Here is a 115,343-nt window from a genome sequence, read left to right on the forward strand (position 1 = left end):
AACCGCTTGGTAAGTTAGGTAACTTTGTAAGACTTTCGCGGTATCTTGAACAACTTTTTTTGGATACATTTTATACAGTTTTCAGTTATTGGCTAGACAGTTATCAGTGTTGAAATTCTAGCGACTGCTTGCCGATTTTGGGCAAGTCCCCGGTATTATTTTGCACCGATAACTGCTAACAACCTTCTGAAGGGCTGTATTAGAGGGTATCCATAGCCTCGAACTCGAATTTAATTTCTTTCCAGAGTTCGCAAGCGGCAGCCAGTTCAGGACTCCAACGGCAAGCTTCCCGGATAACGTCGTTACCTTCGCGGGCCAAGGAGCGACCTTCGTTACGAGCTTGGATACAAGCTTCCAGAGCCACACGGTTAGCGGTGGCACCCGGTGCGTTACCCCAGGGGTGGCCGAGGGTTCCACCACCGAACTGTAAGCAGGAATCGTCACCGAAGATTTCCACCAGCGCCGGCATATGCCAAACGTGGATACCACCGGAAGCAACCGGCATTACCCCGGGTAAGGAAGCGTAGTCTTGGGTGAAGAAAATACCACGAGCGCGATCTTCTTCTACATAGTCCTCACGCATCAGGTCAACAAAACCCATCGTGATCCCGCGTTCACCTTCAAGTTTACCAACAACGGTTCCCGAGTGCAGGTGATCACCACCAGAGAGACGTAAGCACTTAGCTAAAACGCGGAAGTGGATACCATGATTTTTCTGACGGTCGATAACCGCGTGCATTGCTCGGTGAATGTGGAGCAGTAACCCTTTGTCGCGGCAGAATTTCGCCAGGGTGGTGTTAGCGGTGAAACCACCGGTGAGGTAGTCGTGCATGATGATGGGGGTTTTGATTTCGGCGGCGAATTCAGCCCGTTGCATCATCTGCTCGCAGGTAGGAGCGGTTACGTTTAAGTAATGTCCTTTAACTTCGTTGGTTTCTGCTTGGGATTTAACGATCGCCTCTTGGACAAAGAGGAAACGATCGCGCCAACGCATGAAGGGTTGAGAGTTAATATTTTCGTCGTCTTTGGTGAAGTCTAAACCACCGCGAAGACATTCATAAACGGCACGACCGTAGTTTTTAGCGGAAAGGCCGAGTTTGGGTTTGATGGTGCAACCGAGTAGGGGGCGACCATATTTGTTTAATTTGTCCCGTTCAACGGTGATACCGTGGGGAGGACCTTGGAAGGTTTTGATTAAAGCGACGGGGAAACGGATATCTTCTAAACGGAGACCGCGTAGAGCTTTGAAACCGAAAACGTTACCAACGATCGAGGTGAGGATGTTGGTGACGGAACCTTCTTCAAATAGATCTAAAGGATAGGCAACGAAACAGAAGAACTGGTTATCTTCGTTGGGTACGGGTTCGATATCATAACAACGACCTTTATAGCGATCGAGGTCGGTTAAGTTATCGGTCCAAACGGTGGTCCAGGTACCTGTGGAAGATTCCGCCGCTACCGCCGCACCTGCTTCTTCAGGAGGAACTCCGGGTTGGGGTGTTACCCGGAAGCAAGCTAGTAGATCGGTATCTTTGGGGGTGTAGTCGGGGGTGTAGTAAGTCAGGCGGTAGTCTTTTACGCCGGCCTGGAAACCTTTGGATTTGGCTTGCACCATTGGGATTATTCCTCCATAAACTGCATGATTAGTCGCACCTGTAAAATCTCGCCGTCAACCGACATAGATTTTTCTTAAGCTCCTTTCCCCTGCTGCTAGGAGCGAAGTTAGGGAGCAATTTTCACTAATGTTTTTTTCAATTGATCATCTTAACACGAACTTTACCCTATTCTGATCATTTTTTTCTCTATCCCTAAAATTTTGATTGTTTTTTTTTCTCGGGGGGATTAGTTTCTTTAATCTCTCGTCATCTAACTTTGACAATCTCTACAAAAACACAAAAAAATCAACAAAAATTTACCTGATTGACACACAGAAACTTCTGCTCATCAGGCTTTGAGCGATTAAAACTACTTCTTAATTGAGGAAGATTATCAATAATTACAACCTCAAAAAATGTCGGCAATCGCTAAAAATGAATTAGATTTTTAAGCAATTATACCCAGTACCTAGAGGACAGTTAGACAGCAATGAACTCTAGATAAATTAGGTCTAATTACTCAGTAATTATTGTGGAAATTTTTGGCTTGTGAACGATTATTTTCCCCTTCAAGAATTAAGGTTATTGTTGCCATTAAAACGATGACGTTCTGGAAATAGCGTGACCAATAACTGATTGATATAGACTTTTCCGACCACCGATGCTTGATTCGGTCGGTTAGTAGTAGATGCTTGTTCTCTGGTTTCCGCAGGACTGTCTTCGGCGACCATTTCCTCGCTATCCCAAGGACTGGCCACGGTTTCGGCGACCATTTCCTCCACGGACGGCACTGGGGACACTTGACTGACTACGGGTTCCGGTTCTGGTAGAGGGGGTCTTTCCGGTTCTGATCGAGTTGCTGACACCTCGATGGTAATTTGACGGGAAGTATCTCCGATCAGGGAGCCGGACGGCACGATCGACATCGCTGCCACAGAAGCATTAAAAATCGTTGTGGTTGAACCGATACAGGCATTTTCACCGATTTCACCCTGACCGACGACGAGAACACCTGTACCTAAAATTGCCCCGGCACCGATAGCAATAACACCCTGATAGGCGGTTAGAATCGTTCCCATACCCAGGCAAGCACCCGCACCGATAATTATTTGGCTATTGGGGGCTGCTCGGAGAATCACCCCCGCAGCCACGATCGCAGTCTCATCAATGGTTACATCACCATTAATATAGAATTCCGAGCGGCTAATAGGTTGAACAGGGGGTAAGGACATAATTGACAGTTACTCAGTGATCAGTGATCAGTGATCAGGGGTTAGGGGGTAGGGGTTAGAGTTTCAGGTATTTTTCCCGATCCACCAACACCCAACACCTATCTCCGTTCACCGATCGCCGAGTCCTGAAATTAAGGGCGTTGAATAATCGATTCGAGAACACGACGTTTTGCTTGGGAGTCAATCCCGATCAGACGAACGTATTCCCCTTGATGGTCGCGCAGACAGGTTTCTAAAGCGGCCACCACATCGGATTCGCGACTGCTATCGATGGGGGTGCAGCTTTGCCAAGAACTGGTTTTAAAACGACGTTTATCCGCGTGTTCACTGCCAATTTTGTGACCTTGGTTCAATAAAGAACGAATTTGAGCGATCGTTTCCGCAGTTAAGGTACTGGTTAAAGTGGCAGTACCGCCGCCAGAGGAACCGGAACCATAGCTTTTGAAACTCGGTTCCGCAACGGTGGCGGTTTTACCGTTGCCATTACTAGCCACCGAACCATCGGGACGCTGGATCACCGTTTCTAAAACCCGTTTTTTGGCTTTAGCATCGATACCGAGTAAGCGGACGTATTCGCCGCTATGTTCGCGTAAACAATCTTCCAAGGCAGTAATCACATCAGATTCGCGATTACTTTCGATCGGAGCGCAACTCTGCCAAGAACTGGTTTTAAACCGGCGTTTATCGGCGTGTTCGGTGCCGATTTTGTAGCCTTGGGCGAGCAGGGAACGAATTTGAGCGATCGTTTCTCCCCTTAAGCTACCACTGCTGCTATAACTGGCTCCGTTACTAGCGGGGCTGCTGTAGCTGCTGGTTTGGCCGCTGCCGTTACTAGCGGGGGTGCCGCCTGGACGGTGAATAATCATTTCGACGACGCGTTTTTTCGCCTGCGGGTCGATCCCGATCAGACGGACGTACTCATCGCTATTTTCAGCCACGATCGCTTCGATATCGCGAATGATGCCCGCTTCGCCCTTGGTTTCGATCGCAGGTCCAGTTAACCAAGAACTGGTTTTAAACCGGCGTTTATCCGCGTGTTCGGTGGCGATTTTCAGCCCTTGGGCCAGTAGGGAACGCACTTGCACCGACAGGTCAGAATTGCCGTTACCGTTGCCATGACCGGCGTGGACGGCGGTGGTGGTGCGGGCCGGTTCTCCCGGGGTGTCTTCGGGGCGCTGGATAATCATTTCCAGTACGCGCCGTTTAGCGGCGGGATCGACTCCGATCAGGCGGACGTATTCGCCCTGTAGGTTTCTCAGGGAGGCTTCTAGGGATTGGGATACCTGTTCTTCGCGGCTGCCGTCGATAAAGCCGGCACTTAACCAAGAACTGGTTTTAAAGCGGCGTTTGTCGGCGTATTCTAGCCCGATTTTGTAGCCTTGGGAGAGGAGGGAGCGAACCTGCGCTCGAATGTTTGTATTTAAACTCATAGGTGTCACCGAATTTCTATATAGCGTCTCATTAGCGATGTTTATAGCGGCTGCCGGTGGCGGAGTCGCTGGGCTTTGGGCTTTGACCGGGACGCTGGGGGCGAGGTCGATATCGACAATGTGACGAGTGAAGGCTCGATCGATTTCTGTGACATCGGGTAAGCGATCGGCCTGCTGTTGGCTGGTAATCACGGAACCGGATGGCACGAATTTACCGGCGGGGATTTCCACGTCTTGAACGAGGGCGTGCATCATGACGATGCAATCGGCCCCGATGCGGGCATTAAAGACGGTGGAGCGAAAACCGATAAAACAGCGATCGCCCACATAGGCTGGCCCGTGAATGAGTGCCATGTGGGTGATGCAGCTGCCCCGGCCGATCCACACCGAATATTCTTGGCCGTCATCTCCCACCACACGGCTTTTTTCTAAACCGTGGATGATTGCCCCGTCCTGAATTTTGCTGTCGTCGCCAATGTGAAAGGGGGTTCCCTCATCGGCCCGGATGGAAGTCCCCGAAGCGATCGCCACTCGCGCCCCGATCTCGATAGCGCCACTGAGGTTAGAGAAGGTGTGGACTTTGGCACTCTCGTCTATGCGCGTTTCCTCTGGGGATTTGGTCCGCTTTTTCGGACTAGCCGCCGTTGTGCGGACGACCATAGTTAGTCTTCCTCCATACTGAATTTGGCTGGCTGGTTGTTAATTAACTGTGTTTGGGTTCTATCGATGTTTAACCGGATTGACGAAATTCGTCTCTCTTGCTGTAGAGGGTGCGATTTTCTACGGTTATAGTGTCAATAATCCCCACCACCATCGCGTCAAGGGGGCGATTGTTCTGCCCGTCTTCGATCCGAGCTGCTCCTCCCCGGGACACTAGCACCCATTCATTAAGCCCCGCTCCGACAATATCACCCGCTACCTCGTATTTAGGCAAAAGTTGCCCTTGGGCGTCGATGAATTGCAAAAGCAGAAGTTTCACTCCCGTCATACTGCGAGGTTTCAGGGTGCTAACGACGGTTCCGCAAACTTTGGCAATTTGCATGGAATTTGTTTACACTAAAAGTTAGTTGCGCTCTAGATTCGTCTTAAAGGTTGCGGGTTGACACTTTCACGAAACTGTTCCACGGCTTCTGTATAACGAATGGGAAGAACGTATTCGAGGTTTTCGTGGGGACGGGCGATGATGTGGGTCGAGAGGACTTGACCACCTTTCACACGATTAGATGCCGCTTCTGTCCCCGCCGATACGGAGGCCTGTACTTCCGAAACGTCCCCCCGGACGATGACGGTGACGCGACCACTACCAATTTTTTCGTAACCTACTAGGGTTACGCGGGCGGCTTTTACCATGGCATCAGCTGCCTCGACGACGGCTGGGAAACCCAAGGTTTCCACCATGCCCACTGCAATTGACATAATATTTTTGTCTCCTAATGGTTGGCTTTCTTCGACTCTATAGATGCTGACCCCGATTAACGGTGTTTAATAGCTGCGGAATTGCTCTACTTCTTCGGTGTAGCGAATGGGCAGCACGTATTCGAGGTTTTCGTGGGGACGGGCGATGATATGGGTAGATAGCACTTGTCCTCCGTTAACCCGGTTGGCGTTTTCCACTCCGGCAGCCACAGAAGCTTGCACTTCTGAAACGTCTCCCCGGACAATGACAGTGACGCGACCACTACCGATCTTTTCGTAACCCACTAGAGTCACCCTGGCGGCCTTGACCATGGCATCGGCCGCTTCCACAACGGCGGGAAATCCTAGGGTTTCAATCATTCCTACTGCAATTGGCATTTTTTTGTTCCTCGCTTGTCAAGCCAAACTAAACTATTAATCTCGTTAGCGTTATCAATTTTGTTTCAGTCAAATTCTTTCCTTGTTACTTTTCCTGCTCTAGCTTTGGTGGCAGTCGGGATCGTGGCAAGGTGGGGGTAAGACCATCCTAAATTTTATCTCGATCGTGACCGTTTTCATCCACTAATTTTATTTTCTAGGGCTGGTTGGTAAAAATTTGACGGGTCAGGCAAAATTATCAACCTAAAAAAAGCATAGGAAACTATGACACCTTTGACAATATAAAACATTATGATTATTTCTCATCTTCCGGTTAACGAAAGTTAATCATTCCTTTACTTCGATCATCAGCCTCAGCAATTCTCGGGGCATTTATAGCTAAAACCTTTGCTATGACTGTATTTCCGCTTTAACTTCTCTATTGGCAGCTTGACGCTATCTGCCGGATTTACTGGCAGATAAAAGCCTATTTTTCGCTTATTTTGGCTTTTTTATAATTTTTTTATACTATATACGGTTGAGGTTGGGGAGTGGGGGAGGGGAATGGGAATTATAAATTATGAATTATAAATTATGAATTGGGAGCGTCCCACTTTTGCCATAAGCAATTGTACTTAGATGCGAAATGCTTAGATGGTAAGCCTTTTCGGGAGTGGGAATTATAAATTATGAATTATGAATTATGAATTAAGTACCTAAGCAAAATTAATTACACATTTCGATAAAGCTTTTGCCTCTTGCCTATTGCCTCTTGCCTATCTTCACTAGGAAATTTATTTTGCACGACTACTTATGAATTGGGAGCATCCCACTTTTGCCATAAGCAATTGTACTTAGATGCGAAATGCTTAGTGGGATGCTCCCTTATCAATTGGGGAGTGAGGGAGCCTTTTTCAGTGATCAGTAAACAGTGAACTGAAAACTCACATCTGATCACTGAATCACTGATTCTAGCGATCAATCTCGCCTTCGTAGGGTTGGACTCCGATCGAGGGATAATTATCGTGGTTAGGGCTGAAAACTTCTAAGACTGCATGGGCTAACTTTTGGAAAAAGTCGGGACTCTCGTGCAGGGACTTGAGTGCTGCTTCTAATTCAGGACGAGAGAAATCGAAGCCTTGGGAGCGAGCTATCTCTAGTAATTGCTGAGGATCTTGGGTTGAGCGCATTTTTTGACCCAATTCTTCATTTTTGGCGGCTAAGGCGAAGAAATCGAACACTTGATTTTTAGACATACAAATACTTTTCCTTTGATAATTAAAGGTGTGGCCTCGGCGGTGTGGAGGTTAAACTGCCTAGTATGGTTCATTTTTATCCTACCAGTCAGGAGATATCCTCAAAGCAAAAGTTTCGTTTTTGTTTGCTTGTATGGCTGAGTATGCTTTAAGGCTAATTCCGAGGAAGTGGAAATTATCAATTATGAATTGGGAAGTGGGGAGTTTTCCCTGTGAACAGTAATTATGCTAAATCCAGTTATTAAAAACTGATTATGTATTTTCCCTTTTGTCTGTCCTGATATGTAGCCTATGCTCAACGGATTTGGTATCAGTAATCAGTGAACTGAAAACCCACATCTGGCTTTGTAAGCTGCTTTTTAGGTAGGATAATTGCCAGATTCTGTCTTTTGCCTCTTGTGTTCAGAAACTGATAGCTGATTCAAAGCTGAGAGCTAGTGGCCAAAATAACTAACTCGGTCTTCTCCCCGGTCAAGATTGAAAGGGATAAGCTAGAGTGTGAGAAGTGAAAACCTTTTAATCTCGTTTCGCCCCTAGAGGATAATAGCTCGATGTTGCGAATTATCACAGAGCCATGGTCAGCCAGAACGGAACTGAGAAGAATTCGGGAACGGTTCGACGATCCGGAAATTCGGGAAAAAGAATCGCTTGTCCGAGAGATTGTCGATCAGGTGCGACTTACTGGCGATCGCTCGTTGGTGGATTACACGGAAAAATTCTACCAACAGTCCCTTAATCTACAACAACTGAAGGTGAGTGGCTCGGAACTCGATGCTGCTTATCAACAGGTGTCGCAGGATTTATTAAATGCGATCGCTGTTGCCTGTGTAAAAATGGAAGCTTTTCATCGTCAGCGTCTTCCCAAAGCTTGGGTACAGTTTCCCGAGGATGGTACGGTTCGGGGGAAACGGTATCAACCGGTTAACAGTGTGGGAATAGTCGTTCCCGATGGTAAACGAGCCTATCTCAGTTTATTGCTCCAACAGGCAATTCCTGCCAAAATAGCGGGGGTTAAACGGATTGTCATGGTATCTTCTGCTGATGAGGATTTACGCATCCATCCGGCGATTTTAGTGGCAGCCCAATCGGTGGGTATTAGTGAGATTTATCGGGTGGCTGGACCACAGGCGATCGCTGCTTTAGCCTACGGGACAAAAACGATCGCTCCTGTGGAGATGATTGCTGGAATAGGTGATTTTTACACTAATTTGGCTAAAAAACTGGTTTCTGACCATGTAAAAATCGATTATCTCTCTATTACTTCTGATTTAGTTATTATTGCCGATAGTCAAGCTAATCCTAGACAGTTGGCCCTAGATCTATTAGCGCAAGCGGAACAGTATTCCCTAGCGGCTGCAATTTTATTGACGACGGATAAGGCTTTGGCTTTAATAGTACAGGAAGAAGTACAAAAACAGTTACAGGTACATCCCCAGAGATTGTTAACGGAAAAAGCGATCGCTAATTATGGTTTAATCGTGGTGGTGGAGTCATTGGAAAAAGCGATCAAATTATCGAATCTTTTTGCTCCTACCCATTTATCCTTAATGATCGATGAGCCTTGGGAAAAGCTATCTTCTGTGAGACAATCGGGAACTATTCTCCTCGGTTCTACTACTCCAAAAGCGGTGGCTGATTATTTGGGTTGTCCCGTGGGAGTGGAAACTTTTCTCGATTCCGCCACTTTGATCGAATATCCTGCCGATTCCCTCGCCTCCATAGCCCATAATTTGCAAATATTAGCGCAAGCGGAGGGCTTTACGGCAACGGATGCGAGTATAGAATACCGGGGTTAGGACAAGAACTAAGTAGTCGTGCAAAATAAATTTCCTAGTGAAGATAGGCAAGAGGCAAAAGCTTTATCGAAATGTGTAATTAATTTTGCTTAGGTACTTAGAAAAACTATAATCTTCTCAAAGCAACGATTGGATCTAATTTAGCGGCACGATGAGCGGGAACAACACCGAAAATCAGACCGATGGCGCTGGAAACTCCTAAAGCGAGAATTATGGCAGGGATTGAGACACTGGTGGTTAAAGCGGCAAAAATTCCCGCCAGATACATTCCTTGAATGCCGACAAAAATCCCGATAATTCCGCCAGTGGTGGCTAAAATCACCGATTCAATGAGAAATTGACCTTTTATATCCCCTTCTTTCGCTCCTAAAGCCTTTCTTAACCCGATTTCTTGGGTTCTTTCTGTGACTGACACGAGCATAATATTCATGACACCGATTCCCCCGACAAACAGGGAAATACTGGCGATCGAGGCTAACATTCTAGTTAAACTATCGTTAGTTTCTGTGGCCATTTCTAAGACTGCGGTTTGGGGGAAAATCTGCACATAATTCTCGTCGCTGACCTGATGACGCATTTGCAGCAGGTTGCTAATCTGAAACTGGGCGGCTTTAATTTGGCTGGAGTTTTTGGCCAAGACAGAAATATGAGTCAGGGGAATGCCATAGATAGAATTGCGCCCTAAAACCTGATTAGACATGGTAGTTAGGGGAATTAAAGCCCGATCGTCCTGATTAGTCTCAAATAAGGAGCCTTTCGCCTGTAAAATTCCAATCACTTGAAAACTAAGATTGCCGATGCGAAGATTTTCGCCGACGGGATTGCGATTACCAAAGAGATTTTTGGCTAATTCCGATCCCAAGACAATCACCCGATTATCCCGTTTCAGGTCAGATTCCATGATAAATCTACCTTTAGATAGTTGACGGTTACGCACATTTAGGTACTGGGAACCCACCCCAATCAGGGGGCTATTACTGGTTCTATTACCGAAGGATAGGATTCTTTTACCGCTTAATTCGGGGGAAATGGCGGCAATTGCGGGAACTTGAGATGCGATCGCTTGAGCGTCTTCGTAGGTGAGAGGCCGGGGATTAGGAATTGTCCGCCGGACATTGCGCGAGGAGGTGGAGACAAATAAAACATTCGGACCGAGGGCTTCAAACTGCTCTAGGGCGACTTTTTGCGCTCCTTCACCCACTCCCACTAGGGCAATCACGGAGGCGTTACCGATAGCAATTCCCAGCATGGTCAGACCACTACGCAGTTTATTGGCCATCAAAGCGGAAAAAGCCATTTTCAGGTTTTCGAGCATTTCCATGGTTAGTTATATTCAGTTATCAGTGATCAGTAAACAGTAATCAGTAAACAGGTATAAATATAAAGATAACTAATTAACTTAAAACTTACATCTGATAACTTACATCTGATAACTGATAACTGATAACTGATAACTGATAACTGATTAGCGTGCAGAGATTTGGATCGTTTCTGGTTTACTTAAATCGCCGGTAATAGTTAAACTGCGCCGATTAGCGTTGAGATGACGGACAATTTTATAGATAGCTTCAACTTGGTCACTAGCGCCGATTTTGGCCGCTAGAGTGGCTAAGTCGAGAGAAGTCCCCGTTTCCCGAACAACTTGCACGATTTTTCTTTGTAAATCCAGAATGGAAGCGGCGGCTTTTTTCCCTGCTTCTACCCCGGGTTGATGGTAGGCGTTAATGTTAACTAAACTAGCATAGAAACTAACGGCTCGTTCGTAGAGGGCGATTAGCGCCCCCACCTGACGGGGAGTAACCTCTGGGATAGTGATAGTGATAGAGTGACGACTATTTTCGTATAAAGCTTGTCGAGTACCTTGCAGTAATCCTGAGAGGAAATCGCCAGCAGTGGAGCCGGTTTCCACTTCCATGGAATCTCCTTGTCGGTCTTTTAACACTTCAATAAAAGTAGCGAAGAAATTGGGGATCCCTTCGCGTAATTGTTGAACGTAGGCGTGTTGGTCCGTGGAACCTTTGTTACCATAGACGGCAATCCCTTGGTAAACCGTCTTACCATCGAGGTCTTTTTCTTTACCGAGGGACTCCATGACCAATTGTTGCAGATAGCGGCTAAAGAGATAAAGACTGTCTTTGTAGGGCAGAATCACCATATCTTTCTCTCCCTTGCCCTTGCCCTCATGATACCAAGCTAGAGCCAGTAGGGCGCTGGGATTTTTTTTCAGGTTATGGACGCGGGTGGCGATGTCCATTTCTTTGGCCCCGGCTAACATTGCATCGATGTCGATACCCTGCAAAGCGGCCGGGAGAAGACCGACGGCAGATAGTTCTGATGTACGACCACCGACCCAATCCTGCATGGGGAAACGAGTTAGCCAATCTTGGGCGTATTTGTCCAGTTGGCTACCAGGCATGGTGACGGCGACCGCGTGTTGGGGAAAGTCTAAATCTAGTTTTTCGTAAGCGTTGCGGACTTCTAACATTCCGTTTCTCGCTTCGGGAGTGCCGCCGGACTTACTGGTGACGATAACGAGGGTGGTAGCTAGGGGTAAATGGGCTAAGGTGCGATCGATGCCTTTGGGGTCGGTATTATCAATAAAAGCAATCTCTAAAGCGGGAAAATCGGGTGCTAGAGCCTCGGCGACGAATTGGGGACCCAAAGCAGACCCCCCGATGCCTACACATAGAACATGGGTGAATTTTGCCCGATTGGGCGGCTTAATTGCTCCGGAGTGAATTTTCTTGACAAATTCTTTGATCTGTGCTAGGGGTTCAGTGATTTCGTCCCGCAATTCCTGGTTAGGAGCGAGTTCAGGAGCGCGCAGCCAGTAGTGGCCGACCATACGCTGTTCGTCGGGATTTGCGATCGCACCCTGTTCTAAGGCTGCCATATCTTGGAAAGCACGCTCGAATTTTGCTTCTAGACCTTTGAGAAAAGCCTCATCGAAGGGAATCCGACTGACATCGAGATAAAGTTCTAGGTTAGGGTGATAGTATAACCAATCTTGGTAACGTTGCCAGAGTTGTAGATTATCCATAAAAAAAAGCGAAATTTTTGTTTAATTACTCGTTTAGGAGAGATAGGATTCTATCCTCTCCAATCATCATACAGGTAGTTTTAGGCTAGAAGATGACGGTTAAGCATATATTATGGGGTTGGCAAAATGTTAACGGTGACGGAACTATCCCCTAATTGTTCGGTTTGCTGGTGTTGGCTGTTGATTTTTTAACCTGTCCTATGGCTATCTACTCATCCCCTCTCAAAATCGGTAACTTAGCAGTGCATAGCCGCGTCTTGCAATCACCTTCCCTTCGACTTGGCTCAGGGCAAGTATCCGGTGTCACCGATTTAGTTTTTCGGCGCTTGGTGAGACGCTTTGCTCCTGATTCCATGCTCTATAGGTCGATGGTGAATGCGACAGAAATCTCCCAGCTGCAAGAGTTACCGCAATTGATGGTTATCGGGGACAAAGAACAACCAATTAGTATGCAATTATTTGATTGCCGTCCCGATTTTATGGCTATGGCGGCGGAAAAAGCGGTTAAAGAAGGAGCGATGACCATTGATATTAATATGGGTTGTCCTGTTAATAAAATTACTAAAAAAGGCGGCGGTCCTTCCCTTTTACGACAGCCAGAAATTGCCGAGCAAATTGTTAGGGAAGTGGTGGGAGCGGTATCGGTGCCGGTAACGGTGAAAACTCGCTTGGGATGGAATGCCCAGGAGATTAATATTATCGATTTTGCCCGTCGTTTGGAAGATGCGGGAGCGCAAATGTTGACCCTGCCCCTTCGACTTGGCTCAGGGCAAGACGCACGCACTAGGGAACAGGGTTATCACGGGCCAGCCGATTGGCAATGGATTAAACGGGTGAAGGAGGTTTTATCGATTCCTGTCATTGCTAATGGTGATATTGTTTCCGGGTCAGCGGCGATTAATTGTTTGGAATTTACCCGGGCCGATGGGGTGATGTGTTCGCGGGGAACCCTCGGTTATCCCTATTTGGTGGGGGAAATCGATTATTACCTCAAAACAGGCAAAAAGTTGCCGAAACCCACCCCTTCGACTTGGCTCAGGGCAAGCTCTATTGACCTGTTAAGCCTAGCTAAAGAGCATTTACAGGGGCTATGGCTATACAAGGGACAACGCGGTATCTGGCAAGCGCGGAAACATTTGGCTTGGTATTGTCAGGATTTTACCGGTGCGGCGGTTTGGCGCGATCGGTTTTCGCGGATCGAATCCCTGGGAGAGGGCTGTGATTTGATTGATGGAGCTATTGCCCAATTAAACCTCGAAAACGAGAATATTTACAGATAACGGTGCTATAAGCTGTAGGTTCTTACGAACCTTTTGCTGGTTCCTCAGCATCATCGACAAGGTACATTTACTACCTAAACCTGCTCACGGGTTTCAGCATTATGGCGCAATTTGCTTGCCTGCTCCTGACTATCGATAATATCAGGTCGGGAGCCAATAACCCCAACGCTGAGAAGGTAAAATACCCCCATATTTGCTACATCAGATCGCACTCCCGTCCGTCGCTGTGCATAGACGTTTTTAGCTTATTATCATTTACTTGAATCAATGAGCATGGTGCGTTCCCCAAAATTGATCGGTGGAGCGGTAGGAGTTACATGAGGGAACGCACCCTACAGCTACAGCTACTACAGGTTAGTTAGAGGAGTAAGGAGGCATGGCTTTGGGCTGCGCAAGATATGGCGCAGGCAGCGGAGTACTTCCGTCAGAAAGTGTTAAGTTTCCACCCGCAGCATCGTACCAGCCTAACATCTTATTTGAAAGAATACTTTTTGCTAATATTTTTTTGTCAGTCGAAAAAGGATGGCCGGGGGTGTACAGGCTTTTCAAGCCGTCAAATAATATTCCAGGCAAGGGATGAATCGCTAGTGGAGAGAGATAGTATTGATATCTCTGGTTAAAGTATGAAAGGAGCTGCTCTTTCTCTTTATGATCGAGTATACAAGCATAGACAATAACCTCATACATTATTGAGCTTGCGGGTGTCTTCATCATCACGTCAGATCCGCATACGATATTGTGAATTGATTCGGTCTTTATGTGCATGGGATCAAATACTCTGTCAATGGATTAAGTGCCATTCATTGATAATGATATATGTGTACATGAATCAGATAGACCAACCCGAAAGTAAAGTAGATTTGGTTTATTCCCAAGTACGAATAAGAAAGGCCTTCTGGTTGATACGCATTTTCCTTTGATCGTAATATCTACAAAAACCGAATTTGCATTGAATCCTACCGAGACTTTGTTCATAGGATCACTGCCAAAATCAAGCAGGTATTGATCTTGAGGTGTAGTTATTGGATCAAAATGCGAAAAGAGTACAGCACCTGAAACTCCTTGTAGATGAAGCAGTGGAGACTCCTGAAGCCTGATTTGATTTTCGATAGATGAAAGAATATCATCAAACGTCAACAAGGTTATTCTTGAATTTCTATTCCTAACAATTTCGTCGTGAACCCAATGTTTATTAAGCGAATCATCTCTTGATGCCACAAGGATGCTATGTACTTGTCTCTGAACGGTGATCCCATACTTTGTCTTCATAAAGTTTCGATTATCCGTCTCCAATTTACAACTCGATCATAAGCGATCACACTCCCGTCCGTCGCTGTGCCTAGACGTTTTTAGCTTATTATCATTTGCTTGAATCAATGATCATGGTGCGTTCCCCAAAATCTATCGGTGGAGCAGTAGGAGTTACATTAGGGAACGCACCCTACAGCTACTAAGTTTCTGATTCGAGAGGATTTTTCACTGATTATTTTATCTAAACCTAATTTTTAATCGTCTCTAAAATAGTCATCACCTGACCATGAGGAAGACTTCTAATCACTTCAAAATGATTGGGAATGCCTTCATTCATGGACAGCGTTGCTCCTTTAAGAACCAGTTTTAGATTGTCGATAATATCATCGGGTAATTTTGAGAGATTGGCAAGGGTTCTTTTTTTGACTTGATCTCCTTCTCGATAGGACTCCCGAAGAAGAACAGCGGGGGGGGAATTACGGTTAAGAACTTTTTCTATATACATGGCTATCATTTTAGCAAATAGAGAGAACTCTTGTTCATTAAAAAATGTTAAAAATTACATGGGTAAATCAAGAAGAATTAACGGGTGCATCCATTGATGGATAAGGGTTTTCGGCTCTTGTAGTAGATATGTGCAGGGGAAGTTCAGGTATAAATCCAACCAATGCCTAAAATGTCGCTGTCTGGTTAATAGGTCCAATTTTGTTTCGTCTGTAGGGTGTAGGTTCCGTCGCGCACATTGACCCGATGGGGGATCAGCTTCAGATCTCGGAAGATATTAGCTTGGTGTTGTAAGGCCGTCAGAGAGCGATCATCGATCGGGATAATGGCACGTTCAGAGGCCCGTTGTTCAAGATTAGTGATGATCGCTGGATCGATCTCGTGGTGAGCTGCCAAGCGTCTCGTCGCCTCTAACTCCTGTTGTTTCGCCCAAGCACCCGCCTCGTTCACTTCTTCTAAAATCACCTTCAGTACATCGGGATAATCCCGCACCAATTCGGGAACTGCATAATAGTAGGTCGGCACTTCTAGAGAGGCGTTTTCCCCAAAGATACTCCCTAGATCGGCCACCGATCTTCCCGGATAGGTGCGCGTCTCGGTGGGGGAATAGGGGACCCACACCACCCAAGCGTCGATCTCACCGCGACGGAAAAGCACCAGCGCTTCCGGTTGGGTTGCATACACCGGTTCGATATCGCTTAATTCTAGATTCACTCTCATCAGGGCGCGGATGAGGACGTAATGGGCGCTCGAACCTCGATCGAAGGCGATTCTTTTGCCTTTTAAATCCGCCAAGGTCTGTATTGGCGAATCTTCAGGCACGAGGATCGCCTGACCTTTCGGAGCGGTATATTTTTCCTTGGCTACCCGGACAAAGACGTGCTCCGCCGCTTGGGAGAAAATACTCGCCGTACCGCCACCACCGCAGAAGTCGATCGTTCCGTTGCTCAAAGCCTCGATCAGAGAGGAAGCAGCCAGAAAACTCGTCCACGTTACCGTCACCCCAAAGGGTTTTAAGCGTCTTTCCAGAAAGGCCTGGGCGCGGAGAACTTCCAGATTGGTCATACCCTCGGGATAGCCGATCTTGAGGGTTCCTAACCGCCGCGCTTGTTTGGCCAGGGGAGTGATAGGGTCGGGGGTTGAGCGCTTGAACCAGCGATCGATCAGGATACAGAAGAGAATGCCAGCGATAAATAATCCCACGGTTTCCAATACCCGGGGGGTCGTATTCTGGGGGAATTTAAAGCTATCGACGAGGTTGAGAATCGGGTTATCCGATCGAGAATTTTGACCGACGGCGATCTCGCGTAGCGAGCGCTTTGCGTTCGTGTCGGAAAATCCAGCCAGGAGAAAGCTCCCCACCAGACTGGTCACAAAAAGCAGCGCAGGAAGAACTCCCCGGCAATTTCGCCAGGGTTTCCAGAGACACTTGATCGAACGGTGGAGCATGGGATTTCTCGCAGAAAACAAGATTTATTGTCGGGCAAGGAGACAAGAGAGAAGGGTTTCCCAACTCGATCCCTTCGACTTGGCTCAGGGCAAGCGGGAGAGGTTCCATTAGTTTTATCTACATACTATAGAAATCCACGACTCCTAGATTGTGTAACGAAGTACATTTATAAATGTATTGAAAATGATATAGTTTTAAAACAAAATTGCGCCCGCCTTTGAGAGATCGAGGTAATATGGATGGATTGGTTGATCGAAATCGTCAAAATCGCGGTGGCCACCGGCATAGCCACCACCTTCGACGACAATATTTATCTAACCGGCTTTTTTAGCGAGGTAAATCGTACCTTTCGCCCGGTTCACGTTGTCGTCGGCGAGCTAGTCGGGTTTACGGCCTTAGTATCGGTTAGCTTGCTGGGTTTTCTCCTCGGCCTAATCATCCCGCCGATTTATATCGGTCTTCTCGGAATCCTACCGATCCTCATCGGTGTGAGAAATTTAGTGACTTTAAATCGCGATAACGAGAGGGAAAGCGCAGATCGCAAGGTGAATTTGCGAAGAAATGCCCAATTTCATGGGTTCGCCTCCCGCAGACTACCCCTCGGTCGAGTCCTCAGAGATCGCCAAACCTATCAAGTTTCCGCGGTCACGATATCCAATGGCGGCAATAATCTCGGTATCTATATTCCCCTATTCGCCAATAGTACCGTGGCGCAGTTAGCCGTCATCATCCCGATCTGCTATCTAATCGTCTGTACTTGGTTATTTCTCTCCTATCATCTAACCCGCCAACCGGGGATCGCAGTTGTCCTCAGCCGTTACGCGAGTAAGCTTTTCCCTTTTGTGCTGATGTGGTTGGGCCTACGGATTATTCTCGATAACGGCTCCTATCGCCTGTTGATTCCCACCGGCTAAATTAGACCCCTGTAAAAATCGACAATCTCTGGCCTGCACGGGGGTCAGAATTGAGCAAGAGAGAATAGATCGCGATAATCGAGAACCCCTTTAGATCAACCTTATCGAGAAAATCCCGATGAATGTATCACTGTTGTCCATCCGATCGCTGTTTCGTCCCCTTCGACTTGGCTCAGGGCAAGCCTTCCATTCGCTATCGCGGCGGGGATTTGTATCCTTCTTGGTATTGGGATTGCTGAGTGCGATCGCGCTCGCTTCCTGTACGTCCGGGGGGATCGCCTCGAAACCAGAGGTGAAATTAAATCTCGTTTCCTTTTCGGTCACGAAAGCCGCTCACGACCAGATTATCCCGAAATTCGTCGAGAAATGGCAAAAAGAGCGGAACCAAAAAGTCATTTTCGAGCGCAGTTACGGCGGCTCCCTGGCCCAGGCCGATGACGTGATCGCCGGGAAACAAGAGGCGGACGTGGTACATCTAGCCCTACCTCTAGACGTGACGCGCATCGCCGACGCGGGGTTAATCCATAATGAGCTATGGATTGCGGGTAACGGGATTATTGGGAGTGCTTCTGCAAGCTAAGAGAAATCGCCTGATTCCAGCCGTTAAACCCCTGATGGAGCGACTAATTGAGCAAGCTGACTTTCGAGTGAGTAACCAGTTGTACGCAACCATCCTGGAATTTGCTGGAGAGTAGCCATGGCTCACAACCAGGAAGTTAAGACAGATTAGCCGCCGAAATCTCAGCGATCGCGGCAAATACGGCAGAGACGTTAAAATTTACTCTAGCCATCTCTTCAGAAAAAAGCCATAATCTAAGATAGCTCAATAAGATTAAAGGTTCACCTATGCCTTGCGCGGTTATCCTCACAGCTATCCCCATTGAATATATAGCAGTTCGCGCCCATCTGAGTGACCTGCGAGAAGAAATGCACCCGCAAGGGACGATTTATGAGCGGGGAAAATTTATTGACAGTGGGAAAGAGTGGAAAGTGGGAATTGTTGATGTGGGTGCGGGAAATGTCGGTGCAGCCTTAGAAGCGGAAAGGGCAATATCCTATTTCAATCCCAGTGTTATCTTGTTTGTGGGGGTAGCAGGTGGCATCAAGGATGTCCAGCTTGGGGATGTGGTAGCGGCTACAAAAGTCTATGGTTATGAGTCAGGTAAAGTTAAGAAAGTTTTTGAACCTAGACCTGATGTAGGACTCTCTACTTATAATCTCATTCAAAGAGCTAAAGCAGAAGCAAGAAAGGAGGATTGGTTAAATAGGCTCGGTTCTTCTCTTTCTGATGTAAAACCTACCGTATTTGTTGCGCCTATTGCTGCGGGAGAAAAGGTTGTCGCTTCTAAAGAGTCTGATGTGTTTCAATTTCTTCGCTCCAATTATGGGGATGCGTTAGCAGTGGAGATGGAAGGGCGAGGTTTACTGCAAGCGTCTCATGCGAATCAGCAGGTATCAGCATTAATTATTCGAGGAATTTCTGATTTAATTGAGAAGAAAAGTGAGGCGGATGCGTCTGGTTCTCAGGAAATAGCGGCGCGTCATGCGAGTGCTTTTGCTTTTGAAATATTGGCAAAGTTCGGGGGTGATGAAGCAAAACAACAAAAAAATCTGGAAAAACCCAACAGTTCAACTTCTAGTCAACCTCAAACCAAACTTCTATCAAAAGCAGAATCAATGTCAGACAACTCAAATTATCAATACGACATATTCATCTCCTACAGCTCGAAGGATCGTCCTTGGGTTAAGGAATTGCTCAGAAAATTGGAAGAGCAAAAGATTAAGGCTTGCATTGACTACCGAGATTTTATTATAGGAATGCCAAGCATCAAAAATATTGAACAGGCAGTGATAAACAGCCATAAGACTTTACTGATTTTGACACCTAATTATCTGGAGAGTGGATGGACTGAGTTTGAAAATATTCTGCTGCAAACACTCGATCCAGCGAATCAAAAATTGCGATTGCTTCCTCTTTTAAAGGAAAAATGTGAACTGCCGCTACGACTGAGGGCTTTAACCTATCTCAATTTTGTTAATCCCGAAGATGAAGCATTTGAATGGCAAAAGTTGGTGAATGCCTTGGGAAAGCAACAAATTCCCTCAATATCTCCTAACTTTTTCGCCTATGATGATACTTGGGTTGGTCGAGATCAATTAATCCAAGATTTAAAATCTCGCATTCGAGAATCTTGTCGCTTGCTGGTTTTAGTGGGAATGACAGGAATTGGAAAAACAGCTTTAGGGGAACGCTTGGCTGTTGAATTATCTGACTGGTTTGGAGGAGATTGGAGTCAATATTATCAGGAAAATTTTGATAATGAGGAACAGACTTCTGATTTTGCTAGTGTAGCGGCTCGATGGTTAGAAAAGTGGGGACAACTGATCACCCCAGATGATCGCAAAGATACCCAAAGATTACTTAATCGGTTGCTGAAACACCTGCAAGAAAATCGTTATTTAGTCCAAATTGATTCTTTAGAAAACATTTTGCAGGGAAATGAAGAGGAAGGTTGGAGTGATTTTAAAGATGATTGGTGGGTGAAATTTTTCAATGGTTTTCTGAAGTCGGATTCCTGTTTAAGTTCTATCATTCTTACTTCTCAGGATTCACCGAGACAAGTTGAAGAGATAGGAAGTCGCTCTCAAAATTTCTGGTATCGTCAAGAATTAAGCGGATTAGATGAGTCTGAAAGATTAGCTTTGTTTAAGAAAATTGGTTTAGAGATTGATGTTAATTCAGCAGGAAGAACTTATTTAGAGCGAATTGGTGGTGCTTATGAAGGTCATCCTTTGGCGTTGCGAGTGATTGCAGGAGAAATTAAAAATAAGCCTTTTAATGGCAACATTATCGCTTACTGGAATCAGTACGGGAGTGAGGTAGAGGAAGTAGAAAAAGCGATCGCAGAAGCACAAGTGGGTAAGACAACTGGCCAGGATTTGTTTAAATTAGATCGCTTTACAAAGACCCTAAGACGGAATGTGCGATCTCGTTTGAATAACACCTTTGCTCGACTTCAAAAAGATGTCAAGTATGCTTATATTTTACTCTGTGAAGCTTCAGTTTATCGCTGTCCTGTACCAGAGGATTTTTGGTTGAGTCATTTGGAGGAAGATTGGGATCGAGATGAGGGGGAACAGAAAGCAGCGTTGGATGCTTTAAGAGATCGGTATTTAGTGGAGGAATTAGTTCAAGAAAATCAATGTGTATTAAGACAGCACAATTTAATTAGAAGTGTATCGCTAGAACATTTAAAACAATTGGGTGAATAAGATGAGTAATCAAGCTGAATTAGAGGCCAAAACGCAACAAGTGTCAGACGAAGCGAGTCTTATCCCTTCTGGTGAGACAATTTTAGAACAGATTGGGATTAATTCAGCCACTGTTAAAGCTATGAAAGGAGGAACGAAACGTTCTTATTATCGAGCAGTGATTAATTGGCTAACAAAATATAAAGCTAATTCAGATGCCTCTAATTTGGAAAAGGTGAAAGGTTTATTAGAGGCGTTTTATCATTTATGTGAGGTTGAGGATTGGAAGAAAGCAAACGCTATTTTGACAACTTCATTAAATACACCTCTCAAGGAGAAAGTACACACACAATTAGGAATTTGGGGTTACTACAAAGAACAAATTCGCTTTTCAAATCTTATTTTAGGAAAAGTTGATATTAAGACAGATGCTATTTACTTAAGCTGTCTAGGGCATACCTATCGTAATCTTGGAGAATATCAATTAGCTATAGATTTTAATCAGCAAGCTTGGGCTATCGCTAAAAAAGTTGATGATCGACAAGGTGAAAGCAGAATATTATGTTCTCTAGGACTTGTTTATCAAAGAATAGCAGAATATCAGATAGCCATCAATCACTTTCAAGAAGCTTTTAGTATTGCCCAAAAAATACATGATTTAGAAGCCCAAGTTAGCATTTTGATAGGACTAGGAAACACGCATATAAACTTAGGACAATATCAACTCGCAATTGATTTTTATCAGCAGGCTTTAATCATTTCACGAGAGATTCATAATGTTTGGAGAGAAAGCCTTATTCTAGGAAATTTAGGGAGAGTGTACAATGAAATTGGCGAATTTAATCAAGCTATTAGTTTTTTGAAAGAATCCCTGACTATTGTTGAGAAAATTGGTGATCGTCGCAGTCAAGCTAATGCCTTGGGAAATTTAGGATATTCTTATACTAGACTAGGACAACTCGATCAAGCAATATACTATTTTCAACTAAACCTAGCTATCGCTCGTGAAATAGGTGATCTGCCGACTGAAAGCATTACGCTAGGAAATTTAGGAAATATTAGTTTCATTAAAAAAGATTATCAGTCAGCGATTGGTTTCCTTCAGCAACATCTAATGCTTGCACAGAAAATTGGGGATCGTTTTGGAGAAAGTGTAAGTTTGAATAATCTTGGAAAAACTTTCATTCACATTGATAAATATGAGGAAGCTTTAGTATCTTTAAAAGACTCTTTAAAAATTGCTTCTGAAATTGGTGATAGCACAGGAACAGTTTATAACTTTGTATATTTAGCCGAACTATACTACAAAACTAACCAATCTCAACTTGCACGAGAGCATTGCGAAAAAGCGTTACAGATAGCCACCGAATTAGGGATTCCCTTGGTTAAGGAGTGTCAAGAGTTGCTACAACAAATAGAAACTAATGATAGAAACTAAATTGAAGGTAAAAGGCAAATTAACATGAGTAAACTGATCTCTGGTGAGTCGATGTTAGCAGAACTTGGTATTAGTTCAGCTACCGTTAAAGCGATGAAACGAGGAAAAAAACGGTCTTCCTATCGTGCCATTATTAACTGGCTAACGAAATATGAGCCTAATCCGAATACGTCCAATTTAGAAAAAGTAAAAGGTTTATTAGAGGCATTTTATCATTTGTGTCAGGTGGAAGATTGGGAAAGGGTTAGTAAATTGTTCATGAAGCCATTAAAGTCATCTTTAGAATCACAATTACATTGGTTGTTATCTGGGTAATGATTCGATAGTAGTGCCGTGGCCCTCTTGCTTACATGGTATGAATTGTGTAAAATATTTATTAATAAAAATAATTGGCTAGAATCAGTCTTTAAACCTCTAGCTTGATCATGACTTTTCTGATAAATATCTTTTTCAGGCTCCTGTCTGGCTTACTCAAATATCAGTCTAGCACCGAACAAAATACCCCCCCTAGTTCACCTCTATTCCCCTGTCCTAATTGTGGTTCTCATTATATGATCAAGAATGGTTCTATTCATAATGGAAAACCCAAACGTCAAGGTAAAGAATGTGGTCACTGAGCCTGTCGAAGTGTGGTCAACCGTTTGTGATCAATCCCACTAATAAAACCGTCTCTGACGAAACCAAACAATTAATTGATCAACTCTTGCTCGAACGAATTTCCTGACGAGGAATTGCTAGAGTAACAGGGGTAAGTTGGTCATGGTTACAAAACTATGTCAACAATAAACTGGCGGCTGTCCCCCGTCAAATAAAGGTTTCGGACAAACCAAAAGGTAAATTGGTTATAGAATGTGATGAGATGTGGTCTTTTGTTTTTTCTAAGACGATAAAGGTCTATATTTGGCTTGCAATTGATAGAAATACAAGGGAAATTATTGGTTGCTATTTAGGGCTTGCTGAATAATGGTAAAACCCTTTTAAAATAAGGCTTTTGACCTGTTAAAGTCCGATGTTAGTGCAAGAAAATAGGATTGGGACTTTCAAAAACCTTGCATTATCCTTCTTGTAGTACATAAACTGGTACAAAAAATAAGGGCAACAAAGCCCGAAACTCCTGACTCCTGACTCCTGACTCCTACCCCCAGGAAAAACTTTTTCAGCAGACCCTATTTAGGAGATAGGAGTCGTCAATCAGCCAAAAAACTTTGGGGCAAGTTTACCAGGTGTTTACCGACAATCTGATCGCGACCGAACCACAATCGCCTACGGGTTGACCAGTGTGCCGACCATCGCCACTATTCTAACCAGTCAGGGAAGCACCTTCGTTCCCTGTGTGCTGATCGGTCTGGGTATTTTTATCGTCAAAGAAAGTATTCCCCTCGCGTTTTTGGCCTTAGGAATTAGCTATCTCTGGGCGATCATCGGTCGCAGTCAGGGACTGGCAAGAAAATAAAGTACCATTTATTTACTAGGCAGAATTATCACATTAAATCTGGTTATTAAAAACTGATTATTTATTTCTCCTTTTGCCTCTTGCCTGTCCTTATAAGTAGCCTATACTCAACGGATTTAGTATCACATCCCAAGGGGTGATTCTGAGTGGGGGGTAGGGTTAGGAGATTTTAACTCAGCGAGAACAACGATTTGATGAGTTGCATTCCAGACGTTTTTGACGCTCTGCTAAGATTGTAGTTAAATTCGGTCTTCCGGTTAAGGTTAATCGCCAAGAAGCCCAAATTTCATAGATAATATCCACTAGAAACCCGATAACCGGCCATTTAGTAGCGGCATAAATCCAACCAATGCCCAAAATATCATAGACTTGGCGAAACACTTCCACATTTTGGAGAATAGTACCATCGGCTAGTACTGCGTGGATTCGTCCCATGGCTGCCGCGAAGGAAATACCGCCATTTTCCTCCGGATTATAGTTTTCATCGGCAATATCGACAAAAGCAACTAATCCTCTCCCAGCATCCTGTTTTTGCAGAAAATTAACCTCCCGCAAGCAGAGGGGACATTCTCCATCGTAGAGGAGTTTAATTTTCCAAGAGGGCGATCGAGTAGAATTTTCTAAGGTATCAGCAGATGGAGTCGGTAAAGATGGCATAATCTTCTAGGGATTCTCTTTTCAGTGAACAGTGAACAGTAAACAGTAATCAGTGAACTGAAAACTCAAATCCGATCACTGATGACTGACTCCTGATGATTATTTTATGGCAATTCATCAGATTGGATGGTATCACTCTCTATTGGTTCTCGATCGTTGCGTTTTGAGAAACCCCAAGCAAAGAGGATAGCAATTAAACTAATCATAATCCATTCCGGCGGCACAAAATCGGGACTAATCACCCGCAACAACAATCTTAAACCCACCAAACCGACGGTGACAAAACCGGCATCTTCTAGGTGGGTGTATTCCTCTAACCAGCGAATAAATAAACCCGCCATAAAGCGCAGGGTAACTACTCCGATCGTACCACCAAGCAGGATCAACCAAGTATCATCGGCCACGGCGATGGAGGTGGTAACACTATCGAGGGAAAAAGCTAAATCAGTAACGGCAATTAGGGGGATAGCTTGCCAGAGAGATTGAAACTTGAGACTATGATGGGTGTGGTCCTTGTCTTCCGGGGAGGCAAAGTAATTAAAGACTAACCAGAGCAAATATACTGCTCCCAAAAGTTCAAACTGCCAGTATTTAACCACCCAGGTGGCGGTAAGAATCAAGACCATACGGAGAATATAGGCGAAAACTAAGCCAATATTCAAGGCCTGACGTTGACGCTGATGATCTCCTAATCCCTGTGCTATGGAAGCGAGAGCAATGGCGTTATCTGCTGATAATACCGCTTCTAGGGCAACGAGAACCAACAGAATTAACGGGGTTTTTAGACTAAGGGTTAGAGATGAATCAAGGAGCGAGTCTAACATTGAGGCCGCAGGTAAAAATAAATGTAATCATGGCAATACTTCAGCTTAACGCTTTTACAACTTTCTTTTCTAGGGGAGATAACCGTCATCGGGGTGGGGAGATATGAAGTCTTGTAACGAAATGATGCAGAGGACCCCGATGATGTCGGAAAGTATTGGATGAATATCTTTATGAGGAGATAATCAGCAATGCTTTCTGATACTCAAGTTCTAGTCGCTCTGGTAATTGCTTTAATCCCCGGGATTTTGGCTTTTCGTCTAGCGACGGAACTTTATAAGTAAAGTCGCTTTCAATAAACCCCAATCCCGTCTAACCTAGCTATAGGATAGACCGATTGGGGTTTTTTGTATCTTAAACTAGGGGATAGGGATTTAGGGTGATAGGGATTTAGGGTGATAGGGAAATTTCAGCTAAATTCCCCACTACCCCATCTCCCCACTACCCCATCTCCCCACTACCCCAATTCCCCATTACCCCCAATCTATGACCGCACGAACACGAAACCAAACCGACAAAAAAACACAAAAAAAGCCAAAAAGCGGCAATAAATCCCAAAACTGGCAAGTTATCGAGATTTGGATGCGAATTATTGCCTATAGCGCCATTTCCATCACGGCGGTTTTTGCGATCGCTCGTTTGCTCCCCTACCAACAGATGCAACAGGCAAAATTAGAAGAAGTGCGTTTGGCAGCCCAAGAAAAGGAGGAACGCGTCAATCAATTGCGCGGTCAATTTACTCGCAGCTTCGATCCTAGTCAAGCGCGGCAAGTCATGGGGGAACAAAGTCCCCGACGGGATCCCAATCAAAGACGCATTTTTTGGGTTTCCCAGTAGATTAGCTGCTTGTGCATCTCAATTACTTGTTAAGACTCTAGAGGAGAGGAGATATCCACAGAGTCTGGATAAAACTAATGACCACAGCGACACAATTCTTAAGCATTTCTGCATTGACAAAAGAGGATTATTATGCCTGTGATTGGGTAAAATTTCTATGCACTAAATCCAGCTCTCTTGGATTTGGTGGGTAAAATGTATTCTAAGATACATTCCTCCTAGCGAGGGGGTGGAACGAACCACAAAGACACAAAGGACACAAAGATTGCTCGATCATATTGTAAGTTAAACTTATCACACAGAACTTAGAAGAGTCTAAATCCCGTGGGGTCAGTCGATTTTAAATGACTTGAGGGAATCAGATAGAAATTTACAAGGGGATAAAAATTAAAATCTTTCTGATTTCAAGCTACCAACGACCGGCGCTAGTCACTGAAAACTCACATCTGATAACTCACATCTGATAACTGATAACTGATAACTGATAACTGATAACTGATAACTGAAATGACTCGATCCTATTTTGCTACTACCGCTAGGGGACTAGAAGAAATTGCCGCTAGGGAATTAGAATTCCTAGGGGCTAAAGAAGTGAAACCAGTATTCACCGGAGTCCATTTTCAGGGGGATATCTCCCTACTCTATCGAGTCAATCTTTGGTCAAGAATTATTTTTCGGGTTTTGGTTCCCATTGCCGAAATTCCCTGTGGGGATGGGAAGGAACTGTATGATGGCATTCAAGCCATTGATTGGCGCGATTATCTCAGCAGTGAGGAAACTTTAGCGGTACAATGTACGGGAACGAACGATCGCCTCAATCACACCCATTACACCGCTTTAAGCATCAAAAACGCTATTATCGACCAACAGCGTCAACAGGGCAATCCCCGTTCTTTTGTGGATACAGAAAACCCCGACCTGCAAATTAACGCTCATATCGAGAAAAATCGCTGTGTGCTTAGTTTAGATAGTTCCGGCCACAGTTTGCATCGTCGCGGGTATCATCGGGCCATGGGAGTCGCACCTCTGAAAGAAAGTCTCGCCGCTGCTTTGGTAGAATTATCGGCATGGCAGGATGATATGGCGCTTTTAGACCCTTTTTGTGGTTCGGGAACCATTGTCATCGAAGCGACGTTAAAAGCTTTAAATATTGCCCCCGGTTTATCTCGTTCCCAGTTCGGATTTCAGAAATGGCCAGACTATCAACCGGATTTATGGCAATCTTTGGTTAAGGAAGCTAAAGAAAAACAAAAATATCAGCTAAATGCGCCAATTTATGCTAGTGATGCCGATTATGAGGTTTTGCATCAGGCCGAGGATAACGCCTATTTTTGTCAAGTGCAGGACTATATTAATTTTAGCTTGCAAAGCATCACCGACTTAGAACCGACGAGCGATCGAGGGATTATTCTCTGTAATCCCCCTTACGGCAAAAGATTGGGCAATACCGAAGAATTAGGGGCCTTATATAAATCCTTCGGTGATGTCTTAAAACAGAGGTTTAAGGGTTGGACAGCCTATATTTTATCGGGAAACAAAGAACTGACTAAACAAATCGGCCTGCGTTCTTCCCGTCGCACTCCCTTGTATAATGGTTCTCTGCCCTGTACCCTCTTAAAATATGAGTTGTATTAACTACATCAAAACCTTGAGACTGTCAAGAGCTAAATGAACATTTTGACGAACTGAGGCAGCAGAAGTGTGTAAATCCAGACGTTCAGCATCGGTTAAACGCACTTCCAGAATACTTTCCACACCCCGGCATCCTAAGCGACAGGGAACCCCCAGATAAACATCCTGTAAACCGTATTCACCCTTAAGATAGGCTGCCGCCGGCAGTAAACGGGATTGATTTCTCAATATCGTCTCGACCATGATACAGGCAGAGGAAGCGGGGGCGTAATAAGCACCGCCAGTTTGCAGTAATTTGACGATTTCAGCCCCACCGTTGCGAGTTCTCTCCACTAGACGATTAATCGTCATCTCGTCCATTAATTCGGTAATTGGCACACCACTGACGGTACAGTAACGGGGTAGGGGTAACATTAAATCACCGTGACCACCCAAAACCATAGCATGAACGTCGGCGGTACTAACCCCCAATTCCATGGCGATAAAGGTTTGTAAACGGGAAGAATCGAGGACTCCGGCCATTCCCATCACTCTTTGGGGGGGTAAACCGGTTGCTTGCCAGACTAGATAGGTCATCACATCCAGGGGATTGGTGATGACGATAAAAATGGCCTCTGGAGAATACTGGAGGCATTTAGTGGCGGCCTCGACGACAATTTTAGCATTGACATTCATGAGATCATCGCGACTCATGCCCGGTTTTCTGGCTAATCCAGCCGTAATCACGACAATATCCGAGCCTGCCGTGTCTTCGTAGTTATTAGTGCCGATAATCTCGCTGTCGTGCAGTTCTATGCCCTGAGCTTCCATCAAATCTAGGGCAATACCCTGGGGCAAACCATGGACGATATCGAGGAGAACCACATCAGCGAGGTTTTTTTCGGCGATGCGTTGGGCCAGGGTGCGTCCGACGTTGCCGGCACCAATAACCGAGACTCGGGGCGATTGACAGGGGATGAGTGTATCGTAGAAGTCAACCATGATTTATGGATGAGGCAATCCCTCATCAGGCGGGTTCCAGTTGTTCGAGCTTTAGCCACACACTGGGGGTGGGAACACAGAATTTAATCAAAGCATAATCATCTTTTATATCCAAGACTTCTGCTGTCGAGTCGAACATATAACTGGGTAAACGGCGATCGCTGGCTAGGGCTTCGAGGCTATTTTCTAGGTTTCCCGTCACCACGCGGACTAAAGCTCCTTTCTTAATTGTAGCTGCCATGTTTTTCTCGTTAAATTTGTTGGGGGGTTTCTCCCATAAATTGTTACATATTGGGGCGGGACTCTGACAAGAGGGTGTGGGGTGTGGGGTGTGGGAATTATAAATTATGAATTATAAATTATGAATTATGAAGTGGGGAGGTGGGGAAGTGGGGAAATTGAACTAAAACCCTAAAACCCCAAAACCCCAAAACCTGCCTCCTACCTTTTGCCTTAATTAAAACTCAACCCTTTGACCATAACTTAATAGACTTTGTAAGGTTGTGAGGCGGTTTTCCCAGACTTGTATTTGATAGACAGATAAATCTTTTTGTCTGGACATCACAGATTTAAATTGATAGCTAAATCGCTTTAAAGCATTTTGAGTTAAAGTCAAATTGCCAAGGTTGGGACTATTAGCTAATCGTTCTAATAGATTAGCCATTTCGTCCACTTCTTGCCCCCAAGTTTTTAAGGTTCGCTCCTCCATTGCTAATAAATTATTCGTTATTAAAAAACTCCACTCTTGACGCAAGGAATTAAACCGCGCTGCTGCCGTTTTGAAGGGTTGACGGTGGGGTAAAGGTTCGGCTTTTTTCGTAATTATCGATCCCTGAATGCGATTAAGAATTGTTTGCAGGTTGGGATTGAGATTTTCTGTGGCAAAAAGAGCGAATCCCGAAGTGGGAAGATTACGAATAAATTGTAGTTGATCGATAGTTACTTGATCGGGTACTTTTAACAGACGGATACCGGGTATAATCAGAGCATTTCCTGCAATTTGGCGATCAAATAAAGACTGGGTTTTATCTTCTAAAGTCCCGGTGTCAAGAGCATAAGTCATTAAAAAGATCATATCTATCCATTGATTTTGTCCCCATTCTTCCCAGTTTTGTTGAATACGATATAACCGTTCTTTTTGTTCTAAAGGAAACACCGCTGCCGACATTTTTAATTGGGGGCGAATCTGTTTTAAACGAGTAGAAACCTGCGAAACAAAAGTATCAACCTGACGGATTTTAAAGCTAGTCCATTGTTCCCATAAAGCACCCCGGGGATTTAAAGTAATGGGATCAACTCCTGTCATTTGTTTAAATAACCACCGGCTGGATTTACCATAACCATAGGTTTGATTAGAACTTTGACTCTGGAAAGGATAGCGAATATAATCTAACTGCAAGCCATCCACATCATAATTCTTGACAATCTCCTCGTAAAGAGATAAAAGATAGTTCTGTAAACTGGGATTAGCAGGATCAAAAAAAGCTTTTTTTGTGCCTTGACTGTAATCAAAAGAACCACCACTTTTATTAGTTGCACCCCAATCGGGATTACGGGATAAAACTGGTCCGAGATAATCCAATGGTTGTTCTAATACTTTATTATGAGCTTGATTAGCCGCCGCAAAAACCCACACCCAAGCGTGGATTTCCATATTGCGTTCATGGGCTAATTTAACGGCAACTTTTAGGGGATCCCAACCTCTGGTTAAAGGGTTTTGTTCGGGGGCAACTTGACTGGGATAAATAGTATAACTAGCATTAACTGTCTCGAAAAAGACCACATTAATACCCGCTGCCGCCATGCGATCAAATACTTTAGCTAAATCCTCCTCGTTTTTAGCTTGTACGATCGTGCCTCGATCTAACCACATTGCCCGTATTTCTGGTTGGGCAAATTGTCGATTAGTAGGATAATTATCCCAAAGATTTCGCCGCGCTTGTAACCAAAATTCCCGCGCTTGGGTATAGGAACCCTGGGCGATTAAATTCTGAAAATTATTTAAGGTTCCTTGGGCATTTTCTAGGGCTAAACGGAATCGTCTAGCTGTATCTGAGGTGGGGGAATTTTTTGCCCGATTATGAAATGCTTGTACTAAGGATTTATCAGTATTGGATATATTATTATTACTGGCTTCTAAAGCTAAGAGAGTCGCCCCATAACGCCCGATTAATCCCTGCAATTCCACCGTCATCTGGCTGATTTGTTGAGAAGTTAGGCTCGCTCTGGGGGGAATTGCCTCGGTATTCGGACTTAATCTCGCTGTTTCACTGGGGGGATTTTCTGCAATCTGGGGTAAAGGGCGACGGGGTGCGGTCGCAACGCGCTCGCTACGCGAGATCGCCGTTGGTGTATTATTAATATTATTAACTATTGTTGAGCTTCCTTGACAATAGGGCGCAATTGTGCTAGGAGAAGAACCGCGATTAATGCCGTAGCGTTGCAGGGCGGTTTCTAGCCAAGCGCTATCAAGGGCGAGATTTGCGACACCATCGCTGCCCCAGCGCCAACCGAAAAAGATCGAGTTATTATTGAGGACAACAGCGGGGGGATTATTGCGCGTCCCCCAGACGGCTGCGGTTTGGCTATTAATTCCCGTGGGGATAACCACACCACCGAGGAGACTGCTGGCTAAAGGTTTTTGGTTTTTCAGTTCACCTAAATTAGTCGGCCGCAGGGTGTAAGCTTGGGAGTGGGGATAGGCCCAGTAAGCCCCAAATAGCGATCGCAGTTGATTACGCACAGCAGGTTCCGAAAGATTCCCCGCCGGACCGGTGACAATAATTTTACCACCGCGATTCAGCCAACGACTCAAGACACCGGCTTGTAAACCGGAAATAGTCTCGACGTTGGGGATGATTAGAACCTTAATTTTATTTAAATCCGTGTCGCTTTGCCACTGGTTACTCTGGAGAATACAGTAATTAACCCCGACATTTTGTAAACGTTCGGTGATGGCTGTCCATTGATTGGCATTTTCTTGACTTTTTAACACTGCCACTGGTGTCGCTAAAACTGGGATCGGTAGCAAGACACCCAAACAGGACGAAAGACAGGCAATTAGGGGCTTGTTAAAAAGATGATCAAGGCGGAAGGACGATCCCAGCACGTTTTTTTCTCTTAATTTTTTGGTTAACTTCTCCTGATCTTACCCAACTTAGCCAAAAAATAGTATCTTGGGGAACAAAAATTGCGCCTTAGTCGTCAGCAACATGGTTTTAGGGTGTTGGGGTTTTAGTTGAAATTCCCCATTCCCCCATTCATAATTCATAATTCATAACTTAGCCAAAAAAGAGTATCTTTGGCAACAAAAGTCGTCTGCAACACGGTTTTAGGGTGTTGGGGTTTTAGGGTTTTAGGGTTTTAGTTGAAATTCCCCACTTCCCCATTCCCCCATTCATAATTCATAATTCATAATTCATAATTCCCTACAACTGTAAGGACAATTGCCGAAAGTGATCGCCGCGATGTTCAAAACTTTGGTATTGGTCAAAACTGGCGCAAGCGGGGGATAATAACACCACTTTAGCCTCTTTTGCTAGTCCTAGTTCAGCCGCGCGTTGAACTGCCCTGTCCATCGTTTCTACACATTCATAGTCTTGATAACCTGCTGACTGTAAACGACGGGCAAAATCGGCGGCAGCGTCACCAATCAGCAGCACAGTGGCGACTTTTGCCTTAATTTCAGCGATCCAGGCCCGATCATCCCCTGCTTTCGCTTCTCCCCCCGCAATTAAAATCGCTGGACTAGGGACTGATTGTAAACCCACGGCGGCAGCATCGTAGTTAGTTGCTTTACTATCATTAATAAAGTCTAGTCCTTTATAGGTACAAATATACTCTAGGCGATGGGCAACCCCGGGGAAAGTGGCGATCGCTTCGGTAATGGCTTTTTTATCGATTCCTGCCAATCTAGCGGCGGCCACAGCCATAAGCAAATTCTGCTGATTGTGACTACCGACCATTTTCAGGAGATTAACCGGAGCAATTAATTCCCCAAAAGCCACGATCCAGTTATCTTGCAGATAAACACCACGACTAGGATCGCCTAAGAGTGCCTCTTTACCCTGCACAGAAGTCCAGTAAGCTTGTTGCCATTGACTAGCACCGATTTGACGCAGATAGGGATCATCACCGTTGAGGATTTGGCGATCGCTTCTTTGCAGTAAAGAGGCTTTAATCTGATAATAATTTTCCAGGGTTTGATGACGACTGAGGTGATCGGGGGTAAAAGTTGTCCAGATGCCGATTTTCGGCGATAAATCCCCACTGGACTCGATCTGATAACTACTAATCTCCGCAATAATCCAATCGTATTTATCGGCTTTTAAAGCCAATTCACAGGCAGCATAGCCGATATTACCGCAGGAAGGGGCATTTAACCCCGCTTTTTGAAAAATAGCGGCACAGAGGGCGGTGGTGGTGGTTTTGCCGTTAGTTCCCGTAATCCCCAACCAGGGGGAAGATTGCAGATAACGCCAAGCTAATTCTAATTCTCCGATCGTATCGATGCCTTTTTCTCTGGCAGTAATTAAAATCGGGGCATCCCAAGGCACGCCGGGGCTTACCACGATAAGATTAGGCAAGTAATCTGCCTCCAGACTGAGATTTTGACCAAGATTGACAATAATTCCTTCCCTTTCCAGATTGGTTTGCAGTGCTTGTAAACTGGGAGAATCGGAGCGATCGCTTAATGTCACCTGCCAACCATCCCGTTTTAAGCATCTTGCCGCTGCTATTCCCGATCTTCCCAATCCAATAATCGCCGCTTTCGCCATCTTGTTGCCACTCTACTCAAGAGTCAATTTTTAGCAATCTCTATCCTACTGTGGATTGTGACCTTATTTCTGCCCCTAGATCGGCGATACTCTTAGTCTATTCTGTCTGATCCTTGCAGTAAGTAGTCGTGCAAAATTAATTTCCTAGTAAAGATAGGCAAAAGGCAAGAGGCAAAAGGCAAGAGGGGGTTAGATATGTGTAATTAATTTTGCTTAGGTACTTATAATAAAATGGAATGCTTATAATTTAGTCCTTGAACTAACAAAAATTAGTATGAATATTCAACTAAAACCCAATCAAGAAAAATTTATCGAAGAACAGTTAAAAAGTGGCAGATTTAATAATGTAGAGCAGCTCATAGATACCGCTTTACACTTGCTGTCCCACATCAATGAAGATTATTTACAATGGCGAGAAGAAACTGGTCATCAAATTGATATTGCTGTAGCTGAATTAGACAATGGGGAAGGATTAGAGGTCGAAACAGTTATCAACAATATTTTAGAAAAATTTCAGAAAGGGCGTAAATCCTAATCATGAATCGTTATATTATTGCCCCATCAGCCAGTCAAGATTTAAACAAGATTGCTGATTATTTTTTAGCGGTAAACGTGGAAGCTGGGGAAAAAATATTGATAAAATTTTCCCAAAAGTGTCAACAATTAGCACAATTTCCCAATTTAGGACGTAGTTACAGTCATATTAGACCGTCCTTGAGAGATTTACCTTTAGATGGATATATTATTTTCTATCGAGTTACTGATGACACGGTAGAGATTTTAAGAATAGTTAGCGGTCGTCAAGACTTAGAAGCTTTATTCTCCGAGATAAAATAAATCCCTAGCAAAAATCCAGCAGAATTGAGCAGACTCCAAGACCTTTCAATTGGCCTGATTGCCTTTCCTAGCTGACGGCTGACGGCTGACGGCCGACGGCTGAATTATAAAACTATTTCCCCTAGGAAAACAAAATTCTCTGACTTGCGTCTAGATCGATAAAATAAATGCAAGTACGATCTCCATAACAAGGCTCCTTATTTATGAATCTAAAATCATCCCTAAAATTTACCCTACTGTTTTCACTTCTGGGGGGTTGTCTCCTGACTACACCGAGTCAAGCAACTCTCTTTGAACAACGAGAAGTTAATCAAGAAGATTTTATCGCTATTGCCCGTCCCTACGGTAACGGTAAATACGATTTACTGATTTTGCAACAAATCCCCGGAAAACGCCAATGTTGGGCGGTAAATGGCAGAGAACCTACCATTGTTCAGCCTCTGCTCCTCGATTTCGATTTTACCGGCAGTTGTGAACGGGCCACCGACAGTAACGGTTATTCCCTTCGCATTCGCGGCACAGATTACGGTTTAGAATACCTGCTGCGTATCGTACAACGGAACGGGGAATTAGTCCTCGTGGGAACCCCCCGCAATCCCAGACAATCAGAGGTAATTATTGGACGGACAAAAGGTTTAGGGACCGGTTTAATCCAAATTTATCTTATCGATGGCTGGCGCTTTACTAAACGCAGTCTAGCAGGTCAAAATCTCAGTCATATCTATCTAACTGCCGATAGTCCCAGTTTCAATCCTCCCCCGGAATTACTCGCGGGTACCCAATCGTCTATCCCCCCCAGAGAATCCGTCAAAGCAGAAACACCGGTTAATCCTTCTGGTGATCCGGAAGTGCGAGAATATACTTTTACCGCTACAGAAACAGCAGTAGAGAGCAATCCTCAGCTAGGAGTCACTAATCGAGTACCAGAGTCAAATTTAACGCCGCAGCCCCCAGTTACCTCTAATTTACCTCCCCTGACTCCTCCCCTTCGACTTGGCTCAGGGCAAGCCAATTCCCAGAATAGTAATGCAATTGTACCACCACCGCCACCGCGTAATTTAGGCAATCAGAGAAGTTTATCAGACGTAATCACTTTTAATCGAGCTGCCCCTAATCCCAGTAGTAGTAATACGGGTAATACTGGTAATGCTGGCCGCAAAGGCTTTAAAGTAGTAGTTGAAGCTAAAACCGAGAGCGATCGCAGCAAAGTTCGTTCTCTCTATCCCGACGCTTTCCCCACTTCCTACAAAGGTCGTTCTGTCTGGCAAATAGGCGCGTTTAGCAATCGTGATAAGGCTGAAAACGCTTTACAAAGTCTTGCTCCCCTGCGCGGATCGATTGTACCATTTTAGGGAACGCTGGAACTGCGGAACGGGGAACAGATAGTGCATAGGGGAAATGGGGAAATGGGGGAATTTCAACTAAAACCCCAAAACCCTAAAACCCCAACTCTCAACTCCGGCCTCCTGACCCCTGACTCCTAGAGTAACTGATAACTGATAACTGATAACTGAAAACATGGAAATATCGGAACTAAAAAGAGGTATCGAGATAGTAGAATCGCGCCTGGGTAAAACCCAGGACTATCTTTGACTTGCCCACTTTAAGGGCTAAAATTAAAGACTTAGAACAGGTGGCTGCTGTCCCCACTTTTTGGGATAATCCCGATACTGCTCAAAAAACCCTGCAAGAACTAAATCAATGTAAATCTTCTTTAGAAACCTATCAAAGTTGGTGTCAACAATTAGAAGATGTTAAGGCAATTATCGAGTTATTAGAATTAGAATCCGATCGAGCTTTACTAGAAGAAGCAACGGACAATTTAACTCATTTACAGCATAACCTTGATCGCTGGGAATTGCAACAGCTTTTAAATGGTCCCTACGACCCAAAAGGAGCGGTTTTAACGATTAACGCGGGGGCCGGGGGAACCGATGCCCAGGATTGGACAGAAATGCTCCTGAGAATGTATTCTCGCTGGGCCGAGAAACACGGATATAAACTCACTTTAGCGGAAATATCAGAAGGAGATGAAGCGGGAATTAAATCGGTGACGATTGAAATTGCCGGAACTTATGCTTACGGTTATCTGAAAGGAGAAAAAGGCACCCATCGGTTAGTCAGAATTTCTCCCTTTAATGCTAACGGTAAACGTCAAACCAGTTTCGCTGGGGTGGAAGTGATGCCAATTTTGGGCGATGATGTGGTGACAGTAGAAATTCCCGATAAAGATTTAGAAATTACCACCACCAGATCGGGGGGAAAAGGTGGACAAAATGTTAATAAAGTCGAAACTGCCGTGCGTGTGGTTCATCTTCCCACAGGTATCGCTGTGCGTTGTACCCAAGAGCGATCGCAATTACAAAATAAAGAAAAAGCCCTAGCTTTATTAAAAGCGAAATTGTTAATTATTGCTCGGGAACAACAGGCTCAAGCGATCGCCGAAATTCGCGGCGATATGGTGGAGGCCGCTTGGGGCAATCAAATCCGTAACTATGTTTTCCATCCCTATCAATTGGTTAAGGATCTCCGTAGCAATGTGGAAACCACCGATGTTACTGGGGTAATGAATGGGGATTTAGATAGCTTTATTGAAGCCTATTTACGTTTGGGGGGGGAAGTTTAAAGAACTGTATCACCCTTTGTAGCCAGCAAGTCCCACTCCTGTGTGGAAGTGATAATAAAATCCCCTCTTTGAAAAATAAACAGTTATGGGATAACTATACTCTTTGGTCGCCTAGTTATTTTGTTTCTTCTGTGGGAGATGCGCCATTGGCAGTTCTTAAGTGCTATATTGGAAATTAAGAAAAGCCGTCGTGAAAGGACGGGGTTTTAAAGCCAAATTTTCGATAAAATCAAGGGGCAGACTGACATCTGAGAATCCATAGTAACCATGACAGGTGTGGACTTACAGCAATTATTACTAGAAAAATGGGGTCGTTCCTACGATATCCAGCTGCGACGCATCAAAGATAAAGTTCATGTGCAGGTAATGTGGAAATATCTCGAACAAGCTTCTTTTCCCCTCTCCGAGTCTGAATATCTGGAACATCTCAATGCGATCGCTAGTTATCTGCACGAATGGGGTGGTTTTATTCAATTTCAAGCTTTTATCCGCGAAACCCGCGAGCGTCCCCGTCTCGGTAAAGCGGTTAGTTTGCCCCTAGATCTAGGTGAAAGGGCCTCGGAATGGCTAATCAGTGATCAGTGATCAATTATTTATTAGCGACCAGCGGGATTGTTAAGTGAAAAGTATCAGAATAACAGAATGACCTTGTGTGTCTGGAAGCAGAACCCTTTGTGTTCCTCTCCGGAAAGTGCAAGGGTTTTGAGTTCCTATTTCGATTTCTCAACGTTTGTTTATTGCACTTTTTTGGCGAGAAAAAGCCCAAAACCTTTTTCTAGCAAAGCTTCTACTGATATTCAGCAAGCCCTACATAAGTATTTTGACTCGCCCCCGTTCCTCATTCCTATTTTTTTTGCCTAGTCCGATAGTTTTATACATATTGCTATGAATGACTATATCTGACCATTTTTGAGAGGTTGTGACAGTTAGGGTGCGGAATGTGGGTCTTAGATTTCTTTGTTCTACAATTTGAAGTGGGGAATTTAGGTTAAAATTGGCATAACTCGACCATCGCCTCGATCATGTTCTTTTTTGTCCTCGGCTTCAATCTAGGCTTAACTTTATTTAATTGCTTTCTAGTCTGGAAATTGTGGCAATTGCGGCGGATTTTGGGGCGAGTGACCAGAATTTTCAATCGGATGGAACGACGTTTACACCACATTTTTTACCCCGCTCCAGAATATATTATCATCGCTGGGGCGAAAACCTATTATCTCCGACAAAACTATCAACGTCTCTGCGGACAGATACAGATACTGCAATCCCTATTCTTGACCTTCTCCCTGATTATCCGTTACTGGCAGCGTCAACCTCGTCAACGCCGTCGTCTGTGGTCGCTACAATTGAGCAAAATCTCTAGCAATCAAGCAGCTAACAGCGATCGCCAACCAAAGTAATACACAAGTACGAGTTAAATTCAAAGCCTGTTCGACGGTTTTGACGGTAATCGGGTGGAGGTTATCCCCCAATAAAGGTTTTTCCACAATCTGGCCCCGATATTGATTTTTCCCCCCCAATTGCACCCCCAAAATCGCCCCATAGACGCATTCACTCCAACCGGAATTAGGACTAGGATCCCGACGGGCATCGCGCCAGCAAATGCTTAAAACCTGCCTTGGCCGGCCTGAAATTAGGGCGAGAGTTAAGACCGTTAAACGACAGGGTAGCCATGTCAAAATATCCTCGCTTTTAGCACTAAACCAGCCAATATGGGTGTAGGGCGGCCGACGATAGCCAATCATCGAATCGAGGGTACTAGCGGCTTTATAAGCGCAAGCGAGGGGAACCGATCCCACCCCCAGAAAAGCACCGAGAAGGGCATAAAAAAGCGGCGCAGTAACTCCATCCACACCATTTTCACTGACAGTTTCTAATAGGGCGCGAAGGATTTCTTCTTGGCCGAGATTATCTGTGTCGCGACCAACGTATAAACTTAGTTGGCAACGAGCTAAGGTGATATTTTCCGCTTGTAAAGCTGCGATGACTGTTTCGGCAGCCAGGCGTAAACTTCTACCGGCTAAACAACTAGCCAAGAGAATCACTTGTACTAGGTAACTCAGCAGCAAATTGACCTGATCTAACCATTGGATTCCTAGCCAAGTTAAGACCCCAGCCAAGATAATTAAACCTAGTCCCAGAATTATGCCCGCTAAACGTTGGCGAATTTTTTCCTGCGTCCAATTAAGGATGACTTTTGTGGCAACAGCAATAATCGCCCCCATCACCTGCACTGGATGAATCCATCCCCAAGGATCGCCGATTAGATAATCTAAAACCGCCCCTAATACTAAAATGATCGCCGTTGCCGCTTCCTTCACAATTACTCCCTTTTCCCATCGATATCCCGAATTTTCTCAATATTGTCTTCCCAGTTAGCTCCATCAAAGAACTGGATCTGAAAATCTTCCAAGACATTGCCATCCAAACAGCGCAGGTTTATATCTATAGCTTCAGGATGGGAGCGGGGACGATAGAAAGGATGAATACCACAAACACGACAAAAATAATGTTGGGCTGTGTGGGTATTAAATGTATAGGTACTTAAAAAATCTTCACCGCTTAGGAGGGTAAATTGTGCTGAAGGAACAATCAGATGCAGAAAACCTTTTTTCTGACAAATCGAACAATTACAGTCTAGAGCTTGATCATGCTCGATCGCCACTTGAAAACGGATCGCTCCACAGTGACAACCTCCCCCATAAATCTTTGCTTGAGTTGTTGCTGTCATAACTTCTAAACTACTAAACAATAAAGCTGGTTTCCTCTCCCCTAGCGGCGATCCAGCTACGGGCATCGTAGTATAAATCCGCTAAGGTAATCTTCCCCAGGGCCTCTTTTAATTTCTCGTGGAGGTGTTTCCAGATAGTAAATGTCACCCAATCTTCTGCCTGTTCGTCCCTGGGATGATAACCTGATAATGGCTCGATCGTCTCTCCCACTGCCTCCAAAATTTGCCCCAACGAGATACGATTTGCTGGTCTGGCCAATTGATAACCCCCTTGCGCTCCCCGAAAGGAACGAACTAAACCTGCTCGTCGCATTTCTATCAGCAATTTCTCTAGATAAGCAGCCGGGATATCTTGACGCAGGGCGACCGATTTTACCGATACGGGAGTTCCCCTCGGTTGTAAACTAAGATCCAGCAAGGCTTTAACACTATAGTGACCCCTAGTTGTCAGCTTCATTATCCCTCATTTTTACCTCTTTATCTCTATCCTACCCCCTGCCCTCATTGATGACAGAAAGGCTAACCTCCTTTCCCTCAGCATCTCGATCAACATTGATGAATTCTGTTAAGATTTCGATCGAGAGATAGAGTGTAATCAATTACAATCAATTTCCTCAAGCAAGTGATAATTTTTAGTTTATACCGTGTAAGATAAGTGTAGAGATCAATCGTAACCCGATTGTTTCTGGTCAGGGGGAGCAATTCTCCTCGACTAGCCTTGATGACCCTAACCTTTACTTATCTACTGCAAACTTAAATGAACACAACTACTAATCCAGAACCCCTGACTGGCCTCGAACTAATTGAGAAAGTTAAACAGCTAGGCAACCTCAGCAAAGAGGAAAAAGCCCGGGAATGCGGCTACTATACCATGACAAAAAATGGTATCGAACGCGTTAATATGATGAAATTTCTCAATGCTTTAATCGATGCTGAGGGAATTGACTTAGATAGCAGTGCCAATGGTCATGGACGAGGTGGGCGCTCGGCCAGCTACCGGATCAGTGTCCAATCTAATAATAATCTTCTGATCGGTTCGGCCTACACCAAAAAAATGGGACTCAAACCGGGAGATGAATTTGAAATTACTTTGGGGAGAAAACATATTCATCTCAAGCAAGTTGGCGCCAGCGACGACGACGAATAGCCATAATTAAGGAGAGAGCCGTTTAACTCTCTCCTTGCTATGAAATAGGGTCTGCTGAAAAAGTCGCTCCAGAAATCATGCTATTAAATGCCACTGATTTGTCGCCCAATTGATAAGTTTTACTTAGGTAAAATAACTTTAAGCATAATTTTTATTAAAGACTGGGACTATCTTAGTTCGTTTGTTCGCAAAAAAAGCCAGAAAGACAAAAAAAGCCCAAAAAAACTGCCGAAGCAGTTGGGAAAGATTGACAACCAAAAAGATAATAGCAAGGACAGTTCCTGAAGTTTCAGGTAGTTTTGTCATGACCAGATTAAAACTAAATCTTCTCTTAGCTTGTCCGGACTTTCTGGGAGCATCTCAGATGTGCAGAAATAACGACAATCAACAATGATCAGTCATCCTTAAGTTAGTACGAATGTATGGACAACCGCATCTAAGCATCCCACTGCAAAAGCTAATCTGCAGCGGGATTGAGGAAAAAATCGCCATTAAGCGCGAATTTTAGAAGATAGTTTCCCCGGAAAAATCCCCACTGGGTAGATTGACAAAAATCAGATGCACCCCTAGGTAAAGACCTTAATTCACTCGATCCCGAAAGTTACCGAAACCACTGCGGTAATATCTTTGTCGATCGAGGAAGTGTCGTAAATTCCCGAATCGCTCACGTCAGTGGAATTGCGCGAGGTGATCTGAAAAACTCCCGTTTTCGCATCGCGCACCCTTCCCACCCGACTGCCGGTACTACTAGCGATCGCCTCAGCCCTCGCTCTCGCATCTTTGGTCGCTGCCGCCACCATTTCCACCCGCAGCTTATCCAGTTGGGTGTAAAGATATTGGGGAGGTTCAGAGACGAGGTTAATTCCCTCCTCAATCAATTCCGTTACCTGCCTAGAAAGTTCCGTGTAACGGGCCACATCGCTCGCTCGGATCTCGAAGCGTTGGGTGAGACGATAGGCGAGAATTTGCCCAGTTTCCTGGCCGTTAGCTGTTACTTCGGGAATCGCCATCGTCTCGATCGCGTTGGTGGTGATTGCGTCCTCGGGAACTTGTTTTTCTTTGAGATAAGCTCGTATCCGCTCGGTTTGCCGGATCAGATCGCGGTAGGCATCCTGGGCGGTAGGTTGTTGACTGGAAACCGATAAACGCCAGAGAAGATAATCGGATGTAATCGCCCTTTTGGCCGAACCAGTGACGACAAAAACATCGCTCGCCCGTTTCACCGCCAAGAACGAGCGTGCCGCTATCCACGAACTCAAGACGAGAGCGATCGATAGCACCGATAAACCAGCGAACACCTGTGGGAAACGTCGAAATATAGAACTGTCTTTCATCATCCCCATCCTAGAAATCTGACGTTTCCATCCTATGCTAGTAGCGAGTGCCTTGAAATTATTATTTACAAAAATCAATGGAGGTCGCCATCTGACGGGATGCTTTCCCTTCCCCAAAAACTCCCTAGCGCTGACAGCGATAACGCCCGATAAGTTCAGCTTGAGCATGGAATCGGCTTTATCCCCCTCTGTTTAACCCGAACTGGGGTTAAATAGGGTTTGCGGCAAAAAGTTTTTCCTGGGGGCAGGGTGTGGGGTGTGGGGTGTAGGGTGTGGGGGGAGTGGGAATTATGAATTGGGGAGACCACTTCGTGCGCGACGTTCGGCGACGCTCAGTCGAGCCGTTGCGGGGGGAAGTGGGGAAATTGAACTAAAACCCCAAAACCCCAAAACCCCAATCCCCAAAACCTGTCTCCTATCTCCTATCTCCTATCTCCTGACTCCTAACCCCACCAACAAACTTTTTCAGCAAACCCTAAATAAATACTTCGCCGAAAAAGGTTCCAGCGAAGTACCACAATAGTCAGTGACCAGTTATCAGTTATCAGTACCTTTACTATAACACCTTTGATCCAAAAATCATAGCTTGGTGCAAAAAAAAGGCCACAAATAAATACTTCGCCGAAAAAGGTTTCAGCGAAGTACCACAATAGTCAGTGACCAGTTATCAGTTATCAGTACCTTTAGTATAACACCCTTTTTCGATCACTGCAAGACTTTTTGCAAATTTTAGGCCAAGAATTTTGGACCCAAACCGACTTTCGGCGCGTACACCGCCCGATCGCCCAATTCCTCTTCGATGCGTAATAAGCGATTATACTTAGCCACCCGTTCACTGCGACTGAGAGAACCGGTTTTAATCTGTCCAGCATTAGTGGCCACGGCTAGATCTGCGATCGTGGTGTCTTCCGTTTCTCCGGAGCGATGACTAATTACAGAACGATAACCGTGACGGGTAGCTAGGGCGATTGTTTGTAGGGTTTCCGTCAAAGAACCGATCTGATTGAGTTTAATCAGGATCGAGTTAGCAATACCCAGATCGATCGCTTTTTGCAGACGGATGGGATTAGTCACCATCAAATCATCGCCCACCAACTGAATCCGCGCCCCCAGTTTATCGGTCAATAATTTCCAGTTATCCCAATCCTCCTCGTGTAAACCGTCTTCAATAGAAACAATCGGATAGTGATCGACTAAACTGGCCAAAAAATCCACCATTTCGGCGGGAGAATGGGCCGAACCATCGTAGATGTATTGACCATCCCGATAGAATTCACTGGCGGCCACATCCATAGCCAAAGCCACCTCCGACCCCGGTTTATAACCAGCACGTTCGATCGATTCAATCAAAATATCCAAAGCTTCCTGATTTGAAGCCAAATTAGGAGCATAACCGCCCTCATCGCCCACACCGGTCAGTAATTTGCGTTCGTGCAAGGCCTTACCCAAAGCGGCGAATACTTCCGCCCCCCAACGCAAACCTTCCTTAAAAGAATCGGCCCCGATGGGGAAGATCATAAACTCCTGAAAATCGACGTTATTGTCAGCGTGAGAACCACCATTAATCACGTTCATCATCGGGACGGGTAGCACATTGGCCATCGGACCGCCGAGATAACGATAGAGAGGCAATCCCAGATCCGCCGCCGCTGCTTTGGCCGTAGCCAGAGAGACGGCTAGGATAGCATTGGCCCCTAATTCTCGTTTATTGGCCGTGCCATCGAGATCGATCATAGCTAAATCGATACTAGCTTGGTCGAAAGCATTCATCCCCTCCAAAACCGGGACGATTTTTTCGTGGACATTGCGAACTGCTTTTAGGACACCCTTACCACCGTAACGCTGGGGATCATCATCGCGTAATTCGTGGGCCTCAAAACTACCCGTAGAAGCACCACTGGGAACCTGGGCCAAACCGAACGCCCCCGATTCTAACAGCACTTCTGCTTCGATCGTGGGACGGCCGCGGGAATCTAGAATCTCCCTAGCTGCGATCGCTTCGATGGGAACTTCAATTTTATCTAACATAACTTATCGTCTCCAACTCAATTTACGGGGTAATTTCGGCTGATTACTAATTGCCTAAAGGGAAATCCACGTTGACAATCTGCTTTTGATCATCAAAAACGAGGATTAAAGTATCCGTCAATTTTTCAAATTGAATTGTCACCAACACCAGATCCACACCGTCCGCACCCGAACCTTTTCTGACCTGAGTTCCCACGATCCGACGCACGGGGCCGGTACGCTTAAGTAAATTCTCCCAAGTGCCTTGCACTCTGGTGGGGAAAACTTCAGCTTTCAGGAGAGGATGTAAAAAACCTCGGGCCAGGCCGTAGTCTTTATTGGCCAAGGCCGTGACAAAAGCGGTGCCAATCTCAGAAATACTGCGAAATTCGGGAAAATCGGCGGCAACTATCTGACCAGACCGGTTAAAGGTAACTATCACATCGTCGGTAACTTTCTCAAATTCAACGGTGACAATCACCAGATTGGCATTGATAGCATCGAGTACCTTGCTTTTGACAATACGCTTAAATGGTCCAGTATGGTCAGTGACTTGGCTTTCCCAGACCTTTTGTAGTTTTTCGGGAGTCCAGAGGGGTTTTAGTTGGGGTGACAAAGCGGCAATCACCTTGTCGTATTGTTTAGCTCCCAACCATTCTACTAACTGTCGAGCTTGCTTTTCTTCCCGAACGGGATCACCAAGAGCGATCGCATTCGGTTCTGGGTTCGCCTGTACTGGTGAAACGCTGAACGGAGTCCAAGGTAGGGAAAAACCAATTAAACACAAAGAGAGAATCGATACCCGTTTCGCTAATGAAAGCCGCATCATTTCAGCTATTGCTCCGCAAATAAATAACGTTTTTCGACTTGACGATTGAATTGATGCCATTGTTCATTAGTTAAAGCATTCAAGATCGCTCGATCGGGCAATATCTCTCCTCTTGTTATACTGGTTTAACGATTAAAACTACCGCCGAACGCGCCTGCACCCGATAATTTTCCGATTCAATAGCAGCTGCGGCATCCAAATCACAGGCTGCCTCGGACAATTGCCCAGCAGTATCGATGACGCAATGCCATTTTTCCCCTTGTCCCAAGGGTGGTAACTGGAAGTTGAGAGATTCCCAGTAAGCGTTGAGCATAATGTGTAAATACTCGTTTGCCTTGGGATGACGCAGGGAAAAAGCTAAACTGCGGGAATCTTCCGACCAATCGGGTTTACTCAACTGTACACCATGCCAACTGAGATGGGGTTCAAGACTGGTATAGGTGACTTCTAGCAATTTTTCTTGACGGAAAAGAGCTAATTTTTTATTAAAATCGATCAGTCTCCTTACGAAACACCAAAGATCGAACTCTTGCTCTACTGCACTCCAATCGAACCAACTTAACTGGTTATCCTGACAATAGGCGTTATTGTTGCCCTTTTGGGTGCGTCGCACTTCGTCCCCCATCAACAGCATAGGTGTTCCTTGGGAAATGAACAGGATCGTTAAGAGATTTTTTATTTGTTGCAGTCGCAGGGTTTTAATCGCCTCGTTATTGGTTTCCCCTTCCATGCCACAATTCCAGCTAAAATTATCGTTGCAACCGTCCCGATTCTCCTCGCCGTTAGCCTCGTTGTGTTTCTCGTTGTAGGACACTAGATCGTTGAGGGTAAAGCCATCGTGACAGGTAACAAAATTTATACTTCTATTGACATCGGTGTCAGGTCTGTGGTATATGTCGGGGCTTCCTAAAATCCGCGCCGCTAATTTCGTGACTATGCTGGTATCTCCCCGGACAAAAGCGCGCACATCATCGCGAAAAGGCCCATTCCACTCGGAAAACCAATCGGCAAATTCGACAAATTGACCGACACTATACAATCCTGCCGCATCCCAGGCTTCAGCGATTAATTTTGTCCCGGCTAAGACTGGATCCGATTCGATCGCCCAGATCATGTTATAACCTTTTTGCAGGATCGGTTCCCCGTCCACATTGCGCGATAATACGGCCGCTAGATCAAAGCGAAAACCATCCACGTGCATTTCTGACACCCAATAGCGCAAACAATCGAGAATCATTTTGCCCACAATCGGATGACTGCCCTTGAGGGTATTACCACAGCCGGTATAGTTGCTATAAAGGCTTTTATCTTCAGGGTCGAGGATGTAGTAGGTGCGATTATCGATACCTTTAAAGGAAAGAGTCGGCCCGATTTCGTCCCCCTCGGCGGTATGGTTGAAAACCACATCGAGAATCACTTCGATCCCCGCTTTGTGTAAAGCTTTCACCAGATCTCGAAATTCATTCAAAGGACCGAACGGTGAGCGATCGCTACTGTAACCGGCATGGGGCGCAAAAAAGCCGATCGTGCTATAACCCCAATAGTTAGTTAACCCCGGCATGGCCGAAGCGGGATCAAAGTAATGAATCGGTAACAATTCCACGGCAGTAATGCCTAGGTTTTTCAAATAGGGTACTTTTTCGATTAATCCCGCAAAAGTACCCCTTTTTTCCTCGCTAACGCCGGAATTCGGGTTACGAGTAAAGCCACCGACGTGCATTTCGTAGATAAAACTGGCAGAGTAGGGAGTGCGTAGCGGTTTGTCATCTTCCCAATCGTAGCGGCCCGTATCCACTACCAGACCCCGCAAAGCTTGATGACAATTATCGCCTTTTTCGCTGGCAGCTTGTCGATCATAAATTTCCGCACCGACAATCGCTTTTGCATAGGGATCGAGAACTACTTTATCAGGATCGAAGCGATGACCTTGGGCCGGATTATCCGGACCATAGACTCGATAAGCATACACTTGACCGGCTCCAATCCCGCGAACGAAAATATGCCAATAGAAAAAAGTGCGATTTTCTTGGGGATTGAGACGAATAATTTGACTAGGTTGCGGAGAATTGGCATCATCAAATAATAATAATTCTATGGCAGTGGCATACTTAGAAAATAGTGAGAAGTTGACACCATCGGCCAAGACAGTTGCCCCGACGGGATGGCTTTTACCGTGATCAGTTTTTAAGGTCATTGTCAAGAGATGAGAAGTGATTAGGAGTAGTATAAGCTTATTCGGCGTTTTTGAATCAAGCTATAAATGCCAAATGTGTGTCCTATCGAAAAGTTAGTTTTGGTCTAGGTTTTAAAAATCTCACCCAAGAAGATTCAGAATTCAAATCAGCAAAGCCAGATTTTCCTGGAGATGGTGTAGTTAATTTCTAAGACCTTGCCCTATTCAATAAAGTTCTCAATTTTCCGATATTTCAAGGAAACAATTAAAGGAGTTTTAAATGGCATTTCCTGAATATTTTATGCTTGATTAAGCCAATTGATTAAGTCAGATTGAATATTAAAGTCTAGCAACGCTTCTCCGGTTCTTCGTTACTTGGTATGGTTCGATAGGGGGGATAAATTGACTAAATCTTTATCTGGCAAGAGACTTAATTGATTAGTTCGCTCTAGATCAAAAGCGATTGACAAAAATCGCCAAATGCCTTTCTATATAAGGGTTCCATCCCTTATAATCCCCCGTCCATTGCATAACACAAACCAAAGAGCCAGTTAGACGAACAGAGAAGAGCAGAAAAAAGAGCGGTAGAAGCGCAGAAAAATAAAAAACAGAAAGCGGAAAAAGAAGCGAAGCTAGAAGTTTTAAAGCGAAGTAAATATAGCTTGTTAAAAAATGAAAAAGATTTAACGGAAACCCAAAAAATCAAACTAGAAGCTATCAAAGAAACTTTGACAAATTTGAAAAAGATGCACGAGTTATAGCTGGACTTCCCCGTTGACAAAAAGCCATAACCTGTGCTGTAGAAAGGATTAAGAAAATTTCCAGCGCCCCGTTACTGGGTACAAATCAGAGAAACTCCCAATAAATCTAACGCTTTTTGTTGCAGTTGGGTCGGTCGAGTTATCTTAGAAAAACGATAACTTCCCTCCCTAATCCTACATTCCACTGTATTCAAGCAAATCGTCCCCAAGTCTTCCAACAAAGTCCGAAAGCTATGCACAGGAAAGTTCTCTTGATTCCGTTTTTTTCTCTCTTTAGACTGAGCGGATTCACTGCGACTCGCTTTAATCACATTCAGAGAACCATCATCAATTTCTTCATCCTCAAATAACAAAGGAGCCAAGGACTGTTTTAAATGCCATTCCACATAAGTAGTCGTGCAAAATTAATTTCCTAGTAAAGATAGGCAAAAGGCAAGAGGCAAAAGGCAAGAGGGGGTTAGATATGTGTAATTAATTTTGCTTAGGTACTTAATCAGCCAACATACATAAAAAGATATGAGCCTTGACTCTATCACCCTTATAATGATAGATAGGACGTACCTTTAAATCAATTGACTTATAACAGCGAAATGCCTCCTCCACTTGAGACAAACTTTTATAAGCTTTAACCGTCGTCGCTGCATCCATCAAGGTTGACTCCAGAGAAGTTCTTAACACATACACACCATCTTTAAGTGCTAGGTGCTTCTCAATTTTCTCTTGTTTTTCTAATAACCAATCTAAGGCGTTATATAATTCGTCTTCATCAGCTTTCTCTAAGTCTAACAATTGTCCTAAACTCTGACTGCAAGTTTCGCTATTAAACCCTCTCGCTGTGGCTAGTTTCGATTTAGGATTGATGATTCTTGCCACAATCATTGCCACGACTAAGTTTCTGATTCGTGAGGATTTTTCACTGATTATTTTATCTAAACCTAATTTTTTAATCGTCTCTAAAATAGCCATTACATGACTATGAGGAAGACTTCTAATCACTTCAAAATGATTGGGAATGCCTTCATTCATGGACAGTGTTGCTCCTTTAAGAGCCAGTTTTAGATTGTCGATAATATCACCGGGTAATTTTGAGAGATTGGCCAGGGTTCTTTTTTTGACTTGATCTCCTTCTCGGTAGGACTCCCGAAGAAGAACAGCGGGGGGGGGGAATTACGGTTAGGAACTTTTTCTATATACATGGCTATCATTTTAGCAAATAGAGAGAATTCTTGTCCATTAAGAAATATTACAAATTACATGGGTACATCAAGAAGGGTTAAGGGGGTGCATCCATTGATGGATAAGGGTTTTCGTCTATTATGGTATATATGTATGGGGGAAGTTCAGTTATAACAAAACGATTAAAGACGGGGAGATAAAATACTTGGGAGAAAACTGCTCGATTCAAAAATTTGAGCCAAAACCCAACATTTTTAAAGACATCGGTGCAGTTGGGTTTCTCGCAGGTGTCGCTCATTCACCCCAAACACAACTTTACTGTCCCACTCGCCAAATTTTGATAGTTTTGTCACCACTCCCACTAGCCAAATGGCGGCCATCAGGACTATATCCCACTGACCAAAACCCGCTAAAATGACCAGTAAGGGTACGCAATTCTTTTCCCGTTGCTACCTCCCAAATTTTGATAGTATTGTCAATACTCGCACTAGCTAAATAGCGACTATCGGGACTATATGCCACTGACAAACTCCTGCTAGAATGACCAGTAAGGGTACGCAATGCTTTTCCCGTTGCTACCTCCCAAATTTTGATAGTATTGTCACCACCCCCACTAGCTAAATAGCGACCATCGGGACTATATACTACTGAGTAAACCCCGCTAGAATGGCCAGCAAGGGTATGCAATTCTTTTCCCGTTGCTACCTCCCAAATTTTGATAGTATTGTCACCACTCCCACTAGCTAAATAGCGGCCATCGGGACTATATGCTACTGATAAAACCGAGTCAGAATGACCAGTAAGGGTTTTCTCGATAAAATTACCACTAGGAAAATTAGAGATCAATAATTGAAGACTGGCGGGAAACTGCTTATATTTAAAATAACCGTAAACTTGCGTTATTCCTATTCCTAATAACAAAATGCCACCAATAGCTATCATTCGATTTCTCAGATTATTATTTTTAACCGATTGTGCTGGTGTTTTTTTGGCTACAGCTACGGGTGAAACTGGCGGAGAAGGATTAATCTTAGGAATAACTGGCGATTGTTTTTTAGTTACAACAGGCTGCGGATTTGGTGCTGGTGTAGGAGTTAACTTTAACTGCCGTTCAATCTCATCCAAACGCTGTAAAATAACCCTAGTATTAGCTGGTCTATTCTCGGGCAATTTTCCCATTAACTCGTCAATAAAATCCAACAATAACGGGTGAATATTTTCCGTTCCTTCTCGCCAAGCTAAAACATCATTAATCGGATCATAAATTTCTAAAGGATGTTTTCCGGTTAATAAATGCACAAAAGTTCGTCCTAAAGCATAAAAATCTGATTGAATCACTGCTTGGCCATGTTTTTGTTCATTGGGTGTATATCCGGCTGAGGTAATACCTGTTAGCTGTTGGCCTTTGACCTTTTGATGATAGGTTTGGGTTTCTTCCCTTGCTGTCCCAAAATCAATTAACACCAACTCCTCACTATTTCGCATCATAATATTAGGAGGTTTAATATCTCGATGTAGCCAATTCTGTTGATGAATTTTATCGAGAATTAAAGTAATTTCTCTCAGCCATTTTAAGGCTAGTTTTTGACTTAACCTATCATACTGCTTAAGCCAATGTTCTAAATCAATACCCTCCACTTTTTCTATGACTAAACAGTGTAATATTTTCCCCTCCCTTGTGGAATATTGAAAATAAGCATCCGCTTGAGGAACACCGGTGACATTTTGACGACTTAACTCTAATAAAACGTCATATTCTCGTTTAAATAATTCCACTGCTTTCGGTTCATTATTCCATTTTTCTTGTAATACCTTGAGGATTTTAGCGGTAAAATCTTCAAAAGCCTTATAAACAATGCCAAAACCAGTCTTATCACTCAATAACCGACTTACTCTATATTTACCATTTAACAACAACTCAGAGCCGCAACTTTGACAGTAAAGAGTATTCGAGTTATTATTACTCGGATGCTCCGGTTCAGAACAATCGGGATTAATGCAGTAACGGGGTTTCATCTCAGCTATCAGTTATTTTATCGGGTGAATAATTGCAAGTTTTCCCTTACCTGTCTTTGAAGGTATTTTATCATAAGTAAGCTAAAACGCAAAATCTCAAACGCAAGCCAATGTGACAGTTGAGGGTGCAGAATGTGGGTTAAGAATAAAACTTGTTTCAAAGGTTGATTTAGCGTCCGAGAGCGTGTAATCCGTTAATAATTTCGGCACAGCGATCGGTAACTTCCTGTAAAGCTTCTCTTTTGTTAGAAATTGGTGGCGGCAGCACTTCCCCGATGCGAATAGTCAAGGGGATACTATGGGGAACAGAAGAACCTTTTTGAAAAATCTTTTCCGTCCCCCACAAACTGACGGGTAACAGGGGAACTCCTGCTTTAGCGGCAATCATCGCCGCACCTAGTTTTGGTTGATGGATCAATCCGTCCTCGGTGCGCGTCCCCTCCAGAAACAATCCCACTGCCCAGCCCGCTGCTAATGCTCCCATCGCCGCCCGAATTGCCCCGCGATCACCACTCCCGCGTTTGACGGGATAGGCCCCGTAAAGAGCGATTGCCTGTTTTAAAATCGGGATGGTAAATAATTCCTCTTTAGCCATATAAGCTACGGGACGACGCACGGCACAGGATAATAGGGGTGGATCGAAGTAACTGGCGTGATTGCAGACGATAATCAGAGGATGATGACGGGGGACATTTTCCACCCCGTAAACGCGACCACGAAAATAGCCGTGTAGGGTTGGGCTAACGATCGACCATTTAAAAAGATGATATAAAACTAAACTGGCAAAAGGTTCTCGCTCTTGAGGCTGGTTCATGACTGACAATTGTTCCCTAGACATGGAAAAGCCCTTGGGAGTCTTGCCGTGTTTCGACCCCAAGGACTTTGCTTTCTTCTCACTCCTCACACAATTGAAATATATAGCAATTTATGGGTTAGGGAAAGGTTAAGCGTGCCGCTTTCTTAACTGGCATAATTACTTATCTAGGGTTGAGAGCGGCAAAAGGATTAGCAATATGTGTAGTTATACTAAATCCAGTTATTAAAAACTGATTATTTATTCCCACTTTTGCCTCTTGCATGAGTGCCTATCCTGATATGTTACCTATACTCAACGGATTTAGTATTAATTTTGCTTAGAGGATGTTTGAAAAGGGTTAGAGGTGACAAGAGAATGAGGTTTTCAGCTATCGGGGGGTACTTTCCAAACATCCTCTCAGTCCCAAAATGCTTCTACTTGGTACGATTGTTGATTGATGATGATTTCGTTCAAGTGAGTAGAATTAGCTTATCTATCAATCAAGATTATACAGTGCGATCGCTTTTCTGGCAATCTTACCATCAATCCCCAACTCTTGATGATTGCCGATGAATCGCCTATAACTGAATTAACCGCCACCATCTACCACGCTATGAATGAACAACGCATCCAATACCGTCTAAACTATGATTTTTTTTGATTGTTTGATTAACTAAGATTTTTTTCGGCTATCATCCCTGAGATACAATTCTGATAATCTCCCCATTCAATCCCCTACCCCGACCAATGCTTAGGCTATGCTAGAATGGTGATAAAAGCATAGAATCCTATGTAGTTTAATTAGTTGAAACTGAATTAGAGAAAGTTATGTTAACAGAGATCAATATTGGCACTTTCATAAAAAGCGATCCCAAAATTCACGGGGGTTGTCCTATTATCGCGGGAACTGCTGTTACTGTACGAAGAATAGTGATCTGGTATAAATTAGGATATAGTCCTGAAGAAATTGCCGATGAAATCCCTCATCTTTCTTTGGCACAAGTTTATGCCGCTTTGACTTACTATCATACTAACAAAGAAACAATAGAAGCAGAAATTATAGCCGAAGCCGCCGAAGCAGATCGCCTTGAAGCATTACATTATTCTACTTCTTATGAGTAGAATTAGCTTATATATGGATGAGGATTCTACAGCGTTCAAAAGGATTTAGATAATCCGGCTTGTTTCAAAACTGCATTAGCAGTATGGCGTGATTTAATAGTATTATCAACTACAAATCTTCTTTCTGTCAGAGGACTATACCAAATTTCATGATCTCCTTTCCTTTGACGTTCAAAATAACATCCGGCTGCTGAGAGCATTTTTTTTAATGCAGGTGTTAAAGAAGTAGCCATCTAAACAACGCACTCAATTGATTCTTGACGATGACTAATGAGTTCAAAAATTATCGATGCTTGAGGTTCAATAGTAATTAGATGATTGAGTTGTAATAATTCTGGAATCATCTGTCGTAATTTAGCTGTTAAAGCTTCGATGGTATCAGCTTCGGTGACTAATCCCGGAATATCTTCACTCTCTGCTACCCACACTTGCGCTTCTCGATCCCAAAATGCTTCTACTTGGTACGGTTTTTGATTCATGATGATTTAGTTCAAGTGAGTAGAATTAGCTTATATATTAATCAAGATTATACAGTGCGATCGCCTTTCTGACAATCTTACCACCAATCCCCAACTCTTGATGATTGCTGATGAATCGCTTTGAAGGTTCTCGCAATAAGACTCAAATTAAAGGTTTATGGAAAGATGTTGTGATCAGTGATGACGATTTAGAAGAAGCTAAAAAAGCAGTTTTTCGAGATTAGTTTACATTTCATTTTTATAACAAACGCTATAGTTCTCGTCAATGATCTTTTTAAGAGTTTAAATCTTTAAAGGGATTGATAACCTGTAAGCTATTATTGATAATTAAACCATCTTGCATATCTTCTGAGTAGAGAATAGTTGCATCGCCTAAAACTGCACTAGCAACAATCAGGCTATCCCAAAATGAAATTAAATAGCGATCTCGTAATTTCACGGCATACTCAAGGGTTTCGAGGAAGACAGGTAAGATTTCACACCCTTGGGTCAATTCTTCAAGTAGATTTTGGATCTGTAAATTATTAAACCCTGCTTTGCGGATTAAATTGGAGCAAACCTCATTAACAACTTGTGTACTAATTATCAAGTTTCCTTGATTCGTAATATTTGTAGCTATTTGTTGCTTAGGGATGGCATTAGTATCGCTACAATTAACAATGAAGCGATACAGCCAAATATTAGAATCAATAAAGAAGGGTTGAGATTTACCAGCGTTCATTCGCTTCTTCTCTGGTAAGAGGATGGAAGTCTTCAATTTTAATCGGATTTGCTGTTAACTGGGCGATTATACCCGTTTCTGACCATTTTTGGGAAGTAAGCTGGGAAATTGAATTCGATTTTATAATGAGTTTAACGCACTGTCCTTCATTGAGTTGGAGATTACCAAGAGGACGTAAAACGCCATTTTCAAAGACGGCTTCACAGTTTTGTTGCGGCATAACTCAATCCTTAATTCTAAATTACTATTATTTTAACCGATGATCATGTCTAAATTATGATTTTTTTGATTGTTTGATTGACTATAATTTTTCTTGGCTATCATCCTGCAATGATGGCGATAAACCCCGAATTTTGCAGAAAAATCAGGAATTGTTGGATCGGTGGTTGGGTGAGGTAATGGTAGCCGTAGCGCAATGCTTAGGTGATGTTATACTAATAATAGTTTTGCCCAAATTTTTATTAAGGACGGGATGATCTTAAAAATATGCAATATCAAGTCAATCTCAAGCAATCAGAAGAGGGATATGCTGTTTGGTGTCCTAGTTTACCTGGCTGTGCTTCTCAAGGGATAACTAAAGAAGAAGCACTCAATAATATTCAAGATGCAATTCAGTCTTATTTAGAAGTTGCTGCAGAATTAAATCAAGGGATCGAATCTTATTATGTAGAAGTTGAATTAAATCATGCCTAGTCTTCCTGGAATTAATCATCAACGAGCAATTAAAGCATTTGAAAAAGCAGGATTTCAGATTGTTCGACAGGGAAAACATATTATGATGACTGATGGAGAAAATATTCTCACTATTTCAAGGACGAATCCAATTAATGCCTATACAATGGGAACAATTATTAAAGGTTCGGGATTAACTATTGAAGAATTTAAAAAACTTTTATAAAACAATCTCAACCCATGAACGAACAACGCACCCAATCCTGTCTAAATTATGATTTTTTTTGATTATTTGATTGACTAGGATTTTTTTTGGATATTATCCCTGTGATACAATTTTGATAATCTCCCCATTAAATCCCTGTAGGGGCGAAGCATTCGGATAGAAAATCTAGGGTTTCAGCGATAAGTTATTGCCCGAATGCTTCGCCCCTACCCCCGAACAATAACCTATCGCTAAAGATAACTGAATTAACCGCCACCATCTACCACGCCATGAATGAACCCCAAAAACATCGACAATCTATTCGTTTAAAAGGCTATGATTATAGGCTTAATGGAGCTTATTATATAACAATTTGTTCTTATCAAAAGCAGTATTTATTTGGTGAAATTGTTGAAGGAAATATGGAGCAGAATTTACTTGGTGATACTGTTGAAGCAGTATGGTATAGACTGCCTCTAAATTTTAAATTTATTGAACTAGATGCTTTTATTGTCATGCCCAATCATATTCATGGAATTATAGTAATACAAAATTATGATCTGGAAAAGACCGAATACGATTCTCAATATACTCACGGTACAATGCCGGAATCTTTGGGGGCTATTGTGCAGAATTTCAAATCAATTTCTAGTCGTAAAATTAATCGTTTATGTGGCGATCGCCTGAAAATTTGGCAGCGCAATTATTATGAACATATCATTCGCAATGAAAATTCTTATCAAAAAATCCGGCAATACATTCTTGATAATCCGCGAAATTGGGAACAAGACGAAAACAATCTTAATAAATTCAAACCAATGTAGGGGCAAATAACCTGTGGGGACAAATAACCTGTAGAGGTAAATAACCTGTAGAGGCGAAGCATTCGGACAATAACTTATCACTGAAACCCTAGATTTTCTATCCGAATGCTTCGCCCCTACCCCGGGCAATAAACTAATAACCTTCGCCTATTATCCCTGTGATACAATTTTGATAATCTCTTCATTAAATCCCTGTACGGGCGAAGCATTCGTGCATAATCTATCACTAACCTTAGCCTATCATACCTGTGATACAATTCTGATAATCTCCCCATTAAATCCCTGTACGGGCGAAGCATTCGGGCAATAACATATCGCTGAAACCCTAGATTTTCTATCCAAATGCTTCGCCCCTACCCCAGACAATAACCTTAGCCTATTATGCCGATGATAGAATTACGATAATCTCCCCATTAAATCCCTGTACGGGCGAAGCATTCGGACAATAACTTATCGCTAAAATCCTAGATTTTTTATCCGAATGCTTCGCCCCTACCCCAGACAATAACCTTAGCCTATTATGCCGATGATAGAATTCTGATAATCTCCCCATTAAATCCCTGTACGGGCGAAGCATTCGTGCCTAATCTATCACTGAAACCCTAGATTTTATATCCGAATGCTTCGCCCCTACCCCGGGCAATAACCTTCGCCTATTATCCCTGTGATACAATTCTGATAATCTCCCCATTCAATCCCTGTACGGGCGAAGCATTCGGACAATAACCTATCGCTGAAACCCTAGATTTTCTATCCGAATGCTTCGCCCCTACCCATCAATTCCCCATCCGCCACGCCATGAATGAACAACGCGCCCAAGCCTACCTTAACCTGATTAATCAGCTATTATCCTGCAATGATGGCGATGAACCTCGCATTATGCAGGAAAATCAGGAATTGCTGGATGAGGGGTTGGTACAGGTAATGGTAGCCGTAGCGCAACAATACGGGAATGCAGGAAGGGAAAATGAGGCACGATGGCTGATATATATAGCGCAACAGTTAGCGGAAGATTTAGAGATATGGTCGGATGAAACAACAGAAAAGGTAAATACCGATCAAGATTATCTAACATTTTTTGGAGAGGTATTGCAATTGCTTACTAACGATCCAGATATAAATATCAAAATCATTTATCCTTTTTTTGAAAAAAATTTAGATAAACTAGATGAAAACCTAATAGCTGTTCTAGATAATTTTGTAAGAAATATATTATTGCCATCTGCTGACTCGGAAACAGCTAGAACTATTACAGCGTCGATTGTTAACTTTAGTCGTCTTATTCAAGAGTTTCCTCATGGTGATATTTCTATGAATCAAGAAATTGCCATAGCTGGTAATGAGGTTGTCTTAACAATTGATAATGATCCTATTGATCGAGCACTGACACAAAACAATCTTGGGATTGCCTATCGTAACAGAATAAAAGGAGACAAAGCTGAGAATTTAGAAATAGCGATCTCTTTGTATAATGAAGCATTGAGGATTAGAACCTTTGATGCTTTTCCACAAAACTGGGCAGCGACCCAAAATAATCTGGCTAATGTTTATCGTGAAAGGATTATGGGGGATAAAGCCGATAATTTAGATAAGGCAATCGCTACCTATACCGAAGTCTTAAAGGTTTATACTTTTGACGCATTTCCCAAACAATGGGCAGAGATACAGAATAATCTCGCCTTAGCTTATAGTGACAGAATCAGAGGAGAGAAAGCTGAGAATTTAGAAAGAGCGATCGCTACTTACAAAGAAGTTCTCAAAGTTTATACTTTTGATAGTTTCCCCGAAAAATGGGCATACATACAAAATCTTTTGGGTGCAACTTATACCGAAAGAATAAAAGGCAATAAGGTGGAAAATTTAGAACAAGCGATCGCCTACTACCAAGAAGCTTTGAAAGTGAGGACTTTTGACGCATTTCCCAAACAATGGGCAATGACACAGAGTAATCTCGCTCTTGCTTATTCTTACAGGATACTGGGAGATAAAGATGATAATATTGAAAAAGCAATCAATACTTATGCAGTAGCTGAACAGGTTATTACGTTTGATACTGATTCTGAATCATGGGCAATCATACAAAATAATTTGGGAATTGCTTACTATGAAAGAATCCGAGGTGATAAAGCTGAAAATCTAGAAAAAGCTCTCGAAGTTTATGAAAGCTCACTCAAAATCAGAACTTTTGAACAATTTCCTGAATATTGGGCAGATACGCAACATAATCTCGGGAATACTTACCGTCAGAGAATTAAAGGTGATAAAGCTGAAAACATCGAAAAATCCATTGAAGCCTATACAAATGCCCTAAAAGTCAGAACTTTTGAAAATTCACCACTTTTGTGGGCAGAAACACGAAATAGTCTCGGTAACGCTTACTGCCAAAGAAAGGTAGGCAACAAAGCTGAGAATTTAAAAAAAGCAATCACACTTTTTACCGATGCCTTAAAAATTTGGACAAACGAAAATAATTTGTTCAGTTGTTTAATGGTTGCTAGTAATTTAGCTAACTTATACTATAATGAAGAACAATGGCAACCTGCCACAGAAGCCTATCATATCGCCATTGAAGCCGTCGAAAATGCTCGCTTAGAGGCACTTAACCCCCGCAGTCGTGAACAAACCCTCTCTCATGCCATTGAGGTTTTCCATCGCATTGTGCAAGCATATCTTAATTTCAATCAGCCTGAGAAGGCATTAGAATATATCGAACGCAGTAAAGGGCGTAATCTGGTGGAATTAATCACCCAGAAAAACCTACACCCCCAAGGCGTTAGTCAAGAAATTATCGCCCAATTAAATGAATTAAAGCAAAGAGTGGTTAATGAACAAATTCGCTTACACCATCAAAGCATTAACCAGAAGCTAATGGGTCGTGATAACCTAACTCCCTACGTTCAAGATTACAGTTATCTTAAAGAATATCAACAAGACTTAGATAATTTTATTGCAAGAGAAATTAAAGATCCTCTCTTTAGCCTCACTCAAAAAGTTGAGCCGATCGCATTTTCAGAGATTCAAGCTTTAACTGATGCCGAAACTTGTCTCCTGCAATGGTACATTACAGGAGAGAAAATACTCGCTTTTGTCGTGTCTGCTGAGGGAGAGGTTAAAGTTTGGCAATCTTCCGAAAATGATAAAAATCAATTATTTGATACAATCAACAATTATCTACAGCTTTACTACTCCGAAAATCGCAAACAAGAATGGAGAAATCAACTGTCTAACCTCCTACAGACTTTTGCTGATATTCTGCATATTAATGATATTCTTGCCCTGATTCCCGATACTTGTCAACGCTTAATTATTATTCCCCATTGGTTTCTGCATATTCTCCCTATTCACGCTTTCCCGATTAACAAAAACCAAATTTTACAGGATAAGTATGATGTACAATATGCCCCTAGTTGTCAAATCTTGCAAAAAATCACCCAAACTTTTCACCATTCCGACTTTAATAAACTTTTCGCCATTCAAAACCCCACCAAAGACTTATTTTACACTGACTTAGAAGTTAATATCCTCTCAACTTTCTTTACTGAACCTCAAGTTATCGCCCAAGATAACGCCACTAAAAACGCTGTTCTTCCCCATCTCAAATCCTCAGATAACCACTGTTATCATTTCTCCTGTCATGGAAGCTTTAACCCAGCTAATCCCCTTGAATCCGCCTTATTATTAGCCAATAAAGAACCCCTAACATTAGGCGAAATCTTTGAACTGCGCTTGAATAAATGCCGCCTTATCACCCTTTCCGCTTGCGAAACTGGCTTAATTGATTTAAACTCTATCAGCGATGAATATATCGGTTTACCCAGTGGTTTTCTGTTTGCAGGAAGTCCCAGCGTTGTTAGTAGTTTATGGACAGTTGATGACCTGTCAACCTCCTTCTTGATGATTAAATTATATGAGATTTTATTTGATGAGAATCAGCAAGTTTCTGTACCAGTTGCTTTAAAACAAGCTCAAAACTGGTTACAGAATTTAACTATTGAGGAATTGGACAAATTTCTGGAGCAATATCAGCCACAAATAGACAAACATCTTGCCCAACTGCGACCAGGAAAACGCCTACGATATGAACAATCATTGAAACAAATAAAACAGCGCAAACCACATCCTTTTATAAGTCCTTATTACTGGGCAGGTTTTATCGCTACAGGGATTTAAGTTTAAGAATTAGCACAAACCTTTTTCATACCCAACTTAAAAGCACAAATACCGATAGCTGTCGCTACACCAACAGGAATACCAGCACTCACAGAAATCGGTTCTATAAAAGGTGCAATCATACCCGATTGTAAGCCTTCTCTAACTTCTTCTTGACAGATAAATTGGCGACATTTTTTGAGTAAATCGCCAATAGATCTATCTGGTTCTGTACCAGTTTCTCGCATTAGCAGTAAAGGTACAGCATCCTCAAGATAACCTTCGCATTCTTCAATCGCATCCAAAGCAGCGATCGCACTTGGATTATCTGCCAATTCAGCGCGAAACTGGGCAATTTCTTCGGGAGTAACTTTAGTTGATTCAATATCCATCGGTTGTTCTTATTTACAGACAATACTAATTGTATAGTTTCTATTTTGCCATCTATCGATAGTTTTTAATAGACAGTGTTAAGTGGTCAATTTCTCTTCTCTGACCCATGTTAAGAGCATCTTAACAATCCTTGACAAAATGAACTTTATGTGGGTTGCTTACCCAGAAATAAACTGATCACAAAATTGGCTAATTGTCAATAGCTTTTGAGATGCTCTCATTCCACAATACCCTCGATCGAGCTTAGGGTGACATTTTGGACTTATTGAACTTAACTAGCGATAGATTCGAGGATTTATTAGCCCCATCAAAGCAAAACCCCCTGATTTTGCCTTGATTTTGCCCCATCTACCGCCCTAGCCCGACAAATAATTTTTCGCACAGATAAGAATTATTCTCAATAGCTGTACAATAGGAAAAGACAACTTTACCAAGAATCGAGCAATGAACGATAAAATAACTCGTAGAGTCTTTCTAGGCGCAGGAACAGCCACCTTAGCGTTAGCAGTGGGTCAATTAGGGAAAATAAACGAAGTTTCCGCCCAAACTAAACAATTAAACCTCTATTCCTCCCGTCACTACAACACCGACCGACGATTGTATGACAACTTCACCCGACAAACGGGAATAAAAATTAACCTCGTGGAAGGGGAAGCGGACCCATTAATCGAACGGATCAAAAGCGAAGGCCGCAATAGTCCGGCTGATATACTCCTGACGGTAGATGCCGGGAGATTATGGCGGGCCGACCAACAGGGAATTTTTGCCCCGGTCAATTCCCCCATTCTCACCCAAAGAATTCCCGCTAATTTGCGTCACCCCAAAGGTCACTGGTTCGGGTTTAGTAAACGCTTGCGGGTAATTATGTATAACAAAGACAGAGTTAACCCCAGAGAAATCGATTCCTATGCAGATTTAACCAATCCCAAATGGAAAGGAAAAGTCGTCACTCGGTCATCTAGTAACATCTATAGTCAATCTTTTACCGCGTGGTTAATCGACATCCAAGGAGAAGCAGCCGCAGAAAAATGGTGTCGGGGATTAGTGGCTAATTTTGCTCGTCCACCCCAGGGTAATGATAAGGCACAAATCGAAGCTGTAGCCGCAGGAATTGCCGATTTAGCCCTAGCTAACACCTATTACTTAGCTGGGTATGCCGAAGAAAAAGATCCCGCTAAACGGGCAATTTATGACCAAGTAGGCGTAATTTTCCCCGACCAAACAGGCCGCGGCGCTCACGTTAATATTAGCGGTGGTGGTTTAATTAAAACTGCCCCCAATCGGGAATCGGCGATTAAATTTTTAGAGTATCTTTCTAGCAATGAAGCACAGAACTTTTTTGCTAAGGGTAATCAAGAATATCCCGTCGTTCGAGGAATTGCTTTAGACCCTGTTCTAGCAAAACTCGGACGCGGAAAAGAAGATACCGTTAGTGTGGCTAATTTTGGTCCTAATTTAGCCAAAGCAGTACAGGTAATGAATCGCGCCGGTTGGAAATAAGTTATCAGTTATCAGTTATCAGTGGGGAAGTGGGGAAATTGAACTAAAACCCCAACCCCCAACACCTAAAACCTATCTCTTGCCGACTGCCTCCTCACACCCACGAAAAACTTTTTCACCTAGCTCTAGTATAGGAAATAGTACGGGAATCTGGAAAAACTCAATAGCGAAAACCCTACCCTGGTCAGAGAATCTTTTATCTATCCTAAAAGTGTAGAGACAAATCAACATCTCTAACGTCAAGAAAACTTCGGAGGTGAATTATATGGCACTTATACGTTGGGAACCTTTCAGAGAAGTAGAAAGCCTACAAAAAGAAATGAATCGCTTGTTTGACCGTCTTGTGCCGACTGATGTAGGCAATGGCGAAAAAGTGGGGTTATCCTTCATCCCGGCTGCGGAAGTGACCGAAACGCCAGAGGCAGTTCAGCTTAAACTGGAAATACCTGGTATGGAAGCAAAAGACCTCAACGTGGAAGTAACAGCCGATAGTCTCACCATTAATGGTGAAAGAAAATCGGAAATTAAAACCGAAGAAGAAGGATTTACCCGCACTGAATTCCGTTATGGTAAATTCCATCGGGTTATTCCTCTACCGGCCCGGGTTGATAACAATAACGTGAACGCTGAATACAAAGATGGCATTCTCAATCTCACCCTCCCGAAAGCGGAAGAAGAAAAAAATAAAGTGGTGAAAGTGTCCATCAGTCCTGCCATTGCTCAATGATGTAACACTCATTGTCTGGTCTTAAGCGAAAGAGTTAACTTAGTCTGATTAAACCAAAGCGGGAGTATTAAATCATACTTCCGCTTTTAGCTTCTTAACCTTTTAATTTAAAACTTCTAACACTACTTGGGGTGATAATTTGTCTTTAAACCAGATAACCTGAGCGGGTAGATTTTGAAATTTAACTCCAGCTTTTTCTAGATTTAACCGTTCCGATACGGCTAAAATTAAATTATTTGCTTGGGCCGATTTAACCTGCAAGAATTTCTTTTGTAGGTATTCTGGTCGCCAATAACCAACAATTTCGAGGAGAAAAACGCGACCATCGGGATGCACTAAACGGAAATCGGGAATCATCACTCCTCCAGGTAAAGGAACTAAATCTACTTCCCTTTCCAGTTGCCATTCAGTTTTTAACTGTAACCAACGTTTAGCAAAAGATTCCTCTAACATACTATCGTAGGGTTTACCCGGGGAATAGTGGGACACCAGACCACAGTTATCCTCTAAATTGAACTGTTGTTTTTTAATGGTTCCTGTATAGGAATCTTTATACTGTAATTGTGCCTTCAAATTCCAGTGAGTAACATGGAGTAAGGCAGGAATTAATTTAGCGATTTCAATGCCATAACGACTATTAGCTTTAAATAAACTGGTGGGACCATCGATAGTAATAGTAAATCCCGTGTCAGCATCCCCTTCGATATAAGTCATTAAACGAAATAGTTTTAGATAGCGAAAGAGATATTTATATTCCCCCGGATCATTGCGGTGGACGTTGATAATTAAATAACTGGCTCGATAAAAAATCCCTTGAATTTGCGAGAGGTTAAAACGATGAATTAAGTTTTCGGGAGTGGGAGCATCAAATTGAGTGAGAATTTTATTTTCTGCTAAATCAGCATAGAGTCCTTTTTCTAGAGCTACTGGAAAAATTTCTTGATTTAATTCTTGGCTGAGTTGCTGGGCAATTTTCTCCAGAATTAGCGATCGATTTTGGGGAATAGGAACAAAGTTGGCCGCTTGTTCAAAAACTCTTTTTCTTAATTCCTGCGGTTCTAAGGGACTAATAATCTCAAAGGTGGCAAAATGATTGGTTAATAGGTGAGCAAATCCCCGTTTAATTTTATAATCGGGACTGTCTCCCTCCAAGATTAGGAGTTTTTGGCTTAATTCTCCCTTAGTTTCACCGATACTTTCCTGAAAACAGGTGATTTGTTCTTTAGCGATCGCCAGATAATCAGGAGCGATCGGTAAGCGTTTGGGAATAATTGTCTCGCCATTTTGACGGGAAATCAATAAATCGGTCGGCAACATGGCAAGCTAGAGAAGAATAGTCAGATGGGGAAAGGTGGGACGACAAGCAAAGGTCGAAACCCCAAAAATCCGCCACTTCTAACTATTTTGGTCGAGATAACGCTCTAAATCCTCGATCACACGGGTTAATTCTGCTTCTGTGGTTAAGCGCAGGCGATCGTCGCGAACCGTTAACAAAACTTTAGCCGAAAAAGGATTCGGATAAATATTGGGATTACAAAACACTTCCAGAAACACATCACCAGTGTGCTGATATTCCAGCGGTTTTTGGGGTTGGGGTTTACCCCCACTAGCAGCATTACTGGCGATCGCTTTCAGGCGATCGAGTAAAATGTTAATTTCCCTTTGCAAATCGAGAGCAGCACTGGGACTGAAACGAAAAGTAACGGAACCTTGCAAGAGATTAAGAGTTAAAGGAATCATCGAAGAAATCAGGTTAAGAGAAAGCCTGAAGTTAATTATATTAATTTGGGGAAATTTGGGGAAATTGGGTTTTGGGGGATTGTTCAGTAATCAGTGATCAGTAATCAGTAAACAGTAAACAGTAATCAGTGATCAGTCAGGTTCTTCGTTACTAGGTCCGGTTTGATCGGGTGATCGCTAAATCATCCCTTATAACCCCGTCCATTGCATAAGCAGGAATCGAAAGGCCATCAGTGAACTGAAAACTCACCACTGATAACTCACCACTGATAACTGATAACTGATAACTGATAACTGAAGTTACCGACGCGGAACGAGATTAATCCGGCCTTCGTCCATTTCATCCATGAGCAACTCGAGGGCCTCGTAATCCACGTCAGAAACGTAGCCAAGACGACCGAGGAGTTCATTAATTCCTTTTTCGATTTCTGGGGTGATTTGACGATAATACAGGGCTTTTTCCACTAATTGGCGGATAGTCGGCTGGTTATCCACAATTTCCTTACTCTACTTCAATAAATCTAATTTCCGTATCCCGCTTTACTTTATTTTAGCAAAAATACCGGTAGAATACTGGGTCATCATCAGTTATTCGGGATTAGAGCTTAAACCTAACGACTTTCCCCTGGTGTTCGCCCTAATAGGCCTTGATGACTGTTTCTCTTTACTGCCCAGATATGAGGCTAACCTATAAAGTGGTTCCTGATCTACGGGGGAAAGATTAAGAAAACGTTAATCTTTCCAAGAGAGAGAAAATCGATCAAGACCAAGGTTACAAAATCAGAAAGTTAGGAAATAATAGCGGTATCTGATTTCCAGTTAAAAGGTTCATTTATGAATTTCAAAGCCTAGCCATGAAAAGTCCCGTAAAAGTCCCAGAAATTGCTCTATTTGAGCCAAGTGGCTATATTACCGCCGCTAATGTCCTAGAATTTCAGGAGCAGCTCACCAATCTGGTTAACCGGAGTCGCTCTATCGCTTTTCTCGTGGATATGAGTAGGGTGGAGTTCCTCGATAGCGCTGGATTAATGGCCTTAGTTACCGCCTTTCGTCTGGCTCAAAGTCAAGAAAAATCCTTCAATATCTGTTCTATTCCACCTTCAGTCAAGATTATCTTTGAATTAACCCAACTAGACCGGGTTCTCTCGATTTTCCCTAGCCGTGCTGACTTTGATGCTGTTATCACCCTCACCCAAGCGGCGTAAGCAGACAAAATAGGGTTTCTCGCTACAACTTCTCAGCTACAATCTGAATTCTACTCCTAAATCACCTCTTGACTGGGCAGATTCCCATTTGTACAACCGACTCCTCAGGACAACAATTTTTCTCAAGGAGAGCCATTATAATGTTGAGATGGCTCTCCTCCTTTTTGGGTATTATTTCGGGGGACAAACTACCGTACACTTGTTCGGAGCAGCTGACAAAAGACTGTCTGTTAAGAAATTCCATCACTTTACTGATGACAGGGGGGAAGAGGGGCAAGATGGTAGATAGGCAATGAGTAGTAATTTCCTAGAATCCATGACAGTCAACAATCTCCAGTATGCTTATTTTCCCGGTTGTGTCGCTCAAGGGGCCTGTCGGGAACTATATTTATCCACGGCAGCCCTGACGGAAGCTTTGGGGATTAATTTAGTCGAACTCAAAAAAGCGGCCTGTTGTGGTTCGGGAACCTATAAGGAAGATTCGCAACTGTTAGAAGATGCCGTCAATGCGCGCAATATTGCCCTAGCAGAAGCCCTCAATTTACCCCTGTTGACTCACTGTAGCACCTGTCAAGGGGTGATCGGTCATGTGGATGAGCGCTTGAAGGAAGCAAAGCATAATAATCCCGATTATGTTGAGGAAGTTAATAATTATTTACAGAAAGAACATTGTTCCCCCTACCAAGGTACAACGACGGTTAAGCACCTACTCTGGGCAATTGTGGGCGATTATGGCCTAGATAATTTGGCAGCCAAGGTGATTCGTCCCTTATCAGGCTTAAATTGTGCCAGTTTTTATGGTTGTTATCTCCTGCGGGCCCAGGATACTCTCCCCTACGATAATCCTTTTCAGCCGGAATCCCTAGAAAATGTCTTTCGGACCGTGGGGGCCAATCCGATTTATTATCAAGGACGCACTCAATGCTGTGGTTGGCCCCTGTCCAGTTATGCCACCACCCAATCGTTCCAAATGGCAGGAAAACACATTTTAGAGGCCATGGCAGCCGGGGCCGATTGTTTAGTCACCCCTTGTCCTTTATGCCATCTTAATCTTGATTCCCGACAACCGGAAGTGGCAAAAGTGATCGGTCGAAGTTTAGGTTTACCTGTATTACATTTTTCCCAATTAGTCGCTTTAGCGGTGGGAGTCAGTCCCGATCGTTTAGGATTAGATCGACACATCGTTTCCACCAAATCCCTGTTGAAGAAATTGGGGTTTTAGAACTCAATCAGGAGTGTTAGCAATGGATTGGTTAAAAAGAATTTTTGGCTTAGATAAACCGGCAGATGCCGCTAGTGCGATCGCAGGAAAAGCCGCTGCTGCGGGTATTCCCCCCGAAAGAGTCGGATTAGATGGAAAATACGACGAAAGCGGCCTAGCTAAACGAGTAGTTCTAGCTTTTGACGAAACACCGGATTTAGCTGATGAAGACAAATTGTGGGTCGCTCAAACTAGCAGTAAAGTTGTACTTAAAGGCAAGGTTTCCAATCAGGCGAATTTAAATAAAATGGTAGCAATTGCTAGTAAAGTTCATGGGGCAACCAGCGTCGATACCAGTCAAGTAACTATTGGGTGAAGTCGAGGCTATATTCCCAGGGAAAATTAACCACTAAAACCCAGAGGGTTTTTGCTAGGGTAGATAACTCCAAGACTGGCAATCGCCCCCCAGCCGGCTGCTGTAAAATGGGAGGGATAGATACAACTCAGGAGAAAAGACCCCAGTGCCGTACAACCCCGCAGAAATCGAACAGAAATGGCAGAAGATTTGGCAGCAAATGGGATTGGACAAAACCCCAGAAAATGCCGATAAACCGAAATTTTACGCCCTCTCCATGTTCCCCTATCCATCGGGCAACCTGCACATGGGTCACGTTCGCAACTATACTATCACCGATGTGATTGCCCGTCTGAAAAGAATGCAGGGTTATCGCGTGCTGCATCCCATGGGGTGGGATGCTTTCGGATTACCGGCAGAAAATGCCGCCATTGAAAGGGGAGTTCCTCCAGCAAAATGGACTGATCAAAATATTGCCCAGATGAAACGGCAATTACAACAGTTAGGATTATCTATCGATTGGGAAAGAGAAGTTGCTACCTGTTCCCCGGAATATTATCGTTGGACCCAATGGCTATTTTTACAGTTTTTTGAATCGGGATTAGCTTACCAAAAAGAAGCGGCAGTAAATTGGGATCCTATCGATCAAACTGTCTTGGCCAATGAACAGGTAGATAGTGAAGGAAAATCTTGGCGATCGGGTGCTAAAGTAGAAAGAAAGTTACTCCGGCAATGGTTCCTAAAAATCACCGATTATGCCGAACAATTACTCACTGATTTAGATAAACTTATCGGTTGGCCGGAACGGGTTAAAACCATGCAGGCCAACTGGATTGGTAAATCGGTAGGTGCTTATTTAGAATTTCCTCTTGTTAATTCCCCAGAAAAAATTGCCGTTTTTACCACTCGTCCCGATACGGTTTATGGAGTGACTTATGTGGTACTTGCTCCCGAACATCCCTTAACTTTACAAGTTACCACTCCCGAACAAAAATCGGCCGTAGAAACTTTTATTCAAGAGATAGCCAGTGAAAGCGAATTAGAAAGAACTGCCGAAGATAAACCCAAACGCGGTATTAAAACCGGAGGACTGGCAATTAATCCTTTTACCGGTGCAGAAATCCCGATTTTAATTGCTGATTATGTCCTCTATGAATACGGGACGGGAGCAGTGATGGGAGTCCCGGCTCACGACAGTCGCGATTTTAAATTTGCTGGGGAAAATAACCTGCCAATTAAGATAGTTATTACTCCAGAAAGTGGCGAAATTGAGTTAAAAGAGGCCTATACAGAAGCAGGAATTATGATTAATTCCGCTCAATTTAACGGACTTAATTCTACAGCAGGAAAAACCGCTATTATTGATTATGCCACTGCCCAAGGTTACGGCAAAGCTAGAATACAATATCGTCTCCGGGATTGGTTAATTTCCCGTCAAAGATATTGGGGTTGTCCGATTCCAGTTATCCACTGTCCCCACTGTGGAACCGTGCCAGTACCTATCAATAATTTACCGGTTACTTTACCAGAAAATGTCGAATTTAGCGGTCGAGGTGCTTCTCCTTTAGCCAAATTAGAAGACTGGGTAAATGTGGATTGTCCTCGCTGTGGCACTCCCGCAAAACGGGAAACGGACACCATGGATACTTTTATTGATTCTAGTTGGTATTTCCTCCGTTATACCGATGCTAAAAATGAAGATATACCCTTTCAATTTGAGAAGGTTAATGATTGGATGCCCGTGGATCAATACGTCGGAGGAATCGAACACGCTATCCTACATTTACTCTATTCTCGTTTCTTTACCAAAGTTTTAAGAGACAGAGGTTTAGTTAATGTCGATGAACCTTTTAACCGTCTATTAACCCAGGGAATGGTACAGGGATTAACCTACAAAAATCCCGAAACTGGCAAATATGTCCCCGCAGAAAATGTTATCTATAAAGAGGATAAATATTACGATAAAGACACGGGAGAAGTTCTTTCTTTCTTCTTTGAAAAAATGTCTAAGTCGAAATATAACGGCGTTGATCCTCTGAAAGTCTTAGAAAAATATGGTGCTGATACTGCGCGAATGTTTATACTTTTTACTGCACCCCCAGAAAAAGATTTACAGTGGGAAGATGCGGGAGTAGAAGGACAATTTCGCTTTCTTAATCGGGTGTGGCGTTTAGTCAGCGAATATATTGAAAATAAACCCAAGCAAGTCAAAAAAATAGAGACTTTCTCGAAAACTGACAAGGATTTAAGACGGGCAATTCACACCGCTATTAAAGAAATCTCCGAGGATTTAGAAGGAGATTATCAATTTAATACCGCCATTTCCGAATTAATGAAACTCAATAACGCTTTAGGTGATAATAAGTGTTTTGCATCCCCCATTTATCAGGAAGGAATCGAAACCCTATTAATCTTACTTTCCCTCTTTGCTCCCCATCTTAGCGAAGAATTATGGCAAGCTTTAGGCCATAGCCAATCAATTCACCTGCAACCCTGGCCAAAAGTTGATCCTACTGCCCTGATTGTGGACGAGATTACCCTTGTCATCCAAATTTTGGGAAAAACCAGAGGCACGATACAAGTTCCCGCTAGTGCCGATAAAAGCACCCTAGAAACCCTCGCCCTGGAATCAGAAATCGCCCAACGTTATTTAGAGGGTAAGGAAATCAAAAAAGTGATTGTTGTCCCGGGCAAATTAGTTAATTTTGTCGTGGTTTAAATGACAGCAATTATCACAATCGTAGGGAATTAAGAACCTTTTCAGTTATCACAGAAAACGGGTTTCTCGGAGAAACCCGTTTTCTGCTCATGCACTCATGCAAAAAGGGGAATAAATAATCATTCTTTAATAACCAGATTTAGTAGAGAGCATCTCATACTAAATCCGTTGAGTATAGGATACATATCAGGACAGGCAAAAGGCAAGAGGCAAAAGAGGGAATAGATAATCAGTTTTTAATAACCAGATTTAGTATCACTTGTGCAATGAGTATTAATGCTTATAGCCGTCAAAAACTAGAAAATCTTCAACTTGATCACAAAGAGAAATGAGATTATAATAAGTACCTAAGCAAAATTAATTACACATATCTAACCCCCTCTTGCCTTTTGCCTCTTGCCTTTTGCCTATCTTTACTAGGAAATTAATTTTGCACGACTACTTAGTTATGACTTACGATTCAGAATATATCTCGATATTGAAGGTTTAATATGAAAGAATTAAAATCTTTAAATAACAACAGATTAAGCTGGTTTGAATCAGGTAAATCAATAGAATATATTACAAAATACTTAGAAGAAGCTAATCAAAAAATTCGCATTGCCACAGGCTTTTTTACGATTAAAGGTTGGAATTTAGTTCGGGGTTATACTACAGGAAAACAAACCTATATTTTGGTAGGTTTAGATGATCCAGGAGAGCAAAGGGCAAGGATGGCATTAATTCAAGAAATAATGAGAGATGTGCGTATAGGATTAGACAGAGATAGAAGAAAATCAGTTCTTGATATTATAGAAAAAATACAATCAAATCAGTTTGGAATTGTAGATGCCAGAGCCAAAGATCATCATAATAAACTTTACATTTGTGATGAAAAAGCGGCAATTCAAACTTCGTCAAATTTAACTGGTAAAGGACTAAGAGAACAAGTTGAGGGTGGTAATATTATCACTGATAAAACAGAGGTTCTTGCATTAGTTAAAGAATTTGATGATTATTTTGCTGAGGCTAAAGATTTAACTCAAGAACTATTAGAAATTTTACTAAAATGGTTACAGTTTGCTGCACCTTGGGACATTTATCTCAAAACTATGTTGGTTTTAGAAAATATCCAGTCTCCCAAAACTAGATATTCTAAAAAGCCAGTTTCCTACCAAATTGACATGATTGCCCAAACTTTACGACAGATCAAAAACTTTGATGGCTCAATGCTGGTTGCTTCAACTGGACTAGGCAAAACTGTTGTAGCGGTTCATGTAGCTCTTCATTTACGAGATGAAGATTTAATTGATAATATCATGGTTATTGGACCTAAAGCCGTCCGAAGCAATTGGCAAAAAGAAATGCGAGAAGCGGGATTACCCTGTGATTATTTTGTACGACAAACTTTTGATAAAAAAGATGCTAAACAAGATCATGCTTTGGAATTATTTGAAGAGATTTTAGAAGATATTAAAAATCAGCGTTGGTTATTAATTATTGATGAAAGTCAAGAATTTAGAAATCGATTTAAACAAGATTTATTTAATATGACTAAAAAACCCAAAGAAGAAAGATTAGCTTTTATCAAACTTAGAGAATTAGTAAAAAAGGGTAATCTTAAAGTTTTACTTTTAACTGGTTCACCTTATGCTAAAGATATTGAAAATATCAATAATCAACTTTATCTACTTCCTCACACTTGCGAAAGTAAACCTCAAGAATTTGACTATTTCTTGGAAAATTTTCCAGAACATAATCATTTATTTACAGAAGAAAAAAAAGATATTAATGCTTGGTGTATCAACGATATAGATGAATTTATTAATCTTTCTGTGGCTAGTCAATTAACAACTCCTCACGTTGCTAAATATTATGGTCAAAAGCAAGAATCGGAAACCTATATTAATTTTGGTGAAGAAAGATATTATGTGCCAAATATAATTCTTCATAGCATTAATTTTTCTCTTATTCTTCAAGATGAATTGACTGAAGCAATAGTCAAAGGTTACTTTAACCTTAAATCTAAAAATATCATGTTTAAAGATTTATTTAATCGTTCAGTTAAAATTGCATGGGCAAGTTCGCCCCTCTCACTTCAAGGAGTTTTAGAAAGTATTGCTGATACTCCAGGTGGGGAGAATAGCTATCAGTTTGAGAAACTTGAATTTATGTTTTCTCGTGAAGATAGAGAAAAATTTTTAAGACCTATTATTGCTGAACTGAAACGAATCAATCAGAACCTTAATCAGAACCTTAATCAGAACCTTGATCTAAAAGTTAAAATTTTGTCTGCCCTTATCAAAGAGCAGGTATTAGAAAAACAGCAAAAGGTAATTATTTTTTGTGAGAGAAGGGCTACAGTTTTTTATCTTTCTCAGCACTTTGAAAAGAATTTTCCCTCTTTAAAAATTGCATATACTATCGAGCAAAGCGAAGATGAAAAAAAATATCAGATGAAAGATAGTAGAGAGATTGAACAGTTAATTAAACAATTTGCTCCTCACTCCAATAAAACAACCGAGAAATTTGCCGAAAATTATGATATTTTTATTTCGACTGATGCCCATGGTGTTGGTGTCAATATGCAAGATGCTTCAGTAGTTATTAATTATGATATTGATTGGACTCCGATCGCACCAGTTCAAAGAGCCGGAAGAATTTTACGTTTCTGGCATTTACCTCGCATTGTTCACATTTATACTTTTGTGCCAACACTTACTGAAAAGAATAGTCACACTGAACTAAATCGTAATTTAGTGGAAATTCAAAAACGATGGAAAAAATTAATGTCTCGTCATCAAGAATCAAAAAAAGTAATTGATTTACCTGTTTTAACTATTGCGGAAACTCAAGAAATTAATATTTCTGAAATGGCATATCAAGTGACGATTGAATCTGGGGAAATCAATCTTAATGCTTTAGCAGATTTAGAAATTTCTCCTTATTATCAACATACAGCAAAACTTCAACTTAATCGTGATTATGCAAAAACTTTATCTGATGATTTAATTAGTGCTAAAATATATTCAGAAAAACATCCCTTACTTTATCTATTAGTTTTACATAAGCAAAATTATCACGGCATTTTTTATAATCCCATTACTAAACAATTAGCTGAACCTGATATTGTTAAAATTTTAGATAAAATTACCTGTGAAGAAAGTACGCCAGCCGCTAATGTTGACCATGATTTTATTGAAAATTTAAGTGATATTTGCCTTCAAGATTGGTGTCAAAAAAATAAAGTTTTAGCCGATGATGTTGAGCGAATTTGTGCATTATATTTAAAGCCTGAAAATGAAGATGATGATCTCAAATTACTTTTAAATTCAATCAATACTCAATAAGAATAAAATGCTCATCCCCGACTACATCGACAATAAAACCCAAAACCCAATTTGTCGATTTTGAATGAACGGCATATCCCTCTTCTGATTGCTTGAGATTGACTTGATATTGCATATTTTTAAGATCATCCCGTCCTTAATAAAAATTTGGGCAAGACTATTATGGCTCTTCGTTACTTGGTATGGTTCGATAGGGGAGCATAAATCGACTAAATCCTTATCTGGCAAGAGACTTAATTGATTAGTTCGCTTTAGATAAAAAACAATTGACAAAAATCGCTAAATGCCTTTCTATACAAGGGTTACATCCTCTATAACCCCCGTTCATTGCATAACATAAACCGAAGAGCCACTATTATTAGTATAAGTAGTCGTGCAAAATAAATTTCCTAGTGAAGAAAGGCAAAAGGTAAGGGGGGGTTAGATATGTGTAATTAATTTTGCTTAGGTACTTAACATCACCTAAGCATTGCGCTACTGCTACCATTACCTTTACCAACCCCTCATCCAGCAATTCCTGATTTTTCTGCACAATGCGGGGTTCATCGCCATCATTGCAGGATAATAGCTGATTAATCAGGTTGAGGCAGGGTTTAACCGCCATCCATCATCGCAAATCTGGCAGTTATTATTAATTTGTTGTTATGATCATTCCAGGGGGTGTGTTAAGGTAAAATAACGCACCCTGATTGGTCTAAAGATATTCTTAGTACCTAGGTAAAATTAATTACACCTATCTCACTACCTCTTGCCTTTTGCCTTTTGCCTATCCTAACCAAAAAATTAATTTTGCACGACTACTTATGAAAAGCATTGTTTTAATTGTTGGCTTTGAAACCTTTAACAGTAATTTGTATCGGCAATCGGGCCTGTTGGCTAGTTCTAAATGTCCCGATTTAGAGGTAAAAGTATTCAGCGATAAATCCTTGACTAGCGAACCGGAAATAGTCGAGCAAGCTTTAGCCACTGCTGACATTTTTTTTGCTAGTTTGATCTTCGATTACGATCAAGTTACTTGGCTGCGGCAACGAGCGGCACAGATTCCCATTCGCTTAGTTTTTGAGTCTGCTTTAGAGTTAATGAGTTTAACCCGTTTGGGAGAATTTGCCATCGGGGATAAACCAAAAGGAATGCCAAAACCAATTCAATTTATCTTGAGTAAATTTTCCAGTGGCAAGGAAGAAGATAAGTTAGCTGGTTATCTCAGTTTCCTTAAAACTGGTCCGAAACTGCTGAAATTTATTCCCGCTAAAAAAGTTCAAGATTTGCGTAATTGGTTAATTATTTACGGTTATTGGAATGCGGGAGGAACCGAAAATGTTGCCGCTATGTGTTGGGTAATTGCCCAAAAATATCTAGGATTAAAAGTACAGGAAATCCCCGAAGTTATCGAAACTCCCAATAAGGGACTACTACACCCCGATTATCAGGGTTATTTTCTCACTCCCCAAGAATATTTAGCTTGGTATAAGAAAAATAAATCCCTTGATAAACCAGTGGTGGCCCTGCTGCTTTATCGGAAGCACGTTATCAGTAAACTACCCTATATTAATCAATTAATCCGTCATTTTGAAACGGCTAATTTAATTCCCCTACCCGTGTTTATTAACGGAGTGGAAGGCCATACAATTGTTCGGGATTGGTTAACTACAGACTACGAAATTCAGCAAAGAAAAAAAGGAATCATTGAAACTCCTTCTTTAAGTGAAGATGTGGTGAAAGTAGATGCAATTGTTTCGACGATTGGCTTTCCTTTGGTGGGGGGTCCTGCGGGTTCTATGGAAGCAGGAAGACAGGTAGAAGTGGCTAAACGAATTCTGTCGGCTAAAAATATTCCTTATCTTATCGCTGCCCCTTTATTGATTCAAGATATTTATTCTTGGACAAGACAGGGAATCGGTGGTTTACAGAGTGTGGTTCTATACGCTTTACCGGAATTAGATGGGGCAATTGATACAATTCCTCTGGGGGGATTAGTGGGGGAAACTATCTATTTAATCCCCGAAAGATTACAGCGTTTAACTGGACGTTTAAATAGTTGGATTAAGTTACATAAAACCCCTCCGCAAGAACGCAAAATAGCCATCATTCTCTATGGATTTCCCCCGGGTTATGGGGCAGTTGGTACGGCAGCTTTATTAAATGTTCCCCGAAGTTTAGTTAAGTTTTTACAAGCTTTACAAGCGCAGGGTTATAATCTGGGAACGATTCCCGAAGACGGGGAAGAAATTATTCAAAAAGTTAAATTTGCCGATGATGAAAATCTCTCTAAACAAAATCGTTTATCGATAGAAACTTTAGAAAATTGGCTAGGTTATCTATTAATTTCTCGCATCGAAAAACACTGGAAATCTCTTAAAGATGCGGGTATAAAAACTATTGGCGACCAGTATCATTTAGGGGGAATTGAGTTAGGTAATATCTGGATTGGAGTGCAGCCACCTTTAGGAATTGCTGGGGATCCGATGCGGTTAATGTTTGAAAAAGATTTAACTCCTCACCCTCAGTATGCAGCCTTTTATCAGTGGTTACAAAAAGATTTTAAGACCGATGCGCTCGTTCATTTTGGTATGCACGGAACTGTCGAATGGCTGCCCGGTTCACCCCTAGGAAATACCGGTTATTCTTGGTCAGATATTTTATTAGGGGATTTACCGAATTTATATATTTATGCCGCTAATAATCCCTCGGAATCTATCCTAGCTAAACGTCGCGGTTATGGGGTGTTAATTTCCCATAATGTGCCTCCCTACGGACGAGCGGGATTGTATAAAGAATTGATGATTTTACGAGATTTGATTGCCGAGTTTCGAGAAAATCCTGAGAAAAATTACGCTTTAAGAGATAGTATTCTCCAAAAAATTATTGATACAGGTATCTCTAAAGATTGTCCTTTTCTGGAAGCAGAAAAACAGGGAATAGAATTCAATTTAGAAAATGCAAAATTATTTAGCCGCTATGCACTAACCGATTATTTTGTCAAGGTGTATAATTACCTGCAAATCGTCGAGCAAAGACTATTTTCTTCGGGTTTACACACCCTAGGAACTGCTCCCAATCAGGAAGAATTAAAAGGTTATCTTGATGCTTATTTTACCGATTTATCTGAGCGAGAATTTCAGCAAATTCTCGCTGATGAAGCAACCAATGAAAAGGTTAAAGAAGGCATTACTATTAAAAATTTATTAGGACAAAATAGCGAGGAGTTAACTAATCTTTTGCGGGGATTAAATGGGGAATATATACCCCCAGCGCCGGGGGGTGATTTACTCCGGGATGGTGCGGGAGTTTTGCCTACAGGACGCAATATACACGCTTTAGACCCCTACCGGATGCCTTCCCCAGCAGCCTACACCCGCGGACGAGAAATCGCCAAAAAACTGCTAGAACAAAACTTAACCGAAAAAGGAAAATATCCCGAAACTGTAGCGGTTTTACTCTGGGGATTAGATGTGATTAAAACTAAGGGTGAGTCCCTGGGTATTCTCTTAGAATTAGTTGGTGCAGAACCGGTGAAAGAGGGAACAGGAAGAATTGTTAGGTATGAATTAAAACCTCTAGGGGAAATTGGACACCCGCGCATCGATATTCTGGCTAATTTATCGGGAATTTTTCGGGATACTTTTATCAATATTATCGAGTTATTGGATGATTTAATGCAGCGGGCAGCCGAGATAGAAGAATCGGAAAATGATAATTATATCCGTAAACACTATTTAGCCTTAAAAAGTCAAGGAATTGACAATGCCAGCGCTCGTTTATTTTCCAATCCTGCTGGGGATTTTGGCTCTTTAGTTAATGACCAAGTAGTGGAGGGAAATTGGGACAATGACAACGAATTAGCGAAAACTTGGGAAAAGCGTAATGTTTTTAGTTATGGTCGTCAAGATAAGGGACAAGCGCGACCAGAAGTGCTACAACAGTTATTAAAAACCAGTGAGAGTATTATCCAAGAAATTGACTCGGTAGAGTACGGTTTAACCGATATTCAGGAATACTACGGCAACACGGGAGGATTAAAATTAGCCGCAGAAAAACAAAGCGGTCAACGGGTGATGACAAGTTTTGTTGAGAGTTTTTCCAATGATACAACTCCCCGCAAATTAGAGGAAGTTTTGCGCTTAGAATACCGCAGTAAATTACTCAATCCTAAATGGGCCAATGCTATGGTTAATCAAGGTTCCGGTGGGGCCTACGAAATCTCCCAAAGAATGACCGCTTTAATTGGTTGGGGCGGTACGGCTAATTTTAGTGACGATTGGGTGTATGATCAGGCAGCCGATACCTACGCTTTTGATGCAGAAATGGCGGAAAAATTGCGTCAAGCTAATCCTGAAGCTTTCCGTAATATTGTCGGTAGAATGTTAGAAGCACAGGGTCGCGGTTTTTGGCAAGCAGACCCCGACAAATTAGAGAAATTACAGGAATTATATCAATTGACCGATGAAAAGTTAGAAGGGGTTACTTAGGGTTTGCTGAATAAATCTAAAAACCTTCTTGGATAATATCTTTAGGCTTTTTTGAAATCAAAAAGTGCCAGCGATTGGAGTGATTGGGGGGAAAATTCAGGTACTTTTTCCCCAAAAATGGCTCTCTTGGATTTGGTGGGTAAAATGTATTCTAAGATACATTCCCCCTAGCGAGGGGGTGGAAGGAACCACAAAGACACAAAGGACACAAAGATTGATCGATCCTAAGTAGTCGTGCAAAATTAATTTCCTAGCAAAGATAGGCAAAAGGCAAGAGGCAAAAGGCAAGAGGGGGTTAGATATGTGTAATTAATTTTGCTTAGGTACTTATGTAAGTTAAACTTATCACACAGAACCTAGAAGAGCCCAAAAATTAGGTAATTGACTCCCTGAAAATTGGTACAACCCCACACCCTGACACCAGGAAAAACTTTTTGCCGCAAACCCTACTTAGGGTTTTCATGGCAACAGGGAATCCTTGTGATAATCTGATTTCCCTCCTGTTTTACTCAGCAGACGGATATTTTCAATCAGGATTGATTTTTCTAACGCTTTAGCCATATCGTATAAAGTCAAGGCTGCCACAGACACCGCTGTTAAAGCCTCCATTTCTACCCCAGTTTCCGATTTTGTCACCACTTCTGCCCGAATTTCGTAACCGGGTAACTCTGCTTTCGGGATAATCTGAACATTGATTTTTTGCAAGGGTAAGGGATGACAAAGGGGAATTAAGGAGGCAGTTTGTTTGGCCGCCATAATTCCCGCTAGTCTGGCAGTCCCTAAAACGTCACCTTTAGGCGCATTTCCCTGTTCTATAGCTTCAAAAGTAGTTTTTAGCATTCTCACTTGTCCTAGGGCAATAGCAGTGCGTTTAGTGGGCATTTTCTCTGATACATCCACCATCCGGGCCTCGCCTTGGCTGTCGAGATGAGATAATTTTTCTTTACCCTCTTGCGTCATTGAATGAACCTGTGCTATAGTAGTTTACTGTTGAGAAAAACAAGGGCTTGTAGCTTAGTGGATTAGAGCGTGTGGCTACGGACCACAAGGTCGGGAGTTCGAGTCTCTCCAAGCCCGTTAGATACAATGGCACATACTACAGGAATTAGGTTCCGATGGTTCCTAGTTCCTTTGGTTTTTTAGCCCATCTCCCTCAAGTCCCTAATGTAGTACAAATCGTCTTTGATAACAATCAAAAGCTTGCTGAAATTGTTTACTGGTTTTGGGAATGACTTCTATAGATCTCTTGCAAAAGTAATCAAGATATATCCTTTTGTCGGTAACGAAGTTCGTAATTGTAGATACCAGCAATCAAATTCAATCTCAGATCAAATTGCCGTCTGCGATTTCTGTATCTTGATGAAAGTATCCGAAATATTTTGAGACGACGATGAATATGTTCTATAACTCTGCTCCGTTGTGATAACTGACGATTGGCTTTTTTTTTGCTCTTTACTTAGTTTTTCTTTTTTCTTTTTTTTATGAGGGATTTGACTGTTTTGATGGATTTTCTGAATTCCTTGATAGTCTTTATCCCCTAATATTTCTATTTCCTTATTTAACCTTATTTTGCTCTCTTGACCCAGTCGAAAATCATGGACTCTTCCTTTCTCACAAGGGACACAGATTACCTGCTCGCTTTTTTGGTCGCAACGCGCTCGCTGCGCGAGATCGGCAACGACTTGCGACTTTAATGTGTGGTATCCCTGCTTTCCACTATAGCATGATTTCTGTTTTTTTTCGGTCTTTCTATCTCCTGTTCTGACACATCCACCACTATTACTTCTATTTCACTATTACTTTCTAATAGGGCTTTTTTTTCCGGTAGGTAGATTAAACAGCAGCAATTCTCATTTTAAGGTTTCATGACATTAAAACCCTTGCACCTAGAGGGATTAATAAGACTTATAGCAGAGAACGAGTTGTTTAGGACAACCTAAATCGCTAAAATTCAGTTCTGGCAAGGATTTTCCTTCTGCCTTCTGCCCTCTGCTATAATAGCGCACTGTGCGGTTTAATCACCTCAATCAGGAGTCAGGAGACGATGCCAAATCAAATTATACTTCATCTTTATGAGAAACGCTGTAAGCTGTAATAATTAAGAGACATCTTAAAAAAAGTCAGAAACCCTTCTGTTCCCTGTTCCGGAGTTCCCTTGTCTCTAAAGTTAACTTTATTTTTAACTAGGTACTTAGAATGAAAAATGAAACATTAAATCTAGAATTTTCTCCCGATGTTCTTGCCGCTTTAAAAATAGGAATTGATGAACCCGGTCAAGAAATTAAACTTCTGGCCGCTATTTATTATTTTCAAGAAAAGCGACTTTCTTTAGGAAAAGCGGCGGAATTAGCGAGAATTAATCGCCTAGAATTTATGGATATTTTGTCTAAAAAAGGGATTGTATTGTTTGATTATGACGAATCGGCGTTAGCGGTTGAATTAAAGGGAATAGAAAAACTGGAACCTGATGATTGTAAGTAACGCTACTCCCCTCATCGCTTTTGCGCAAATTGGTCAACTCGGTCTTTTACAAGAAATAGTTAAAAGCATCGTTATTCCTAAGGTAGTAGCTCTTGAAATCAGCACTTACGATCAAGACAAAACTGGCTCGATCAATCTATTACGAGAACAGTGGATTTCTGTCCGAGAAATCGCCTCTCAACATCAGGTTTCCTTACTAAGCTAAGACGCATTTAAACCGCTTATTCTTAGATTAGCCGACCCCCCCCAATCCCTTTACTGTTGCCTTTTGCCTCTTGCCTTTTGCCTCGTCTCAACAAGCAATTTAAATTACGAACAGCTTATTACCGACTCTAGATCGAGGAGAATCAGAAGTCATCGTCCTTGCACTAGAACAAAAAGCCTCTTTAGTACTTATCGATGAATTAGCTGCTCGTCAGGTGTGTAAATCTCTCAATATTCCAATTACAGGTTCGATCGGTATTTTAATTAAAGCAAAACAGTTGGGAAAGATCGCTGCAGTCAAACCTTACATAGAAACGATACAACAACAAGGCATATACTACAGCCAGAAATTTATTGATTTTGTTTTACAAACAGTAGCAGAAGGATAGGGGAGAGTATTGTTCACTTTCGGGATCAGCTGAAACCCTTGTTTTTTGCGATCCCTTGACCGTCACCATGAGTTAATAATAACTGCCGGATTTGCGATGATGGATGGCGGTTAAACCCTGGTGTAAAACCTTGCCTTTTTCTGCGATCGCATAAATCAGCCAATGATCACCGCACTCCATTCGTTGTTCTACCCGACATTCCAGATAAGCGAGCGCTTCGGCCAAAATCGGCCCACCGTTCTCAGCTTTAGTGGTTTCGATATTAGCGAAACGATCTTCTCCTGGAGTAAAAGGTTTAAGAAAATGCTTCATTAAAGCCAAATGTTGACCTTCTTGGAGGATATTAAGGACAAAAGGCGTACCGCTATAAAGCAGAGACTCGATCGCTCGTTCTTTCGCCACGGCAATAGTCAATCCGGGGGGGGTGAACGTCGCTTGCGACACCCAAGAGGCTAACATGGCGCCGCGCAATTCTCCCAATTCGCAGGTGACGATACAGAGAGAACCCACCAAACGTCCCAGGGACTGCGATCGCCGATCGCTTTGGGATTGGTTAACATTAGTTTTCGGTTGTCTGCTTTTGCGAGCTTTTTTGACTGCTTGAGCGAAATCGGTTCCTGCTTCCTCACAGGTCTTTAAAATTGCCTCCGTGGGTGTAAATTTAACCCGAATTGGCTCAAAACCGAAGCGATAACCGCCATCCCGGAATTTACCTTCTAAAAGATCCACCGCTTCCCCACTCCAACCGTAGGAGCCAAAAACCCCCACCAGCTTGCTTTTATCGCCATTTGCTAGGGTAATCCCCAAGGCAGTTTGGATGGGAGTCGGTGCGTGTCCTCCCAAAGTGGGGGAACCAAAGATAAAACCGACACTTTTTTCGATCGCCGTTTTGATCTCGTCTGGTTCGGCGGACTCGGCATTAATCGCCGTCACTGCTACTCCCGCTTTCGTAATCCCGATGGCGATCGCTTGAGCGAGGGTGGCGGTGTTGCCGTAGGCACTGGCATAAATCAGGGCGATTGTCAACTCTTGGGACTTTTGTACTGCTAACCATTGTTGATAGGAAAGGGTCAATTCGTGCATTCCGTAACGCACCAGAGGACCGTGACCAACAGCATAAAATAAGGGCGATTTAGCGGCTAATTTCTCCAAAGCGTTGCTAATTTGGCCCGCATAGGGAGCCATGAGACAATCGAAATAATAACGCCGATCTTCGTTATAAACCGTCCAACCCTCGTCAAAAATTTGGTCGCCACAAACGTGCGCTCCGAATAATTTATCGGTGTAGAGAATATCGGTTTTGCTGTCGTAGGTACAGAGTTGATCAGGAAATCTGGGGTTAGGAGTGAGGATAAATTCTAATTGATGGTTTGCTCCTAAATTTAATATTTCTTCCCCCTTGACAACCAACAGATTTAATGCTTCGGTTTCAAGAATTTTTTTCAGGGAAATTGCCCCCGGATTGGAACAAACAAAAGTGACTTGAGGCGCGATTTCTAAAAGTGCCTTGAGGGTGACGGCACGATTGGGGTTAACGTGACCCAGGATAATATAATCAATAGTTTTCGGATCGATTCTTTTAGTTAAAGCCTCTAAAAATATAGCAGAGAATGATTCCCCCGGTGGATCAAAAAGAGCGACCTTTTCACCTTTAATTAGATAACTATTGGCGGTGGTTCCCTTTTGTAATCCGTATTCGATCTCGAATTTTAACCGGTCCCAAGTGCGGGAACGAAAGACAAAAGTATCGACGGCAATCGGTGCTACTTGTACATCTCTCGGTTTGACAATTGCATTATTCATAATCTTAGTTACCAGTTATCAGTTAAGTAGTCAATTAGTTAAGCGGCAACTTGAGGCTGTCATCATTTTTTACTAGGCAAGTTTGGCATCAAAGTCAACACTTGATTTTTGACTAAATACAGCCTTTTATCGCTGGGGACGAGTGGGGAAATTTACAGGTTATCTTGCTAGCCAGAAGGACATCAATATCTAAAGTACACCATCTCTGGGAAGAAACCTAGCTTCTGGCAATTTGTTCGCAGGTAACAATACTCCTCTGGGGGGATTTGCCAGTCTATTGAGAAATTCTAAAGGGAAGGTGATCCCCAGAAGCGAGGTGCTAGTCTGGGGGAAACCCTGCTCTTTCCCTATCAAGCAAAGTTTTTATGAGCTATCCGCACTCGTCTTTTGACTGCACTAGCGCCAATTTTGAGAAAGCCGCTTTGAGTCATTTTCGCACTCTTGTGGCTTTTTTACCGGACAATTGCCGTATTTACCGGCAAACTTGGGAATTTTCTACGGTTCTCTGTCTCGATTTTCTAGCCTGTTTGCAGGGACTAGCGATCACCCGTCAAAATTTCGCCCATCTAGTTAATGTGACACAAGAACTGGGTTTAGGTCAAGCAATTATTTTGAAAGTCGGCAATAAAATCGTTGAGTGGCATCGTTTAACAGTCTAGAAAAAAATCGGCTCTCTCTGTTCTTTGTGTCTCTGGGGTTTATCTTTAACGCTGCTGAAATAACCGAATAAAAAGGTAGATTGTCGGCTATTCTAGAACTGTTTGAGTTGAGAAAAAGCTCCGATAATTTGACCAAGGCTAATACCACCATCATTAGTGGGAACAGTTTGCTGCCAGTAGGGTTGAAATCCCGTAGCTTGTAGGCGATTAATTGTTCTTTCCGTCAGATAACGATTTTGAAAACAGCCTCCCGTCAGGAGAATTTTTTCTCTACCTATTTGGTGGGCAATTTCTACAACAATCTCACTTAAACTATTATGAAATTTAGCGGCAATTATGCCGATTTGTCCTTGTTTTTCTAAATCCTCAACAACTCCTAAAATTATCTGATTCCAATCAATAACTATGGGTGAGTCAGCTGATAAAGAAAAATTATAATATTCCTCCGTTTTAATGCCCTCAAGGGCGAATTCTAATTGCATTGCTGCTTGTCCCTCAAAACTTAATTGATAACATAAACCTAGGATCGCCGCCACACCATCAAACAAACGCCCGACACTAGAAGTTAAAGGACAATTAATTTTTTTTGTTAACATTTGCCTAAAAATCGACCATTCCTGTTCACTAAAAGCTGATTTTATCCTATCGGTATTTTCCATAACTTCTAGTAATCCTAAAGCTACGCGTCTAGGTTCTTTAACCGCTTTTTCTCCTCCGGGTAATGGCCAGGGTTTAAAATGGGCGACTCGCTGCCAAGAATCGGCAGTAATATGGATAAATTCTCCCCCCCAAATTGTGCCGTCTAAACCGTATCCCGTTCCATCCCAAGCAACACCTAAAACTGGAGGTTGTAGCTGATGTTCTGCCATGCAGGATAAAACGTGAGCGTAATGGTGTTGAATGGGAATAACGGGCAAATTTAAGCTATAAGCGTACTTTGTCGCTAGATATTCTGGATGAGCATCACAGGCAATAATTTCTGGTACAAATTCGTATAATTTTTTTAAACTATCGAGGATATTTTCAAAATGATTAACGGCATTAACTGTATCTAAATCGCCGATATGTTGACTGATAAAAACTTGATTTTTTTGATAGATAGCCACGGTATTTTTAAAATAACTTCCCACGGCCAAAATCGGGGGAAAATCTCCCTCATTAACTTTAACGGGAAAGGGAGCATATCCCCGCGCTCGCCGCAAAATCATCGCTTTTCCCGCCATTTCCCTGATAATAGAGTCATCCACTGGTCGAAGGATGGGACGATTGTGAACTAGAAATAAATCGGCGATTGTTCCTAATTTTTCTAAAGCTTCTTTTTCCTCAATACAGATAGGTTCATCGGCTAGATTACCACTAGTTGCTACAATAGGAAAGCCTAATTCTGCTAATAAAAGATGATGTAGGGGAGTATAGGGTAACATGACTCCTAGATAGGGATTATCTGGAGAAACCGAAGGAGAAAGATAATTTTTTCTTTGTTTAATCAGGACAATTGCCGATGCAGGAGACTGCAATAATTGCGATTCTAAAGAAGAGACATAACCATGCTTTTTCACTAACTCAAGATTAGGATACATCACGGCAAAAGGTTTATCCGGTCGCTGTTTACGTTGTCGCAATTTTTGCACTGCTTCCGTATTTCTTGCATCGACAACTAGGTGAAATCCTCCTAATCCTTTGATCGCTATAATTTTTCCCTGTTGAATTGCTCTAGCGGTGGCGATTAAAGCTTGATCTTTTTCCCCTAATACAGTTCCTTGACTGTCTAAAAGACTAATTTGGGGTCCGCAACGAGGACAGGCATTCGGTTGGGCATGAAAACGGCGATCCAGAGGGTTTTCGTATTCCCTTTGACATTGGGGACACTGATTAAAACCCCTCATAGTTGTGGCACTGCGATCATAGGGTAAACCCTCGATAATACTGTAGCGAGGACCGCAGTTAGTGCAGTTAGTAAAAGGATAGCGATAACGACGATTATTCGGGTCAAAAATATCGGCTAAACAATCGGGACAAGTGGCTAAATCGGGCAGAACAATTGTATTTTTTTCACCGCCGCCGCTATGACGTATGCTAAAGTTTTGATAACCGACGGAATTTAACCATTGAGTCTCAATATTTTCAACTAGCGATCGAGGAGGTTTTTCTAAAGATAATCGAGTCAAAAAAGTTTCTAGTTTTTCTTGATCGCCCTCGACTTCAATAAAAACCCCCGCTGCTGTATTATTCACCCAACCAGTTAGGTTTAATTCCGTTGCTAATCGATAAACAAAAGGACGAAAACCGACCCCTTGTACTGCTCCGCGCACAATTAAAGCTAATCGCTGATCGGATTGACTGCTCTGATTATTCATAAATAATTTAACGGAGAAATCATCAAATCTATCCCTGATTACTTTTCCCGTTATACTAAACTGTCACTAATCACCTGACAGCATTCTTCCACACTAGTCCTTTTTTCCATAGCTATCACTAAAGCTTGATAAGCAGTCTGTTGTTTTTCTAAAAGAGTTTTTGCCTGTAATAAACTCCAGCGCTCTTTCTGAGCATAATTATTCTCAGGAACCCCCGCTAATTTTAAGGCCGATTGCAGATAAAATCGATCGCTTTCTCCCCCTGTCGCTTTACCATAAACTAAGGTTTCGGCAGCAATTCCCGCCATCCACACCGTAGAAATTCTCTCTAAAAAAGCGGGAAAATCGGTAAAGTTCTTGACTTTTTGCTCTAAATCTGCTAAATCAAATTGAACACCGCCGACTCCCTCCTGGCCTTGACGAAAGGCTTCCCAAGCGGTCAAACTATAACTGGCGATCGGAATACCCAAAATATAAGCGGTGAGAAAATGTCCGGCTTCGTGGTAGATAACTCTTTGACGGTGTTTACTAGGAGAAAGAGCATCCAGTAGTAAAGTCACGCCCCGGTTATTAAAGGTGAGAGTATCAACGGTAACTAATCCCAAGAGGCTAAAAGTAGCCAAAGCGGGGACAAAAGGCGAAATAGACAGCAAAGGAGTGACAAATACGGAAAGAGTGATCGAAAAAACGGCGATCGCGATCAGATTTAAGGCTGTCTGTTCCATAAAAATTAATAAAAATATACAAATGCTTAATACTATGTTACATGGCCTAGTTTTATTTTCCCCGAATCCAGTTTTTTACTTCCCCAATTTTTTCGGCTAAATCGGGGATTTTTACCACGGATGCCTCGATGAGTTGCACTCTTTCATTTAAACCCGTGATTTTTGCGTCTAAAGTCCTGATTTCTCCCTTAATTTCCGTCTGTCCTATCTCTAGGACTTGAATTTCTCTTTTGATCTCTCCGATGCTATTCTCGATCGCTTTTTGTCCACTCTCCAAAGAGGTTAAACGAGTTTCGATCGCTTTTTGTCCACTCTCCAAAGAGGTTAAACGAGTTTCGATCGCTTTTTGTCCACTCTCCAAAGAGGTTAAACGAGTTTCGATCGCTTTTTGTCCACTCTCCAAAGAGGTTAAACGAGTTTCGATCGCTTTTTGTCCATTGATAATCAAATCTTCTAACCTTTTTAGGTCATTTTCCGTAAAAGCCGTCATCAGCTAAACTCCTAATAGATTAATTTTTTCTCGTCTTGAGATTAAATCGATCGTTGACTAACTTAATTATGGAGTCAAAATCAAGCTGTTACCCACTGATAGTTCTAGGTTCGACGCAGCAATAGGGATTTAGGGTGATCGGGAAATTTCCGCTAAATCCCCCATCTCCCCACTTCCCCACTCCCCTTTAACATAAATAAATATTATTGTTTTTCACTATGGATAACTTTTAAGTACCTAAGCAAAATTAATTACACATATCTAACCCCCTCTTGCCTTTTGCCTCTTGCCTTTTGCCTATCTTTACTAGGAAATTAATTTTGCACGACTACTTATTGATGAATATTGATCGCACTATCCAAGAGGCAATAGGGATTTAGGGTGATAGGGAAATTTCCCCCACTTCCCCCATCTCCCCACTGATAATTCATAATTTATAATTCATAATTCCCCACCTCCCCTTTAACATAAATAAATATTATTGTTTTCCACTATGGATAACTTTTATTGATGAATATTGATCGCACTATCCAAGAGGCAATAGGGATTTAGGGTGATAGGGAAATTTCCCCCACTTCCCCCATCTCCCCACTGATAATTCATAATTCATAATTCCCCACCTCCCCTTTAACATAAATAAATATTATTGTTTTCCACTATGGATAACTTTTATTGATGAATATTGATCGCACTATCCAAGGGGCAATAGGGATTTAGGGTGATAGGGAAATTTCCCCCACTTCCCCCATCTCCCCACTGATAATTCATAATTTATAATTCATAATTCATAATTCCCCACTTCCCTTTAACATAAATAAATATTATTGTTTTCCTGTATGGATAACTTTTATTGATGAATATCGATCGCACTATCCAACTAGCTCATCAATTAGCGGAGGCTTCTGGAGAGATTATCCGGCGCTATTTTCGGCAGCCTCATCTAGAAACCGAAACCAAACTCGATCAAGTTTCCTCAATAGTAACAATCGCCGATCAAGAAGCTGAGGAGGCGATGGTGGCGATTATTCGGCGAGAATTGCCTGAAGATGGGGTTATTCGGGAAGAAGGACTTAATATTCCCTCCCAAAGTGGTCGTTATTGGGTATTGGATCCAATCGATGGCACATCCTCTTTTGTCAAGGGATTGCCGATTTTTGGGACTTTAATCGGCCTGGTGGCAGAAAATCGACCGATTTTAGGAATTGTCGATCAACCGATTTTAGGCGATCGCTGGTTAGGAGTGAAGGGAAAAGCGAGTCTTTATAATAACCAGATCATTGTTAATCCCTACCGTCAAGATCAAGAACTTGCCTTAAAAAATGCCTGTTTAGCCTCCACCACTCCCTTAATGTTTATCACAGAACGACAACAAGCGATCGCTCGTCAGCTGCAAACCGTCTGTAAACGTACCGCTTTTGGGGGTGATTGTTATAACTATATGATGTTAGCCACTGGCTGCACTGCCATGCCGATGGTAATCCTAGAATCAGACCTGAAATACTACGATTTTTGTGCTTTAATCCCGATTATTGAAGGTGCTGGCGGAATAATTAGCGATTGGTCAGGTAATCCCCTACAAGCTGATTCTAGCGAAGTTTTAGCCGTCTCTAATTCGGGTTTATGGCAGCAGGTTTTAGAACAAATCAGCAGAGTGGGTTAGTGCCAATACTAAGATAATTAGTCAACAACTAACCCACCCCTGCGGCAATTAAACGGTGGCTAATTGAGGTTGGGGACGTTTGCTGTTACGGATACCTTCGATCGCTGCTGCGTAATCAGGGGCATTAAATACCGCCGAACCTGCTACGATCGCATTAGCACCCGCTTCGAGAACTTGCCAAGTATTAGCCGGTTTTAAGCCGCCATCCACTTCAATCCAGGGATCCAAGCCTTTTTCATCGCAGATTTGGCGTAATTGACGGATTTTGGGGACCACTTCCGGGATAAAACTCTGGCCACCAAAACCGGGGTTAACGCTCATAATTAGGACCAAATCGCACAAATGCAGCACATATTCGATTAAATCTAAGGGAGTGGAGGGATTTAATACCACACCCGCTTGTTTACCGAGTTCGCGGATTTGGCAAAGAGTACGATGGAGGTGGGGAGAAGCATTATGTTCAGCGTGAACAGAAATAATGTCAGCACCCGCTTTCGCAAAGTCAGCCACATATTTTTCTGGTTCCACGATCATTAAATGCACATCTAAAGGTTTTTTCGTATAGGGACGAATAGCGGAGACAATCAGGGGTCCAATGGTGATATTCGGGACAAAACGACCATCCATCACATCAACGTGAATCCAATCGGCTCCTGCCTTATCCACAGCCTCGATATCGGCTCCTAATTTACTAAAATCCGCCGATAGGATCGAGGGAGAGACAACGATCGACTTCGAGCTTCCGTTTTGGGTCATGGCTAACTATAGAATTTCGTGTTTATATTTTCGTAACAATCTTATCAGCAATCAGTGATCAGTGATCAGTTATCAGTTATCAGTTATCAGTTATCAGTTATCAGTTATCAGTTCACTGAGAAAACACCCTACACCCTACACCCCACACCCCACCTACCTAGATTTACGAACTTTTTTGTCGAAACCGGATCATAAACTTTAAAAATTAGGCATGATGGGAATAGTTGGGATCGAGGGGGTGGAAAGATGGATAAACTGGTGGCTTTGTACTTACATACACTTGGCGATTTCGGGAATTTACGCTACCCTAGGTCTCAGGTTCTTTACATTTTGTTACCTAACATACGTAAGAAAACCTAGTCCCCATACCTTATTTTCTCAGGAAAGAATCTTAAAAAAGTGTTAAGGTTTTATAGTTGAGGAGTGTTATCAGGAGGAACATTGTGTTTAAACGACTTGCAGAACAGCATCGCCAATTGGTCAAAGACTTAGTCTTGGATTTACAGGCTTTAGCGATCGCCTTAGAAAATCAAGGTTATCTAGCATCTTGCTACACCTGTGGCGGTCAACTGAATAGCGCATCTTTTATGGTGGGATTGGGGGAAACCCATCTAATTCGGTTTCTCGTGTCCGATTACGGCATCACCTGGACAGAAATGCGCGACGATCGAGAGTTAATGAAACTCGAAGGTGCAGAAGCCATCAGCCAACTACAGGAATTATCTAATCTGATTAAATATCAAATTCCGCCGGCGGAATTTGTTGACAAAAAACCCTCCACCGTGCTGCAACGTTTCCAGACAGTTTAACCCCAGATGTTACCTAGACCTGTATGTTTAGCGAACTTTTTTCCCTAATCTTTCAGCCAACTATTGGCTAGATAGGCCATTCGTTTCATCTCTTTTCGTCCCCGAGAGACGGAATCGAGGATCATGCCAGAGGTCAAACTTAAAAAGGCTAAAAGCATGATCGAGGCCGATAAAATGGCGGTGGGAAAACGTGGTACTAAGCCGGTTTCGAGGTATTCAAACAGGACGGGGATCGCTAAGAGAAGGGAAATAACCGCCAAAATCAGCGAGACAAGGCTAAAAAAGAGAAAAGGACGAATTTCTTTAAAAAGTAGGATAGCGGTTCCCAATACCCGCCAGCCATCTTGAAAGGTTTTTAACTTACTTTGGGAACCTTCGGGACGTTCCCCGTAGAGGGTTGGTTCTTCAGCGAAGGGAATTTTTAATTCTAAAGCGTGGATAGTTAACTCGGTTTCAATCTCGAAACCATTGGACAAAGCGGGAAAAGATTTGACGAAACGACGGGAAAAGACACGATAACCAGAGAGCATATCGATTAAACGCGCTCCAAACAGAAATTTAACGAATCCCGTTAAAAATAGATTGCCAGCGCGATGACCTGGACGATAAGCCTGGGAGGATTTTACCGCTTCCCGACGCGCACCGACGACCATATCCAATTGTTCCTGCAGCATTCGTTCAATTAAGCGACGTACTGCCGCAATTTCGTAGGTATCATCACCATCGATGAGAATATAGATATCCGCTTCGATATCGGCAAACATCCGCCGGACAACGTTGCCTTTTCCCGGTTGGATTTCCTGACGCACGATCGCCCCCGCTTTCAGGGCCTCCGTCACGGTATCATCGGTAGAGCGGTTGTTATAGACATAAATTGTTGCTTCTGGCAAAAAAGTTTGAAATTGCGAGACCACTTTAGCGATTGTTAGTTCTTCGTTGTAACAGGGAATAATCGCAACTATACGGTAGTTTGGCAAGGAAATCGGCGGAATAGTAGTCATTTCGATTATGGCTAACGACAACGTTTAATGATGGTTAGGGGGGTGTCCTGGCGTTTAACAGCATGAACAATGGGACAATGGGGGAATGCTTGGAAATAATCGTATCGGGATAAACCCATGTAATAATCGGGGTCGGGAGCTTTTCCCCAAGCAAAGTCATCTCGATAGATCATTGTCAGGTTTCGTTGATGATTCTCTACCATTTCCGCTGCAAACATCGGACCGCTAACGACAATGGTAGAGTTAGCGGCGGCATTTTGATTAAGCCATTCCATCCCCTCCTTGAGACTTAATCCCCAGTAATCGGTTTCCTGTTGACCTTGGGCTGCTTTTAAGCCTCCGTAGGCGCGATTATAGTAGGTGTATTCGTAGGGATGCAGGCTAATCATGTCATAGACAATGACGCTAAAGTTGAGGATTAGCAGGGTCGTTAGAAAGATTTTTATTGACTTTCGCTTGAGTTTATGATATGTCCAAATAATGGTCGTAGATGCGATCGCTGCTAGGGCGGGAATGACAAATAAAAAGTGACGGATGCCGTCGTAGAGAGTAGATTGACTCAGTATAGCAACGGTGGGCAGTAAAAACGCTTGCAGTAGGGTGATTATGGCGCAAGCACGCTGGGTTGGCGTTAATTTGGTTATTTTTGTCAAAATCCAAATTACACCGACCAAGGCGGCGATTTGCAGGAGGACGGGGGTGGTGAGGGAAAATAGCCGGGGTAGATAGTACCAAGGTAGGGAACGACCGGGGATATTTTGACCGTCAAAGAGAACTGTATTATCCCAGATGTTATACTTTGACATGAGGGTTATCGCTTCGATAAACCAAGTAATCGGGTTTCTCCAAGCGGCAGGATGGACAATATAGGTGGTTATTGCCCAAAAAAGTATAATAACTGCGTATAGGGGCAGAAAACGCCAGACGGTTTTGGGGAGGGTTTTGATATCCCAACGGGCCACTAGATGAGCAAAAATGAGATAAAAGAGGATGAAAAAGCCACCGATGCGAATTCCGGTGATTAAACCAGCAAGAATCCCGTAGAGGCAAGAATAAACGGTTAAACGGTTAAATCCTAGTCTAATAGCCTTATTTTCAGACTGAAAATATTTATTCAGCAATAGGGAACCAGTGAAGGTTCCGAGGGTAAACATGGCTGCAAAGGGAATATCTTTGGGATTAAAGAAGGTATGACCCCAAAAAGCGGGAAATAGGGCTAAAATTAGCGCACCTAACCAAGCGGATTCGATTCCTGCTAGGATAGCGACGATTCCCACCACCGATAGATAGGTAATCAGGGAAAAAAGAAAGGTGACAACGTGCTTAACCCGGGTTATTTGCCAGATCCTCGATAGCCATTTATCCTTATCAGTGGGATTGGGGGGAAGATTGGCAATAGCGGGGAAAAATTTTTCTTTGCTCTCGTAGATGAGCTGGGAGATGTAGTTAAAATAAAAGCCGTAATGACGCGACATTTCTGATATGGGCTTGTTTTCTCGGATATATTCGAGATTATGACTGACCATATCCACTTCGATCGGTTCGTCCCAAGTGATACCATAGTTTCTGACTACCGATAAACCAATTATCGCCAGAACTAGGATAACCGATAGAATTTTTAGATAAGCTTGCTTGACTGAGATTAACCCTTTTCTAGACTTCATTGGCGATCGAGTCAGTATGGTGGGCAATTTTATCACCTTAGTATATCAAAATTTGGTCAACTCGCCTAAGGACGTTTTTGGGAGTTAAAAGTTTCCGTTTGTATTTGTTAGCCAAACATGGTATATCAAGTAAAAAGCTATCAGCTAAAAGGCCGACTCGTTCCAGAACTAGTAATTAGTCTAATGGCACAAAAACGGGTTATTTTTCTCGTCAACTTCACCAGAACTATTGATTAAGTTATGACATTATTAAAACGGTTCAACCTGACTCATCCCCTCTTCTGGGCAGTAGTTTATTTTATCGCACTAGGAATTATCTCGGTTATTTTAGGTCAAGACGTTAGTTGGGATTTACGCAATTATCATTTCTATAATCCCTATATGTTATTAACGGGACGTTTTAAGTATGATGTCCTCCCAGCACAGATACAAACTTTCTTTAATCCTTTGATGGATGTTCCTTTTTTCGTCGCTATTTATTATCTAAAACTGCCTGCGATTGCCGTTGGGTTTTTAATGGGAGGATTTCACGGGTTAAATCAATGGTTAGTTCACCTAATTACCTATCATTCCCTAGATAAAGTTTCCGAAAGATACAAGATAACTTTAAGCATAGCGGCAGCGATTACCAGTATTTTTGGTGCAGCCTATATTTCCGAATTGGGAACCAGTATTGGAGATAGTACCAGCAGTGTTTTTGTTTTGGCAGGATTATTTTTAATTATTGCTTGTCTTGGTCGTAATCAACCAGTGAAGCTGAAAACTATAATTTTCGCAGGATTGCTTTTAGGACTAGCAACAGGACTAAAATTGACCACGGCAATGTATAGTATCAGTTTAATCGTGGCGATTAGTTTCTTAACCAATACCATCAAGGAAAAGCTGCGTAATCTTCTAACTTTAATTCTCTCTATGACTGTGGGATTTTCCCTGACGATGGGTTATTGGATAATCCTGATGTGGACTAATTTTGCTAATCCCCTTTTTCCCTTTTTCAACAAAATTTTTCAATCTCCCTACATCGAAACGGATTTTAATCTACAAGATACCCGGTTTTTGCCTAGAGACATTTGGCAATGGTTATTTTATCCCTTTTATTTTGTGCAGGAACAAACCCTAGTAGCTGAGGTAAAATTTAAAGAGATTCGTTTTGCTGTTGCCTATATTTTAATTGTCATTCTTCTGGGAGTGATTATTTATCAGTACACCTCTCGCCGTTCTCTGGATCAAAAAAATAATTTAGTTCATTTATCTATTCTCAGATTTTTATTACCTTTTTATTGTAGTGCCTATCTGATCTGGTTAAAGGGTTTTTCTATCTATCGTTACTTGATGGTTCTAGAGTTAATTACTCCAGTTTTAATCATCCTGATCATTGCCTATATTTATCCTCGTAAAAGGACAGTTTTTATAATCTCGATCGCTATTTTTGCCTTAATTGCCCCTACAGTCAAACCCTTGGACTGGTGGAGAATAGGATGGTCAGATAATTACTTTGGTATCGATAGTCAAGCATTAAAATCCTACGAAAATTCCACGATTGTTATGTGGGGAGATGAAGGAACGGGTTATCTAGTTCCCCATTTTCCCGCTTCGACTCGTTTTGTGCGATTGCGAGGGAATATGGGAGTCAGTGAGGGAACTTTAATGCGAAAAAATGCTGAAAAGTTTATCGCAGAAACCACAGTGGGTAATCTCTATATTCTGATGACTGACTTTAATAGCAAATCTCCAGAGCTAGGGGAGGATTTAGCGAAGGAAAATCTGGTTATTGACTTCCAAAATTGTCAACCCTTTCCCAGTAAAATTGAAAAGTATCATCTCTGTCGTCTTCAAAAAAAGTAATTAGCACGGAAAAGCTATTCTCTAACCATTGTTAATTGCTAGTGACTCCTACCTTTTATCTCTAATGATTTATCTATTGACGGTTAACTATAATTGCGGGGAATTAATTAAGCGTTTAATCGCTTCCCTCAACGATAACTTATCTGCTACTCTTATCATTGTTAACAATTCCCCTGAAGATAAAAATATCCAATCTTTAGCAGCGGAAAGAGTCAAGATTATGGAAGCGGGGGAAAATTTAGGATTTGGTAAAGGATGTAATCTAGGACTTGATTGGATCTATCAACAAGACAGAGAAGCTATCGTTTGGTTAGTTAATCCCGACGCTTACTTATTACCAGACTCTCTGGAGAAAGCAAGCAAATTTTTTCAGCAATATCCCGAAGTTGTCATCGCTGGTACAGAAATTTACGAACCAGATGGTAAAATCTGGTTTGGTTGGGGAAAATTTAATGCTAAAATCGGCACAATTAACGTGGTAGAGGAATCCTTAGACTATGGAGATAAACCCTATCTTATTCCCGACTGGGTGACGGGATGCAGTTTATTAATTAACTTCTCTAATTTGTCCACTTGTCCCCATTTTGATCCCGATTACTTTCTCTACTACGAAGACTTTGATTTTTCCCGAAGATACGCAAACCAAGGCTATTTAGTTGTTGTTACCAATCAGATTAAAATCATTCATGAACCATCTTCTATCACCCGTCGCTATGGTTATCTAAGACTAACTCATAATATCTATAGTTATCTTCTCAGTCTCGAAAAACATACGACTTTAACTATCCTTGTTTATCGCTTGCTGCGGATGAGTTTTATGTCTTTACTCATTCTTCCCATTAAACCCAAATTCTCCCTAGCCAAATTACAGGGAATTAAACTCTATTGTCAAAGAATTATCACTAAACTGCGTCTAGGTTGAAACTCTTATTTTTGCCGCTTCAGACAGCAGGTATTATTCTTACTAAATCCTATGTAAAAGCTATAGGAGAGCGGGGAGCGGGGGAGTAGTGGTGATGGTGAGCTGTAATTTTATCTCTCAGATTACTGAAGAGAACGAATCTGCAATTGGTAATAATTCTCGTCTAAACCTTGATTCTGCTTGTTATTAACCGAATTAAGCTGTTTTTGCAGTGCCAAAATGCGATCGCCTGTAGCGGGATGGGTGCTGAGAATTGCGGGGATAGAACCCCCCTGTTGTGCTAATTTTCCCATAAAGGAGATCATTGCCGTGGGTGCATAACCAGCCTCAGCTAGATTATTTAAACCCAGTCGGTCCGCTTCTAATTCATCTTTGCGACTATTGGGCAGATTATAGGTGAGATTGACTCCCAATTGTACCCAAGTTTTTGTGTCTAATCCCGCCGCGCTGAGAAGTCCTTGGGCGAGGGCAGTATTGCGTAATTGGGTGATAGAATGACGACCGACGATATGGCCGATTTCATGGGCAATAACGCTGGCTAATTCCGCCTCATTATCAGCAGTTTTAATCAATCCCGTGTGTAAATAGACAAATCCGCCCATAGTTGCGAAGGCGTTAATACTATTGTCGCGCACCACTTGAAAAGTGTAGGGAAGATCAGGGCGATCGCTTGTTGCCGCTAATCGCTGCCCAATTTCTTGGACATATTGGTTAATTTTGGCATCTTTGGACAGTTTTATCTTACCTGATTCTAACAAACCCTGATTAATCTGCCTACCGAGAGCGACTTCCTGCTGAGGAGAAATAGTGGTGAGTTGAATCACCTGCACACCGCGAAAAAGTAAATCCATCCACGAGCGCCCGAAACTGGGTGGGGGATAGACAATCCCGATACTCAGGGTGAGCAGCCCAGAAATGATTGTTAGTAGCCAAAAACGGTAGAAAATAGGGCGCATAAACGATTCGATCGCATAAAAACCTCATTCCTATTCTAGACAGTCCCTAACACCCTCTGTCTGCTACTGTCCCCGATTGGTTTGATAGACATAAAAGTTAAATAAATCGAATAAACTGCCAACAAAAGCAAAGGTGACAGCGATGGTTAACATTCCTTGTAGGGGATAACCGTCTCCGAAAACGGTTAAAAATTGCAGAATTTGGCTAAAAACAGTCTGAGAAACCCAAGTAAAGCCCGGGACATGACTGGTGGCGAATAAAGCAGTTAAAATAGAACCCACCAAGAGGACAGGTGCAACAAAACTTAATAGGGTGGAAAATAGCAGGGAACGGAGCAAAGTAAGCATGGGTGCTGATCTCCAGAGAATTAGGGGGCGATCGAACGGGAATAAGAATCTATACTCGCTCCCCTATAGAATATTACGTTCATCTGCGATAGGGACGGTCTTTTAAAGAATCTTAAAATATCATTAAGATTCTTGGTTAATATTGAAATGTGTGGGCAGCCTATCACTGAATTAACTCCTCCACCACCCGATTTAAACCGACGGAATGGGAAGCTTTGCATAAAATGCGATCGCCTAAATCGATCACTTCCCTTAAACGATTAATTAAATCTGCGTGAGTTTGAAAACATTCACAATCGACACCAGTAGCGGACTCAGCAATAAACTTAGCTTCTGGGTCGTTTATCAAGACAAACAAGCGATCTATGCCTAGTTTTTGCACTCTCTCACCGACTTGGCGATGTAATTGCTCCGAAAAAGACCCTAACTCCTTCATCGTGCCTAAAACAGCAATGTGACGCTGACCGGGGGTAGCTTTCAGCAAATCCAAGGCCGCTAACATTGATTCTAGACCTGCGTTATAGGTTTCGTCGAGGAGTAGGATATCGGGAGCTAATTGGTAACGTTTGGCCCGACCACTGGGTAAATTAACCTTAATTCCCTGTTGCAAAGAAGTCCAATCGATGCCTAAAATTTTTGCTACAGCCAAGGCTGCCATAAAATTTAAAGCGTGATGACGACCGGATAAAGGTAAGTTAAAATCTAGTCCATTGACTCGTAAAGTAGTTAAATCCAGTAATTCCCCGACTATGTCGCCGCCAGAGAAGCCATAGGTAAGTGTTTCTCCCTGCCATACCTGTTTAGCTGTTTCGGTAAGTAAAGGATGATCGTAGTTAAGAACAGCTATACTACTAAAAGGAGACTCGGCCAATAACTCGCATTTGGACTCTGCGATCGCCGATTCCGACCCTAAACGACCGATATGAGCGGTTCCCACATTAGTAATCACTGCGATGGTCGGTTGGGCGATTTGAGCGAGCAGGGCAATTTCTCCCCGTCCCCGCATTCCCATCTCGATTACAGCACTATCGTGGGTTTCATCCAGTTCGAGGAGAGTTTTCGGCACTCCGATCTCATTGTTATAATTAGCCAAGGTTTTATGTACCTTTCCCTGGGTTGCTAATACGGAGGCGATTAATTCTTTAGTGGTGGTTTTTCCCACCGATCCCGTAATAGCAATCACGGGTATAGTAAATTGATTCCGCCACCAGTGGGCTAATTGCTGATAGGTTTCTAGGGTATTTTTAACTAAAAATACGGGAATATTTTTAGAAAAATTTACCAAAACTGGCTGATCGACAATCAAGGCCGCCGCTCCTCTTTCGATAGCCATATCGATAAAATCATGACCATTAAAATTATCACCTTTTAAGGCTAAAAATGCTTGTCCTGACTCAATACTGCGGCTATCGGTATTAATACCAGATACTAAACTGTCAGGTATAAAACTTATGTCAGCCTTATTTTGTAAGGACAATAATTGAGCTAGTTGATTGAGGGATAAATGACAGGGCATAGACAATAAAAATACTTAGAGTAAATTCCCAATAATCTAGAAGATAGATTGAGGTTGAACGGGGACTTAGATCAGATAAAATCGATTTTTATTGGCTCTCCCAATCACATCTAGTACCATGTAGGGGCGCAACGTGGTCAGTTAGTTGATCGAACTGCTTGCGCCCATAATCTAATATTGTGAATATTTTTCAGCCAATGTCCGAGAGAGCCAACTCAATTCAGTAGAATGACCCAAAATAGAGACATCCTAAGAAGGGCGCATCTACTATCTAATCACAATTGAATCCTTTACAGCAGTTAGGGACTTGCGCTTTGATAATGTACCTTTTGGGCGAACGCAGTTCGCCCCTACATTGTGGACAAAATCCGTTACTGTAGGGGCGCAATGCTTGCGCCCTCCGATCGCTCAGGTTTGCTGATCACCCTAAGTAGGGGGAGAGCCTTCGAGGTGTTAGGGACTTGCGCTTTGATAATGTGCCATCTGGCTGGTCTGGTTCTTCTACAGAGCGATTTTCTGGCTGGGATATTATTCCTACGCAAATCCCTTATCTAATCACCTCCGTAGGACTAGAGCAAGGGTTTTGCTCAACAGGTGGGGAGCGAGGATTAAAAAGTTAAGTAATCTCAACTTCTAGCCAATGGGGTCCCGGAGCTAGGGGATAATTAAACCATCGTCATTTAGGCTGCGTTTATCCGTGAAAATTATCGTTATCGGCAGTGGTGGTCGAGAACACGCTCTAGCTTGGAAACTCCTACAATCGCCTCTAGTAGAACAAGTGTTCTGCATTCCGGGTAATGGGGGAACGGCAATTTTACCTCAATGTGAAAACATCCCGCTATCGATGGAGGATTTTGCCGAAATTGGTCGTTTTGCCCAGGAAAATAGCGTCGATTTGGTGGTTGTCGGGCCAGAATATCCCCTCTCCCTCGGTATTACCGATTATCTTCTCGGCCAAGAAATTGCCGTTTTTGGCCCCACACAAACCGGGTCCCTAATTGAATCGAGCAAATCCTGGGCCAAAGAATTAATGAGCGAAGCTGGAGTTATCACCGCCACTTCCGAAACCTTTACCAATGCAGAATTAGCAAAAACTTATATCCGAGAGCAAGGAGCGCCCATCGTGGTGAAAGCCGACGGATTAGCCGCAGGAAAAGGGGTAATTGTCGCCGAAACCGTAGATAGGGCCCTAGAAGCGATCGATGATCTTTTTACCAGTGGCTTTACTAAAGTCGTGGTGGAGGAATTCCTAGAAGGGGAAGAAGTGTCCATCCTCACCCTCACCGATGGGATCAGTTTTCGTTCCCTACTACCCGCCCAAGATCACAAGCGCATCGGTGAAGGCGATACTGGCAAAAATACCGGCGGTATGGGAGTTTATGCTCCCGCACCCATAGCCACCGCCGCCATTATGGAAGCGGTGGACCGTGACATCCTCGCCCCCATCGTCGCCACCCTGCAAAAACGCGGCATTGACTATCGAGGAGTCCTCTACGCGGGTTTAATGATTTCCCCCGCCGGAGAGCCAAAAGTTCTCGAATTTAACTGTCGTTTTGGTGATCCCGAAACCCAAGCGGTTTTACCCCTACTGGAAACTCCCTTGGCACCGCTGCTGCTGGCCTGCGCTCAACAAAAGTTAACTGATTTCCCCTCTTTACAATGGCGCTCCGGTAGTGCCGTTTGTGTGGTGGCTGCGTCTGCTGGTTATCCCGACCACTACGAAAAAGGCCAGTTAATCACTGGAATTGAGGCCGCTGAAACCGCGGGAGCGATCGTTTTCCACGCTGGCACGGTTTTAAAACACGGCGATATCTTCACCGATGGCGGCCGGGTTTTGGGTGTCACGGCTATGGGGTCGAATTTTAATCAGGCGATCGAACTTGCCTATCAATCGGTGAACAGGATACACTTTCAGGGCATCTATTATCGTCGTGATATCGGCCACCGGGTAAGGGAAAAATAAGGGTCAGTATTGAGGCTGGGGTAAGGGGGAATAGTTAGGGGTTTTGAGGATTAATTTAGCAGCCAATTGCCCCTTTTTTTCGCATCTCTCACCGCTAATCCTCACCTCTTTCTAGGGGAATCCCCGACAAAAGCGCATCTGATTTGTCAAAAAAACAGTAACTATTGATAAAATCATGAAACTGAATCCCCTAACCAAATTGCCATCCCTATGCGAATTTTGCTCTATTCTTATAACTATTATCCCGAACCGATCGGCATCGCTCCCCTGATGACAGAATTGGCGGAAGGATTGGTTAAAAGAGGTCATCAAGTCAGGGTTTTAACCGCTTTTCCTTGGTATCCTAATAGTGAAATCGATCCCGAATACCGAGGAAAAATCTATCTGGAAGAAGAACGAAATGGTGTTAAAATTCAACGTTCCTACGTTTGGGCCCGTCCCCAAAGAAGTTTAAAAAATCGAATTTTCTTTGAGTTGAGCTTTGTTTTTTTGAGTTTCTTTCAGGCTCTCAAAGGCGAAAAACCCGATCTAATTTTCTTAACTGTCCCCGGATTACCCCTTTGCGTTCCCGCAGCTTTATTGAGTAAATTATATGGAGTGCCGATTATTCTAAACTTACAGGATATTCTGCCCGATGCGGCAGTTCATGTGGGATTATTAACTAATCAGAAAATGATTCAGGTTTTTAGTAGTCTCGAAAAATTTGCCTACAAAACTGCCAGCAAAATCTCGGTTATTGCCGATGGTTTTACCAAAAATCTTCTCACTAAAAATGTGCCGAGTCAGAAAATTATTGAGATTCCTAATTGGGTCGATGTCAGCTTTATTAAACCTTTGCCGAAAAACCATAATTATTTCCGCCAAGAAAATAATCTTGAGGGCAAGTTTGTTGTTTTATATTCTGGCAATATTGCCCTAACTCAACCCTTAGAAATCCTGATCGATGCCGCAGTTCAATTAGTTAATATTCCTGAGATTAAAGTGGTAATTGTTGGTAAAAAAGAAGCACTTGATCGCCTAGAAAAGTATCGCCAACAACAGGGGGCCAGTAATGTGCTTTTATTACCCTTTCAACCCCGGGAAAAATTACCAGAAATGTTAGCAGCCGCTGATGTGGGTATGGTGATGCAAAAATATAACGTTATTTCCTTTAATATGCCGTCCAAAATTCAGTTATTATTAGCTAGTGGTCGTGCTATTATTGCTTCTGTTCCCGCCGATGGAACTGCTGCTAGGGCGATCGAGTGTAGTGGTGGTGGTTTGGTGGTTAATCCTGAAGATCCGGAGGCATTAGCTACAGCCATTTTAAAGCTATACAAAAACCCAGATTTAGCAACTATGCTAGGAGAAAAAGGACGACAATATGCGGAAGAAAACTATGCTTTTGAAAAAACTTTGGATCAATACGAAAATCTTTTTTCTCAAGTAGTTAGTTAATAATTAGGGTAAGTAGTTATAATTAAATTGAAGATAGATCCCCCCTTAATCCCCCCTTGATAAGGGGAGTATCTGACAATCTTAATCCCCCCTTGATAAGGGGAGTATCTGACAATTTTTAATACCTATCCTATAGGGAATAGGGTAATTTCAACTAAACCCCTAAAACCCTAAAACCCCACCATCTAACCCCTAACTCCCACTTAACTATTTTCATGTTTGATAATTTTTCAAAAAAACTTCCCTGGCAAAGTCTCAAACAAGCGATCGCTTTTTTCTTAACAATTATTGCTTTAACTCCAGTGGTTACAGCTTTAATTTCTAGTGTTAATCAGCCCCAAATCCAATCAAATATTCAACTATATCAAACCAATCTCAATCTACAAGCTACGACTCTCAGCAGCGATGCTGATCCTAATAGCGAGGAATTTGCTAATCTTAAATTAATTCAAACTTCCCTGATTGGTGAAGATCCCTATAGCACCGCCGAAGAGCAGTATTTATCCGCCCAGAAAAGTGCCAAACAAACAATCACCCAAATAGAAAAATCAGCAGTTAATCCCGAACAAAAAAAATCCCTTGAGCGGGACATCAATTCCCTAAAGAATTTAGAACTGAAATTAAGTCTTATTCAAGCTAGTCAAGGTGACTTGGATTCAGCACGGCAAATCTGGCAAAACATCAAGGAAAAATCAGCATTTGAGAACTATCAACCTGCTATTTTACAAAATGCGCTGCTGTTAGAGGGATTGTACAGTGAACCCCCCGAAATTGCTACCGATGCTGAAGCGAGAATCGAGGGCAATTTTCAAGGATGGTTTCGTTATACCATTCTCGAAAAATTATATAGTCTCGAAAATCTTCAAGAGGATTTACTCGCTTTAGAAGAAGAACAAAGTGAAGTGGCGGCTAATGCGTTAATTAAACTGATTATACTGGCTTTTTTGCCTCTTATCGGCGGTTTAATCGGTTTTGTGCTTTTGATCTTTTTATTAGTGCAGTGGCTTCTTCGCAAACAGCGATCGCTGCTCTTTTTAGATGATAGTCTCGCTTGGCAAACTAACTGGGGAGGAGAAACCCTCTGGTGGGGAATAATTATCGGTTTCTTTTTCGTCGGACAAATTGTTTTACCAGTAATTTTCGGGATTTTATCGAGTTTCTTGAGTCTCAATCCCGAAAAATTTAACCTAGAAGCTAAAGCAATATACGTTGTAGTTAGTTATTTAGCCTTAACAGTGAGCAGTTTATCGGTTTTATATCTAGCAATTAAGCCTTTTCGCCCTTTACCTTCCGATTGGTTTCGTTTTAATCTCTTTAGTCCTTGGCTGCTCTGGGGATTAGCCGGCTATTTTGTCGCTTTACCCCTGGTTATTATCGTTTCTTTGCTCAATCAACTAATTTGGCAAGGACAAGGGGGTAGTAACCCGCTGCTGACTTTAGCCCTAGAATCCCAGAATACCTTCGCTTTAGTCTGTTTTGCCTTTACTGCTTCCCTTGCCGCTCCTTTTTTCGAGGAAATTGTCTTTCGCGGCTTTTTACTAGCTTCTTTGACTCGTTATCTACCCGTCTGGGGTGCAATTGCTCTTAGTAGTTTGATTTTCGCCCTTGCTCACCAAAATTTGTCAGAAGTGCTGCCTTTAACCGTCCTAGGTTGTGTTCTTGGCTTTGTTTACACCCGCTCGAAAAATTTATTATCCTCGATGTTGGTTCATAGTCTCTGGAATGGTGGCACCCTGTTAAGTTTATTTTTATTGGGCAGCGGTGCGGGTTAGGTGAGGTAAAATCGATGATGTCCTCAGCTTATAGGATTTTTGGCTCTTCTAGGTTCTGTGTGATAAGTTTAACTTACTATATGATCGCTCAATCTTTGTGTCCTTTGTGTCCTTTGTGTCTTTGTGGTTTCTTTGACTCGCTCGCCAGCAGGACTGTATCTTAGAATACATTTTGCCCACCAAACCTAAGAGAGCCGATTTGATCGCAAAATTCAGCCAGAGGAATCTGAAGAACTGGTTTTCGGAGTTAACTAACCAATAAGTACCTTCGAGAATTATCTGAGAATGAGAGGAAAAAGAACGGTGATAAAATTAGCTAATCGATTCCACTAACTTAAGCACCCAATAACCACCCACTGAAAATATGGCTGATTTTTTTAACACCTATGGTTTTTTAATTGTTTCAATGATATTTGGAGCCATCTTAGGTATTTCAATTTATCTGCCCTTAATGGCTGGTCAATTATCCTTAGCAACCCCCGGTTTTTACGCTTTAGGAGGTTATGTAGCAGCCATTCTTTCCACGAAAGTTTTTACAAATACCAGCAGCAATTATCCCCTTATTTTGGTCTTTTTAGAAATGTTAATTGCTGCCATTATTTCGGGAATATTAGCCATAGTTTTAGGTATTCCTGTTCTCCGTTTGCGAGGTATTTATTTAGCTATTGCCACGATTGCTTGGGTAGAAATTTTGAGAATTATTGCCCTTAATCTGGAGATAACGGGCGGTGCGGTCGGTATTTTCGCCATTCCCCAACCTTTTACCAATCAATTATCCTACCTTTGGCTGGCTTTGCCCCTCTTATTACTCACTATGCTGTTTCTCTATCGGTTAGAAAACATCAAAATTGGTCGGGCATTTAATGCCATTCGTGCCGATGAATTGGCAGCTGCAGCCATGGGAATTAATCCCACCTATCACAAGGTTTTATCCTTCACTTTCGGGGCAGTTTTAGCGGCAGTTGTGGGAACGGTAAGCGCCCATTTTCTCAATACTTGGAATTCCCGTCAAGGAACTTTTGATTCTAGTATTATTTTCTTGGCTTTCGTTTTAATTGGTGGTTCAAGAACTTTTATTGGTCCGGTGGTGGGAGGCGTTATTTTAACTGCTTTGCCCGAAGTTTTACGCGCCCTTGGTGGTGTGAATGGTTTACCAATTTGGTTAGGGAGTTTCTTCCGCGATGGTCGTTTGATTATTTTTGGAATTTTAATTGTTTTGGGAACTATTTTTTATCCCCAAGGTTTAATTACACCTGAATTAATCAAAAAAATAATGCCTTTTAAAAGACGTTCCTCTCTTAGTCAAGTTAATTCCTAATTACAGCAGAATTCAGTGGATTGCTGTGCCTCGATAGTGCAACAGCAAAGAAAGAAAAATATCAACCTCTAAAAGCTTTGGATATTCCACCTAAAGCTGAGCAGTTCTTCTTAGGGATTTATTCTAAATCCTGTTTAAAAGGAATAGGAGAGCAGGGATTGGGTTTTTACCTATGGATTATTTCCCTCGCTCCCTTGTTCTGGCACTCCCAAGGAGTGCCAGACAATTCTTCGTTCACCCGCAAGGGGTGAAACTCCTCATTGCCGCAAGGTAAATTCCTCACTCCTAAGAGTTCAGATGGGGACTGATGCGGGATCGTTTATCCTAATTTCGGTAAACCCATACTATAGTTCTGTACTCTGGCGTTGAGATTATAGCTAATTTCCCCTTTTTGCAGAAGAGAACGGATAAAATGTTCTAGATCTGAACCGATGCGACGGAGATTATATTCGCTTAGTTCTTCCCCATTGTAGGATTCTACCAATTCATCAAACTTACTATAAACCTTATTGAGAGCCACTTCTTCCCAATTAAATTCATTATCGGGATCCACATCAAGAGTCAAGACATTGTTACTCTCGATTAATTGATTATTTTTTACTTCAGCCGTATAAATGCGAATATGACGAGTCGTGGATTTTAACAGCATGGAATCTTTAGGGTAAGTTAGACGCTATGTCTAAGATTTTGCCATGATTTGCGGCAATCTTTTTCAGCAAACCCTAATTACTCCCACAGCACAGGTTATGGCCTTTTGTCAACAGGGAAGTTCAGATGTTAACTGGTTAAACCGTGTTTTAGGGCAAAACGCACCAATTCAGTGCGACTGTTAGTACCAGTCTTACTAAATAAGCGACTGACGTACTTTTCTACGTTTCTGACGCTGGTTTCTAGACGACTGGCAATTTCTTTATTCATCAATCCCTCCGCTACTAAATCCAAAACACTTTGTTCCCGGGGGGTAAGGTCAATTTTAATCGGGGAGGGAGTAGTAGTAAAAGTGTTCTGTTGTCCCACCTGCTGTTTTAATTCCCGGATATCTCGGGCAATTTCGTCTAATCTAGCGTTTTCGCTGGTGGCTTGCAGGGATTGACGACGGCGCTCGATTAAAGACTTGATTAATGCTTCTAATTCTTCGGGATCGAAGGGCTTGGATAGATAAGCGTCACAACCAGCATTATAACCCTGAATGCGATCGCTTGTCATCCCCCTTGCAGTGAGAAAAACCACGGGAATTGTCTGAAAACGAGCATCTTCGCGCAATTTCTTGAGGAACTGATAGCCATCCACCTGCGGCATCATAATATCAGAGATAACTAATTCCGGAATTTCTTGAGTGAGTAAATCCCAGGCCTCGTTAGCATTACTAGCAGTTTTTACCTCGAAGTCATCCCCGTACTGTAGATATGCTTGCACAGATTCACGAACCCCCGGTTCGTCATCCACTAACAAAACTTTCGCAGGTGTGTCCATGAATTTCTCGCAGCGATCAAATATTGTCCGAATCCTATCTTATCAGCTATCAGGAGATGGAATGCAACTAGTACCGTCAATACCAGCCAATACGCGGAATTTGCCTTACAACCGGGTGCGGGTTTTCAGGTGTTGTCAGATCACAATCGGAAAGATGCGTGCGAAACGTTTAGGCATGAAATCAGGTTGAAATACCCGAAATAACAAGGACGATTAACTTGTAGGTACACTGGTTGTCCTGAGATTGGTAAATCTTTGACTAAATGTCGATGATTTTGGTTTAGTTTATCGCTCTCTAACCCACAACAAGGACAGAGAGGACAGATTGCTTTTTGATTTTTCGATTCCACTGGTCAAACTATACCGATATTTTCTAGGTGTCGATAGCCTTAAATAGAGGTTCCTTCTAGGTTCAAAAATTTCTCAAATATCATAAGTAAAATACTCTGGTTTTTGGCTATTATATCAAATTTTAACTCAATTGTCTATCTTTTGGTATTAACCAGTTTATGCCTCAAGTCTTTTCCTATATAAATTTCAGCTATTTTTAAGCGTAGGTACTCTCATCGAATTTTATTTTAAGTTAATTATTTGCATAACAATTACCGAAGAGCCATAAGGTAGGGAGGTGTTAAAAACTTTCAGACACCCCCCTTATGAAGGGGAGATTAAGGGGGGATCGAACCCAAAATCTATCTTCAATTTAATTATAACCAGCTACTTACAATCAAAAATGGGATAGGTTAAAAACAGATCCCACGGTTCCGATTAAGTCAGAATTACTGACGAATTTGTACCGGCATCACCAAATAGGTCATCTTTAAACCTCCCAAGGGGGTAAAAATAACCGGTTGGGTACTAGCATTTAACTGCATTTGGATATCATTATTGGGTAAAGCCTTCAAACCGTCCATTAAATACTTCACATTAAAGGCAATATCGCCACTTTCTCCCTGAATTTCCGCCGCCATGGACTCTTTAGCGCTACCTAAATCAGGAGATTCCACCGCTAGGGATAAACGGTCATTTTCGCTATCGAGACTAAACTTAACTAAATTATTCTTTTGGTCCGATAAAACCGCCACTAATTCCAAACAACGGATTAACTGTTTGCGGTCTAAAACCAAAGAACGCTCGAAGGATTTAGGAATTAACTGATTATAAGTGGGATAGGCCCCTTCTAACTTACGACTGGTTAACCTCTGTTCCCCCATTTCAAAGATGACTTGAGAATCATCCACGTGCAGAGTAATAGTCTCGATATTTTGCTTTGCTGCCATCATTCTTTCCAATTCTCGCAAGGCCCGGGCCGGAATGGTGACATTAAAGCCACCAGAGGCACTTTCTACCTCCTCTAGGGGAGTTTGTACCACCGCTAAACGATGACCGTCTGTAGCGGCAAATTCTAGACAATCGACGGTTTTAGTTAAATGTACCCCCGTCAACACCTGTTTAGTTTCATCGCCACTAGCGGCAAACAAAGCACCTTTTAGTCCCTCTGTCAAGGCAACTATAGGTAAATTAACAATTTCTCCATCGGCCACCGTGGGCAATTCTGGGAACTCATCGGCTTTCATGCCGCGAATTTGGAACTGTGCCGAGGCAGTTTTCAGGAAAGCGAGACTATGCTCCTCATCATTCTCGTTTTCTTCTACAGAGATGGTGATTTCCCCCTCTCCTAAACGAGAGACAATATCGTTAAGCAATTTTGCTGGCAGGGTAATCTTACCCCCTTCCACCACCTCAGCCCGAAAACTGGTGCGAATCCCTAAACTCAAATCAAAGGCAGTCAGGCTAATTTCGCCCTTTTCCTCATCGGCACAAAAGAGAACATTCCCCAAAACCGGATGGGTAGGACGACTGGCAACGGCCCGACTAACTAGGGATAAATTGCTGTTGAGTTCGCTTTGACTACTGGTAAATTTCATCGAAAATTTGGGTCTGAAACCCCGTCGTTCTACGACGGCTTTACTGTTAAATATTAGCGCATTTACACGATATATGCTAGAATGCGAGATATGGAAAAAGCCTATTCTTACCGATTTTACCCCACACCAGAACAAGAGTCGCTATTGCGGCGCACATTGGGCTGTGTAAGATTAGTTTACAACAAAGCTCTCCACGAACGAACACAAGCATGGTATGAAAGACAAGAAAGAGTAGGCTACGCTCAAACTTCTTCAATGTTGACCGATTGGAAAAAACAAGAAGAATTAGAGTTTTTAAACGAAGTTAGCTGTGTACCTTTACAACAAGGGTTAAGACATTTACAAACAGCTTTTACTAACTTCTTTGCTGGTCGTACTAAGTATCCTAACTTTAAGAAAAAACATCAGGGAGGAAGTGCCGAATTTACCAAATCTGCTTTTAAATTTAAAGACAGACAAATCTATTTAGCTAAATGCACAGAACCTTTACCTATTCGATGGTCAAGACAAATACCAGAAAGCTGTGAACCAAGTACAGTAACAGTCAGATTACATCCTTCTGGACGCTGGCATATTTCAATTAGATTTGATGACCCAACGATTAAGCCTTTACCAGTAACAGATAAAGCCATTGGAATTGACTTAGGAATTAGTAGCCTCGTGATTACCAGCAATGGCGATAAAGTATCTAATCCTAAGCACTTTAAAAAGCATTATCGGAAACTGCGAAAGGCACAAAAAAGCCTTTCTAGAAAACAGAAAGGGTCAAAGAATCGGGAAAAAGCAAGAATCAAAGTAGCAAGGATTCACGCTCAAATCACCGATAGCAGACAAGACCATTTACACAAGCTAACCACTCAATTAGTTCGTGAAAACCAAACGATTGTGGTTGAGAATTTAGCTGTCAAGAATATGGTCAAAAACCCGAAATTATCTCAGGCAATATCTGACGTTAGTTGGGGAGAAATAACCCGACAATTAGCCTATAAATGCCGTTGGTATGGGAGAAACTACATCGAAATAGATAGATGGTTTCCTAGCTCTAAAAGGTGTAGTAATTGCGGGTATATTGCTGAGAAAATGCCGTTAAATATTCGAGAATGGGATTGTCCAGACTGTGGGACTCACCATGACCGAGATATTAACGCTAGTAAAAACATTTTGGCCGCAGGGCTTGCGGTGTCAGTCTGTAGAGCGACCATAAGACCAGAACAGAGTAAATCTGTTAAGGCAGGTGCGGAACCCCGCAAGGCTTCCGCCGTGAGCGTCAGCCGAACGGGAAAGAAGCAGAAACCCAAATCGTGAGGTTTGGGAATCACCGTCCGTTTACGGCGGTGAGGATGTCAAAGCAGGAATAGTTTTTTTGTACGCTAAGAAATAATAGCAAGAATTCCCCTGTGGAAAATCTGTGGAAAACCGGAGCTTTTTTCGATCGCTCTTTCCGGGCTAAAATCTATCAATAGCAATAACTTCGCCCATTGCTAGGTTTTTTTGAGCAATTCTGAAAAGATTGTGGAAAAATTGTCAACAGTGAAATTTTTACCCTTTCTCAGCCAATCACATAAGTTGTTGACCATCAAGCTACAAGTTAACAATAGCGAGACTTGAGCCGACCAGCATCTTTCTTAGGGAAAAAATTGCGTAAAATGTAGGCTGGTGATCTTTAAAATGGAACAAGCAGCAGGAAGTTAACAAAACAAAACTCCGGGCATTCCCCGGAATCGATAGACTCAAATAGACAAGGAGACAGGATTGGTTAGCACATCTTCGTATCAAACAACAAAATCGAAAGAAATCTTTACAGCCGCTCAAAAATTAATGCCGGGGGGTGTAAGTTCCCCCGTGCGGGCCTTTAAATCCGTCGGTGGTCAACCCATCGTTTTTGAAAGCGTCAAAGGGGCCTATATTCGCGACGTGGACGGTAACGAATACATCGACTATGTGGGAACTTGGGGGCCGGCTATCTGTGGTCATGCCCATCCCGAAGTGATTGCCGCCCTACACCAGGCCCTAGACAAAGGGACAAGTTTCGGCGCTCCCTGTGTCCAAGAAAATATTCTCGCTGAAATGGTGATTGATGCCGTTCCCAGCATTGAAATGGTGCGTTTTGTCAATTCCGGCACCGAAGCCTGTATGTCTGTCCTGCGCTTAATGCGGGCTTTTACCGGCCGGGATAAAATCATCAAATTCGAGGGCTGTTACCACGGTCATGCCGATATGTTCCTGGTTAAAGCTGGCTCTGGTGTAGCCACCCTGGGCCTACCGGACTCGCCGGGGGTTCCCAAAACCACCACTAACAACACTTTAACCGCCCCCTACAATGACCTAGAAGCAGTAAAAGCCCTCTTTATCGAAAATCCCGACTCTATCGCCGGGGTGATTTTAGAGCCAGTGGTGGGTAATGCTGGCTTTATCGTGCCAGATGCTGGCTTTTTAGAGGGATTGCGGGAATTAACCAAGGAATACGGAGCCTTATTAATGTTTGATGAGGTAATGACCGGATTCCGCATCGCCTACGGTGGCGCTCAGGAAAAATTCGGCATTACCCCCGATTTAACCACCCTGGGCAAAGTTATCGGCGGTGGGCTGCCAGTGGGGGCCTACGGCGGTCGGGCCGATATTATGGCGATGGTGGCTCCGGCCGGCCCGATGTACCAAGCGGGAACCTTATCCGGCAACCCTTTGGCCATGACAGCAGGAATTAAAACCCTCGAGTTACTCCAGCGCCCCGGCACCTACGAATATCTCGATAAAGTGACCAAATCCTTAACTGAAGGGCTGCTGAAAGTGGCTAGAGATGCTGGTCATAGCGTTTCTGGAGGTTATATTAGCGCTATGTTCGGGATGTTTTTCACCGGCTCCCCCGTGCATAACTATGAAGATGCCAAAAAAGCCGATGTGGTTAAATTTGGTCGTTTTCACCGAGGAATGTTGGAAAGAGGTGTTTATCTAGCTCCTTCCCAGTTTGAAGCTGGTTTTACTTCTTTAGCTCACACAGCGGCCGATATCGAACAGACTTTGGCCGCCGCTAAAGAGGTTTTAGCAAGTTTATAATCAATGCTGCTTCAACTGGGAAAATTGATTGATAGAGTCTCAAGTGTTGATGAATTGACATATCCCCGCTTGCAAAAGACGGGGATTCTTATCGGTCAGAGCGATCGCGGTTTCAACCCTGCTCGATCTCGGTAATAATCTATTTTCGAGAGTCTGTCCAAGAAGCATTTAAACTGTACTACCTCATTACTGAAAATTCTTCAGACAAGTGGCTTAAGCTACTCTTTCCCCTCCTTTGTGTTGTTCGTGTCTCTATAGTTTATTTTTAATCCTTCCCATAACCCGACAGAATTGTAAAAGTTATGATCATAAAAAAAAGCTGGGATTATCATTAAAATAGTCCGAATCCTGATCCTAATTTTATGTCCCAGAAAAATGAAATTCTTCCCCTGCTGTTGACGGTTATGGTGACATCGGCAGTTTTAGGAGGAATTGCTTGGTGGTTGCTCAACAAAACCTTTCCCAATCTCAATGATCGATCTAATTCTTCTTCCTCCTCCTCGAATAATCAAATTTCCGAAACGTTAGCTGCGGTTAAAAATGTCCCGGAAGGATTATTTAACTACGGGGGAAGTACCACTTGGGCCCCGATTCGCAAGGAAGTGGACTTTATTATCCAGCAAGTCTGGCCGAAATTTCGCCTCGTCTATACCGATCCCACTGCGGGAACCCCCGGCACCGGCAGCGGTATTCGGATGTTAATCGAGAATCAATTGGCTTTTTCCCAAGCATCTCGATCGCTCAAAGATGAGGAAATACAACGCGCTCAACAACGGGGATTGACTTTAAAAGAGGTTCCCGTGGCTATCGATGGAATTGCGATCGCAGTTCATCCCGATTTACCAGTTTCCGGTCTAACAATTACCCAGTTAAAAGATATTTATACAGGAAAAATTCGCAATTGGCAGCAAGTGGGCGGGCCTAATTTAGCGATTATTCCCTATTCCCGACGCAAGGAAGATGGGGGAACCGTGGAATTTTTTATCGATCAGGTTTTAGAAAAAGCCGATTTTGGGAGTAATATTCAGTACATTTACAGTACAACTTCCGCTCTCAGAAAAGTTTCCCAAAATTTAGGAGGAATTTACTATGCTTCTGCACCGGAAGTAGTTCCCCAGTGTGGAATTAAAACTTTACCCCTCGGTAAAAGCGAAAATAAGTTAGTTGCCCCCTATCAAGAACCTTCGATCCCGTCTTCCCAATGTCCCCAGAAGCGTAATCAACTGAATGAATTAGCTTTTCAAAAGGGAGAATACCCGATCACCCGTCGTCTTTTTGTTATTATCAAACAAAATGGTCAATTAGACGAACAAGCGGGGGAAGCTTACGCTGATTTATTATTAACCGATCAAGGACAGAAATTAATTGAAAAAGCCGGTTTTGTTCCCTTGAGATAATTTAACCAAACTTCTACAAATCTAGGTTAAAGTGAATTTGAGCAATTTTCATGACAACGTTTTTCATACTGAGTGTGCGCTTGATTGGGCGCATCCAGAGGACTGCTACTCCCAGTTTTGTCCAGATTTTCGGCTATCCCGTCGAAATCATCCCTCAGTGCGAACGATTTTTACCGAACAAGCAGGGCATCGATGACAGTGGGATTTACACCTTCTGTCGCTACTATCCCACTTATGTGCAACTGGCAGTAGTAGCCAACAACCCCGACGAGCAAGCCATTTGCGCCCAATACCTGCGTCATAATCGCGTCAGATACTTTGCTTTGATCTAAGATTGAGTCAGCAATATCTAATTGGGAGTCTCAGGCAATGGAACCGATTTCTCTAATTCTCGCTGCGTTGGCTGCTGGTGCGACGGGTGCTGCTAAGGATACGGCAGGAACAGCGGTTAAGGATGCTTATGAGGGTTTAAAAGCGTTGATTAAGAAGAAATTTGCAGAAAAAGGGAAAACAGATGATAGTGATATCGTCGATAAACATGAGAAAAAACCAGATTCAGAGGGGGTAAAAACACTGCTCAAAGAAGAGTTACTTGAAGCAAAAATTGATAGAGATGCAGAGGTTATTAAGACAGCAGAAGCATTACTCAAGCAATTAAAACCTGAAGAATTTGCCGCAGGTAAGTATAATATTAATGTTGGTGGTGATATTAAAGTAATGGTGGGAGATGGTACTTTGAAGGGAATTGCAGGAGATATTAGTGGTGGAGATATTAGTCAGAACATTAATTAGTTGAGGATTATTTAGGAGGGAAATTTATGTCAATTACTGTTGAGGTAGAACTTAAAGATTTTCTAATTCAAATCAATCAAAAGTTAGATAATCTTCAAAAAGATGTTACTGATATTAAGATTGAACTTAGTGAAGTTAAAGGTGAAATTAAGCGTCTGGAGGGAAAAATTGATGGTGTCGAGAAGCGTCTGGAGGAAAAAATTGATGGTGTCGAGAAGCGTCTAGAGGAAAAAATTGATGGTGTCGAGAAGCGTCTAGAGGAAAAAATTGATGGTATTGAGAAGCGTCTAGAGGGAAAAATTGATGGCGTGGAAAAGCGCTTAGAGAATCAAGAGTTTGTCAGTCGAGGGATTTTAGTCGCTTTAATTGTAACAATTTTAGGCGGTTTGGCTAAATTGTTTGGTTTAGTAGGAAGTCCTTAAAGAGTGCTAATTCTAAAACTGCAATTTAAATTTAACTTGAAAAGAATAGTTTTGGGGTAGCAAAAATGACTTATAAAAGTTATTATTTAGAAATAGGAGGTGATGTTAAAGGTCTTAGCGGTGATGGTGAATTTAAGGGAATTGCGGGTGATATTAGTGGGGGTGTAATCAATCAATATATTATTACCCAAAAGTCAGGAGTTGAGATTCAGTCTCAACCCTTAATTACGGGTTCACCTTATTTGGGTTTAAGGAAGTTTGAAGAGGGAGATAAGGATAAGTTTTTTGGAAGAGATAATTGGATTGTTAAGTTAACTGATTATTTAAAGCAAAAGAATGTTTTATTGCTTTTAGGTGCGTCAGGAAGCGGTAAATCTTCTCTCGTGCAAGCGGGTTTAATTCCTAAGTTAAAGGATAATTTGGGTGCGAATAAATTGGTTAATTTAACTTTTGTTCCTGATGTTAATCCTTTTGAGTCTTTCTATGGTTGTCTTTTGGCAAATAGATATAAACAATACCAAGCGAAATTAGCACAAGCTGTTAAGGAAGAGACTTTAATTAATGTGGTTGAAGGATTAAAAAATAATTCCGATTTATGGTTTATTTTTATTGACCAATTTGAGGAGTTATTTACTCGTACACCGAAGACGGAAAGAGATATTTTCATTAAAAGTTTGATTAAATTAATTGAAAAGAATGAGAGTTTAGTTAAAATTGTGATGACGATGAGGGCTGATTTTTTAGATAAATTAAGTCCTTATCCCAGTTTAGGAAAAATCCATGATCAGTATAGCAAGATGTTAACGGATATGGATGAAAGTGAGTTAAGATTAGCTATTGCTGAACCGGCGGCGAGAAATGGGGTAATTTTTGAAAAGGGATTAATTAATCAAATTATTGCGGATTTTTATGAACAGGCTGGCTCTTTACCTCTGTTACAATATACGTTAGATTTATTGTGGCAAAAAGATCATATTCAAGAGCGGGTTTTAAATATTAAGACTTATCAAGAGATTGGTGGGGTAACGGGTGCGCTAGAAAAACAAGCGGATAAAATTTATGGTCAATTTAATGAACAGCAACGGAAAGCATCAGAGGAAATTTTTCTAGAGTTAATTAGTTTAGAAGGGAAAGAAGCGGTTAGCAGAAGGGCGGATAAATCGAGTTTTGAACAGGAGGAAATGCAAAGAGAGGTTCTCTATCAATTAATAGATAATCGTCTTTTGGTGAGTAAGGGAGAAGACGGGAAAGCAACGGTTGAGGTGGCACATGAAGAATTGTTGCGGTGTTGGCAAGTGTTACAGGATTTAATTCGAGAAAAAGAGGAGATAATTGTTCTGAGAAGTCGTTTATATGCTGATGCAAAACAGTGGGATGATTTACAGAAGCAAGATGCAGTAAAAGCGAGTAGTGAGCTTTGGGGAGGTTCTAAGTTAGCTAAAATTGTTGAGTTTCAAAAGAATAATTCTCTGCCTAATTTAGATACTGTGGCGATAGAGTTTATTAAGGCGAGTATTAGTCAAGCTGAACGTCAAAAAAATGAAAAAATTAGAACAGCGCGAAGGATTGCGGCGGTTTCTTTGGTGGCGGT

At 42.5% G+C, this 115,343-nt stretch carries 102 protein-coding genes, 1 tRNA gene and 11 pseudogenes (2 of these 114 only partly in view); 56 read left to right on the forward strand and 58 right to left on the reverse strand.

Going from position 1 to position 115,343, the window contains the following annotated elements; translation table 11 throughout:
* From ACE3JL_RS02570 to ACE3JL_RS02605, 8 genes are all read right to left on the reverse strand, one after another.
* Nucleotides 1–69 carry the 5' portion of a chaperonin family protein RbcX gene (locus ACE3JL_RS02570; protein WP_271989071.1) on the reverse strand. Its footprint begins 330 nt before the window's first position, so the window shows 69 of its 399 coding nt (coding positions 1–69); its start codon is at nucleotides 67–69; its stop codon lies off the left edge, out of view.
* 130 nt (nucleotides 70–199) lie between these two features.
* On the reverse strand, nucleotides 200–1,615 hold the full coding sequence (locus tag ACE3JL_RS02575; RefSeq protein ID WP_002753365.1) for a form I ribulose bisphosphate carboxylase large subunit: 1,416 nt from the start codon (nucleotides 1,613–1,615) through the stop codon (nucleotides 200–202).
* Between the two features lie 549 nt (nucleotides 1,616–2,164).
* Nucleotides 2,165–2,827, reverse strand: a complete 663-nt coding sequence (locus tag ACE3JL_RS02580; protein ID WP_271989069.1) for a carbon dioxide concentrating mechanism protein — start codon at nucleotides 2,825–2,827, stop codon at nucleotides 2,165–2,167.
* Nucleotides 2,828–2,958: 131 nt separating this feature from the next.
* Entirely contained in the window at nucleotides 2,959–4,917 is a 1,959-nt protein-coding gene (locus tag ACE3JL_RS02585) for a ribulose bisphosphate carboxylase small subunit (RefSeq protein ID WP_375328778.1), read from the reverse strand.
* A gap of 70 nt (nucleotides 4,918–4,987) precedes the next feature.
* Complete coding sequence (locus ACE3JL_RS02590; protein WP_002734360.1) at nucleotides 4,988–5,299, reverse strand: EutN/CcmL family microcompartment protein; 312 nt, start codon at nucleotides 5,297–5,299, stop codon at nucleotides 4,988–4,990.
* A 32-nt stretch (nucleotides 5,300–5,331) separates the two neighbouring features.
* Nucleotides 5,332–5,673, reverse strand: coding sequence for a carbon dioxide-concentrating mechanism protein CcmK (locus tag ACE3JL_RS02595; RefSeq protein ID WP_002733426.1), 342 nt, complete (start codon nucleotides 5,671–5,673; stop codon nucleotides 5,332–5,334).
* 66 nt (nucleotides 5,674–5,739) lie between these two features.
* Nucleotides 5,740–6,051, reverse strand: a complete 312-nt coding sequence (locus ACE3JL_RS02600; RefSeq protein ID WP_002734613.1) for a carbon dioxide-concentrating mechanism protein CcmK — start codon at nucleotides 6,049–6,051, stop codon at nucleotides 5,740–5,742.
* A gap of 950 nt (nucleotides 6,052–7,001) precedes the next feature.
* The gene (locus ACE3JL_RS02605) at nucleotides 7,002–7,286 is read right to left on the reverse strand and encodes a Nif11-like leader peptide family natural product precursor (RefSeq protein ID WP_002741693.1); all 285 of its coding nucleotides are present in this window, start codon (nucleotides 7,284–7,286) and stop codon (nucleotides 7,002–7,004) included.
* A gap of 551 nt (nucleotides 7,287–7,837) precedes the next feature.
* On the opposite strand from ACE3JL_RS02605, the gene hisD reads away from it, so the two are divergent.
* A complete protein-coding gene (gene hisD, locus ACE3JL_RS02610; protein ID WP_375328779.1) occupies nucleotides 7,838–9,082 on the forward strand; it encodes a histidinol dehydrogenase in 1,245 nt (414 codons plus the stop codon).
* A gap of 106 nt (nucleotides 9,083–9,188) precedes the next feature.
* Here the strand turns inward: hisD and ACE3JL_RS02615 are convergent, their stop codons facing one another.
* Together ACE3JL_RS02615 and ACE3JL_RS02620 are read right to left on the reverse strand one after the other, a co-directional pair.
* The gene (locus tag ACE3JL_RS02615) at nucleotides 9,189–10,403 is read right to left on the reverse strand and encodes an ABC transporter permease (RefSeq protein WP_271989066.1); all 1,215 of its coding nucleotides are present in this window, start codon (nucleotides 10,401–10,403) and stop codon (nucleotides 9,189–9,191) included.
* A 144-nt stretch (nucleotides 10,404–10,547) separates the two neighbouring features.
* On the reverse strand, nucleotides 10,548–12,122 hold the full coding sequence (locus ACE3JL_RS02620) for a glucose-6-phosphate isomerase (RefSeq protein ID WP_375328780.1): 1,575 nt from the start codon (nucleotides 12,120–12,122) through the stop codon (nucleotides 10,548–10,550).
* 200 nt (nucleotides 12,123–12,322) lie between these two features.
* Here ACE3JL_RS02620 and dusB point away from each other — a divergent pair, with 200 nt between their 5' ends.
* The gene (gene dusB, locus ACE3JL_RS02625; RefSeq protein WP_271989062.1) at nucleotides 12,323–13,402 is read left to right on the forward strand and encodes a tRNA dihydrouridine synthase DusB; all 1,080 of its coding nucleotides are present in this window, start codon (nucleotides 12,323–12,325) and stop codon (nucleotides 13,400–13,402) included.
* 354 nt (nucleotides 13,403–13,756) lie between these two features.
* Here the strand turns inward: dusB and ACE3JL_RS02630 are convergent, their stop codons facing one another.
* The 4 genes and pseudogenes from ACE3JL_RS02630 to ACE3JL_RS02645 form a co-directional block, all read right to left on the reverse strand.
* On the reverse strand, nucleotides 13,757–14,089 hold the full coding sequence (locus tag ACE3JL_RS02630) for a hypothetical protein (protein WP_375328781.1): 333 nt from the start codon (nucleotides 14,087–14,089) through the stop codon (nucleotides 13,757–13,759).
* A 102-nt stretch (nucleotides 14,090–14,191) separates the two neighbouring features.
* Complete coding sequence (locus ACE3JL_RS02635; protein ID WP_375328782.1) at nucleotides 14,192–14,671, reverse strand: hypothetical protein; 480 nt, start codon at nucleotides 14,669–14,671, stop codon at nucleotides 14,192–14,194.
* A 179-nt stretch (nucleotides 14,672–14,850) separates the two neighbouring features.
* Nucleotides 14,851–15,158, reverse strand: a pseudogene (locus ACE3JL_RS02640) (tail length tape measure protein); the annotation flags it as partial.
* A 185-nt stretch (nucleotides 15,159–15,343) separates the two neighbouring features.
* Nucleotides 15,344–16,606 (reverse strand): sulfonate ABC transporter substrate-binding protein, encoded by a 1,263-nt coding sequence (locus tag ACE3JL_RS02645; protein WP_375328783.1) that lies wholly within the window; start codon nucleotides 16,604–16,606, stop codon nucleotides 15,344–15,346.
* Between the two features lie 240 nt (nucleotides 16,607–16,846).
* Between ACE3JL_RS02645 and ACE3JL_RS02650 the strand changes: the two genes are divergently transcribed.
* The 8 genes and pseudogenes from ACE3JL_RS02650 to ACE3JL_RS02685 form a co-directional block, all read left to right on the forward strand.
* Nucleotides 16,847–17,521 carry a cadmium resistance transporter gene (locus tag ACE3JL_RS02650; RefSeq protein WP_185238350.1) on the forward strand — a complete coding sequence of 225 codons (675 nt, stop codon included), beginning with the start codon at nucleotides 16,847–16,849 and terminating at the stop codon, nucleotides 17,519–17,521.
* 118 nt (nucleotides 17,522–17,639) lie between these two features.
* Nucleotides 17,640–18,098 (forward strand): annotated as a pseudogene (locus ACE3JL_RS02655) (sulfate ABC transporter substrate-binding protein); the annotation flags it as partial.
* Nucleotides 18,049–18,216: a DUF3368 domain-containing protein gene (locus ACE3JL_RS02660; protein ID WP_149106694.1), complete on the forward strand. Its 168-nt coding sequence runs from the start codon at nucleotides 18,049–18,051 to the stop codon at nucleotides 18,214–18,216. The pseudogene ACE3JL_RS02655 and the gene ACE3JL_RS02660, both read left to right, overlap by 50 nt.
* 151 nt (nucleotides 18,217–18,367) lie before the next feature.
* Nucleotides 18,368–20,794, forward strand: coding sequence for a TIR domain-containing protein (locus tag ACE3JL_RS02665; protein WP_375328784.1), 2,427 nt, complete (start codon nucleotides 18,368–18,370; stop codon nucleotides 20,792–20,794).
* 1 nt (nucleotide 20,795) lies between these two features.
* Nucleotides 20,796–22,211: a tetratricopeptide repeat protein gene (locus ACE3JL_RS02670; protein ID WP_375328785.1), complete on the forward strand. Its 1,416-nt coding sequence runs from the start codon at nucleotides 20,796–20,798 to the stop codon at nucleotides 22,209–22,211.
* 24 nt (nucleotides 22,212–22,235) lie between these two features.
* Complete coding sequence (locus ACE3JL_RS02675; protein WP_375328786.1) at nucleotides 22,236–22,526, forward strand: hypothetical protein; 291 nt, start codon at nucleotides 22,236–22,238, stop codon at nucleotides 22,524–22,526.
* Between the two features lie 110 nt (nucleotides 22,527–22,636).
* Nucleotides 22,637–23,163 (forward strand): annotated as a pseudogene (locus ACE3JL_RS02680) (ISNCY family transposase); the annotation flags it as partial.
* 309 nt (nucleotides 23,164–23,472) lie between these two features.
* Nucleotides 23,473–23,664 (forward strand): annotated as a pseudogene (locus tag ACE3JL_RS02685) (transporter); the annotation flags it as partial.
* A 174-nt stretch (nucleotides 23,665–23,838) separates the two neighbouring features.
* On the opposite strand, the gene ACE3JL_RS02690 reads toward ACE3JL_RS02685, so the two are convergent.
* Nucleotides 23,839–24,321, reverse strand: a complete 483-nt coding sequence (locus ACE3JL_RS02690) for a thiol-disulfide oxidoreductase DCC family protein (protein WP_375328787.1) — start codon at nucleotides 24,319–24,321, stop codon at nucleotides 23,839–23,841.
* 104 nt (nucleotides 24,322–24,425) lie between these two features.
* A complete protein-coding gene (locus tag ACE3JL_RS02695; RefSeq protein ID WP_375328788.1) occupies nucleotides 24,426–25,145 on the reverse strand; it encodes a TerC family protein in 720 nt (239 codons plus the stop codon).
* Nucleotides 25,146–25,334: 189 nt separating this feature from the next.
* On the opposite strand from ACE3JL_RS02695, the gene psaM reads away from it, so the two are divergent.
* The 3 genes from psaM (at nucleotide 25,335) to ACE3JL_RS02710 (ending at nucleotide 27,615) form a co-directional block, all read left to right on the forward strand.
* The gene (gene psaM / locus ACE3JL_RS02700; protein ID WP_012264462.1) at nucleotides 25,335–25,427 is read left to right on the forward strand and encodes a photosystem I reaction center subunit XII; all 93 of its coding nucleotides are present in this window, start codon (nucleotides 25,335–25,337) and stop codon (nucleotides 25,425–25,427) included.
* Nucleotides 25,428–25,629: 202 nt separating this feature from the next.
* The gene (locus tag ACE3JL_RS02705; RefSeq protein WP_271992689.1) at nucleotides 25,630–25,980 is read left to right on the forward strand and encodes a hypothetical protein; all 351 of its coding nucleotides are present in this window, start codon (nucleotides 25,630–25,632) and stop codon (nucleotides 25,978–25,980) included.
* Nucleotides 25,981–26,487: 507 nt separating this feature from the next.
* A complete protein-coding gene (locus tag ACE3JL_RS02710) occupies nucleotides 26,488–27,615 on the forward strand; it encodes a class I SAM-dependent RNA methyltransferase (RefSeq protein WP_375328789.1) in 1,128 nt (375 codons plus the stop codon).
* Here ACE3JL_RS02710 and mdh read toward each other — a convergent pair whose 3' ends face one another.
* From mdh to murD, 4 genes are all read right to left on the reverse strand, one after another.
* Nucleotides 27,616–28,593, reverse strand: a complete 978-nt coding sequence (mdh, locus tag ACE3JL_RS02715; protein WP_375328790.1) for a malate dehydrogenase — start codon at nucleotides 28,591–28,593, stop codon at nucleotides 27,616–27,618.
* A 25-nt stretch (nucleotides 28,594–28,618) separates the two neighbouring features.
* Nucleotides 28,619–28,834, reverse strand: coding sequence for an NAD(P)H-quinone oxidoreductase subunit O (locus ACE3JL_RS02720; RefSeq protein WP_271954128.1), 216 nt, complete (start codon nucleotides 28,832–28,834; stop codon nucleotides 28,619–28,621).
* A 216-nt stretch (nucleotides 28,835–29,050) separates the two neighbouring features.
* Nucleotides 29,051–31,702: a glycoside hydrolase family 10 protein gene (locus ACE3JL_RS02725; RefSeq protein ID WP_375328791.1), complete on the reverse strand. Its 2,652-nt coding sequence runs from the start codon at nucleotides 31,700–31,702 to the stop codon at nucleotides 29,051–29,053.
* A 319-nt stretch (nucleotides 31,703–32,021) separates the two neighbouring features.
* A complete protein-coding gene (gene murD / locus ACE3JL_RS02730) occupies nucleotides 32,022–33,371 on the reverse strand; it encodes a UDP-N-acetylmuramoyl-L-alanine--D-glutamate ligase (RefSeq protein ID WP_271992694.1) in 1,350 nt (449 codons plus the stop codon).
* A gap of 274 nt (nucleotides 33,372–33,645) precedes the next feature.
* On the opposite strand from murD, the gene ACE3JL_RS02735 reads away from it, so the two are divergent.
* The 7 genes from ACE3JL_RS02735 to ACE3JL_RS02765 all read left to right on the forward strand — a co-directional run bounded on the left by ACE3JL_RS02735 (nucleotide 33,646) and on the right by ACE3JL_RS02765 (nucleotide 38,231).
* Nucleotides 33,646–33,906 (forward strand): type II toxin-antitoxin system ParD family antitoxin, encoded by a 261-nt coding sequence (locus ACE3JL_RS02735; RefSeq protein ID WP_271992696.1) that lies wholly within the window; start codon nucleotides 33,646–33,648, stop codon nucleotides 33,904–33,906.
* Nucleotides 33,907–33,908: 2 nt separating this feature from the next.
* Nucleotides 33,909–34,208: a type II toxin-antitoxin system RelE/ParE family toxin gene (locus ACE3JL_RS02740; protein ID WP_375328792.1), complete on the forward strand. Its 300-nt coding sequence runs from the start codon at nucleotides 33,909–33,911 to the stop codon at nucleotides 34,206–34,208.
* A gap of 203 nt (nucleotides 34,209–34,411) precedes the next feature.
* On the forward strand, nucleotides 34,412–35,560 hold the full coding sequence (locus tag ACE3JL_RS02745) for a DUF3747 domain-containing protein (protein WP_375328793.1): 1,149 nt from the start codon (nucleotides 34,412–34,414) through the stop codon (nucleotides 35,558–35,560).
* Between the two features lie 166 nt (nucleotides 35,561–35,726).
* A protein-coding gene (prfB, locus tag ACE3JL_RS02750; protein WP_271992700.1) for a peptide chain release factor 2 occupies nucleotides 35,727–36,834 on the forward strand; the annotation gives its coding sequence in 2 pieces (ribosomal slippage) (nucleotides 35,727–35,798 and nucleotides 35,800–36,834; 1,107 coding nt in all).
* A gap of 68 nt (nucleotides 36,835–36,902) precedes the next feature.
* Nucleotides 36,903–37,013 carry a transposase gene (locus ACE3JL_RS02755; RefSeq protein ID WP_375328794.1) on the forward strand — a complete coding sequence of 37 codons (111 nt, stop codon included), beginning with the start codon at nucleotides 36,903–36,905 and terminating at the stop codon, nucleotides 37,011–37,013.
* Nucleotides 37,014–37,101: 88 nt separating this feature from the next.
* Entirely contained in the window at nucleotides 37,102–37,419 is a 318-nt protein-coding gene (locus tag ACE3JL_RS02760; RefSeq protein ID WP_150975599.1) for a DUF3067 family protein, read from the forward strand.
* Nucleotides 37,420–37,952: 533 nt separating this feature from the next.
* Nucleotides 37,953–38,231 carry a hypothetical protein gene (locus tag ACE3JL_RS02765; protein ID WP_375328795.1) on the forward strand — a complete coding sequence of 93 codons (279 nt, stop codon included), beginning with the start codon at nucleotides 37,953–37,955 and terminating at the stop codon, nucleotides 38,229–38,231.
* Here ACE3JL_RS02765 and cbiB read toward each other — a convergent pair.
* From cbiB to ACE3JL_RS02780, 3 genes are read right to left on the reverse strand one after another with little or no spacing between them, the layout of a single operon-like run.
* Nucleotides 38,172–39,152 carry an adenosylcobinamide-phosphate synthase CbiB gene (gene cbiB, locus ACE3JL_RS02770; RefSeq protein WP_271992703.1) on the reverse strand — a complete coding sequence of 327 codons (981 nt, stop codon included), beginning with the start codon at nucleotides 39,150–39,152 and terminating at the stop codon, nucleotides 38,172–38,174. The genes ACE3JL_RS02765 and cbiB overlap by 60 nt on opposite strands.
* Before the next feature lie 2 nt (nucleotides 39,153–39,154).
* Nucleotides 39,155–39,628: a GFA family protein gene (locus ACE3JL_RS02775; protein ID WP_271992704.1), complete on the reverse strand. Its 474-nt coding sequence runs from the start codon at nucleotides 39,626–39,628 to the stop codon at nucleotides 39,155–39,157.
* Complete coding sequence (locus tag ACE3JL_RS02780; protein WP_271992705.1) at nucleotides 39,576–40,019, reverse strand: RrF2 family transcriptional regulator; 444 nt, start codon at nucleotides 40,017–40,019, stop codon at nucleotides 39,576–39,578. Before ACE3JL_RS02780 ends, ACE3JL_RS02775 begins: the two co-directional genes overlap by 53 nt.
* 300 nt (nucleotides 40,020–40,319) lie before the next feature.
* Between ACE3JL_RS02780 and ACE3JL_RS02785 the strand changes: the two genes are divergently transcribed.
* Nucleotides 40,320–40,709 carry an AbrB family transcriptional regulator gene (locus tag ACE3JL_RS02785; protein WP_002737568.1) on the forward strand — a complete coding sequence of 130 codons (390 nt, stop codon included), beginning with the start codon at nucleotides 40,320–40,322 and terminating at the stop codon, nucleotides 40,707–40,709.
* 75 nt (nucleotides 40,710–40,784) lie between these two features.
* Here ACE3JL_RS02785 and ACE3JL_RS02790 read toward each other — a convergent pair.
* Nucleotides 40,785–41,057: pseudogene (locus tag ACE3JL_RS02790) on the reverse strand (transposase); the annotation flags it as partial.
* 236 nt (nucleotides 41,058–41,293) lie between these two features.
* Complete coding sequence (locus ACE3JL_RS02795) at nucleotides 41,294–42,043, reverse strand: SIMPL domain-containing protein (protein ID WP_002745468.1); 750 nt, start codon at nucleotides 42,041–42,043, stop codon at nucleotides 41,294–41,296.
* Nucleotides 42,044–42,338: 295 nt separating this feature from the next.
* Between ACE3JL_RS02795 and ACE3JL_RS02800 the strand changes: the two genes are divergently transcribed.
* The gene (locus ACE3JL_RS02800) at nucleotides 42,339–42,566 is read left to right on the forward strand and encodes a hypothetical protein (protein ID WP_375328796.1); all 228 of its coding nucleotides are present in this window, start codon (nucleotides 42,339–42,341) and stop codon (nucleotides 42,564–42,566) included.
* 206 nt (nucleotides 42,567–42,772) lie between these two features.
* On the opposite strand, the gene eno is transcribed toward ACE3JL_RS02800, so the two are convergent.
* The 4 genes and pseudogenes from eno to ACE3JL_RS02820 form a co-directional block, all read right to left on the reverse strand.
* Complete coding sequence (eno, locus tag ACE3JL_RS02805; protein ID WP_375328797.1) at nucleotides 42,773–44,071, reverse strand: phosphopyruvate hydratase; 1,299 nt, start codon at nucleotides 44,069–44,071, stop codon at nucleotides 42,773–42,775.
* A gap of 46 nt (nucleotides 44,072–44,117) precedes the next feature.
* Nucleotides 44,118–44,879, reverse strand: a complete 762-nt coding sequence (locus ACE3JL_RS02810) for a DUF3887 domain-containing protein (protein ID WP_375328798.1) — start codon at nucleotides 44,877–44,879, stop codon at nucleotides 44,118–44,120.
* Nucleotides 44,880–44,994: 115 nt separating this feature from the next.
* A complete protein-coding gene (gene glgX, locus ACE3JL_RS02815) occupies nucleotides 44,995–47,073 on the reverse strand; it encodes a glycogen debranching protein GlgX (protein WP_271992710.1) in 2,079 nt (692 codons plus the stop codon).
* Nucleotides 47,074–47,391: 318 nt separating this feature from the next.
* Nucleotides 47,392–47,583 (reverse strand): annotated as a pseudogene (locus ACE3JL_RS02820) (hypothetical protein).
* Between the two features lie 17 nt (nucleotides 47,584–47,600).
* On the opposite strand from ACE3JL_RS02820, the pseudogene ACE3JL_RS02825 reads away from it, so the two are divergent.
* Nucleotides 47,601–47,810 (forward strand): annotated as a pseudogene (locus tag ACE3JL_RS02825) (transposase); the annotation flags it as partial.
* A 74-nt stretch (nucleotides 47,811–47,884) separates the two neighbouring features.
* Here the strand turns inward: ACE3JL_RS02825 and ACE3JL_RS02830 are convergent.
* From ACE3JL_RS02830 to ACE3JL_RS02845, 4 genes and pseudogenes are all read right to left on the reverse strand, one after another.
* A pseudogene (locus ACE3JL_RS02830) lies at nucleotides 47,885–48,202 on the reverse strand (tail length tape measure protein); the annotation flags it as partial.
* A 102-nt stretch (nucleotides 48,203–48,304) separates the two neighbouring features.
* Nucleotides 48,305–49,009: pseudogene (locus ACE3JL_RS02835) on the reverse strand (transposase); the annotation flags it as partial.
* A gap of 295 nt (nucleotides 49,010–49,304) precedes the next feature.
* Entirely contained in the window at nucleotides 49,305–51,005 is a 1,701-nt protein-coding gene (locus ACE3JL_RS02840; protein WP_375328799.1) for a protein kinase, read from the reverse strand.
* Nucleotides 51,006–51,174: 169 nt separating this feature from the next.
* Nucleotides 51,175–51,843, reverse strand: a complete 669-nt coding sequence (locus ACE3JL_RS02845) for a 1-acyl-sn-glycerol-3-phosphate acyltransferase (protein ID WP_271989792.1) — start codon at nucleotides 51,841–51,843, stop codon at nucleotides 51,175–51,177.
* Nucleotides 51,844–52,629: 786 nt separating this feature from the next.
* Here ACE3JL_RS02845 and ACE3JL_RS02850 point away from each other — a divergent pair.
* A complete protein-coding gene (locus tag ACE3JL_RS02850) occupies nucleotides 52,630–52,923 on the forward strand; it encodes a DUF433 domain-containing protein (protein ID WP_271956002.1) in 294 nt (97 codons plus the stop codon).
* 35 nt (nucleotides 52,924–52,958) lie between these two features.
* On the opposite strand, the gene ACE3JL_RS02855 is transcribed toward ACE3JL_RS02850, so the two are convergent.
* The 4 genes from ACE3JL_RS02855 to ACE3JL_RS02870 all read right to left on the reverse strand — a co-directional run bounded on the left by ACE3JL_RS02855 (nucleotide 52,959) and on the right by ACE3JL_RS02870 (nucleotide 54,343).
* Entirely contained in the window at nucleotides 52,959–53,156 is a 198-nt protein-coding gene (locus ACE3JL_RS02855; RefSeq protein ID WP_375328800.1) for a type II toxin-antitoxin system HicA family toxin, read from the reverse strand.
* Complete coding sequence (locus ACE3JL_RS02860) at nucleotides 53,157–53,402, reverse strand: DUF1902 domain-containing protein (RefSeq protein WP_271988381.1); 246 nt, start codon at nucleotides 53,400–53,402, stop codon at nucleotides 53,157–53,159.
* A gap of 274 nt (nucleotides 53,403–53,676) precedes the next feature.
* Complete coding sequence (locus ACE3JL_RS02865; protein WP_271988382.1) at nucleotides 53,677–54,123, reverse strand: PIN domain-containing protein; 447 nt, start codon at nucleotides 54,121–54,123, stop codon at nucleotides 53,677–53,679.
* Nucleotides 54,110–54,343: an antitoxin family protein gene (locus ACE3JL_RS02870; RefSeq protein WP_271988383.1), complete on the reverse strand. Its 234-nt coding sequence runs from the start codon at nucleotides 54,341–54,343 to the stop codon at nucleotides 54,110–54,112. The genes ACE3JL_RS02865 and ACE3JL_RS02870 overlap by 14 nt, the downstream gene beginning before the upstream one ends.
* A 266-nt stretch (nucleotides 54,344–54,609) precedes the next feature.
* Here ACE3JL_RS02870 and ACE3JL_RS02875 point away from each other — a divergent pair, with 266 nt between their 5' ends.
* The 4 genes from ACE3JL_RS02875 (at nucleotide 54,610) to ACE3JL_RS02890 (ending at nucleotide 59,994) form a co-directional block, all read left to right on the forward strand.
* Nucleotides 54,610–54,816: a type II toxin-antitoxin system HicB family antitoxin gene (locus tag ACE3JL_RS02875; RefSeq protein ID WP_008203484.1), complete on the forward strand. Its 207-nt coding sequence runs from the start codon at nucleotides 54,610–54,612 to the stop codon at nucleotides 54,814–54,816.
* Nucleotides 54,809–55,021, forward strand: coding sequence for a type II toxin-antitoxin system HicA family toxin (locus ACE3JL_RS02880; protein WP_287703366.1), 213 nt, complete (start codon nucleotides 54,809–54,811; stop codon nucleotides 55,019–55,021). The genes ACE3JL_RS02875 and ACE3JL_RS02880 overlap by 8 nt, the downstream gene beginning before the upstream one ends.
* A gap of 269 nt (nucleotides 55,022–55,290) precedes the next feature.
* Nucleotides 55,291–55,824, forward strand: a complete 534-nt coding sequence (locus ACE3JL_RS02885) for a transposase (protein ID WP_069474445.1) — start codon at nucleotides 55,291–55,293, stop codon at nucleotides 55,822–55,824.
* Nucleotides 55,825–56,622: 798 nt separating this feature from the next.
* A complete protein-coding gene (locus ACE3JL_RS02890) occupies nucleotides 56,623–59,994 on the forward strand; it encodes a CHAT domain-containing protein (protein ID WP_375328801.1) in 3,372 nt (1,123 codons plus the stop codon).
* Nucleotides 59,995–59,996: 2 nt separating this feature from the next.
* Here the strand turns inward: ACE3JL_RS02890 and ACE3JL_RS02895 are convergent, their stop codons facing one another.
* Nucleotides 59,997–60,365 (reverse strand): hypothetical protein, encoded by a 369-nt coding sequence (locus tag ACE3JL_RS02895; RefSeq protein ID WP_375328802.1) that lies wholly within the window; start codon nucleotides 60,363–60,365, stop codon nucleotides 59,997–59,999.
* A 445-nt stretch (nucleotides 60,366–60,810) separates the two neighbouring features.
* Here ACE3JL_RS02895 and ACE3JL_RS02900 point away from each other — a divergent pair, with 445 nt between their 5' ends.
* Together ACE3JL_RS02900 and ACE3JL_RS02905 are read left to right on the forward strand one after the other, a co-directional pair.
* Nucleotides 60,811–61,866: a Fe(3+) ABC transporter substrate-binding protein gene (locus tag ACE3JL_RS02900; RefSeq protein ID WP_375328803.1), complete on the forward strand. Its 1,056-nt coding sequence runs from the start codon at nucleotides 60,811–60,813 to the stop codon at nucleotides 61,864–61,866.
* A gap of 265 nt (nucleotides 61,867–62,131) precedes the next feature.
* Complete coding sequence (locus ACE3JL_RS02905) at nucleotides 62,132–62,593, forward strand: Hsp20/alpha crystallin family protein (protein WP_271988388.1); 462 nt, start codon at nucleotides 62,132–62,134, stop codon at nucleotides 62,591–62,593.
* A gap of 102 nt (nucleotides 62,594–62,695) precedes the next feature.
* On the opposite strand, the gene ACE3JL_RS02910 is transcribed toward ACE3JL_RS02905, so the two are convergent.
* The 3 genes from ACE3JL_RS02910 to ACE3JL_RS02920 form a co-directional block, all read right to left on the reverse strand.
* The gene (locus tag ACE3JL_RS02910; RefSeq protein ID WP_375328804.1) at nucleotides 62,696–63,910 is read right to left on the reverse strand and encodes a DUF790 family protein; all 1,215 of its coding nucleotides are present in this window, start codon (nucleotides 63,908–63,910) and stop codon (nucleotides 62,696–62,698) included.
* A gap of 78 nt (nucleotides 63,911–63,988) precedes the next feature.
* Nucleotides 63,989–64,333, reverse strand: coding sequence for a hypothetical protein (locus ACE3JL_RS02915; RefSeq protein ID WP_004160645.1), 345 nt, complete (start codon nucleotides 64,331–64,333; stop codon nucleotides 63,989–63,991).
* A 300-nt stretch (nucleotides 64,334–64,633) separates the two neighbouring features.
* A complete protein-coding gene (locus ACE3JL_RS02920; RefSeq protein ID WP_150978309.1) occupies nucleotides 64,634–64,828 on the reverse strand; it encodes a hypothetical protein in 195 nt (64 codons plus the stop codon).
* Between the two features lie 359 nt (nucleotides 64,829–65,187).
* Here ACE3JL_RS02920 and ACE3JL_RS02925 point away from each other — a divergent pair, with 359 nt between their 5' ends.
* From ACE3JL_RS02925 to ACE3JL_RS02945, 5 genes are all read left to right on the forward strand, one after another.
* Complete coding sequence (locus ACE3JL_RS02925; RefSeq protein ID WP_271988391.1) at nucleotides 65,188–65,538, forward strand: STAS domain-containing protein; 351 nt, start codon at nucleotides 65,188–65,190, stop codon at nucleotides 65,536–65,538.
* Nucleotides 65,539–65,830: 292 nt separating this feature from the next.
* Entirely contained in the window at nucleotides 65,831–66,760 is a 930-nt protein-coding gene (locus tag ACE3JL_RS02930) for a CoB--CoM heterodisulfide reductase iron-sulfur subunit B family protein (RefSeq protein ID WP_375328805.1), read from the forward strand.
* Between the two features lie 22 nt (nucleotides 66,761–66,782).
* The gene (locus ACE3JL_RS02935; protein WP_375328806.1) at nucleotides 66,783–67,115 is read left to right on the forward strand and encodes a BON domain-containing protein; all 333 of its coding nucleotides are present in this window, start codon (nucleotides 66,783–66,785) and stop codon (nucleotides 67,113–67,115) included.
* A 145-nt stretch (nucleotides 67,116–67,260) separates the two neighbouring features.
* Nucleotides 67,261–69,813 carry a leucine--tRNA ligase gene (gene leuS / locus ACE3JL_RS02940; RefSeq protein WP_375328807.1) on the forward strand — a complete coding sequence of 851 codons (2,553 nt, stop codon included), beginning with the start codon at nucleotides 67,261–67,263 and terminating at the stop codon, nucleotides 69,811–69,813.
* A gap of 491 nt (nucleotides 69,814–70,304) precedes the next feature.
* Nucleotides 70,305–73,142, forward strand: coding sequence for a helicase-related protein (locus tag ACE3JL_RS02945; RefSeq protein ID WP_375328808.1), 2,838 nt, complete (start codon nucleotides 70,305–70,307; stop codon nucleotides 73,140–73,142).
* Between the two features lie 358 nt (nucleotides 73,143–73,500).
* Here the strand turns inward: ACE3JL_RS02945 and ACE3JL_RS02950 are convergent, their stop codons facing one another.
* The gene (locus ACE3JL_RS02950; protein ID WP_375328809.1) at nucleotides 73,501–73,746 is read right to left on the reverse strand and encodes a hypothetical protein; all 246 of its coding nucleotides are present in this window, start codon (nucleotides 73,744–73,746) and stop codon (nucleotides 73,501–73,503) included.
* A gap of 199 nt (nucleotides 73,747–73,945) precedes the next feature.
* On the opposite strand from ACE3JL_RS02950, the gene bchH reads away from it, so the two are divergent.
* Nucleotides 73,946–77,611, forward strand: coding sequence for a magnesium chelatase subunit H (gene bchH, locus ACE3JL_RS02955; RefSeq protein WP_375328810.1), 3,666 nt, complete (start codon nucleotides 73,946–73,948; stop codon nucleotides 77,609–77,611).
* A gap of 459 nt (nucleotides 77,612–78,070) precedes the next feature.
* On the opposite strand, the gene moaC is transcribed toward bchH, so the two are convergent.
* Entirely contained in the window at nucleotides 78,071–78,571 is a 501-nt protein-coding gene (moaC, locus tag ACE3JL_RS02960; RefSeq protein WP_375328811.1) for a cyclic pyranopterin monophosphate synthase MoaC, read from the reverse strand.
* Between the two features lie 43 nt (nucleotides 78,572–78,614).
* On the opposite strand from moaC, the gene ACE3JL_RS02965 reads away from it, so the two are divergent.
* Nucleotides 78,615–78,688, forward strand: a tRNA-Arg gene (locus ACE3JL_RS02965).
* 251 nt (nucleotides 78,689–78,939) lie between these two features.
* Here ACE3JL_RS02965 and ACE3JL_RS02970 read toward each other — a convergent pair.
* Nucleotides 78,940–79,299, reverse strand: a pseudogene (locus ACE3JL_RS02970) (transposase family protein); the annotation flags it as partial.
* 508 nt (nucleotides 79,300–79,807) lie between these two features.
* On the opposite strand from ACE3JL_RS02970, the gene ACE3JL_RS02975 reads away from it, so the two are divergent.
* The 3 genes from ACE3JL_RS02975 (at nucleotide 79,808) to ACE3JL_RS02985 (ending at nucleotide 80,685) form a co-directional block, all read left to right on the forward strand.
* Nucleotides 79,808–80,092 carry a UPF0175 family protein gene (locus ACE3JL_RS02975; protein ID WP_271989664.1) on the forward strand — a complete coding sequence of 95 codons (285 nt, stop codon included), beginning with the start codon at nucleotides 79,808–79,810 and terminating at the stop codon, nucleotides 80,090–80,092.
* Entirely contained in the window at nucleotides 80,079–80,297 is a 219-nt protein-coding gene (locus ACE3JL_RS02980) for a hypothetical protein (RefSeq protein WP_375328812.1), read from the forward strand. Before ACE3JL_RS02975 ends, ACE3JL_RS02980 begins: the two co-directional genes overlap by 14 nt.
* Nucleotides 80,298–80,511: 214 nt before the next feature.
* Nucleotides 80,512–80,685: a DUF3368 domain-containing protein gene (locus ACE3JL_RS02985; RefSeq protein WP_271989668.1), complete on the forward strand. Its 174-nt coding sequence runs from the start codon at nucleotides 80,512–80,514 to the stop codon at nucleotides 80,683–80,685.
* A gap of 72 nt (nucleotides 80,686–80,757) precedes the next feature.
* Here ACE3JL_RS02985 and ACE3JL_RS02990 read toward each other — a convergent pair whose 3' ends face one another.
* A complete protein-coding gene (locus ACE3JL_RS02990) occupies nucleotides 80,758–82,488 on the reverse strand; it encodes a diflavin flavoprotein (RefSeq protein WP_375328813.1) in 1,731 nt (576 codons plus the stop codon).
* 365 nt (nucleotides 82,489–82,853) lie between these two features.
* On the opposite strand from ACE3JL_RS02990, the gene ACE3JL_RS02995 reads away from it, so the two are divergent.
* On the forward strand, nucleotides 82,854–83,147 hold the full coding sequence (locus ACE3JL_RS02995; RefSeq protein WP_375328814.1) for a hypothetical protein: 294 nt from the start codon (nucleotides 82,854–82,856) through the stop codon (nucleotides 83,145–83,147).
* A 92-nt stretch (nucleotides 83,148–83,239) separates the two neighbouring features.
* Here ACE3JL_RS02995 and hypF read toward each other — a convergent pair whose 3' ends face one another.
* From hypF to ACE3JL_RS03010, 3 genes are read right to left on the reverse strand one after another with little or no spacing between them, the layout of a single operon-like run.
* Nucleotides 83,240–85,504: a carbamoyltransferase HypF gene (gene hypF / locus ACE3JL_RS03000; protein WP_375328815.1), complete on the reverse strand. Its 2,265-nt coding sequence runs from the start codon at nucleotides 85,502–85,504 to the stop codon at nucleotides 83,240–83,242.
* Between the two features lie 50 nt (nucleotides 85,505–85,554).
* Nucleotides 85,555–86,229 carry an ATP-dependent Zn protease gene (locus tag ACE3JL_RS03005; RefSeq protein ID WP_271989672.1) on the reverse strand — a complete coding sequence of 225 codons (675 nt, stop codon included), beginning with the start codon at nucleotides 86,227–86,229 and terminating at the stop codon, nucleotides 85,555–85,557.
* Nucleotides 86,230–86,281: 52 nt separating this feature from the next.
* Complete coding sequence (locus ACE3JL_RS03010; protein WP_375328816.1) at nucleotides 86,282–86,719, reverse strand: hypothetical protein; 438 nt, start codon at nucleotides 86,717–86,719, stop codon at nucleotides 86,282–86,284.
* A gap of 853 nt (nucleotides 86,720–87,572) precedes the next feature.
* Here ACE3JL_RS03010 and hisN point away from each other — a divergent pair.
* Nucleotides 87,573–88,379 (forward strand): histidinol-phosphatase, encoded by an 807-nt coding sequence (gene hisN / locus ACE3JL_RS03015; protein ID WP_271989674.1) that lies wholly within the window; start codon nucleotides 87,573–87,575, stop codon nucleotides 88,377–88,379.
* A gap of 48 nt (nucleotides 88,380–88,427) precedes the next feature.
* Here hisN and rpe read toward each other — a convergent pair whose 3' ends face one another.
* Nucleotides 88,428–89,135: a ribulose-phosphate 3-epimerase gene (gene rpe / locus ACE3JL_RS03020; protein ID WP_002736739.1), complete on the reverse strand. Its 708-nt coding sequence runs from the start codon at nucleotides 89,133–89,135 to the stop codon at nucleotides 88,428–88,430.
* Nucleotides 89,136–89,578: 443 nt separating this feature from the next.
* On the opposite strand from rpe, the gene ACE3JL_RS03025 reads away from it, so the two are divergent.
* The gene (locus tag ACE3JL_RS03025; protein ID WP_271989676.1) at nucleotides 89,579–89,944 is read left to right on the forward strand and encodes a DUF1815 family protein; all 366 of its coding nucleotides are present in this window, start codon (nucleotides 89,579–89,581) and stop codon (nucleotides 89,942–89,944) included.
* Between the two features lie 44 nt (nucleotides 89,945–89,988).
* Here ACE3JL_RS03025 and ACE3JL_RS03030 read toward each other — a convergent pair whose 3' ends face one another.
* The gene (locus ACE3JL_RS03030) at nucleotides 89,989–90,954 is read right to left on the reverse strand and encodes a glycosyltransferase family 2 protein (protein ID WP_375329575.1); all 966 of its coding nucleotides are present in this window, start codon (nucleotides 90,952–90,954) and stop codon (nucleotides 89,989–89,991) included.
* A gap of 2 nt (nucleotides 90,955–90,956) precedes the next feature.
* A complete protein-coding gene (locus ACE3JL_RS03035; RefSeq protein WP_375329576.1) occupies nucleotides 90,957–92,609 on the reverse strand; it encodes a hypothetical protein in 1,653 nt (550 codons plus the stop codon).
* A gap of 240 nt (nucleotides 92,610–92,849) precedes the next feature.
* Here ACE3JL_RS03035 and ACE3JL_RS03040 point away from each other — a divergent pair, with 240 nt between their 5' ends.
* Nucleotides 92,850–94,454 (forward strand): hypothetical protein, encoded by a 1,605-nt coding sequence (locus ACE3JL_RS03040; RefSeq protein WP_375328817.1) that lies wholly within the window; start codon nucleotides 92,850–92,852, stop codon nucleotides 94,452–94,454.
* 64 nt (nucleotides 94,455–94,518) lie between these two features.
* Nucleotides 94,519–95,376 (forward strand): glycosyltransferase, encoded by an 858-nt coding sequence (locus tag ACE3JL_RS03045; RefSeq protein ID WP_271993115.1) that lies wholly within the window; start codon nucleotides 94,519–94,521, stop codon nucleotides 95,374–95,376.
* Between the two features lie 122 nt (nucleotides 95,377–95,498).
* Here the strand turns inward: ACE3JL_RS03045 and ACE3JL_RS03050 are convergent, their stop codons facing one another.
* The 3 genes from ACE3JL_RS03050 to murF all read right to left on the reverse strand — a co-directional run bounded on the left by ACE3JL_RS03050 (nucleotide 95,499) and on the right by murF (nucleotide 98,196).
* Complete coding sequence (locus ACE3JL_RS03050; protein WP_375328818.1) at nucleotides 95,499–96,332, reverse strand: M48 family metallopeptidase; 834 nt, start codon at nucleotides 96,330–96,332, stop codon at nucleotides 95,499–95,501.
* A 63-nt stretch (nucleotides 96,333–96,395) separates the two neighbouring features.
* Complete coding sequence (locus tag ACE3JL_RS03055) at nucleotides 96,396–96,680, reverse strand: hypothetical protein (protein WP_375328819.1); 285 nt, start codon at nucleotides 96,678–96,680, stop codon at nucleotides 96,396–96,398.
* A gap of 163 nt (nucleotides 96,681–96,843) precedes the next feature.
* A complete protein-coding gene (murF, locus tag ACE3JL_RS03060; protein WP_271993118.1) occupies nucleotides 96,844–98,196 on the reverse strand; it encodes a UDP-N-acetylmuramoyl-tripeptide--D-alanyl-D-alanine ligase in 1,353 nt (450 codons plus the stop codon).
* 697 nt (nucleotides 98,197–98,893) lie between these two features.
* Between murF and purD the strand changes: the two genes are divergently transcribed.
* From purD to ACE3JL_RS03080, 4 genes are all read left to right on the forward strand, one after another.
* Complete coding sequence (purD, locus tag ACE3JL_RS03065; protein WP_271989222.1) at nucleotides 98,894–100,159, forward strand: phosphoribosylamine--glycine ligase; 1,266 nt, start codon at nucleotides 98,894–98,896, stop codon at nucleotides 100,157–100,159.
* A gap of 210 nt (nucleotides 100,160–100,369) precedes the next feature.
* A complete protein-coding gene (locus ACE3JL_RS03070) occupies nucleotides 100,370–101,596 on the forward strand; it encodes a glycosyltransferase family 4 protein (protein ID WP_271989220.1) in 1,227 nt (408 codons plus the stop codon).
* A gap of 215 nt (nucleotides 101,597–101,811) precedes the next feature.
* Nucleotides 101,812–103,368 carry a lysostaphin resistance A-like protein gene (locus ACE3JL_RS03075; protein WP_375328820.1) on the forward strand — a complete coding sequence of 519 codons (1,557 nt, stop codon included), beginning with the start codon at nucleotides 101,812–101,814 and terminating at the stop codon, nucleotides 103,366–103,368.
* A 364-nt stretch (nucleotides 103,369–103,732) separates the two neighbouring features.
* Nucleotides 103,733–104,686, forward strand: a complete 954-nt coding sequence (locus tag ACE3JL_RS03080) for a branched-chain amino acid ABC transporter permease (protein ID WP_271989218.1) — start codon at nucleotides 103,733–103,735, stop codon at nucleotides 104,684–104,686.
* A 319-nt stretch (nucleotides 104,687–105,005) separates the two neighbouring features.
* Here ACE3JL_RS03080 and ACE3JL_RS03085 read toward each other — a convergent pair whose 3' ends face one another.
* The 4 genes and pseudogenes from ACE3JL_RS03085 to dnaN all read right to left on the reverse strand — a co-directional run bounded on the left by ACE3JL_RS03085 (nucleotide 105,006) and on the right by dnaN (nucleotide 108,087).
* On the reverse strand, nucleotides 105,006–105,335 hold the full coding sequence (locus ACE3JL_RS03085) for an NAD(P)H-quinone oxidoreductase subunit M (RefSeq protein ID WP_002738864.1): 330 nt from the start codon (nucleotides 105,333–105,335) through the stop codon (nucleotides 105,006–105,008).
* Between the two features lie 128 nt (nucleotides 105,336–105,463).
* Nucleotides 105,464–106,159 carry a response regulator transcription factor gene (locus tag ACE3JL_RS03090; protein WP_271989216.1) on the reverse strand — a complete coding sequence of 232 codons (696 nt, stop codon included), beginning with the start codon at nucleotides 106,157–106,159 and terminating at the stop codon, nucleotides 105,464–105,466.
* Nucleotides 106,160–106,368: 209 nt separating this feature from the next.
* Nucleotides 106,369–106,593: pseudogene (locus ACE3JL_RS03095) on the reverse strand (transposase family protein); the annotation flags it as partial.
* A gap of 345 nt (nucleotides 106,594–106,938) precedes the next feature.
* Nucleotides 106,939–108,087 (reverse strand): DNA polymerase III subunit beta, encoded by a 1,149-nt coding sequence (gene dnaN, locus ACE3JL_RS03100; protein WP_375328821.1) that lies wholly within the window; start codon nucleotides 108,085–108,087, stop codon nucleotides 106,939–106,941.
* A 90-nt stretch (nucleotides 108,088–108,177) separates the two neighbouring features.
* On the opposite strand from dnaN, the gene ACE3JL_RS03105 reads away from it, so the two are divergent.
* From ACE3JL_RS03105 to ACE3JL_RS03135, 7 genes are all read left to right on the forward strand, one after another.
* Nucleotides 108,178–109,392, forward strand: coding sequence for an RNA-guided endonuclease InsQ/TnpB family protein (locus ACE3JL_RS03105; protein ID WP_375329577.1), 1,215 nt, complete (start codon nucleotides 108,178–108,180; stop codon nucleotides 109,390–109,392).
* 447 nt (nucleotides 109,393–109,839) lie between these two features.
* Nucleotides 109,840–111,141 (forward strand): glutamate-1-semialdehyde 2,1-aminomutase, encoded by a 1,302-nt coding sequence (gene hemL, locus ACE3JL_RS03110; protein WP_271992449.1) that lies wholly within the window; start codon nucleotides 109,840–109,842, stop codon nucleotides 111,139–111,141.
* 362 nt (nucleotides 111,142–111,503) lie between these two features.
* On the forward strand, nucleotides 111,504–112,538 hold the full coding sequence (locus ACE3JL_RS03115; protein ID WP_375328822.1) for a PstS family phosphate ABC transporter substrate-binding protein: 1,035 nt from the start codon (nucleotides 111,504–111,506) through the stop codon (nucleotides 112,536–112,538).
* A gap of 50 nt (nucleotides 112,539–112,588) precedes the next feature.
* The gene (locus ACE3JL_RS03120) at nucleotides 112,589–112,870 is read left to right on the forward strand and encodes a hypothetical protein (RefSeq protein ID WP_375328823.1); all 282 of its coding nucleotides are present in this window, start codon (nucleotides 112,589–112,591) and stop codon (nucleotides 112,868–112,870) included.
* A 37-nt stretch (nucleotides 112,871–112,907) separates the two neighbouring features.
* Entirely contained in the window at nucleotides 112,908–113,330 is a 423-nt protein-coding gene (locus tag ACE3JL_RS03125) for a hypothetical protein (protein WP_375328824.1), read from the forward strand.
* Between the two features lie 26 nt (nucleotides 113,331–113,356).
* Nucleotides 113,357–113,752, forward strand: a complete 396-nt coding sequence (locus ACE3JL_RS03130; RefSeq protein WP_002769767.1) for a hypothetical protein — start codon at nucleotides 113,357–113,359, stop codon at nucleotides 113,750–113,752.
* 65 nt (nucleotides 113,753–113,817) lie between these two features.
* Nucleotides 113,818–115,343, forward strand: partial view of an NACHT and WD repeat domain-containing protein gene (locus ACE3JL_RS03135; protein WP_375328825.1) — the beginning only. 2,119 nt of this gene lie beyond the right edge of the window; only the first 1,526 of its 3,645 coding nucleotides appear in the window; it begins with the start codon at nucleotides 113,818–113,820; the stop codon falls past the right edge of the window.

The sequence above is a fragment of the Microcystis sp. BLCC-F210 genome (genome assembly GCF_042134685.1).
Lineage (GTDB): Bacteria > Cyanobacteriota > Cyanobacteriia > Cyanobacteriales > Microcystaceae > Microcystis > Microcystis aeruginosa_D.

Coding starts and splice junctions, on each gene's coding strand:
- ACE3JL_RS02575 (WP_002753365.1), bottom strand. CDS start 1,615: ATGGTGCAAGCCAAATCCAAAGGTTTCCAGGCCGGCGTAAAAGACTAC.
- ACE3JL_RS02580 (WP_271989069.1), bottom strand. CDS start 2,827: ATGTCCTTACCCCCTGTTCAACCTATTAGCCGCTCGGAATTCTATATT.
- ACE3JL_RS02585 (WP_375328778.1), bottom strand. CDS start 4,917: ATGGTCGTCCGCACAACGGCGGCTAGTCCGAAAAAGCGGACCAAATCC.
- ACE3JL_RS02590 (WP_002734360.1), bottom strand. CDS start 5,299: ATGCAAATTGCCAAAGTTTGCGGAACCGTCGTTAGCACCCTGAAACCT.
- ACE3JL_RS02595 (WP_002733426.1), bottom strand. CDS start 5,673: ATGTCAATTGCAGTGGGCATGGTGGAAACCTTGGGTTTCCCAGCCGTC.
- ACE3JL_RS02600 (WP_002734613.1), bottom strand. CDS start 6,051: ATGCCAATTGCAGTAGGAATGATTGAAACCCTAGGATTTCCCGCCGTT.
- ACE3JL_RS02605 (WP_002741693.1), bottom strand. CDS start 7,286: ATGTCTAAAAATCAAGTGTTCGATTTCTTCGCCTTAGCCGCCAAAAAT.
- hisD (WP_375328779.1), top strand. CDS start 7,838: ATGTTGCGAATTATCACAGAGCCATGGTCAGCCAGAACGGAACTGAGA.
- ACE3JL_RS02615 (WP_271989066.1), bottom strand. CDS start 10,403: ATGGAAATGCTCGAAAACCTGAAAATGGCTTTTTCCGCTTTGATGGCC.
- ACE3JL_RS02620 (WP_375328780.1), bottom strand. CDS start 12,122: ATGGATAATCTACAACTCTGGCAACGTTACCAAGATTGGTTATACTAT.
- dusB (WP_271989062.1), top strand. CDS start 12,323: ATGGCTATCTACTCATCCCCTCTCAAAATCGGTAACTTAGCAGTGCAT.
- ACE3JL_RS02630 (WP_375328781.1), bottom strand. CDS start 14,089: ATGTATGAGGTTATTGTCTATGCTTGTATACTCGATCATAAAGAGAAA.
- ACE3JL_RS02635 (WP_375328782.1), bottom strand. CDS start 14,671: ATGAAGACAAAGTATGGGATCACCGTTCAGAGACAAGTACATAGCATC.
- ACE3JL_RS02645 (WP_375328783.1), bottom strand. CDS start 16,606: ATGCTCCACCGTTCGATCAAGTGTCTCTGGAAACCCTGGCGAAATTGC.
- ACE3JL_RS02650 (WP_185238350.1), top strand. CDS start 16,847: ATGGATTGGTTGATCGAAATCGTCAAAATCGCGGTGGCCACCGGCATA.
- ACE3JL_RS02660 (WP_149106694.1), top strand. CDS start 18,049: ATGAGCTATGGATTGCGGGTAACGGGATTATTGGGAGTGCTTCTGCAA.
- ACE3JL_RS02665 (WP_375328784.1), top strand. CDS start 18,368: ATGCCTTGCGCGGTTATCCTCACAGCTATCCCCATTGAATATATAGCA.
- ACE3JL_RS02670 (WP_375328785.1), top strand. CDS start 20,796: ATGAGTAATCAAGCTGAATTAGAGGCCAAAACGCAACAAGTGTCAGAC.
- ACE3JL_RS02675 (WP_375328786.1), top strand. CDS start 22,236: ATGAGTAAACTGATCTCTGGTGAGTCGATGTTAGCAGAACTTGGTATT.
- ACE3JL_RS02690 (WP_375328787.1), bottom strand. CDS start 24,321: ATGCCATCTTTACCGACTCCATCTGCTGATACCTTAGAAAATTCTACT.
- ACE3JL_RS02695 (WP_375328788.1), bottom strand. CDS start 25,145: ATGTTAGACTCGCTCCTTGATTCATCTCTAACCCTTAGTCTAAAAACC.
- psaM (WP_012264462.1), top strand. CDS start 25,335: ATGCTTTCTGATACTCAAGTTCTAGTCGCTCTGGTAATTGCTTTAATC.
- ACE3JL_RS02705 (WP_271992689.1), top strand. CDS start 25,630: ATGACCGCACGAACACGAAACCAAACCGACAAAAAAACACAAAAAAAG.
- ACE3JL_RS02710 (WP_375328789.1), top strand. CDS start 26,488: ATGACTCGATCCTATTTTGCTACTACCGCTAGGGGACTAGAAGAAATT.
- mdh (WP_375328790.1), bottom strand. CDS start 28,593: ATGGTTGACTTCTACGATACACTCATCCCCTGTCAATCGCCCCGAGTC.
- ACE3JL_RS02720 (WP_271954128.1), bottom strand. CDS start 28,834: ATGGCAGCTACAATTAAGAAAGGAGCTTTAGTCCGCGTGGTGACGGGA.
- murD (WP_271992694.1), bottom strand. CDS start 33,371: ATGGCGAAAGCGGCGATTATTGGATTGGGAAGATCGGGAATAGCAGCG.
- ACE3JL_RS02735 (WP_271992696.1), top strand. CDS start 33,646: ATGAATATTCAACTAAAACCCAATCAAGAAAAATTTATCGAAGAACAG.
- ACE3JL_RS02740 (WP_375328792.1), top strand. CDS start 33,909: ATGAATCGTTATATTATTGCCCCATCAGCCAGTCAAGATTTAAACAAG.
- ACE3JL_RS02745 (WP_375328793.1), top strand. CDS start 34,412: ATGAATCTAAAATCATCCCTAAAATTTACCCTACTGTTTTCACTTCTG.
- ACE3JL_RS02760 (WP_150975599.1), top strand. CDS start 37,102: ATGACAGGTGTGGACTTACAGCAATTATTACTAGAAAAATGGGGTCGT.
- ACE3JL_RS02775 (WP_271992704.1), bottom strand. CDS start 39,628: ATGCCCGTAGCTGGATCGCCGCTAGGGGAGAGGAAACCAGCTTTATTG.
- ACE3JL_RS02780 (WP_271992705.1), bottom strand. CDS start 40,019: ATGAAGCTGACAACTAGGGGTCACTATAGTGTTAAAGCCTTGCTGGAT.
- ACE3JL_RS02785 (WP_002737568.1), top strand. CDS start 40,320: ATGAACACAACTACTAATCCAGAACCCCTGACTGGCCTCGAACTAATT.
- ACE3JL_RS02795 (WP_002745468.1), bottom strand. CDS start 42,043: ATGAAAGACAGTTCTATATTTCGACGTTTCCCACAGGTGTTCGCTGGT.
- eno (WP_375328797.1), bottom strand. CDS start 44,071: ATGTTAGATAAAATTGAAGTTCCCATCGAAGCGATCGCAGCTAGGGAG.
- ACE3JL_RS02810 (WP_375328798.1), bottom strand. CDS start 44,879: ATGATGCGGCTTTCATTAGCGAAACGGGTATCGATTCTCTCTTTGTGT.
- glgX (WP_271992710.1), bottom strand. CDS start 47,073: ATGACCTTAAAAACTGATCACGGTAAAAGCCATCCCGTCGGGGCAACT.
- ACE3JL_RS02840 (WP_375328799.1), bottom strand. CDS start 51,005: ATGAAACCCCGTTACTGCATTAATCCCGATTGTTCTGAACCGGAGCAT.
- ACE3JL_RS02845 (WP_271989792.1), bottom strand. CDS start 51,843: ATGTCTAGGGAACAATTGTCAGTCATGAACCAGCCTCAAGAGCGAGAA.
- ACE3JL_RS02850 (WP_271956002.1), top strand. CDS start 52,630: ATGTTAACAGAGATCAATATTGGCACTTTCATAAAAAGCGATCCCAAA.
- ACE3JL_RS02855 (WP_375328800.1), bottom strand. CDS start 53,156: ATGGCTACTTCTTTAACACCTGCATTAAAAAAAATGCTCTCAGCAGCC.
- ACE3JL_RS02860 (WP_271988381.1), bottom strand. CDS start 53,402: ATGAATCAAAAACCGTACCAAGTAGAAGCATTTTGGGATCGAGAAGCG.
- ACE3JL_RS02865 (WP_271988382.1), bottom strand. CDS start 54,123: ATGAACGCTGGTAAATCTCAACCCTTCTTTATTGATTCTAATATTTGG.
- ACE3JL_RS02870 (WP_271988383.1), bottom strand. CDS start 54,343: ATGCCGCAACAAAACTGTGAAGCCGTCTTTGAAAATGGCGTTTTACGT.
- ACE3JL_RS02875 (WP_008203484.1), top strand. CDS start 54,610: ATGCAATATCAAGTCAATCTCAAGCAATCAGAAGAGGGATATGCTGTT.
- ACE3JL_RS02880 (WP_287703366.1), top strand. CDS start 54,809: ATGCCTAGTCTTCCTGGAATTAATCATCAACGAGCAATTAAAGCATTT.
- ACE3JL_RS02885 (WP_069474445.1), top strand. CDS start 55,291: ATGAATGAACCCCAAAAACATCGACAATCTATTCGTTTAAAAGGCTAT.
- ACE3JL_RS02890 (WP_375328801.1), top strand. CDS start 56,623: ATGAATGAACAACGCGCCCAAGCCTACCTTAACCTGATTAATCAGCTA.
- ACE3JL_RS02895 (WP_375328802.1), bottom strand. CDS start 60,365: ATGGATATTGAATCAACTAAAGTTACTCCCGAAGAAATTGCCCAGTTT.
- ACE3JL_RS02900 (WP_375328803.1), top strand. CDS start 60,811: ATGAACGATAAAATAACTCGTAGAGTCTTTCTAGGCGCAGGAACAGCC.
- ACE3JL_RS02905 (WP_271988388.1), top strand. CDS start 62,132: ATGGCACTTATACGTTGGGAACCTTTCAGAGAAGTAGAAAGCCTACAA.
- ACE3JL_RS02910 (WP_375328804.1), bottom strand. CDS start 63,910: ATGTTGCCGACCGATTTATTGATTTCCCGTCAAAATGGCGAGACAATT.
- ACE3JL_RS02915 (WP_004160645.1), bottom strand. CDS start 64,333: ATGATTCCTTTAACTCTTAATCTCTTGCAAGGTTCCGTTACTTTTCGT.
- ACE3JL_RS02925 (WP_271988391.1), top strand. CDS start 65,188: ATGAAAAGTCCCGTAAAAGTCCCAGAAATTGCTCTATTTGAGCCAAGT.
- ACE3JL_RS02930 (WP_375328805.1), top strand. CDS start 65,831: ATGAGTAGTAATTTCCTAGAATCCATGACAGTCAACAATCTCCAGTAT.
- ACE3JL_RS02935 (WP_375328806.1), top strand. CDS start 66,783: ATGGATTGGTTAAAAAGAATTTTTGGCTTAGATAAACCGGCAGATGCC.
- ACE3JL_RS02945 (WP_375328808.1), top strand. CDS start 70,305: ATGAAAGAATTAAAATCTTTAAATAACAACAGATTAAGCTGGTTTGAA.
- ACE3JL_RS02950 (WP_375328809.1), bottom strand. CDS start 73,746: ATGGCGGTTAAACCCTGCCTCAACCTGATTAATCAGCTATTATCCTGC.
- bchH (WP_375328810.1), top strand. CDS start 73,946: ATGAAAAGCATTGTTTTAATTGTTGGCTTTGAAACCTTTAACAGTAAT.
- moaC (WP_375328811.1), bottom strand. CDS start 78,571: ATGACGCAAGAGGGTAAAGAAAAATTATCTCATCTCGACAGCCAAGGC.
- ACE3JL_RS02975 (WP_271989664.1), top strand. CDS start 79,808: ATGAAAAATGAAACATTAAATCTAGAATTTTCTCCCGATGTTCTTGCC.
- ACE3JL_RS02980 (WP_375328812.1), top strand. CDS start 80,079: ATGATTGTAAGTAACGCTACTCCCCTCATCGCTTTTGCGCAAATTGGT.
- ACE3JL_RS02990 (WP_375328813.1), bottom strand. CDS start 82,488: ATGAATAATGCAATTGTCAAACCGAGAGATGTACAAGTAGCACCGATT.
- ACE3JL_RS02995 (WP_375328814.1), top strand. CDS start 82,854: ATGAGCTATCCGCACTCGTCTTTTGACTGCACTAGCGCCAATTTTGAG.
- hypF (WP_375328815.1), bottom strand. CDS start 85,504: ATGAATAATCAGAGCAGTCAATCCGATCAGCGATTAGCTTTAATTGTG.
- ACE3JL_RS03005 (WP_271989672.1), bottom strand. CDS start 86,229: ATGGAACAGACAGCCTTAAATCTGATCGCGATCGCCGTTTTTTCGATC.
- ACE3JL_RS03010 (WP_375328816.1), bottom strand. CDS start 86,719: ATGACGGCTTTTACGGAAAATGACCTAAAAAGGTTAGAAGATTTGATT.
- hisN (WP_271989674.1), top strand. CDS start 87,573: ATGAATATCGATCGCACTATCCAACTAGCTCATCAATTAGCGGAGGCT.
- rpe (WP_002736739.1), bottom strand. CDS start 89,135: ATGACCCAAAACGGAAGCTCGAAGTCGATCGTTGTCTCTCCCTCGATC.
- ACE3JL_RS03035 (WP_375329576.1), bottom strand. CDS start 92,609: ATGAAGTCTAGAAAAGGGTTAATCTCAGTCAAGCAAGCTTATCTAAAA.
- ACE3JL_RS03040 (WP_375328817.1), top strand. CDS start 92,850: ATGACATTATTAAAACGGTTCAACCTGACTCATCCCCTCTTCTGGGCA.
- ACE3JL_RS03045 (WP_271993115.1), top strand. CDS start 94,519: ATGATTTATCTATTGACGGTTAACTATAATTGCGGGGAATTAATTAAG.
- ACE3JL_RS03050 (WP_375328818.1), bottom strand. CDS start 96,332: ATGCGCCCTATTTTCTACCGTTTTTGGCTACTAACAATCATTTCTGGG.
- ACE3JL_RS03055 (WP_375328819.1), bottom strand. CDS start 96,680: ATGCTTACTTTGCTCCGTTCCCTGCTATTTTCCACCCTATTAAGTTTT.
- murF (WP_271993118.1), bottom strand. CDS start 98,196: ATGCCCTGTCATTTATCCCTCAATCAACTAGCTCAATTATTGTCCTTA.
- ACE3JL_RS03070 (WP_271989220.1), top strand. CDS start 100,370: ATGCGAATTTTGCTCTATTCTTATAACTATTATCCCGAACCGATCGGC.
- ACE3JL_RS03075 (WP_375328820.1), top strand. CDS start 101,812: ATGTTTGATAATTTTTCAAAAAAACTTCCCTGGCAAAGTCTCAAACAA.
- ACE3JL_RS03080 (WP_271989218.1), top strand. CDS start 103,733: ATGGCTGATTTTTTTAACACCTATGGTTTTTTAATTGTTTCAATGATA.
- ACE3JL_RS03085 (WP_002738864.1), bottom strand. CDS start 105,335: ATGCTGTTAAAATCCACGACTCGTCATATTCGCATTTATACGGCTGAA.
- ACE3JL_RS03090 (WP_271989216.1), bottom strand. CDS start 106,159: ATGGACACACCTGCGAAAGTTTTGTTAGTGGATGACGAACCGGGGGTT.
- dnaN (WP_375328821.1), bottom strand. CDS start 108,087: ATGAAATTTACCAGTAGTCAAAGCGAACTCAACAGCAATTTATCCCTA.
- ACE3JL_RS03105 (WP_375329577.1), top strand. CDS start 108,178: ATGGAAAAAGCCTATTCTTACCGATTTTACCCCACACCAGAACAAGAG.
- ACE3JL_RS03115 (WP_375328822.1), top strand. CDS start 111,504: ATGTCCCAGAAAAATGAAATTCTTCCCCTGCTGTTGACGGTTATGGTG.
- ACE3JL_RS03120 (WP_375328823.1), top strand. CDS start 112,589: ATGACAACGTTTTTCATACTGAGTGTGCGCTTGATTGGGCGCATCCAG.
- ACE3JL_RS03125 (WP_375328824.1), top strand. CDS start 112,908: ATGGAACCGATTTCTCTAATTCTCGCTGCGTTGGCTGCTGGTGCGACG.
- ACE3JL_RS03130 (WP_002769767.1), top strand. CDS start 113,357: ATGTCAATTACTGTTGAGGTAGAACTTAAAGATTTTCTAATTCAAATC.